The following is a 113,225-nucleotide window of genomic DNA, read 5'->3' as shown; positions in this document are numbered from 1 at the left end:
TACGAGGCGCAGCGCCCGCTGCTGCTCGATGGTGCGGATGCAGATGACCGGGACCCGGGCGGAGATGTAGCTGTCGAGATCGCGATGGCATTCGGCGTGGTTGGACATGGGCTGCTGCTCTCCGGTCAGTCGGTGATGATGCGGCGGCGGGCGGGGGCCGCGGGGTCGTACGACCAGCCCTCGCCCGGCGCCGGCGCCGGCCGGTCCGTCCCGGGCCCGGGCGCGCCGGGGCCGGCCGTGGTCAGTGGGTTCTCGCGCAGGGTGCGGCGGCGGTCCTCCAGGAACCGCGGGTCCGAGCCGCCGCGCGCGGCCCGGTCCAGGGAGGCTTCCAGTTGCTCCTGGAAGCCGGTGATCTGTCCCTCGACCAGGTCGGCCAGCCGTTTGCGCAGGTCCTCGGGCAGCGCGGGGTGCGCGGCGAGCGCGCGGACGGCGTCGAGGCCGGTGCGTGCCTGGACCAGGGCGCGGCCGGCGTCGAACTCGTCGCGGGCCGCTTCCAGGGCGGCGGTCAGGGCCTTCGCCCAGGCGCGCAGGCGCCGGTCGAAGGCGTCGGTGAGGTGCTGGGAGAAGCGGGCCCACGTGTCCTGGTGGTAGTCGTCGGGGCGCAGCCTCGGGAGTCGGGCGGCGGCCTCGGCGGTGGCCGCGGCCCCGCCCGTGCTCCAGTCCCGCAGGTATTGCGTCCATGTCTGGTAGGCGCCGCCGTGGCCCCACAGGTTGTTCATGGTCAGGGCTGTTCCCGTCGGGCGCCGGGGCGGCGGACCAGTTGTTCCCCGGGTGGCAGCGGGGACCACTCGGGCAGGCCCTCGACGACGCGGCGCAGTCGGGCGGTGGTGCGTTCCTCGGCCGGTTCGGCGCCGCCGGCCCACAGCCTGCGGCGGGGCGCTCCGGGGTCGGGTGTGGTCATGCGGGGTGCCCTCCCGGGGAGACGGTGCGGCCGGTGAAGGGGGTGTTCCCCTCGGTGGCGGTGGCCAGTGAGGCGATCAGTTCGCGGACCTGTCCCTCGACCGCGTCGGCCTCCTGGTAGGCCTGCTGCCAGTTGGTCAGCTCGGCCCCGGCTCCGACGAGCCGGTGGAGGGCGTCGCGGCGGGCCTCGCCGAGCAGGAGCCGGGCGGAGTCCTGCACCCGGCGGTTCTTGGCGGCTCCCTGGTGGATCAGGAGCCAGCCGATGCCGCCGACGAGCACGGGGATCAGGGCGGCCGCGGCGGGGCTGATCGCGTTCCCGACGAACAGGCCGATCAGGGCGGCGGCGAGGACCGCCACCACCTTCGCGGGGTACTTGTAGCCGAGGGCGTCGACGAAGGGGGTGGTGTGCCGGTCCCAGTGCTCGCCGAGCCGCTTCTCCAGTTCGGGCAGCGGCGTGTGGTAGGAGCCGGTCCAGGCCGGGAGGGTGAAGTTCTGTCCGGCCACCGGGTAGGTGGCCTCGAAGCGGGCCTCCACGTCCTGCGGCACGGCGGCCCGGTAGTCCCGCGAGAAGCCCTGGTGGGCGTGGTGGAACCAGTCCCGGCAGGCGGCGACGGCGAGCCGCCGGGTGGCCTCGGAGGTTCCGATGGCGCCGGGGTTGAGGGCCGCGGTGCTCTGGACGGTGAGGTAGTCGAGGGTCACGTCGTAGGAGGCCGAGTCGGCGTCCGCGTCGGCGCGCGCCCGGGTGGTGTCGCCGTCGTGGGCGACGACGGCCTCCTGGTAGGCGAGGTCTCGCCGCAGGGGCAGTTCCTCGTTGTCGTACTCGGAGACGAGCCGGTCCAGGATGTCGTCGACGGCGTCCTCGATGCGGTGCGTCGCGGCGGGTTCGGCGTTCAGGAGGGCCGTGTACTTGTCGAGGACGACCTGTTGGGTACGGGCGGCGGAGAGCACCTGCCCGAGTTGCGGCCACTGCGGGGACACCTGGTGCAGGAAGGTGAACTCGGCGCCGGTCACGGTGGGGCACAGGGAGCCGATCTCGGCCCGCCAGCGGTCGATCTGTGCGTCCTGCGCCGCCGTGTCGCCGCCGAGCAGTTCGTGCCATTCGTCCAGAGCCTCGCGGAGCATGGCCCGACCGGCCGGCCCGAAGGCCCCCTGGGCCACGGATTCCAGGATGACGGCGAACTCGCGGCCCAGGGCGGCCGGGTCCTGGGCCAGCAGGTAGTGCCGGAGCCAGCGCGCCGATTCGGCGTGCCGGCCCTGCCGGCGCAGGACCAGCGCGAAGAACAGAGAGGTGCGGTCCGGGGAGCGGCGGAAGGACTCCTGGACGGCGCGCTCGCACAGGGTGGGGTCGTCGGCCGACCAGGCGGCGAGGGCCACCAGGGCCGGTGCCAGCCAGTACCTCGGCGTCTGGAGCATCAGCTGGTCGCCGACCATCCGGACGGTGTCCTCGGCCACGAGGCCGATGTCGAAGGCCTGGAGCATGCCGACGGCGGTGCGCCGGACGACCTTGTGGTGGCCGAACTCGTGGTCGATCCGGTCCTGGATGACGCCGACGCGGGTCTCCGCCCGCTGGAGGGCGGCCACGAGCCGCGCCTGCGCGGCGAACGCCTGGAACTCGTCGCGGAGTTGCTGGAGTTCGGTGCGGGTCTGTTGTTGTTTCGCCTCGACGGAGTTGACCTGCCCCGAGACGTGGCCGACCTGTTCGGCGACGCCGGCCACCAGTCGGTTGATCTCGGCGACCTTCCGGTGCAGCCCGTGGTCGATTTCCGTCACGTGCTCTCCCCCGATCGTGGCCCGCTGGGCCGAACCACCGAACCGTTCTCCAGTACGGGCAGGACGAGCCCGTCGGAGTAGACCTCCACCCATGCGTAACTCGGGCTGCGCGCCAACATCCGGGCCGCTCCGTAGGGATCCGGCAGCACGTCACCCGGCGCGTAGTGGGTGAGGATGGCGCCGAAGAGGTTGAGGATGTGGTCCACGTACGGGGGGCCGAGGTGGCAGCGGGCGAGGAACCCGATGGGCGCGCTGTGGTGCTGCACCTCGTACTGTTCGCGGATCCAGTCGGCGAGGCGACGCCCGGCGGCGGCGTCGATTCCGGCGTCGAGCCGGGCCACCGCTTCGAGCAGTTCCCCCGACCGGCTGCGCAGCCGGTCGGCGAGCGGACCGGGCGCGTCGGCGGCACCGGTCGTGGCGGCTGCCGTGCCGGTGTCCTGCCGGAGGTCCTGTGCGGGTCGTACGACACGGCGTGGACGCTCGATGTAACCCATGGTCTCCCCGTATTGCGCGTGGACCACGCAGGCTAATGACGTTGCGTCAATCCTGCGACCTCAAAAGGTATTTGCGCCATAAACTCCCCGCAAGTGACCTCGATGCGACCGGTTTTCGGCCAGCGACCGCCCCGACGGCCGGGCCAGACTGGCGTCATGGCGACGGTGTACGCCCTGCTCGTGGGCATCAACGAGTACCGCACGACCTTCCGGTCCCGCCTGGCCGATCTGCGCGGGTGCCTGGCCGACGTGGCCGACGCCCGCTCCGCCCTGGAGGCGGCCGCCCCGGGCCGGGTCGACGCACTGACGCTGCTGAACGGCGCGGCCACCGCCCGCGCGGTCCAGGAGGCCATCCTCGGCCACCTGTACCGGGCCGGGGAGGGCGACACGGCGCTGCTGTGGTTCAGCGGGCACGGGACCCAGTACGCGGCGAGCACGCCGCAGGAACTGCTGCTGGAACCGACGGGCCGCTGCCAGGCACTGGTCTGCGCGGACGGGCCGCTGCCCGACAAACGGCTGGGTGCGCTCCTCGACGGGGCGGCGACGGGCGGCGGCCGGGTGGTGGCGGTGCTCGACTGCTGCTTCTCGGGGGGCGCGACCCGGGAACCGTGGCAGGCCCCACGCATGGTGCCACCGCTGCCGCACTGGCGGGCGGCCGTCGGTTCCCGGGACCTGATCGGGCCCGACACCGCGCCGCGGCACCTGTTGCTCGCCGCGAGCCGGATCGGAGCGCCCGCCCTCGAATGCCCCGTCGACGGCCCGGACGGCATGGCCGGTCCGCACGCCGTTGAAGGTCCCGGGGAGCCGCACATCCGCGGCGTGTTCTCGTACGTCCTGGCCGGCGCCCTGCGCCGGCAAGGTCCGCGCACCACCGCGCGGGAGCTGTTCGCGGAGGTGGACGCCGGGGTGCGACGGCTGGTGTCCGGGCAGCAGCCCGTACTGTTCCCCGTCGATCCGGGCGGGTTCGCGGACCGGCCGCTGCTGGGAGGGGCAACCGGCAACCTGCCCCGGGAGCACCGGCCCGACGCCCACCTGCTGCGGGAGGGGCCGGAGGGTTGGGAGGTGGACTGCGGGCGGGTGCACGGCCTGACCGGGGGCCCGGGCACGGAGTTCAGGGCGGCGGGCGGCGCCGTGCGGGTCACGGACGTGCGGGCCGACCGGTCACTCGTCCTCCCGGACGGCTGGGCCCCGGAGCCGGGGTCGGTGCACGCCGTGGCCCTGTCGGCGCTGGCGCTGCCGCCGGCGGCCGTGGTGCTGGCCGGGGACGCCGCCGAACTGCCCGCCTCCCCGCTGCTGCGCGAGGTGGCGGCCGGATCCCCGGAGGAGGCCGGGGCGGGGCTGCTGTTCCGGATCGAGGTCCGGAACGGTCTGGCCCGCGTCCTGCGCCGCGACGGTTCCCCGTACGTCCCACCGCTGCCGCTGGCGGGACCCGCCGACGCCCGACGGCTCGCCGACTGCCTGACCGGCCTGACCCACTGGCACCGCATCCGCGACCTCAGCGCGGGCATGTCCCCGCTCAGCGGGCACGTCCGGGTGGAGGTACTGCCCTGGGAACACCGCGACGGGGAGCCACTGCGTCCCGACGCTCAGGGGGAGATCGTCCTCGCGTACCAGGGCGAGCACGCGCCGTCCGTCACCGTCAGGATCCGCAACACCGGGCCCCGGCCGCTGTGGTGCGTGCTGGTCAACCTCAACGACCGGTTCGGCGCCGGATCGACGCTCTTCCCCGGCCGGTTCATCGGACCCGGGATGATCGGTCACGCACTGGACGGTCAGGCGGTGCATATGTTCCTGCCCCGGTCCCGGCCGGTACGGCCCGGTGCCTCCGTACGGGACTGGCTGACGCTGATCGTGGCCGAGGGCGAACTGAACACCAGGCCGTTCCATCTGAGTCCCTGGGATCCGGCCACCAACCGCTGGGGGATCCTGGCGAGCCCGCCCACGGACGGCCTGTTGCGGCTGGCCGGGCCGGCGTCCACGCAGGCCGTCGGGCGCGACATGGGGCCCGCCCGGCCGTTCGCGCCCGGGCAGTGGGCGGCGAGCACCATCGCCCTGCGCACGGTGGTGCCCCCGTTCCCGATCGGCGAGGGCCTCACTGGCCGAGGTGCGTGAACCCCGCCCAGGCGGTGAGGTCGTGCGGGTCGAGTCCCGCCAGCCGGGCGGCCAGGAACGGCGGCAGCCCGTCGGGCGCCGTCCGCGCCGGGTCCAGCATCCACAGCTGGGCCCGGCGCAGGGCCCGAGCGGGCGGCTCGTGTTCGCGGCGCAGGAAGTGATGGGTCAGGAACATCAGGATGGACGTCGCGTCGTCCGGCACCGGCCACAGCGAGCCGATCACCGAACGGCTGCCCGCGACCAGGAAGGCGGTGGACAGGCTGTACGCCTCGTTGTGTCCGCGCCCCGAGACCTGGCTGCGGCAGGCCGCGAGGACGACCAGCCCGAGCCGGCCGTGGACGGCGCCCGCCAGCTCTTCCGCGGTCAACTCGCCGCCCTTGAGGGAGAGGTAGGAGCTGCGGGGCCGGTGCTCCTCGACTGTGCCGTGGCAGGCCAGGTGCAGGACGGCGCCCTCGTCGGCCCGCTCCCGCAGCCATGCGGCGACCTGCCCGGGCGTGCCGTCCCCGGTGCGCAGGCCGAGGTACTGGCCGTGGGGGTAGAAGAGCCGCTGGACCACGTCGGCCTCCTCCCCCGCGTAGGGCAGGTCGCCGGTGGGGTTGCCGACGACCAGCGCGGTTCCGGTGTGCGGGGCCGGCGGGCGGGCGGCGACCTCGCAGAGCAGGCGTGCGGAGGCGGCGTAGGAGAACTCGGCCCGCTCGATGGCGTAGCTGCGGCCCCGGCCCGTCTCGGCGAAGGTCGCGTGCCAGGGGACGACGCCGAGGACGCCCATCGGAACGAGGACGAGGCGGGGCACCCTCCCCGGCCGCGCGGGCACCTGCAACATCTCCAGCAGGGGCTGGACGGCGGCCCGCCAGGCCCAGGAGCACAGCCGGTCCAACTGGTCGCGCAGCGGCGGAGCGGGAGCCGGAAGGGACGTGGTGAGGCCGGGGACGGGGCCCATGTCCCGCAGCACGTCGCCGCCCGCCGGGCGGTGGTCCCGCAAGGGGGGCGCGTCCGCACGCAGCCTGGGCAGCGGAACGGTGTGGACCTGTCCGGTGACGGTGACCAGGAGGGCGGTGCCGGGGCAGGACGCGGTGCCGGGCACCAGGTAGACCAGGGCGTCCTTGCCCTGGGCGCGCAGGGCCGCGCCGATCTCGGCGGGGTCGGGCGGGTCGAGCAGCCGGGTGCCGTCGCCGGTCAGCGCCTCCACCGCGCGGCGGCGCAGGTCGCTCGACACGTTGTCGGGGTCGCCGCCGGCCGCCCTCCACTCGGCGGCCAACGTCCCGTGTCCGGCGGCGGTGAGGAGTTCGGGGACGGATCGACCGGTGGTGGCCGTGTGCAGGATCAGGCCCCGGCACGCGTCGAGTGCCCGTACGGCGTCCTCCGGGGCCCGGTCGGCGAGGCACCATCCCACGAGGTCCTCGGAGAGTTGGTCGGCAAGCCGGGCGGCCTCGGCGACGTCCTGGGTACCGGACTGGAGGAGCGTCGACCGGACGAAACCGCGCATCGCCTCCAGGCCGAGCCGTCGGCCGCGCTCGCGGTCGCGGCGGGCCAGACTGCCGCGGGCCCGGTAGGAGGCGGCCAGGCTGTGCGCGGTGTACGCCCACAGTCGGTGCTCGGGGCCGCCCATGGCCGCGGCGGCGCCTTCGAGGAGGTTGATGGCACGTTCCAGGTCGCGGGCCCCCGGGCCGGAGCGGACGTTCCCGCTCGCCAGCGCGAGCCCGTGGAAGAGGCTGCCGGCCTCGGAGGCGAACCTGATCCAGTCCCCGCTCCCCTCCTCGGCCAGGGAGAGGGCCTCCTCGAACAGGGACAGGCTCTCGCGGACGCGCGGCAGGTCCGGGCCCCGCAGCGCGTCGCGCACCCGTGCCAGGGCCGTGTTGCCCAGTACCCCGGCCCGGGCGTCACGGGGCAACCGGGATGCCTGGCGCCGCAGTTCGGTGAGGGAGGGCCGGCCGACGAGCGGTGGCAGGGGCGCGACGCCGAGCCGGTGCGCGAGGTCTTCCCGGGCCAGTCTCACGGTCTCCAGTTGCACCCAGCACTCGATGCGGGAGACGTCGTCGGGGTCCAGGCCCGCGACGGCCTCGGCCACCGCCTCCACCGCCCGGTCGGTGCCCGCCAGATCCCCGCGCCTGGCGGCGGTGATGCCCTGGCCGGCCGCCTGCTGCGCCCGCGCGATCAGTGCCAGGTGGGGCGAGAGCCCCAGTTCCCGCTCCATGCGTTCCCACTGCGCGGTGCCGGGCGACAGACCGGCCGTGATGCCGTGTTCCTGGGCGAGCGTGACGGACGCCAACATGACGCTGAAGTCCAGCCACGGGGAGTCGACGCCCGCCCTGCGCGCGCCCTCCAGGTGCTCCAGTGCCTCGGTCAGGCGGCGCGGATCCCCGCTCATCCCCTGGTGGAGGCGCAGTTTGGCGAGCGCCACGTGGGCGGTTGCCCACCAGTCGGGGTTCGCTTCGGCGTACCGGACCACCGCGTCGACGAGTTCCGCCTCGCGCTGCGGGCCGACCCGGTCCTTGTGGGGGTCGAGCACGGGCAGCAGGGACACCAACATCGCGGCCCGCTCGGCGTGCGGTCGGCTGCCCGGATCGGCGGTGCGCCAGTGCCCGAACTCTCGGGCGAAGCGGCGCTCCCAGCGGGCACCCGCCTCCTCGGTGTCGCCGAGGAGGATGTGGTCGTCACCGAACTCCGGGGGAATCTCGTCGCCGTACTTGCGCGTGAGCTCCCGGAAGAGGCGTTCCAGTTGCTCGGCGGGCACCGACTGCGTGTGCTCGGGGCCCAGTTGGTGCTGGGCGTCGGCCAGCATGAGCTGCGCGGCGTCCCGTAGCTCGGCCGCGATGTCCGGGTCCTCCAGGGCCAGCAGGGCCGCGCGTTCCACCGCCGGCAGCCGTTGCCGGTCGCCGTCCATCTCGTGGCGGGCGTGCTGGGCGGCGGCCAGGGCCCAGGCGGCCAGGGTGACCGGGCCGGTGCCCTCCGCCTCCCAGCGGTCGACGGCGCGGGTGAGGAGGGCGATCGACAGGTCGAGGAGGTCGGCGTCCGGTCGGGGCCGCCCGCGCGAGTACAGCAGCCGGCCGAAGGTGTCGAGGTAGAACAGGTGGAGGTCGTCGAAGTCCGCCTCGCCGCGCAGCAGTCGGGTCAGTTCCTCCTCGGCCCGCGCACCCTGCTCCTCGTCCTGCCACCTCCCGGCGATCACGACCCGGGCGAAGACCACCCGCAGTCGGGCGGCGCGCTCCCAGGGCGGGGGGCCGGGTGCCTCGGCGAGGGCGCGCAGGGTTTCGTCGCGGGCCTCCTCCAGTACGGCCCGGTCCGTCGTGTGGTAGCCCTGGAGGGTGAGGGACATGGCGCGGGACTGGCGGACCAGTGGCATGTCCCGGTCCGGTTCGTCGGCCTCCAGCACCTGGGCGTAGTGGTCGGCGGAGCGGGCGTACGAGGCCGCCCGGTCGGTACGGAGGCCGTGCTGTTGCCACAGGTAGCCGAGCGCCTCCTGGAGGTCCGCCTCCCGCCCGCCCTGGTCGTCGAGGGCGGCGCGGCCGCGCCGCAGGGCCTCGTCGAGGAGGGCGGGGTCGGTGTCCCCCTCCTGAACGCGGACCTTGGTGATGTTGGCGAGGAGCCTGCGGGCCAGGACGGCCGCGCCCCACGAGTCCGGCACGTCGGGCAGTTCCGCGAGTCCCGCCGCGAGCATGGTGTGGGCACGGGCGGCGAGTTCCGCGTCGGGTCGTTCGTCGTACTGCAGGGCCATGACGTGGCCGTACATGATCCGCCACAGCGCCCACCGCGCTCCCGGCGCGGGACGCCGGAAGGCGTGCGCGAAGGCCTCGGCGGCGAGGTCGCGGTCGTCGGGGTCGCCGAGCTCGTTGTGGGCCAGGTAGCTCAGCTCGCCGGCCCGCCCGCACAGCTCGGGCGCCCTCGGGTCGCTTGCCGCGAGGGTGGCGAGTTCGGCCATGGCCTCATCACGTTCGGCGCGGGCGTTGGTCGCGGCTGCGGACACGACGGCTCCAGGAGTCAGGGCGCGAGGCGCGCGTGGTACGGCTGCAGGATCCGGTCGAGCCAATGCCGGCCCTCGGGGGTGGCGAAGTCGACGGGGTCCTCCCCGGTGGGGGCGAGCAACCCGGGCGGGCAGCGGTCCGCGAAGAGGACGAGTGCCCGTTCGCCGGGATCGCGTTTGGAGGACCACAGGAAGCCCTGCGCCCACGGATCGGTGTGCCGGCGGATCCAGTGCGCCCAGTCCCTGGTGTACGGGTAGTCGTGGGCCTCCGTCTGGACGAGCCAGCCGTCCTGGTGGACGGCGGCCAGGTCCTGACCGGTGACCAGCGCGACCACGTCCACGGAGGTCGTCAGTCGCAGCGCGGAGAGCCTGCGTCCGGTGACCGCCACCCGGGGCACGAGCCGGGCAGCGCCGGAGGGGTCGAAGGGCAGGGAGTGCAGGACGCTCTCGCCGACGGCCGCGGACGGGGTGAGTCCGGCGTAGAGGTAGCCGTACGGGTCGCAGGAGGTGGAGTCGAATCGGCCGCCGCCGTAGAGGCAGTGGGAGGGTACGGGGTTGAAGGTCCCGCCGGCGCGGCGCGTCGAGTGCACCCGGTAGAGCGGGGTGCCCGCGGGGAGGGTGGTCTTGGCGGGGGTGGCCCGCGGTTCGGCGGGCGGACGGTAACGGGGCAAATCCTCTACTCCCCTTCCGTTTCCGTGAGGAGTCGGGCGGTCTCGGGCAGGCGCGGTTCGTCGGAGGTCCCGAACAGGCGCACGGGCTCCGCGGCCAGCCAGGCGTTCGGGGAGAGCCACCAATCGGCGGCGCCCCAGGGGTCGCCGTCGGCGTCGAGCAGCAGGTTGACCTCACGGACGGTGTCCCGGGGGCGGCCGTCCGGGGTGAACTGGAAGGAGGGCAGGCGGATCGAACCACCCCACGCGCGCAGCCGGATCAGTGCGGGGGCGTACGGGTCGCAGCCGGTCAGGAGGACCTCCTCGTCGCCGAGGGAGGGCGCGGCCAGCAAGCGGTCCCGTACCTCCCCGAGCAGGGGGCCGACCATCCGGTGGCCGTCGAGGAGCAGTACGGCCAGGTCCTCGGCGCGGAAACCGAGGTGTTCCCCGGCCGCGGCGTCCGGGGCGGCGACGAGCCGGTTCCCGTCGGGGAAGCGGTCGGGCAGCAGCTCGCCCAGCAACAGGGCAGCCCCGAGTGCGGCGTCCCGGGCGGCGGCTCCGGTGGAGGTGCGCCATGCGCGGAGCCGGAGCGCGAGCCGGTGCAGGTCGTCGGGGGCCAGCCGGGGGCCGAGTTCGTCCCAGTCGGCGGCCGCGGCGGCCAGGCGCGTGCAGGGGTCGGTCACCGCGGTCGCGCTCCGCCCGTGGGGCCGCCCGTGTCCGTGCCGGCGATCGGCGGGCCGAGCAACTCCCTGACGAGCCGGGCGCGCTCGGGGCTGCGGACGACGAGGTGGATGTCCCAGTCGGCCCCCCGGGCCAGTTCCGCCTCGACCGCGGCCCAGACGGCGGCCAGGCTCTCGGCCGGCGAGAGACCGCCCCGGCCGGCGCCGAGCAACGGCAGACAGACGGATGTGGGCGGCGCGGGAACGGCATCGGTTCCGACGGCGGCGGAGACCGACCCGGCGCCGGAAGCGGGCCCGGATCCCGCTTCGATCCCGCCGGCGACCCGGACCGCGGGCTCCCCGCGCGCGTCGGCCTCCGCAGGGGCCCCGGTGGCCGCACGGGCCTTGATCTCCGCACGGGCTTTGATCTCGCGCGCCCCGGTCTCCGCACGGGCCTCTCCGAGCAGGGCGAAGACGCGGGTGACCGCGCGCGTCACGTCCACGGGCTGGACGTCGTAGTCGTTGGTGCCGGGCCGCGGGACGGCCACCGCCGCGTGGTGGATGTGCCGAACGCCCTGGCGTTCGAGGGCCCCCGCGCCGGTCACGGCCACCGTGCCGGGTGCGACCGGCAGGCCCTGCGGCGCGTACCGGTCCGTCCAGGCCCGGAGTTCGTCGCGCACGGGCTCCGCGACGATGCGGCCGGCGGGGTCCCGCAGGGCCGCGGTGCGGCGCAGCGAGGCGGCCACGGACGACTTGTAGGGCTCGGGGAGCGCGAAGTGGGTGTTCGACGGGGACACCACCACGTCGATGTCGCGCAGGAGGTCCACCGCGTGCACGTGGAGGGTGATCCGGTGCTCCCGTTCGCCGATCCGAACGGGTATCCGGTGATGTCCGGCGGGCAGTTGACGGCCCGTGCTGCCGACGGCGGGGGGTGGGTCGGGCCGCTGCCTGATCGGTTGCCCCGTCGTCGGTTCGACGGCCGGTCCGGGGTCGCCCGCGTGCCGGACGACCTGCTCGGCGACCTGACCGAGGACCATCAGCTCGTGGTGCTTGCGGAAGCGTTCGACGCTGACGCCGTAGACCTGGGCGGCCCGCCTGCGTCGGTCGGCGGGCGGCCAGTCCCTGGTGCCGCGGGCCAGGCCGAGGCTGTACTCGGCGGCTTCCTGGAGGGTGCCCCCGCCCATCGAGGCGACGGCGGTGCGCAGGAGCCGTTCGACAGCGGGGAAGTGCGGCCCTCCGGGGCTCCCCTCCCCCGGCCCGGCCGACAGACCGGTGAGCACGGGTAGGCCGAGCTCACGCAATCGGACGATGCCGGCGCGCCGCACTTCCCTCACCTCCGCGAGGACCGCCCCGTAGTCCGGCAGTTGTGTGTGCGACATGGCGGAAGGATCGCACCGCCGCGCGCACGCCTACAAGCCGGTTCCGGCCCTCTCCTTCCATGGTGGGGGTCGGGCCGGTCGTGGACGGGGCGTGTGGTGGGCGCGGCCGGTCGCATTCCGGGCGAATCCCGGCTCCGGGGGCCGCGGATCGGGCGGGACCGCGGGTCCGGCCGGTTCGTGTATTTCCGGAGTCCGTGCCGGGCGCCCTCACCGGCCGCCTCCCGTCCGGGCGTCGTTTGACCTTCAAGTGGGATGAAAGTCGACAATCGATCTCATGGACGGCACCCCTGAACTGATGAGCATCAGCGCTTTCGCCCGACGGGTCGGGCTCGCGCCGAGCGCCCTGCGCTTCTACGACGACTGTGGCGTCCTGCCCCCGGCACAGGTCGACGCGGTCACCGGATACCGCTCCTACTCCGCCGCGCAGCAGGAGCGGGCAGTGCTCCTGAGGTCCCTGCGCGCGGCCGGCCTGGCCCTGCCGGACGTGGTGACCGTGCTCGACGGGCCCGCCGACGGGGCCCGGGAGGTGCTGGAGCGGCACCGGACGGCGGTACGGGAGCACGGGCGGGCCGCCGACGCGGCGATCCGCGCCGTCCTGGAGGGGCTGCCCGCCGGCTCCGCCCGCACCGACTTCACCCTGGGAGGGGCCGAACTGGCCAGTGCCGCACGGCAGGTGGCCCCGGCGGCCGGACGGGATCCCGCGTTCCCGGTACTCGGCTGCGTGCTCGTGGAGTTCGACGAGGACGAGGTCCGCTTCGTGGCCACCGACCGCTACCGGCTCTCGGTGCGCACCCTGCGGCCCACCGGCGTGAGCGGGCCGCCGGGACAGGTGCTGATCGGGGCGCGGACCCTGGTCGAGCTCGGGACGTGGGCGGCCCGCGCCGGCGAGGTGGTCCTGTCGGTGGGGCCCGCCGGGAGCCCGCTGCTCGTGCGGCATCCGGGCGGCGCCCGCGAGGTGGCCGTCGAGGGCGGGGCCTATCCCGCCTACCGGGAGGTGCTCGCGGCGCTGGAGGCACCCGCCCACCGGGTGGTCGTGGACCGGGCGGCGCTGCTCGCCGCCCTGGAGGGCCGGCCGGACGGGGTGGCGGTCCCCTTCGAGCTGGGGCGGGACCGGCTGTTGGTGGGGCGGGCCGCGCTGCCCGCCGTACGGGAGGAGTCCGAGCCGGTGCGGCTCGCCTTCGACCCGGCGGTGCTGGGGGCCGCGCTGGAGGCCGGGGTCGGGCCGGACGTGCTGCTGGAGGTGTCGGGTCCGGCCCTGCCCGTGCTGGTGCGCTCCGCCGACCAGGGCAGTTTCACCACCCTGGTGATGCCCGTCGCCCTTCCGGCGGCCTGACCCCGCACGAGGACCACCCCGACCGACGCCCGACCCGTCCCGCCGCCACCCTGTCCGAGGTCGGGAACCACCCCGTGCCGGAACCCGCCCGAGCCCCTTGACCGCACCCCCGAGGAGATCCCATGGACCCCCGCAACACCGTCGTACGCCTGTGCACCGAGGGCATGGCCGCCGAGGCCGCCGGTCGGGGCGAAGCGGCGCACGCCATCTTCCGTCGGGCCTGGGACGCGGCCCGCGACGATTACGAGGCCTGCGTCGCCGCCCACTACCTGGCCCGCCACCAGCCGACCCCCGAGGACACCGCGCACTGGAACCGCACCTGCTTGGAGCTCGCCGACCGGGTGGGCGACGACCGCGTCCGCCCCTTCTACCCGTCGCTGCACGGCGCGCTGGGCCGGGCCCTCCTCGAACTGGGGGAACATGCCGAGGCCCGGGCCCACTTCGAAGCGGGCGCCGCCCGGCTGGTCGACCTGCCGCCGGGCCCCTACGCCGACTGGCTGCGCCTGCGCGTCGCGGACGGGCTGCGCGCGACGGATCCCCGGCCGGCCGCCGCCCCCGATCCGGTGCGCCCGCTGCTGGAACGGCTGTGCGCCCGCGCCGACCTCGCCTCGCTCGCCCTGCTGCTGCCCCCGTACCTCGCGAACCTCCACGGGCCGGCCGACGAGGAGCGCCTGACCACGGCCTTGCGCATGCTGCACGCCGAACGACGGCTCCCCGAGCAGGACCTGACCGCGCTCGCCGACGCCATCGCCGCCCGGCAGCCGAGCGCCGCCACCACCTAGGGACTGTCGCCGAACGCCCGTCGTCGTCCGGGCGCCGCGCGGCGGACGGGAGTTCGACGACGGGCCCTGGGGGTCCGGCAGGGGCGGCCTACGTCACGTGGGAGCGGGCGCGTTGGGCGTGGCCGTGGCGGACGCCCTCCTGGAAGGCCTCCTCGTAGGCCCGGTCGCCCAGTGCGCCCCGGGCCGTGCGTTCGAACTCCGCCCGCACCGGACCGAGTTCCGGGGTGCCCCGTTGGGGGTGGCCGACCGCCTGCCAGTAGGCGTGGCCCGCGCCGTAGGCGTGCGCGGCGCCGGCCTCGTCCCCGGCGGCGGCCCGGGCGGCGGCCAGCAGGTCGAGGCCGAGTGCCGTGCCGAAGCTGTCGCCGAGTTCCCGCTTGCCGTCCAGCATGGCCCGGGCGTGCGCGGCGGAGTCGACGGGCCGGCCCTCGAAGAGCGAGATCAGGGCCAGTTGGTAGTCGGCGTAGGCCCGGGTCCAGTGTTCCTCGCGGGCGACGCAGCCGGCCCGGAGCCGTTCCGCGTGGTCCCGCGCGTCGTCGAAGAGGCCCATCCCGGTGAGGGCGAACACCCGGACGAGGTGGCAGCGCAGCCGTGGCGGCGAGTCGAACGGAGTGCCGGGGTGGGCCTCCAGGGCGTTGTCGGCGACGATCCGCGCGGCGAGCGGTCGACCGGCCAGCAGGTGGCTCAGGCCCAGCAGGTACGCGGCGTCGAGGGCGGCGGGCGGACCGGCCCCCTCGCTCGCGGCGAGGGCCTCGCAGGTCACCGCCAGCCGGTGGGCCTCCTCCTGCTCCCCCTGGAGCAGCAGGGTGACCCCGAGCGCCCACAGGGCTCGGATCCGACCGTCGAGGTCGACGTCCTCGGGGCGCGCGGCCGCCAGGGCCCGTTCCAGGTAGCTCCGGGCGGCGTGCAGATGGCCGCAGCAGGCCCAGAAGAAGCCGACGCGGCCCGCCAGTTCCACGGCGACGGCCGGGTCGGTGGCCAGGTGGTGGTCGAGGGCGGCGCAGAGGTCCTGGTGGCCGGTGGCGATCCTGCGGTACGCGTCCCGCTGCCCCGGTCCCAGCCATTGCCGTTCGGCCGTGCGCGCCAGGTCGAGGAAGTACGCGGCGTGCCGGGCCCGCAGGACGTCGTGTTCGCCGACGCCGTCGAGCCACATGGCCCCGTACTCCCGGATGGTGTCGAGCATCCGGTGGCCGCCGTCCGGGGTGCGGCGCACGACGGACTTGGCGGTCAGCGCCGCCAGCAGCGGCGGTACGTCGGCGGGCCGCAGCGGGGGCGCGGAGCAGACGGCCGTCGCGGCGGACTCGTCGAAGGCGCCGCCGAAGACGGACAGCCGCAGCCACAGCAGGCGTTCGCGCGGGGTGCACCACTCGTGGCTCCAGCCGATGGCCGTGCGCAGGGCGCGGTGGCGCGGCGGCAGTACGTCCTGTCCGCCGCCGGCGGGGAGCACGCCGATGCGGCGGGCCAGGCGTGCGGCGAGGTCCTCGACGGCGTGGTCCGTCAACTGGGCGGCGGCCAGTTCCAGCGCGAGGGGGATCCCTTCGAGGCGGGCGCAGATGGCGCGGGCGGCCGCGATCCGCTGCGGTGTCCACGCCGGCGGCCGGCCGGGCAGGGCGGCGTCGGCGCGGGCGGTGAACAGGGCGAGGGCCTCGTCCGAGCCTTCGGTGTGGGGCAGGGGGCCGATCAGCATGACGTGTTCGTCGGCGAGTCCGAGGGGCTCCCGGCTGGTCACGAGCACGACGAGGTGCGGGGCCGCGTCCAGCAGGTCCCGTACGAGGTCGCGGACGGCGGCGGTCAGGTGCTCGCAGCAGTCCAGTACGAGGAGCAGTCGACGCTCGCCGATCCAGGTGCGCACGGCTTCGGCGAGGGTGCGGGAGGTGTGGTCGGCCAGGTCGAGGGCGTCGGCGACGGTGTCGAGGAGGAGCCGGTCGTCGGGCAGCGGGGACAGTTCGGCCCAGTGGGTCCCGTCGGTGAAGGGGTCCCCCGCGGAGGGGTTCCGCCGTAGGGCCCGCCGGGCCAGTCGGGTCTTGCCGACCCCGCCCGGTCCGGTCAGGGTGATCAGCCGGCGGGCGGCCAAGGCCGTGCGCAGCGCGTCCAGTTCATCGTTCCGCCCGACGAAGGAGGCGGGTCCGCCGTCGGCGTCCTCGGCATCATGTCCCAACACGCGCACAGTCTGTCGTACGGCGCGGGTTCCGCGTACCGTCCGCGGGCACCCGATGTCCGCAGCGGTGCCGCGGACCGGTGCCCGTGCGGCGCGGTCGGCGTCGGCGTCAGGGGGCGAGGACGTCGAGCTCGTCGAGGGCCCCCAGGGCGATCCGGCGGGTCAGGGCCTCGGCGGCGACGGCGTCCCCCTCGCGGACGGCTTCGGCGACGCGGACGTGGAGGGTGACGGCGGCCGGGTCGGGGTCGTGGAACATCACGGAGTGCTGGGTGCGGCCGGTGAGCACCTCGGCGACGACGTCGCCCAGCCGGGCGAACATCTCGTTGCCGGAGGCGTTCAGCACGATGCGGTGGAAGGCGACGTCGTGGTGGAGGTAGCCCTCCAGCTGGTGACCGCGGGAGGTGCGGACCATGCCGAGGGCCGCCTCGGTGAGCCGGGCGCACTGTTCCGGGGTGGCGCGTTCGGCGGCGAGTCCGGCGGCGACCGGTTCGACGGCGGAGCGCAGCACGGTCAGGGAGCGGAGCTGGCGGGGCCGGTCGGTGCCGGCGAGGCGCCAGCGGATGACGCGGGGGTCGTAGACGTTCCACTCCTCGGCGGGGCGGACCGTGACGCCGACCCGGCGGCGGGATTCGACGAGTTGCATGGATTCCAGGACGCGGACGACCTCGCGGACGACGGTTCGGGAGGCGGCGAAGCGCTCGGCGATCTCGTCGGTGCGCAGGACGCTGCCCGAGGGGTGCTCGCCGGCCGTGATGGCGAGGCCGAGGGTGTCCAGCACCAGGGAGTGGAGGCCTTGCGCCGGGCTGCCGTCGGTGGTCATGGCGTAAGCGTACGGTGACGACCGGGCGAACGAATGATGTGATGTATGCCGCCCGACCCTTGAATAAGTACTACTTAATAGGCTTCAGTGGTGCCACACGAACCGATGTCGACGAGGACAGCGAGGTACGACGTGAGCCCCCAGCGCGTCATTGTGGTGATGGGCGTCGCCGGCACCGGCAAGACGACCGTGGGGCGACTGCTCGCCACCGCGCTCGAACTTCCGTACGCCGAGGGCGACGCCTTCCACCCGGCGGCCAACGTCGCCAAGATGTCCGCCGGCACCCCGCTGGACGACGCCGACCGGTGGCCGTGGCTGGACGCCATCGGGAACTGGATCCGCGACCGGGCCGGGACCCGCGGCGGGGTGGTCGCGGCGTCCGCGCTCAAGCGCGCCTACCGCGACCGCTTGCGGGCCGCCGCGCCCGGGGCCGTGTTCGTCCACCTCACCGGGGACCGACCGTTGATCGAGCGCCGCATGGCCGCGCGCAAGGGCCACTTCATGCCCACCGCCCTGCTCGAATCGCAGTTCACCACGCTGGAACCGCTCCGGGCGGACGAGCTCGGCGTCGTCGTCGACGTGTCCGGGTCCCCCGAAGAGATCACCGCCCGGGCACTGGCCGCGCTCGCGGCGCTCCCCCTGCCGCACCGCCCCTAGAGATTCGAGGATCCGTCACCGTGACCAGTCTCAGCGTCGAGACGCTGGCAGCGGCCGCCACCGGACCGATCACCTCGGCCGGGAACACCCGGCTGGGCCTCGCCGTCCTCGCGGGTATCGCCGTCATCGTCCTGCTCATATCCCGCCTCAAGCTGCACGCCTTCCTCGCCCTGACCATCGGCTCGCTCGCCCTGGGCGTGTTCGCCGGCGCGCCGCTCGCCAAGACCGTCACCAGCTTCACCGCCGGACTCGGCTCCACGGTCGCCGGGGTCGGCGTGCTGATCGCGCTCGGCGCGATCCTGGGCAAGCTGCTGGCGGACTCCGGCGGCGCCGACGAGATCGTGGACACCATCCTGGCCCGGGCGAAGGGCCGGGCCATGCCGTGGGCCATGGTCCTGATCGCCTCCGTGATCGGCCTGCCACTGTTCTTCGAGGTCGGCATCGTCCTGCTGATCCCGGTCGTCCTGCTGGTCGCCAAGCGCGGCAACTACTCCCTGATGCGGATCGGCATCCCGGCACTGGCCGGACTCTCGGTGATGCACGGGTTGATCCCGCCGCACCCGGGGCCGCTGGTCGCCATCGACGCCCTGCACGCGAACCTCGGCGTCACCCTCGGCCTCGGCGTGCTCGTCGCGATCCCGACCGTGATCATCGCGGGTCCGCTGTTCGCCCGGTACGCGGCCCGCTGGGTGGACATCCCCGCGCCCGAGCACATGGTCCCGCAGAGCCCGTCCGTGGATCCCGAGCACCGGCCGCGCTTCGGGGCGACCGTCTTCACCGTGCTGCTGCCGGTCGCGTTGATGCTGGCCAAGGCCTTGGTCGACATCGTCGTCAACGACCCCGCGAACGGGCTCCAGCGGGTCACCGACGTCGCCGGTTCCCCACTGATCGCCCTGCTGGCGGCGGTCCTCGTCGGGATGTTCACCCTCGGTCGGGCCGCCGGCTTCACCAAGGAGCGGCTGTCCTCCACCGTCGAGAAGTCGCTGGCCCCCATCGCGGGCATCCTGCTGATCGTCGGCGCGGGCGGCGGCTTCAAGCAGACCCTGATCGACGCGGGCGTCGGGCAGATGATCCTGGAGCTGTCCGAGAACTGGGCCGTACCGACCCTCCTGCTGGCCTGGCTCATCGCCGTGACCATCCGGCTCGCGACGGGATCGGCGACCGTGGCCACCATCTCCGCGGCGGGCCTGGTGGCCCCCCTCGCCGCCGGCATGGGCACGACGGAAACGGCCCTGCTGGTCCTGGCCATCGGCGCGGGCTCGCTGTTCTTCAGCCACGTCAACGACGCCGGGTTCTGGCTGGTCAAGGAGTACTTCGGGATGACCGTCGGACAGACCCTGAAGACCTGGTCGGTGATGGAGACCATCATCTCGGTGGTCGGCCTCGGCTTCGTGCTGCTGCTCTCCCTCGTCCTCTGAACCCTCCGACGGCCCGCGGGTCGGCGCCGCCCGCGGGAATCAGCCGCGCGGGCGGCGCCGGCCGCCGTCCATCTGTGCGGCGGCGAGCGCGAAACCGTCGGCGGCCGTCGCGCAACGGTCCGCGAGCGCGGTGATCTCGGCCCGGAACGCGTCGCCCTGCGGACCCCGCCAGTCCAGCGCGGCGGCGCCCGCGCGCAGCCGTCGGGCGTGCGAGCGCAGGGCGGCGCAATGGCTGCGCAGACCGTCGGCCGGGGCGGGCGGACCCGGAACGGGCCGGGGGCAGTCGCTCAAGGGCTCCTCCAGAGGAGTGTCGTCGTGGGGCAGCCGGCCGCCCGGACGGCCGCGCCGCGGGCCCGACGGGACGCCGCCCGCGGGGTCGGGGCGCCGCTCCGGGTCAGTCACGGCCGGGCAGCGGGACGAGTCGCGAGTCCGAGATCCTGCCGGCCAGGGGTGCCGCGTCGGCGGCTCCGGCCCCCGGCACGCACAACAGCCGGGTGCGGGGGCCCGCGTGCGCCCCGACGCCGGCGGGCACGCCGACGGCCACGACGTGCGTGACGGCGTAGACGGCGGTGAAATCCCGGTCCCGGGCCAGTTCCAGTGCGGCGACCGCGCCCAGGCCCCGCCCCACCAGGGCCAGTTCGGCTCCCGAGGGGATCTCGCCGCGCACGGCCCGCGCCACCGCGCGGACCGTCGCGCAGGCCCGGTCCGGCAGGTGGACGACGTACCGCAGCGCTGCGTCCGTACCGGTCAGTTCCTGGACGAGCACGGCATCGACCCCGGCGATCAGCCCGGTGTTGCGCACGTAGCCCGCGAGGGTCGCGGTGGTGTCGGCGTCGCCCGGGTCCCCCTCGCCGGGGGCCGGGGGATCCTCACGTACCGGACCCGGGTCGAAGAAGGCGCGCAGGGCCGCGCCCAGGCCCAGGAGCGGGCGGGCGGTCACGGCCCGGCCGGTGGCGACCTGCCAGCCCGCGTGGTCGTTGAAGGGGTTCTCGTCGGTCAGGGCCTGCCAGGCCAGGATGTCGGCGAAGGACGGCGCCAGCGCCGTGAAGGCGTGCCGGGCGCCGCGTTCGCGGACCACGGCCCGGAACGCACGGGTGGCGTCGGCCTGCCGGTCCTGCGCCACCGCCCGCAGGACGGCCGCGCAGTCGGGGTCGGCGTACAGCTCGGGCCGGTCCAGGCCCGCGACCCTGATCCGGGCCTTCAGACCACACACGGCGGTGCTCACCGCCAGGTTCTCCCGGCGGGCGAGGATCCCGGCGAGCCAGCCGGCGCTCGCCACGCCCCGCCCGCGCGGGGCCCAACCGAGTCCGGCCGGGTCGGTGAGGGTGTGCAGCAGGGTGCGCCAGGCCCGGCGGCGCCCTCCCCGGCCCAGCAGCGCGGCGGTCGGCAGCCGGGCTCCGAGGGCGAGCCCGGATGCGTACCGGGCGGCCTCCCCGACGGCGTCGGCGGCTTCGGCCAGCTCCCGGCACAGGGCGTCGAGCGTCTCGGCATCCGGGTCGGCGGCCGGGGCGGTCACGGCGTCGGACATGGGGTTCCTCGCGTCGTGCGCAGGGGGCGGGGGCAACCGCGGACCCCCCGCAACGCCGGCGGTCCACGGACGGTGACTTCGGGATCACCGTACGTCGCCCTCCCGGGGTGCGCGCTCCGACTGCGCTACGGGAGTGGGTCGAGGCCCCCGAGCAGGGCGGCGGTGTCGAGGCCGGCGGTGAGGTACTCCGTGAAGACGGGGTTGTGCAGGGCCCAGGGAGAGCGGCGGGCGCGGATCAGGTCGATGGCCCCGACGGCGGGCATGCCCCGGTCGACGAGGCACTGGGCCACGACGAGCCCCGAGCGGTTGTATCCGGAGTAGCAGCGCACGAGGGTGCGGCGGCCCGAGTCCACGGCCCGCCCGGCGGTGCGGGCGAGGTGTTGGACGCCGCGGAGCTGGATGGTGGTGAGCGCCGCGTCCGGCATCTCGCCGACGATGTGCTCGGTGTCCGGTCCGGGGCCGTGGCCGGGGACGGTGAACAGGCTGATGACGAGGTCGAACTCGTTCGTGACGACGGCGGTGCGCAGGCCCCCGATGTCGTCGGCCCAGATGTGACCGCCCATCCAGAGGCCGGGTGTGATCTCGTCCCAGCGGGTTCGGGGGTCGGGCACGTCCGAGGGCTTCCGGCTGGTCTTCGTCATGCTTTCGGATCGTACAACAGCAGCTCAAGCAGCGGGAGTTGCCACGAACACGGCTTCGCGGAAGGCGGTGCGCAACGTGCTGCCGCGGCCGGGTCCCGGGGTGGTTCGCAGCGTGGCCCAACGGCCGAGGCGGGGGGAGATCCACAGGGCCGGACCGGCACCGGACGGCGGGTGGTGGGCCCACACCCCGGCGGGCGCGGGGTGCCAGAGCAGGCCGCGGGCGGGGGTGAGTTCGCCGGTGCGGATGCGCAACGATTCCGTCGTCCAGGCGTGGGCGATGGGGTGGTCGGCGCGGGACAGCAGGTGCCGCAGGAACCGGCCGAGGTCCGCGCCCGTCGTGTGCAGGGTCGCGTCGGCGGGGCGGGTCCGGGTCATGCCGAGGGGGGCCCAGATCCGGGCGGCGGCGAATTCGGTCGGCGGGGCGCCGCACAGGTGTTCGGCGAGCCGGGTGAGCGCCGCCAGGGCGGCCGGTGCGTCGGCGTGGGTGAGCAGGTGGTGGGCGGTGGTGCCGCCGGGCAGCCCGTCGGCGGCGGGTCCGCCGTACGCGGCGAGGGGGGTGTGGAGGGTCAGCTCGCCGCTGGTGACGAGGCTGCCGAGGACGGGCCACACCGCCAGTACGGCCGTCAGGGCGCCGGCGTCGAACGGGCTCTCGTCGTCGGCGTCCGAGGCCGCGTGGACGGAGTCCGCCGAACCCACCGCCCAGAGCGCGTCCGGGTCGGCGCGGCGCACGAGGGCGTCGATCCGGGCGCCCTGCTCGCTGTGCGGGGTGGTCATGGTCGGCCACGCTACGTCGCCCCGCGCGGCGCACCGGGCAGGTCGTGGCGGAGTCGGCGTCCGCCACCCGAATGCCGGGGGCGGGACGCCCGGGCAACCGCCCGGACGCCCCGCCCGTCTTCCGTTGCCCGCCCTTCAGGAGGTGGACATCAGCTCCGGTCGGGGCGGTCGGTCACCCGCAGGGTGTTCAGCAGGGGCTTGCCGAACCCGTTGTGCGTGACGAAGCGGAGGTTGAGCACCCCGTCCGTGACGGTGACCGTGTAGCTCTTCGTCAGGGCGGTGTAGGTGCCGGCCTCCAGCGAGATGTCCAGGGAGGGCAGGACCTGGGTGCCCTCCGCCAGGACGTCGAAGACGCGCTTGTTCGGCTTGGCGGTGGACAGCTCGGCGAAGCCCAGTTCCACCGTGTAGGTGCCGTTGGGCACGTTGTCGAAGCGGTATTCGTACATGCCCTCACGGGCGTTGCGGAACAGCCGCTGGTCGTCCGTGCCGGCGATGGTGCGGCCGGTGGACTGGACGGTGGCGTTGCCCTGGTAGCCGTAGGACCCGGGGGTGTACTTGCGGTCCGGGGACCAGGCGTCGCCCGCCGCGTCGGTGGCGGGGTAGTCGGAGCCCGCGTCCAGGGCCAGCTGGTAGCGCGGGATCACGATCTTGACGGGGACGGTGAGGACCGGGCTGCGGCCACTGGCCGAGGTGATCTTCAGGTCCGCGGTCAGTACGGTGCCGGGGGCCAGGCCGGCGGTGTCCACCGCGAGGGTGAGCGCCGCCCCGCCGCCGGTCGGCAGGTTCCCGTCGGCCGGGGTGGCGGTGAGCCACGCGGCGTCCTCGGTCACCGTGAACGCCGTGCCGAGGCCGGGGTTGGTGAGGTCGAGGGTGCGGGTGCGCTTCTGGCCGGCGGGCAGGACGACCTCCACCGCGGACCTGGCGGCGGTGACCTTGCCGGTGCGCAGGGACTGCGTCACGGTCGTGACGTCGGCAGCCTTGACGTCGACGGCCGCCTGCGCGGACTCGTAGGACGGCGCCGTCAGGGAGACCGGGCGGTTCCCGGACGGGCTCTGGACGACGTAGCCGCCGTCCGCGGCGGTGACGGCGGAGACTGCGGTGTCGCCGCTGCCGACGGTCACGGTGGCGCCGCCGACGCCGTTGCCGTCGTTGGCGTCGAGGACCCGGCCGGCCACCACGCCGCTCTTGGTGGTCCGGAAGCCGATGGACAGCCCGTCGGTGATGACCGGGGTGTTGAAGGAGTACTTGAAGGCGTCGGTGCCGGTGGCGTTCTCCAGGCCGACGGTGGCGGTCGAGCCGCCCTTGATGCCGGTGCCGCCCGTGCCCTTGTAGGAGTAGGTCACGGTGCCGTCCTCACCGATGGCCGCCGCGAAGGAGAACTTCTCCGCCTGCGCCGACCAGTGGGACACCTCGCGCCACTCGATCACGTAACTGCGGTGCGGGGCCGTGCCGGTGACGGCGGTGAAGACGCCCGAGCCGCTGCCCGGCGCGCCGACTACGAGGTCGTCCCAGAAGGGGTACAGGGCCGCGTTGGGCGTGGCCGTGCTCGGCAGGTCGCCGTTGATGTCGCCGGTGTGGTTGCCGCCGAAGCTGACGGTGCCGTTCGTCCCGATCCAGGCCTGGGCGTACGTCTTTCCGTACAGCGGCAGCGGGAACGGGAGGTCGACGCGCTCGGTGGTGTTGTCGCCGGTCAGCGCGAGCTGCCGGTTCCCCGCGGAGTACGGGCGGTCGCCGGCGGCGCAGGCGTAGCCGTAGCCGTCGGTGCGCTCGGGAAGGTTGATGGCGGTGGTGGCGTCCCCGGCGACGGTGACCCTGGCCGTTCCTCCGGTGACGCAACGGGAGGAGTGCGTCGCGTTCACGTCGTACGTGCCGTGCGGCAGGGTGACCTCGAAGCGGCCCTGCGCGTCGGCGGTGGCGGTCACGGGGGTGTCCGCGATGCTGACGGTGGCGCCCGCGGCGGGCCCGGCGGCCGAGGAGACGGTGCCGGTGAGCTTGCCGGAGGCGGCCTGGACGAGGGTGAAGTCCCCGGTGGCGGTGGCGTTCTCGGTCACCGTCGCGGTCAGGGTCTGCTGTCCGTAGCCGAACTTGGCCGCGGTCATCGCGTAGTCGCCGACCGAGAGGGCGGCGAACCGGTAGCTGCCGTCGGCGGCTGTGGTGGCCGTACGGTCGATCGGACCGTCGGCGGTGACCTTGACTCCGGCGACGGGCTCGCCGCCCGCGGCGCGGACGGTGCCGCCGAGCGCGCCGATGGCGCCGCGCGGGGCGGCGTTGACGGCGGCCAGGACGTCGAGCCGGCCCTCGCCGAAGACGTTGTTGTCGGCCGGGGTGCCGCCGCACTGGCTGCTGTCGGTGTCCTGGGCGGTGCCGTCCAGGAGGGACTCGGTCTGCGCGACGTCGCCTTCGAGGGCGGGTGCGGCGGACCAGAGCAGGGCCACGGCGGCCGCGGTGTGCGGCGAGGCCATGGAGGTCCCGGAGAACGCCTCGTAGCCGCCGCCGGGGACGGAGGAGCGGACGTTCACGCCGGGCGCGGCGATGTTCGGCTTGATGATGCCGCCGGGGCCGGCGCCGCGCGAGGAGAAGGGCGCGATCGTGTTGTTGATGTCGAACGCGCCGGAGCTGTAGGAGCTCGCGTAGTCGCCCGGGGAGCCGCTGGTGGAGCAGCCCGGTCCGGCGTTGCCGTTGGAGAAGGCCGGGAAGATGCCGGCGGCGCGCCAGGTGTTGACGATCTCCTGGTACCAGGTGTCGCCGCCCGAGCCGCCCCAGGAGTTGTTGACGATGTGCGGGGCCAGGTCGGGGCGCGGGTTCTGGCCGTTGAGGTCGGTCGGGGCGACGATCCACTGGCCGGAGGCGAGCAGGGAGGCCTCGGAGCAGGAGTTGGACTCGCAGCCCTTGGCCGCGATCCACTTGGCCCCCGGGGCCACGCCGATCTTGTTGGCGCCGCCGTCGTCACCGACCATGGTGCCCATCGTGTGGGTGCCGTGGTCGTTGTTGTCGCAGGGCGCTGCGGTGTCGCAGACGCCCGCCGGGTCGAACCAGTTGTAGGCGTGGTCGTACGACCCGTCCGCGTTCTTGCCGCGGTACTGGTTGTTCACCGCCGGGTGGGTGAGGTCGACACCGCTGTCGATGTTCGCGACGACGATGCCCTCACCCCGGACCCCGATCTGCTCCCAGACCTGGGGTGCCTTGATCCGGTCGATGTTCCACTCGACGGCGTCGGCGAGGGCCTTCTCCCGGTGGCCCTCGGCGGGCTTGGGGAGGGTGACCTTGTCGTCGGCGTCGATGCGCGAGACCTCGGGGCGCTGCGCGAGGGACCCGGCGAGCTTTTGGCTGCCGACGACGCGCACCGCGTTGACGATCCAGTACGAGGTGTACTCGGCCTTCGCTCCGTCCAGGGCCTTGAGGACCTCCGCCTGACTACGGGCGGCGTGGTCCTTCTTCAGCCGCAGAACCGTTTCCGCCTTCGCGGCGCGGGTCTGCTGTTTCCCCGCGGCGGTCAGGTCGGCGGCGCTGTCGAGATACACCCAGAAGACGGCCTTGGCCGACTCGTCGAGCTGGGTGCGGAGCTTGGGTTCGATCTTGCGCTCGGCCGCGCTCGGTGCGGGACCGGGTTCCGGCGCGGCGGCGGCGACACCCGCGCCGACGGGCAGGAGCAGGACCGAGGTGAGCGCGGCGAGCGCCGCGCGTAAGGATCGTCTGTTGCGTTGGGCCACGTGGGGTCTCCTCGTACGCCGTGGACAGGTTGTGCGGAAAGTGCGCATGTGACGTGCGCGGGTCATGGTGAACGAGGTGCCATGCTCATTACAAGAGGGCCTTATGAGCCGAACCCGGTGCCCGCGCGGCCGGGATCGGAGCGTCCTCCGGGTGGCCTTCGGCCACGGCGCGGGCCAGCCTGGGGACATGACCTCACCCGCGCCCGGCGTCCCCCTCGGATCGGCCCGGGGCCGGTGGATCCTGTTCACCACCGTCCTCGGATCGGCCATGGCGATGCTGGACTCGACCGTGGTGAACGTGGCCCTCCCCGCGATCGGGCGGGATCTCGACGCCGACCTGGCCGTCCTCCAGTGGACGGTGAACGCCTACCTGCTGACCCTGGCGGGGCTGATCCTCGTCGGAGGGGCGCTCGGCGACCGATTCGGGCGGCGCCGGATCTTCGTCCTCGGCGTGGTGTGGTTCGCGGTCGGTTCCCTGCTGTGCGGACTGGCGCCGAACGCCGGGGTGCTGATCGCGGCCCGCGCCCTGCAGGGGATCGGGGGCGCGCTGCTGACGCCCGGCTCCCTCGCGCTCATCCAGGGCTCGATCCGGGCGCAGGACCGGGGCCGGGCCGTCGGCCTGTGGTCGGGCCTGGGCGGCGTCGGCGCCGCGGTGGGGCCCTTCCTCGGCGGCTGGCTGGTGGACGGACCGGGCTGGCGGTGGGTGTTCCTGCTGAACGTGCCGCTCGCCGCGCTGTGCGTGCCCGTCGCCCTGAAACACGTACCGGAGTCGAGGGACCCGCAGGCGCACGGGCGGTTCGACGTGCTGGGCGCCGTGCTGGGGGCGGCCTCACTGGCCCTGCTCACCTACGCGCTGATCGAGGCCCGGTCCGGATCCCCGTTCGTCGTCGCGGCGGCCGTGGGCGGGCTCGTCCTGGCCGGCGCGTTCGTGGCCGTCGAACGGCGGCGGGCCGATCCCATGGTGCCGCCCGGCATCTTCGCGTCCCGCCAGTTCACGGCCGTCAACCTGGTCACCGTGTGCGTGTACGCGGCCTTCGGCGGCTTCTTCTTCCTCATCGTGCTCCAGCTCCAGGTCGTCTCCGGGTACTCGGCACTGGCCGCCGGCGCCGCCCTACTGCCCACCACCGCCCTGATGCTGCTGCTGTCGGCCCGCTCCGGCGAGCTCGGGGAACGCATCGGGCCCCGGATCCCACTGACGGTGGGCCCGCTGCTGTGCGCGGCCGGCATGCTGCTCACGATGCGCGCCGGACCCGACGCGTCCTACGTGGGGGACGTTCTGCCCGCCCTGCTCGTCCTGGGCGCCGGCATGGTGACCCTGGTGGCCCCGCTGACGGCGACCGTCCTGGCCTCCGTGGACCCCGGTCGGGCCGGCCTGGCCAGCGGCATCAACAACGCCGCCGCCCGCGCCGCCGGTCTCCTGGCCGTCGCCTCCCTGCCGCTGCTGGCGGGAATGGGCCCGGACGCCTACCTCTCCGCGGAGGCCTTCGACGCCGCGTTCCGACGGGCCATGCCCTGGTGCGCGGGGGTGCTCGTGGCCGGATCGGCGCTGGCCTGGGCCACCGTACGCTCCCCCGCACCCGGGGCGCCCCACCCGCAGTGCCGCACCCAGTGCGGGGTCACCGCGCCGCCGCTGGAACCGCCGGGAACGACGGCGAAGTGAGCGCGGGCGACGCGTGCGGCGGTGGCCTCCCTGCTCGTACTGGGCTGGGTACGACGCCCGCCGGCTGCGGGGTCCTACTGGTTCTCGGCGCCCAGCACGAAGAGGAGGTAGACGAAGAAGGCGAAGAGGTGCCCCACGAAGAGGTAGGCGATCAGTCGGATGATCAGGCCGCGCGGGAACTTGGACTCGATGCGGCCGATCAGCGTCGGCGCGGGCGCCACCTCGGCCGGCGCGGCGCTCTCCGCGGGCGCGGGACTCTCCACCGACGCGGTGACCTCCGCCGGCGCGGCGCTCTCGGTCCGCGCGGTGTTCCCGGTGACGTGCGGCACGTTCTCTCCCTCGGACTGCGACTGGATCTGCGATTGGGCCTGCGACTGGGACGGGGGCTGGGGCTGCGACACGGATGCGGCTCCTCGGTCAGCGGGGATGGTGCTCGGCGCCGCCGAGGCACAGCCCCGCGAGGCTGCTCTGCAGCAGGGTGTGGACGAACAGCAGGTCGACTCCGCCGGCCGTGGCCGCGGCGATCCGGTGCGGGGTGAGCGAGTCGAAGTGCGCGCTGTCCCCCGGCTCCAGCAGGTGCTCGCTCTCCCCCAGGTGCAGCCGCAGCCGCCCCGCGAGGACGTAGAGCCACTCCTCCCCGGGATGGACGCGCACCAGCTCGCCCTGCCCGCGCTCCCGCGTCCCCTTCACGACCGCGGCCGGGGCGGGCACGTGCACCCGCAGTGCCTGCATGCCGCGGCCGGAGCCGCCGGCCTGCCAGTACGTCCAGCCGTCGGCCTCGCGGGCGCCCGGACCACCGGCCCGTACGATGGGATCGGCCGTGGCCGGGGTTTCGCCGAGCAACTCGGAGACGGTCGTCCCGTAGGTACGGGCGAGTCCGAGCAGCAGCGGCAGCGAGGGCTGACGGCGCCCGGTCTCCAGCCGGGACAGGTGCGCGGGCGACAGACGGGCCCGCGCGGCGGCCGCCTCCAACGTCAGTCCGGCACGTCGGCGCAGGTCACGCAGTTGCGGGGCCACGGTGGGCAGCTCGTCGGCGATGCCGTCGGGCGCTTCGGGGTCCGGATCGGTGTCGGGACCGGCCGCGTCATCGGGACCGTCGCCGGGGGCGTGAGTCATACCCCGATTGAGCCAGAGACTTGCCTATCTGGCAATCTTCCTTGCCTCCGAGGCAAAATCACCCGTCCGGGGCCTCCTCCGGCCGCACGGCATCGTCCGGGCCGGCGCCCCGGGCGCCGTCCGCGTCCGTCCCCGCGCGGGCACCCTGCGCGAGTACGGTCTCCACCGTATCCGCCTCCCCGGCCGCCTTGTCCGGGCGGTGGCGCACCACGCGGGCGAAGCGCAGCGCCACGCCCGCCGGGTAGCGGGTGGAGCGCTGCAGGCCGTCGTACGCGATCTCGACGACGAGTTCCGGTCGGACCCGGACGGTGTACCCGTCGTCCTCCACCGCCAGTTCGCCCAACCGCTCCGTCTGCCAGGCCAGCATGGCGTCGGTGAGGCCCTTGAAGGTCTTGCCGAGCATGGCGTAGGTGCCGTCGGCCGCCCGGGCGCCGAGGTGCAGGTTCGACAGGAGGCCGGTGCGCCGGCCATTGCCCCGTTCCACGGCGAGCACGACCAGGTCGAGGGTGTGCACCGGCTTCACCTTCAGCCACTGCTTGCCGCGCCGGCCGGCCGCGTAGGCGGAGTCGAGAGCCTTGACCACGACCCCTTCGTGGCCCCGGTCCAGGGTTCGCGTCCAGAACTCCTCGGCGCCGGCCGTCCCCGTCCCCGGGTCCTCCGTCACCAGGCGGCCCACCCGGTGGGCCTCGGGGACCAGTGCGGCGAGTCCCGCGTACCGCTCGCGCACGGGCAGGTCGAGCAGGACCCGGTCGCCGGACAGGAGCAGGTCGAAGAAGTACGCGCTCACGGGCAGCGTCCGGCGTGCGGCGGCCACGTCCAGCCGGGAGCCCACCCGACCCGCGATCTCCTGGAAGGGAGCGGGGCGGCCGTCGGGGGTCCGCCCGATGACCTCGCCGTCCAGGATGAACCTCTCCCCGGGGAAGGTGCGGACCAGTTCGGCGACCTCGGGGAGCCGGTCGGTGATCTCGTCGAGGGAGCGGGTGTGGATGCGTACGTCGTCCCCGTCGCGGTGCACCTGGACGCGGATGCCGTCGAGCTTCTCCTCGACCGCGCAGGGGCCGAGCGCGAGCAGGGCCTCGGCAACGGACGGGGCGGTGCCGGCCAGCATGGGCTGGACGGGCCGTCCGACCCGGAGGGTCACCCGCTCCAGTGCGGCGGCGCCCTCGGTCAGGACGGCCGCGGCGACCCGGGGCAGCGATCCGTCGAGCATCACGGCCCGGCGCAGCGCGGCCGCGGGCACCCCGGCCGCCGCGGCCACCCCGTCCAGGGCCACGGCGTCCAGGGCCCCCTGCCGGACCTCCCCGGACAGCAGGCTGCGCAGGAACCGCTGTTCGGGCTCGGTCGCGGAGCCCATCAGGGTGTCGACGATCCGGGCGCGCTCGGCCTGCGCGCCGGGCCCGGCGACGGCGGCGAGGGCGGAGACGGCGGCGTCGACAGCCACCACGGTGAGGGAGGGTCCGGCAGCGGGCTCGCTCGCTCGGCCGAGCGTGCGCCATCCGATGCCCGGCCGGCCCTGCGGGAGGCGCCCGGCGAGGTAGGAGACGACCAGGGCCGCCTCCTCGGGCGGAGCGGCGGCGAACAGACCGGCCAGCAGGGCCGTCTTGCGGGAGCGGGCGGAGGTTTCGGCCACCTCCCGGGACACCCGCGCGACCTCGGAGAGCAGCATGCGGTCCATCCTGCCGCCGCCGTGCCCGCGGCGCAGCCCGGGGTGCGGCCCGGGGTCGGGTACCGCGGCCGGGTACCGCAGGCGCGGTACCCGGGTGACCGGGTGTAGTCCTTGAGAAGGTGCGGGCCTACGCCTGAAGGAGCTCGGGTCGGGGGACCAGGGGCTTTAGGGTTTCGGTATGAAGCTCCGACTGCCACGGCGCCGCCGAGACCGCCTGCTCTCCGGTGTCGCCGCGTTCGCCGTCCTGGCCGGCGCCGGAACCTGGACCGCGGCCGCCGCGTCCGGGGACGCGCCGGCCGTGCACCGCCAGGACCAGGTCCTGAACCTGCCCGGTGCCGGGATCGACACCTCCTACTTCACGGCCGGCGGCGGGGACGGGAAACGGCCCGCGGTCCTGCTGGGCCACGGCTTCGGCGGGAGCAAGGACGACGTGCGCGCGCAGGCCGAGCGGCTGGCGCGCGACGGGTACGCCGTCATGACCTGGTCGGCGCGCGGATTCGGCCGCTCCGGCGGGCTGATCGGGCTCAACGATCCGGAGCACGAGGTCAAGGACGTCTCCGCGCTCGTCGACTGGCTGGCGAAGCGCCCCGAGGTTCGGCTGGACGCCGCCGGTGACCCCCGCGTGGGCGTCGCGGGCGCGTCGTACGGCGGTGCCGTCTCGCTGCTGGCCGCGGGCCACGACCGGCGGATCGACGCGATCGCCCCGCAGATCACGTACTGGAACCTCGCCGACGCGCTCTTCCCCCAGGGCGTGTTCAAGAAGCTGTGGACCGGCATCTTCTTCACCACCGGCGCGGCGGGCGGCCTCCGGGGCGGCCCGCAGGCACCGGCGGCCACGCCCGCCGGCGCACCCGCGGCCGCGGCCGCCGGTTCGGGCTGCGGACGGTTCGAGCCCCAGCTGTGCGCCATGTACGAGCGGGTCGCGGTGGCGGGCAAGCCCGACGCCGAGGCCCGCGAGCTGCTGGAGCGGCGCAGCCCCTCCGCCGTGGGCGACCGGATCAAGGTTCCGGCGCTGATCGTGCAGGGCCAGGACGACTCCCTCTTCCCCCTCGACCAGGCCGACGCCATGGCGAAGGCCATCGCGGGCAACGGCGCACCCGTCTCCGTGGACTGGGCCGCGGGCGGTCACGACGGGGGCATGCGCGAATCCGACCGGATCGAGGGGCGGGTCACGGCCTGGTTCGACCGGTACCTCAAGGGCGACGAGGGCGTGGACACCGGCCCGGCCTTCCGGGTCTCCCGTTCCGGCGGGATCGACTCCACCGACGGGCAGGTCAAGCTCCGCGGCGCGACCGGTGACAGCTACCCGGGGCTCGGCTCCACTCCGCGCGAGTTCACCCTGTCGGGCCGCGAGCAGACCTTCGCGAACCCGGCCGGCGGCACTCCGCCCGCGCTGTCGGCGCTGCCCGGCATCGGCGGGCAGCTCGCCGCGCTCGGGACCGGCGTCGCCCTGGACTTCCCCGGGCAGAACGCCCGCTTCGAATCTGAGCCGCTGACCGAGGACGTACGGATCACCGGGACCCCGGCCGCAACCCTGAAGGTGAGGTCGACAGCCGGCGACGGTTCGGCCGTCCTGTTCGGCAAGGTGTACGACGTGGGCCCCGACGGACGGCAGCAGGTGCTGCCGAACCAGTTGGTCGCCCCGGTACGGGTGGAGGACGCCCGCGAGACCGCGACGGTCCGGCTGCGGCTCCCGGCGATCGACCACGCCGTCCGGGCCGGACACCGGCTGCGGCTGGTGGTCGCCGCCACCGACCTCGGCTACGCCTCCCCCGCCGCACCGGCCTCGTACACCGTCTCGGCGGAGGGCCCGCTGGCCGTGCCCGTCGCGGACGGGGTCGCCACGGCCGCCGCCGACCTGCCCGCCTGGACTTGGTGGCTGCCGCTCGGCGCGGTGGCGCTGGCCGCGGCGCTCCTCGGGATCCGGCGCACCGGCGGGGGCCGCGCCGGGAGCCGGGTGGGAGAAGCGCAGCCCGAAACCGCGCTGGCCGACGTACCCCTGGACATCACCGGGCTGACGAAGCGCTACGCCAAGGCCGCGGACCGGTACGCGGTGCGGGACCTGTCCTTCCGGGTGGAGAAGGGGCAGGTGCTCGGTCTGCTCGGACCCAACGGCGCCGGGAAGACCACCACCCTGCGCATGCTGATGGGGCTGATCTCGCCGGACGCCGGGGAGATCCGCATCTTCGGGCACCTCATCCGGCCCGGGGCTCCGGTGCTGTCGCGGGTCGGGGCGTTCGTGGAAGGGGCCGGTTTCCTGCCGCACCTGACGGGCCGCGCCAACCTGGAGCTGTACTGGCAGGCCACGGGCCGTCCCGCCGAGGACGCGCACCTGGCGGAGGCGCTGGAGATCGCCGGGCTCGGCGACGCGCTGGAGCGCGCGGTGCGCACGTACTCGCAGGGCATGCGCCAGCGCCTCGCCATCGCCCAGGCCATGCTCGGCATGCCGGACCTGCTGATCCTCGACGAACCGACCAACGGCCTGGACCCGCCGCAGATCCGCGAGATGCGGGACGTGATGATCCGCTACGCCGCCGCGGGGCGGACGGTCATCGTCTCCAGCCACCTGCTGTCGGAGGTGGAGCAGTCCTGCACGCACCTGGTCGTGATGGACCGGGGTCGGCTCGTGCAGGCGGGTGAGGTCGCCGAGATCACCGGTGGCGGGGACACGCTGCTGGTCACGTTGGAGGGTCCGGTGGACGGGGTGACCGTGGAGAAGGTCGCGGCCCTTGAAGGGGTCGGCTCCGTGCTGCCCGCCGACGAGGGGCTCCTCGTCCGGCTCGACGGCGTGAGCGCCGCCGGGTTGATCGCCGAACTCGTACGGCTGGAGGTCCCGGTGTCGGCGGTGGGGCCGCACCGGCGGCTGGAAGACGCGTTCCTCACCCTGATCGGAGGTGCGGCGTGAGCGCCGTGCAGCAGGAGACCGCGCCCGGCTACCGGGCGAGCCGCACCCTGCCTCTGCGGGTGGAGGCGCTGCGGCAGTGGCGCCGGCGGCGGACGCTGGTGATGGCAGGGGTACTGGCCGCTCTGCCGTTCGTCATGATCATCGCTTTCGCGGTGGGTGGCGGCGACGACGGTCCGGGCGGCGGCAACGGCCGGATCAGCCTCATCGACACGGCGACGGAGTCGGGCGCCAACTTCGCGGTCACCTGCCTGTTCGTGTCGGCCGGCTTCCTTCTGGTGGTGCCCGTGGCGCTGTTCTGCGGGGACACGGTGGCCTCCGAGGCCGGCTGGTCCTCGCTGCGCTACCTGCTGGCCTCGCCGATCCCCCGGGCCCGGCTGCTGTGGAGCAAGTTGGTCGTGGCCCTCGGGTTCAGCCTGGCGGCGATCGTGTTGCTGCCGGTGGTGGCGCTGGCGGCGGGCACGGCCGCCTACGGTTGGGGGCCGCTGAAGCTGCCGACGGGCGGGGCCCTGCCGGCCGCGGACACGCTGCCGCGGATCGCGCTGGCCGTGGCGTTCGTCTTCGTCTCGCAGTTGGTCACGGCCGGGCTGGCGTTCTGGTTGTCGACGCGGACGGACGCCCCGCTGGGCGCGGTGGGCGGGGCGGTCGGCCTGACGATCGTCGGGAACGTGCTGGACGCCGTCACCGCCCTCGGGTCGTGGCGCGAGTTCCTGCCCGCGCACTGGCAGTTCGCCTGGGCGGACGCCTTGCAGCCGCAGCTGGAGTGGGGCGGGATGATCAAGGGCGCGGCGGTTTCGGTGTCGTACGCCGTGGTGCTGTTCGCGCTGGCCTTCCGGGGGTTCTCGCGCAAGGACATCGTGTCCTGAGCCGTTGGCCCGGCCCGCACCCGGCCCGAGGGCCCCGCACCCCGCTCGACGGCGGGGCGCGGGGCCCTCGGGCGTTCGGGGCGGCGGGGGCGGCCCGGACGGCCCGGATGTCCCGCTAGGGAAGCGGAAGAACCCGTACGGGTGAGCCGTCGAGGAAGGCGAGGACGTCCTCGACGGCCTCCCCGTAGTACGTGGCGTAGTTGGCCCGCGTGACGTAGCCCAGGTGCGGCGTCGCCAGGAGGTTCGGGGCGGTCCGCACCGGGTCCGCGGCGGGCAGCGGCTCCGTGTCGAAGACGTCGAGTGCCGCGCCCGCGATGCGCCCCTCGCGCAGGGCGTCGAGGAGCGCGTCCTGGTCGACGATGGCGCTGCGGGAGGTGTTGACCAGGTGGGCGTGCGGTCGCATCAGGGCCAGTTCGGGCGCCCCGATCAGGCCCCGGGTGCGGTCGCCGAGCGCGAGGTGGACGGAGACGAAGTCGGCGTCCGCCAGGAGTTCCTCCAGGGATCCGGCGAGGGTGACGCCCAACTCGTCGGCGCGTTCCTTCGTGAGGTTGGCGCTCCAGGCAGACACCTCCATCCCGAAGGCGAGGCCGATCCGCGCGACCCGGCTGCCGATCTTGCCGAGCCCGAGCAGGCCCAGGCGCCGACCGTGCAGGTCGGCGCCGACGGTCCGCTGCCACGGCCCCTCGCCCGAGCGCAGGCCCGCGGCCTCCACCGCGATCCCCCGGGCCAGGCCGAGGAGCAGGGCCCAGGTCAGCTCGACGGGCGGGGTGGAGGAGCTGGCGGTGCCGCACACGGTCAGGCCGGTGCGCGCGGCGGCCTCGTAGTCGATCACCGAGTTGCGCATGCCGCTCGCGACGAGCAGCTTGAGGCGGGGCAGCCGCTCCAGGAGGCTCGCCGGGAACGGCACCCGCTCGCGGAGCGTGACGACGAAGTCGAACCCGGCCAGACGGGCGGCGAGTTCGTCCTCGTCGTCGAGGTGGTCGTCGAACGTCACCACCTCGACGCCCCGGGCGGCGACCGCCGACCAGTCCGCGAGGGTGGTGGCCGCACCCTGGTAGTCGTCCAGGACGGTGCAGCGCAGGGGCTCCGCCGCGGCGGTGGCGTCCGTCATGCGGGGCTCCCCGCGACGGTGTCGATCTCCGCCAGGATTTCCGCCTCCAGCGGGCGGTCGGCGACGGCCGCGTTGGCCCGCACCTGCTCCGCGGAGGTGGCGCCCGCGATGACGGAGGCGCAGCCGGGCTGGGCCGAGAGCCAGCCGATGGCGAGTTCCAGCACCGTGCGGTCGTACTTCTCGGCGATGGCGGCGAGCGCCTCCACGGTGTCGAGGCGCTCCTCGGTGAGGTACGCGTCGCGCCCTTCGAGTCGGGAGCCGGCCGGGACCGCCGCGCCGCGCCGGATCTTGCCGGTGAGCAGGCCGTTGGCGAGCGGGAAGTACGGCAGGACGCCCACGCCGTAGTGCAGGGCCGCGGGCACGAGTTCCCGTTCGGCGGACCGCTGGAGCAGCGACCATTCGTTCTGCGCCGACACGAAGGGCGTCGCGCCCGTCTCGCGGGCGACGTGGGCGGCTTCGGCGAGCTGCCAGCCGCTGAAGTTGGAGTGCCCGATGTAGCGGATCTTGCCCTCGGTGACGAGCTCGGTGAGCGCGGCGAGGGTTTCGGCGATCGGGGTGGCCGGGTCGGGGCTGTGGAGCTGGTAGAGGTCGATGTGGTCCGTCTCCAGACGGCGCAGCGAGGCCTCCACGGCGCGCCGGACGTAGGCGCGGCCGCCGCGGGCTCCGGCCGCGGCCCCGTACCCCATGTCGACGCCGTCGTAACCGAACTTGGTGGCGAGGACGACCTGGTCGCGGCGGCCCTTGAGGGCCTGGCCGAGGTGGCTCTCGGAGCCGCCGGTGCCGCCGTAGATGTCGGCGGTGTCGAGAAGGGTGATCCCGGCGTCGAGGGCTGCGTCGACGACGGCGCGGGTGGCTCGGGCGTCGAGCCGGCCGCCGAAGTTGTTGCAGCCCAGGCCGACGGCGGAGACCTGAAGTCCTGAACGGCCCAGGGGCTTGTGGTGCATGTGGTTCGCTCCTCCGTGATCGTCCGGTGCCGGAACGGCAAGTGATCACTCTAGGCCCGCCCGGCCGGGAGGAGGTACGGAACCCTGTGAACTCTGCGTCACGCCCTTCGGGCGCGTTCCCTCCCGGGTCCTGCCGGGCGGGCTCGCGGCGCCGGGCCGCGCGGACCGGACAGGACCCGGAAGAGGTGCCCCGGGGCCCGTCGTCGAACTCCCGTCGTCCGTGGGGCGGGCGGGGGAGGTTGACGACGGGTTCTAGCCGATCCGACCCGCGCCCGCGGAGGGCACGGCCCGGCTCACGTGCGGGGCGGCGAATCCGGCGGCGGCGAAGGCCCCGACGACGGCGCGGGTCACCTCGGCCTCGGCGTCCACGTCGATCAGGGCCAGGGCGGAGCCCCCGAAACCGCCGCCCATCATCCGGGCCCCGTACGCGCCGGCCGCGTTGGCCGTGGACACCGCGAGGTCGAGCTCCGGGCAGGAGATCTCGTAGTCGTCGCGCAGCGAGGCGTGTCCTTCCGTGAGCAGCGGGCCGACGGCGCGCAGCCGTCCGGCGCGCAGCTCCGCCTCGACCCGCAGGACGCGTTCGTTCTCGGTGACGACGTGCCGGACGCGGCGGCGTCCGATCGGGTCGGCGAGCCGGGTCAGCGCCTCGGACAGTTCCTCGTACGGCAGGTCGCGCAGGGCGGGCAGGCCCAGTGCTTCGGCGGCCCGGTGGCAGGAGGTGCGGCGCCGGGCGTACTCCCCGTCGGCGAGGTCGTGCTTGACGCGGGTGTCCAGGACGAGCAGCCGCAGCCCGGACGCCGCGCAGTCGAAGGGGATGTGGCTTTGTTCGAGGCTGCGGGTGTCGAGGTGCAGGGCGTGCCCCTCGGTGGCGCAGGCCGAGGCCATCTGGTCCATGACCCCGCACGGCACGCCGACGTACGCGTTCTCGGCGCGACGGGCGAGGGCCGCCAGCTCCGGGCCGCGCAGCGGGATCCCGTACGACTCGGTGAGGGCGAGGGCCGTGGCCACCTCCAGGGCCGCGGAGGAGGAGAGGCCCGCCCCGGCCGGTACGTCGGACCGCACGTGCAGGTCCGCGCCGCCGACCGGAAGGCCCGCCTCCAGGAGCGCCCACGCCACCCCGGCGGGGTAGGCGGTCCAGCCGGCGGGTCCGCGCGGGGTGCGGTCCGGATCGAGGTCGGTGAGGTCCAGGGTGACCACGCCGGAGGGCACGTCGGCGGAGTGGAGCCTGAGCCGGCCGTCGGTGCGGCGGGCGACGGCCACCTCCGTGCGCTGCGGGAGCGCGAAGGGCAGCGCGAAGCCGTCGTTGTAGTCGGTGTGTTCGCCGATCAGGTTGACCCGGCCGGGCGCGGCCCACACCCCCTCCGGCCCGCTCCCGTACAGGTCCCGGAATTCCCGCGCCGTGCGGTTCACGCGCTCGCCACCTCCCGCAGCCGGGCGGCCGCGTCCTCGGGCCGGACGTCGTTCATGTAGGCCTCCATTCCGGACTCGGTCCCCGCGAGGTACTTCAGCTTGTCCGCGGTGCGCCGGACGGTGAACAGCTCCAGGTGGAGCGCGAAGTCCTCGCGCCCTTCGCCGGTCGGCGCCTGGTGCCAGGCCGAGATGTAGGGGGTCGGGTCGGGCACCGCGAACAGTCGGTCGAAGCGGCGCAGCAGTTCCAGGTAGAGCCCGGGGAGTTCGGCGCGGGCCGCGTCGCCGAGGGCGGGCAGGTCCGGCACCCGGTCGTGCGGATGGAGGTGGACCTCGTACGGCCAGCGGGCGGCGTACGGGACGAAGGCGGTCCAGTGCTCCCCTTCGAGGACGATGCGGGTGCCCTCGGCGCGCTCGGCCGCGAGGACTTCCTCGAAGAGGTTGCCGCCGGTGCGGTCCCGGTGCGCGGCGACGGTGGCGAGCATGCGGGTGGTGCGCGGGGTGACGAAGGGGAAGGCGTAGATCTGGCCGTGGGGGTGGGCGAGGGTGACGCCGATCTCGGTGCCGCGGTTCTCGAAGCAGTAGACCTGTCGGACGCCTTCGCGCGCGGCGAGTTCGGCGGTGCGGTCGGTCCAGGCCGCGAGGACGAGTGCGGCGCGGGACTCGTCGAGTTCGGCGAAGGAGGTTCGGTGGTCGGGGGTGAAGCAGATGACCTCGCAGCGTCCGGTGTCCCCCGCGAGGGAGGGGAAGCGGTTCTCGAAGACGGCCACCTCGTAGTCCGGGGCGGGGACCTCGCTCGCGTGTCCGGCGGTGGAGGGGCACAGGGGGCAGTCGTCGGCGGGCGGGAGGTGGGTGCGGCCCTGGCGGTGGGAGGCGATGACGACGGCGTCCCCGAGGAGCGGGTCGCGGCGTACCTCGGAGGTGGGGACGGTGGCGCCGACTTCGAGCGGGCGGGTGTCGGCAACGGTGCGGACGGGGGCGGGGTTCTTCCCCGTTCCCGCGTCTGCGTCTGCGTCTGCGTCTGCGTCGTAGTAGAAGATCTCGCGGCCGTCGGCGAGACGGGTGCTCGTACGTTTCACCTGCGGATCCTCTCTCACTGGGGGGTGATGGCGGTCGGACGGCCGAGATCGGGCCGGTCGCTCAGCGGGAGTTCGGTGCCGGGGCGTTCCATTTCCAGGACCACGATCTCGTTTCCGACGGCGCGCCACAGGGGGCCGGGCGCGTACAGGGTGCGCTGCGGACCGCGCGGGGTGTCGTAGTTGCCGAGCAGGAAGCCGTTCAGCCAGACCAGTCCGGTTCCCCAGCCGGAGAGGTCGATGAAGGCGTCCGCCGGCGGCTCGTGGGGGGTGTGGGTGAAGCGGTGGAAGGTGGGCTCCGCCGTCGCGGAGGGGCCGTCGGCGTCCGTCGGGGTTGCCGGGTCGGTCCCGGTGCCCACCGGCGTCGACCAGTCGAGGCCGGTCAGGTCGGTGAGCGGCAGAGGGGTGATCTCCCACTCGAACAGGTTCTGGTGGCCGTGGCGCACCCCGCGCCAGATGCCCTTGCGGTCGTCGAGCAGCGGTCCGTAGTTCACCCGGCCGCGGGCCCGCACCAGGATGTCGAGTACGACGCCCGCCTCGCCGACGGGCAGGTCGATGCCCTCGTCGGGGGCGTTGCGGTCGAGGGTGCCCAGGGGCCGGCCGTCGGCGAAGAGGTGGGCGTGGTCCCCGAGGCCGTCGATCCTGACGGGCATGGCGGGGCGCGGCCCGGTGAGCGTGGTGCGGTAGTGGATCAGGCCGTGGTCCTGACCGAGCTTCTCCATGGACTCGGGCGCGGGCCTGCGGACGGGCTCGCCGCCGAGGAGCCGGAGCGCCCCGAGGAGCGGGGCGGTGCCGGCGGAAGTGGCGCGGGCGGGTGCCATCCGGGGCGGCGGGGCGGGCAGCGGGCCGTCGGGGAGCGGGAGGTACTTGCCGATGACCTCGCGGAAGGCGTGGAACTTCTCGGTGAGTTCGCCGGCCTCGCCGATCGGGGCGTCGTAGTCGTAGCTGGTGACGGTGGGCAGGTAGCCGGGGTCCGCGGGACGTGACCCGGTGTGGTTGGCGCCCGCCCAGAAGCCGAAGTTGGTTCCGCCGTGCGCCATGTAGAGGTTGACGGAGGCTCCGGTGGCGAGGAGTTCATCGAGGGAGTCGGCGGACTCCCGTACGTCGCGGACGTGGTGGCCCTCTCCCCAGTGGTCGAACCAGCCGATCCAGAACTCCATGGCGGTCAGCGGGCCGGTGCGCTGGTAGCGCCTCAGGACGTCGAAGCGTTCGGCGGGCCGTGCTCCGAAGGTGGCCGTCGCGAGCCGGCCGGGGACCGTGCCGCCCTGGAGCATGGCGTCCTCGGCGCCGTCCGCGGTGAACAGCAGGCAGTCGACGCCGCGTCGGGTCAGGGCGTCGTCGACGTGTGCGGGGTAGCGGGCGTCGTTGCCGTACGAGCCGTACTCGTTCTCGATCTGCACGGCCACCACGGGGCCCCCGCGGCTCGCGAGGTGGGGCAGCAACTCGGGGACGACCAGGTCGAACCAGCCGTCCACCTCGGCCTGGAAGCGGGGGTCGGAGCACCGCAGGTGCAGCCCGTCGACGGCGAGGAGGCGGGCGGGCAGGCCGCCGAAGTCCCATTCGGCGCAGATGTAGGGTCCGGGCCGGACGATGGCGTCGAGCCCGATGTCCTGGGCGATGCGCAGGAACCGGCCGACGTCGCGCCGGCCGGTGAAATCGCCCTTGCCCGGGCCGGTCTCGTGGAAGTTCCAGGGGACGTACGTGTCCACGGTGTTGGCCCCCATGGCCCGCAACCGCCGCAACCGGTCCTCCCACAGGTCGGGATGGACCCGGAAGTAGTGCAGCGCACCCGAGACGATGCGGTGGGGGCGCCCTGCCCGGCGGAATCCGTCCTGGTCGTGCGTGAGCATGCGCTGACTCCCGGGAGAGGTCGAGATGCCGTGAGGTGCGGGGGACGAAGCCGAATATATGAACGCCCCGTCCGCCCAGTCAATGACCGGTTGAACGGAATCAATCGAATCGATCGATTCGAATGCCTATGATGGCCGCGCGGACGGACCGTTCGGGGCCCGTCCGAGGAGCTGCCGGCCGGCACGGCCCGGACCCGCCGGAAAGCGGCCGGAAACCAGGGGGACCCCGTGAGACCACATGTGGACCAACGTCAGGCGCAGGTGCTGGCGCTCGTACGGGCCCGCGGCAGCGTGCGGGTGGCCGACCTGGCCCTCGAACTCGGCGTTTCGCCCGTGACCCTGCGCCGGGACATCGAGGCGATGGCGGCCCGGGGCGAGATCCGCCGGATGCACGGGGTGATCAGCCGGGTCGAGGGCGTACGACACGGCTCCCCCGAAGCGGCCGGTGCCGGCCGGGCGCAGGCGCAGGCGGGTTCCGCAGCGGGCCTGGTGATCGGGATGGTGGTCCCCACCACCGAGTACTACTACGCCGAGGTCGTACGGGGTGCCCGCGAGGTCGTCGAGGCGCGGGGCGCACGCCTCACGGTCGGGCTGACCCGTTACCTGACGGGCGAGGACCGCACCCAGGCCGACCGACTGCTGTCCACCGGGGCGGACGGACTGCTCCTGACCCCCAACTGGGACGCCGGTTCCGCGGCTCCCGGCGAGGGCGCCTGGACGGCCGAGCTCGCTGTGCCGACCGTGCTGGTCGAGCGCACCGCTCCTCCGGGGCACCCCGCGGCGGCGCTGGACCGGGTGGTGTCCGACCACGCCCACGGGGCCGCGCGGGCCGTCCAGCACCTGGTGGAGCAAGGGCACCGGCGGATCGCCCTCGCCAGTCAGGAGACCCCGACGACCGCCCGCCTGCGCTCCGGGTTCGAGGCCGCCGTGAGCGCCCTCGGCCTGGAACCGGCTCCCCCCTGGCCCACCACAACCGGGACCGGAACCGGGGCCGCAGGGGCCGCGGCGGCGGGAGCCGTAGCGACGGGGTCCGAGGACGCGGGAACCGGGACGACGGGGACCGTGACTGCGGGAACCGGGACGACGGGGACCGTGACTGCGGGAACCGGGACGACGGGGACCGTGACTGCGGGAACCGGGACGACCGGGTCCGTGGCTGCGGAGGCCGGGGTCGGGGCCGCAGGAGCCGGCGCCGTGACTGCGGACGCCGGGGCCGGGGCGGCGGGACCCGGGAGCGGGGCCGCACGAGCCGGGGCCGTGGCTGCGGAGGCCGGGGCCGGAGCGGCGGGAGGCGGGGCCGCGGGAATCGGGGCCATGCCTGCGGAGGCCGGGCCCGGAGCTGCGGGAGGCAGGGCCACGGGAATCGGAGCGGTGGGAGCCGGGGCCACGGAGGCCGGGGCAGTGGGAGCCGGAGTGGCGGAAGCCGTGGCGGGCCCGGTCGGATACGGGGACGCCGGGCTCTCGGTGGCCGACCGCTTCGCCCGGACCCTGGACTACTTGTACGACGCGGTGACCTCCGGCGGGGTGACCGCGGCGCTGATCCACAGCGACACCGACGCCATCATGCTGATCCCCCGCCTCCAGGCCCGGGGCGTGCGGGTGCCGGAGGACCTGGCTGTGATCACCTACGACGACGAGGTGGCCGGCCTGGCCGACGTACCCCTCTCGGCGGTGGCCCCGGCCAAGCGCGAGGTCGGGGCCAGGGCCGCGACCCTGCTGCTCGAACGACTCACGGGCGGTCCGCACGAGAGCCCGCGCCAACACGTGGAGCTCCTCCCCCGCCTGAACATCCGCACGTAGCCCCGGCTCCGGCCCGGCATGCGCGCATTCCGATCGAAACGATCACCTGGCCATGCTCGGGCCCGGCGGCCCGGGCAGGATCCCAAATCCACGGCCCGACCGGTCCGGCCCGCCTCAACGGGCCGCGCCCGCGCTCCCCTCTCCTACTCGGCCCGATGCTCGTGGGCCACCAGGCGCTCCAGGTACTCCCGGCCCTCACCCAGCCGACCGGCCAGCTCGGCGGCCTCGGGGTACCAACGTCTCTCGTACTCCCAGCACAACCAGCCCTCGTCCGGCGCCGCGGCCACCGCCTCGGCCAGGGGCAGGACTCCGGCGCCGAGACCGATCGGGGTGAGGTCGTGGGCGGAGGCCACGTCCTTGACCTGTACGTAGCCCAGGTGCTCGCCCAGGTGTCTTCGCGACTGCGGCGCGGTCTCTCCTTCCAGCCAGGTGTGCAGCACGTCCCACAAGGCACCGGCGGCGGGGTGCCCCACCTCGTGCAGCACCCGGGCCGTCGCCGCCGCGCCGCGATGGGAGTCGTGGGTCTCCAGCAGGATCCGCACGCCGTGCCGATCGGCGAACGGCGCCGCCCCGCGCAATCGGCGCACGGCATTGGCGTCGGCCCGGTCGGGCGGCAGTCCCCCACCACCGGGAAAGACCCGTACGAACGGTGCCTCAAGATCCGCGGCCAGCTGCACGAGGCCCCTCACCTCGGCGAGGACGGTCTCGTCGTCACCGGCCGCCGCCACCCGGGCATAGCCGGCGACCCCGAGGACCCTCACGCCCGCCGCGGTCACCGCCCGCAGCCCAGCGGCCCTGTCACCGCTCGGGCTCCCCGCGTGCAACGACTCCTCGGGGTGCGCACGCACCTCAAGGCCGTCGTACTGGTGTTCGGATGCCAGTGCGGCGCTCCGCGCCAGCGGGCTTCCGGGCAGGCCCAGCGTCGAGAAGGCGTACTTCACGGCCTGCTCCCCTCGGGCGGCGGGGCCGTGGAGCCCCGCACCATGAGCTCGGTGGGCAGGGTGGTGATGCCGCCGGGGGGTGGGGATCTGCGGCCGGTCACCAGGTTCGCGGCCAGGATCCCGGCCTCGCGCAGCGGCACACGCACCGTGGTGAGCGCGGGAGCGGTGTCCACGCAGAACGGCAGGTCGTCGAAGCCGGCGACCGAGACGTCCTCCGGGATGCGCAGGCCCGCTTCGCGCAGAGCGGCGACTACACCCGTCGCGACGGCGTCGTTGGCGGACGCGACGGCGGTGAAGGGCACGGCGCGCCGGAGCAGTTCCCGGGCTGCGTCATAGCCGGCGGCCCGTTCGAACCCGGCGTGCACGGTGAGCGGGGCGCAGGTTTCGGGGAGGGCCGGGTCGTGGCGCGCCAGCGCGTCCCGGTGTCCGGCGAGGCGTTCGCGGGAACTGCTCAGCCCCGGCGGGCCCGCCACGTAGGCGATGCGGCGGTGGCCGAGGGCCAGGAGGTGCTCGGCGAGGCGGAAGGCCCCTCCCCGGTCGTCGAACACGATGGTGGCCACGGGCAGCCCGTCGTCGACGGGCAAGGGCGGGCGGCCGCACAGGACCACGGGCGCCCCGGTGGCCGCTATCCGCGAGACCCGGGCGGCGAGCGCGGTGATGTGGTCGGGATCCTCGACGGCCCCGCCGGTGAGGACGACGCCCCCTGCCCGCTGCCCTTCCAGCAGTGTGAGGTAGGCGATCTCGGCGGCGGGGGCCCCCTCGGTATTGCAGACGACGGCCAGGCGGCGCGGCTCCGCCCGGCCGGCCGGGCCCAGGGCCTGTTGGAGGGAGCCGGCCAGGACCCCGAAGAAGCTGTCCGCGATGTCGTGCACGAGTACGCCGATGAGGTCCGAGGTGGCTGCGGCGAGTGCCCGGGCGGGGCCGTTGGCGACGTACCCCAGTTCCTCGACGGCCTGCTCCACCCTGGTGCGGGTGCCGCCCGCCACCGGATAGCCGCCGTTCAGTACGCGCGAGACCGTGGCCGACGAAACGCCTGCGTGCGCCGCGACCTCGGCCAAAGTGACCGCCATTGCCGAACCTCTCCTTCTGCCCTCGCGGGCCGCCCCCGGTCATCGTCTCATCCGGTGTGGATCTCCATCATGGCGGATTCAGTAAGCGCTTTCTATCACTCGAACGAGGGTTGTCAAGCAGTGGACGCGAGTCCTAGCCTGGCAGTGGAGAAAGCGCTTTCTACAGTGGCGCGGATATCGACAGGAAGAGCGACGAACCGACGGAGGGCCCCATGAAACGCAGGACGATCAAGATCGCCATGAACGGCGTGACCGGACGGATGGGATACCGGCAGCATCTGGTCCGGTCCCTGCTCGCGCTGCGCGAGCAGGGCGGGCTCGACCTCGGGGACGGGTCGGTGATCTGGCCGGAGCCCGTTCTGGTGGGCCGGCGGGAGAGCGCGCTGCGAGCCATCGCCGAGCGGCACGGACTGGAGGAGTTCAGCACCGATCTGGAGGCCGTGCTGGCGGATCCGTCGGTGGAGATCTACTTCGACGCCCAGGTGACCGGGGCCCGCGACCCGGCGGTCCGCCGGGCCATCGCCGCCGGGAAGCACGTCTACTGCGAGAAGCCGACCGCCCTCACCTTCGAGTCGTCGCTGGAGCTGGCACGGCTCGCCGAGGCGGCCGGCGTCAAGCACGGCGTGGTGCAGGACAAGCTCTTCCTGCCGGGCCTGCTGAAGCTGAGGCGCCTGATCGAGGGCGGATTCTTCGGTGAGGTCCTGTCCGTGCGGGGCGAGTTCGGCTACTGGGTGTTCGAGGGGGACTGGCAGGCCGCGCAGCGCCCGTCATGGAACTACCGCTCGCAGGACGGCGGGGGGATCGTGGCCGACATGTTCCCGCACTGGGAGTACCTGCTGCACGAACTCTTCGGCCGGGTCCGTACGGTGCAGGCCCTCGCGCGGACCCACATCGCCCGCCGTTGGGACGAGGAGGGCAAGCCGTACGAGGCCACTGCGGAAGATGCCGTCTACGGCATCTTCGAGCTGGAGGGCGGCGCCGTCGCCCAGATCAACTCCTCCTGGGCGGTGCGGGTGCACCGCGACGAGCTGGTGGAGTTCCAGATCGACGGGACCCACGGATCGGCCGTCGCAGGCCTCCGCGGCTGCCGCGTCCAGCACCGCGCCGCGACGCCGAAGCCGGTGTGGAATCCGGATCTGCCGCAGGCCGAGCCCTTCCGCACCCAGTGGCAGGAGGTTCCGGACAACAGCCCGTCGGACAACGGTTTCAAGGCCCAGTGGGAGCTCTTCCTGCGTCATGTCGTGAGGGACGAGCCGTGGCGGTGGGACCTGCTCGCGGGGGCCCGCGGGGTGCAGCTGGCCCAGCTCGGCCTACGCTCCTCCGCCGAAGGGCGGCGGCTCACGGTGCCCGAGGTGACGCTGTGAACGGCATCCTGCTCCCTTCCGCGGATGGTGAGTTGCGGCTGCACAGGCCCAACACCGCGCCGTTGCCTCCCCTGGTCGCGGGCCCGGCCCGCACCCGTGTGTTCCACGCGGCCGCCCATGTGGTGGCCGACCCGCTCGCCGCGTCGGCGGACAGCCGTCCGGTGGTCGACTGGGAAGGCACACTGGCGTTCCGGCACCGGCTGTGGGAGCAGGGGCTCGGAGTCGCGGAGGCCATGGACACCGCCCAGCGCGGAATGGGCCTCGACTGGCCGACGGCGGCGGAGTTGATCCGGCGCTCGGCCGCCGAAGCCCACTCCGTGGGAGGCCGGATCGTCTGCGGGACGGGAACGGACCAGCTCCCCCCGGGGAAACCGCATTCCCTGGCCGCCATCACGGGTGCGTACGAGGAACAGCTCGCCCACACCGAGGCGTGCGGCGCCCGGGCCGTCCTCATGGCGTCACGGGCCCTCGCCGCCACCGCCCGCGGCCCCGAGGACTACCTGGAGGTGTACGGCCCGCTGCTCCGGCAGAGCGCCCAACCGGTCGTGCTGCACTGGCTGGGACCGATGTTCGACCCCGAGCTCGCGGGCTATTGGGGCCACGAGGACCAGGACGCGGCCATGGAGGTCCTCCTGAAGATCGTCTCCGAGTGTCCGGAGAAGGTCGACGGCGTCAAGGTCTCCCTGCTGGACGCGGAACGGGAGGTGGAGATCAGGCGGCGCCTGCCGGCGGGGGTCCGCTGCTACACCGGTGACGACCACAACTATCCCGAGCTCATCGAGGGGGACGGACAACGGGTCGGCGACGCGCTGCTGGGGGTCTTCGATCCCCTCGCCCCGATCGCCGCCAGGGCCGCGATCGCCCTCGACCAGGGCGACCCGGCGGGCATGCGCGCACTGCTGGACCCGACGGTCGCACTGGCCCGGCACCTGTTCGCACCGCCCACCCGCCACTACAAGACGGGGGTGGTCCTGCTGGCCTGGTTGGCGGGACACCAGAACCACTTCACGATGGTGGCCGGGCTCCAGTCGGCCCGCTCCCTCCCCCACCTGGCGACCGCGTACGAACTGGCCGACCGGCTCGGCCTGTTCCCCGATCCAGGGCTCGCCGAGGCCCGAATGCGCCGGCTCCTCCACGTGTACGGGGTGACCTCGTGACCCGCGCGACGGCTCCGGCCCGACTCAGCCTCAACCAGGAGACGATCCACCAGTGGTCGCTGCCCGATCTCGTCGCCGGGTGCACGGCGACAGGGGTGGGCGCGGTGGGGTTGTGGCGGGAGCCGGTGCGCGGGTTCGGCGTGCGGGAGACCGCCAAGCTCGTCTCCGGGGCGGGGCTGCGCGTCACCTCGCTGTGCCGGGGCGGCTTCTTCACCGCCGCCGACCCGGCGGGCCGGGCAGCGGCGCTCCAGGACAACCGGCGGGCGGTGGAGGAAGCGGCCGAGCTGGGGGCCGACGTCCTGGTCCTGGTCGCGGGAGGTCTGCCCGCGGGCGACCGCGACCTGGTGGGAGCGCGCCGACGGATCGTCGACATGCTCGGTGAGCTGGTCCCCTGGGCCGCCGGGTTCGGCGTGCGGCTCGGGATCGAGCCGCTGCATCCGATGTTCGCGGCGGACCGCTGTGTGGTCTCCACCCTGGGCCAGGCCCTCGACATCGCCGAGCAGTTCCCCGCCGAGCGGGTGGGGGTCGTCGCCGACTCCTACCACCTGTGGTGGGACGAGCGGCTGCCGGGCGATCTACGGCGGGCCGGCGTCGGCGGGCGGCTCGCGTCGGTCCAGGTGGCGGACTGGGTGACCCCGCTCCCCGAGGGGGTGCTGCTCGGCCGGGGACAGTTGGGCGACGGATGCGTCGACCTGCGCGGGTTCCGGGAGCTGGCCGACGCGGCGGGCTACCGGGGGCCGGTCGAGGTGGAGATCTTCCATCCGGGTCTGTGGGCGCGGGACGGCTCCGAGGTGCTCAGGGAGGTGGTCGAACGCTACCGGCGACACGTCGAGTAGGGCGGGTAACGGCCCGAGCGGTGCACCGGGGAACGGTACGGACAGGACGAGGAGGTTGCGGTGACACGGGTGTGGAGTAGGCGTTCCTTCCTCTCTGCGGCGGGCGGGGGTGCGCTGGTGTTCGGGGGGCCCGCGGAGCGAGCGGCTGCCGGGCCCTCCGGCGACGTCCACGAGGCGATGCGCGCGCTCTGGCGCGACCTCCTCCTGGGCGGCGGATTCCCGGTATCGGAGGAGCCGTTCCGGTCACGGCTCGCGGAGCTCGGTGAGCAGGTGGGCGGCTGGGCCGCCACCATGGCGCCTTCGCCCGGATCGCTCTGGCCGGATCTCGGGTTCGCCACCGATCCCGAGAAGATGATGCAGAGCTACTACCGGCTCCGGACGATGGCGGAGGCCTTCCTGCGCCCCGGAACCGGTCTCACCGGGGACGGCGGGCTGTTGTCGTCCCTGCTGACCGGAGTGGACCACCTGCACGCGGAGGTCTACCACACGGGTCGGGTGCGGTACGGCAACTGGTACTGCTGGCAGATCGGCGCCCCTCAGGCGCTCCTCGACCTGTGCGTCCTGCTGTACGAGCGGCTGGGCACGGATCGGATCGCCCGGTTCTGCGCGGCCGTCGACCATTTCGTGCCGGACTCCGCCGTCGCCTCGTACAGCGGTACCAGCACGGGTGCCAACCGGGTGGACCTGTGTCGGGTACTGGCCCTGCGCGGAGTGGTCGGATCGGACGACGCGAAGACGGCCCTGGCCAGGGATGCGCTGTCCCCCGTCTTCCCGTACGTCACCACGGGCGACGGGCTGTACCGGGACGGTTCCTTCGTCCAGCACACGTGGGTGCCCTACACGGGGACGTACGGCTCGGTGTTCCTCGGCGGACTGGGGATGCTGTTCGCGCTCCTGAAGGACACCCCGTGGCAGGTCACGGATCCCGGGGCAGGGACGGTCCTGGATGCCGTGGAGCGGGCGTGGGCGCCCTTCCTCTTCAACGGACTGGTCATGGACGCCGTATCGGGGCGGGCCGTCAGTCGGGGGCTGCTCGTCTCGGACGCCCGGCAGGTTCAGCAGGACGACCACACCCGGGGGCACGCCGTTCTGGCCGCGATCCTGCTGCTCGCCGAGGGGGCGAGCGCCACTGAGCGGAGCCGGTGGCGGGGGCTGGTGAAGGGATGGTCGGACCGCGCCTATTACAGCCGTCCCCTGGCGGACAGGACGCTGGGACTGTCCGCCCTCGCCCGGCTCGCCGAACTCCAGGCCGACCCGACGGTGGTGGCCGAGCCGGAGCCGGTGGGTCACCGGATCTTCGCCTCGATGGACCGGGCGACCCACCGGAGGCCGGGCTGGGCCGCCTCCCTGTCCATGGCGTCACGACGGATCGCCCACTACGAGACGGGCAACGGTGAGCACCTGCGGGGCTGGCACACCGGAAGCGGGATGCTCTCCTGGTGGGGTTCGACGTACGGCAACGGCCAGTATTCCGACGCTTTCTGGCCCACGGTCGATCCCCTCAGGCTGCCGGGTACGACGGTGGCCCGCAAGGTCCTCGCGGACGGGGCGGGAGGTGATTGGGGCGCCTCCCGCCCGGACGCCGCCTGGGTGGGCGGCAGCACCGACGGGGAGTTCGCTTCGGTGGGTCAGCATCTGCGGGGCCTGGGCAGCACGCTCGAAGCCCACAAGTCCTGGTTCTTCCTCGCGGACACGGTCGTCTGCCTGGGAGCGGGCATCCGCGCTTCCGACGGCGTCCCGGTGGAGTCGGTCGTCGACAACCGCAACCTGGGCGCGGCAGGCGTTCACGCGCTGACCATCGGTGGCATCGTCCAGCCGGCCCGGCCCCCCTGGTCCGGGGCCTTCAGCGCCCCGGGCTGGGCCCATCTCGCGGGCTTCGGCGGTTACGTCCTGCGCGGGCCGGGGTCCTTCAAGGCACTGCGGGAGGAACGCACCGGTCGGTGGAGCGACATCAACCGGGGCGGGTCGACCACCTCGTTGAGCCGGCGCTACGCCACCCTCTGGTACGACCACGGCAGGGACCCGGTCGACGCCGGTTACGTGTACCAGGTGATCCCCGGGGCGAGCGCGGCGCAGACGGCGGCGCGGTCCGCCGCCCCGGAATGGCTGACGCTGCTCGCCAACTCCAGGACGGCCCAGGGGGTGTCCGTCGCCTCGCTCGGTTTCACCGGCGTCAATTTCTGGCAGGCGGGCACCGTCGGACCTCTTGAGGCCGACGGTCCTTGTTCGGTGCTGCTGCGTCTGAGGGGTGACGGCACCGCCTCCCTGTGCGTCTCGGACCCCACCCGGACCGCGGGTTCACTGACGGTCGTGTGGCACCGGCCGGTCGCGGCGGTGCTGTCCCGGCCGCCGAGCGTGGTCTCGGCGGTCACGGGAAGCCGGCTTCGGATCGAGTTCGGGAGCCTCACCGCGGCAGCCGGGTCGACGCAGCAGGTGGTGGTCCGGTTGGGGTGACGTCGTGGCGTGGCTCGGGACGGGAAAGAGGGCGGCTGGGATCGGCGGGGAAGTCAGTTCGCGTAGTCGTACTTCATGCCGATGCCGAGGGTCCCCTGGGTCGGCAGCAGTCCGGTCCCCACCACATCGAGTACGGGAGGCAGGAGCAGTTCCGTGAGTCGTGCCGTCTCTCCCGCCGTCAGCCCGGCCCACGGGGCGGTGGCGAGTTCGTCCGTCAGCAGCTCGACGGCGGTGCGCAGGGCAAGGCCCGCCCCGGTGACCGTGGCGTCCTCGGCCAGCAGCCCCCGGGCTGCGAGCCGGTCCTGGGCCGCGCCCCACTCCCGCGCGGACCAGCTTCGGCCCTCGAAGGCAGCCACCGGGGCAGCGCCGACACCGGCCTGGAGCACCAGCGATTCGACCGCGTCGAGGTGGTGCGCCTGCAGGGCGGCGAGGTGGCCGTCGCCGCGGTGCTCGCGAAGGATCGTCGCCGCGTGCCAGAGCACCCCGTGCGGGGTCTCCGGCCAGGGCAGTGCGGCGTTGGCCGCCGCGAGCGGCCGGCCGGCGGTCCGGGCGGCCTCGGCGGCTCCGCGGGCGAGTTGCGCGGCCTCCGCCAGCTCGGGGGAGTCGATCCGGCCGCCGAGCGCTGAGCGCAATGCCCTGTCGATGGCCCTCGCCCGAGCCGCCAGGACCCGCTCGGGCGGGGCGGTGTGCCATGCCCCGGTCACGTATCGCTCCACCATGGACGGGTCGAAGCTGTAGAAGAGGGAGGTGACCAAGGCGGGTTCGACCGTGCCGAGGGGCGCGGCGCGAAAGGCGAAGTACAGGGGCCACCGTTCAGCGGTGTCGTAGCCGAGGGTGCCCGCCTCCTCGTAGGACTCCGGAGCGAAGTAGACGAGGGCGTGAAGCGGTTCGAGCAGCTGCCACAGCTGTCGGATGGTGGCCGGCGTGTGCGTCCCGTCGCGCGGCGGCGTTCCAGATGTCATCTTTGCTTCCCCCGAAGGCAGTTGGCGATCATCCGTACGGAGGGCAGCTTAGGCGCCGCCCCGCCGTCCGGGCCCATTTCGCGCGCCGTAGGTCATGTCCGCGCGACACGGCGGCTCCACCGGAGGCGGAGGCAGGAAGGAGCCGGGGTGGAAGCCGAGAGGGCCTGGAGCGGTAGGGAACAGGGGGCGGCGGGGCGATGGCCCTGGACTTCACCCGGAGACGCCGCCTAAGGTCGGACCGACGGCATCGCGTGTCGGTCACCGACCGGGTGAGGCATGGAGGTGTCCGTGACATGCCTTGCGGAGGCATTCACTCATGTCGGTCCAGCTCAATCACACGATCATCCACTCCCGTGACAACCGGGAGTCCGCCACCTTCCTGGCGCACATCCTCGGTCTCGAAGTCGGCGCGGAATGGGGCCCGTTCATCGCCGTGGAAACCGGCAACGGCGTCACCCTCGACTTCGCGACCATCCCCGCCGAGTCCATCGTGGCGCAGCACTACGCGTTCCTGATCCCGGAGGAGGAGTTCGACTCGGCGTTCGAGAAGATCCGAGCCGCGGGAATTCCGTTCTTCGCCGACCCGCACGGCAAGCAGCCGGGCGAGATCAACCACAACGACGGCGGTCGCGGCGTCTACTTCCCCGACCCCTCCGGTCACGGGATGGAAATCATCACCCGCCCGTACGGCGGCTGAGCCGTCGCCATCGGATGATTCCGGCCGGGCCTGCGCCGTCCGGGTCCCGGGTTCCGGGACCCTTCCATGTCCCGGGCCCGGCCACCCGGGCGCGGGCCTCGCCGACCCCGTCCGTCGAGGGGGATGGTGCCGCCGCTCGGTGTGCACTACCGAGCCGCAGCCGGTACCCGGGCGTACCAGCAGCGATGATGGGTGCATGAGCAAGCCCCCTGCCTCCCGTCATCGTCTCCGCCTCGAAAACCACCAGGGCGACAGTCACCCGGAGAGCCTCGGTCAGGCGCACCGGCCCTTGTCCGGCCTCACCACCGTGACCTGCGCCTGCGGCCTGCGGAGCGATCCGCTCCCCAGCGACGACGCCCGTCTCGTCTACGAGCAGCACCGTTACCTCATCCGTGACGAGGTGACCCAGCAAACCCCGTCCTCCCGGTAGCTCGGCGGGCCGCCGTACTCAGTTGCGGTGGCCCGCCGGCGCCCGTCACCGCACCCGGCGGCGGCGGGCCCTCCACCGGCGCCACCCCACTACCCGGGCCCCCTACCGGCCCGTCACACCACTCCCGGTCCGTCACCGCTCCACCGGCCCGTCGCCGACAGGGCCGGCAGGTCGGGAATCATCCCTGCCAGCCACCCCGTGGGCTCGGCCGTGAACTGCGGGGCCCCCGAAATCTCCCACCACGAACGGACCGCGGTGGTGCGCATCGTTTCCCGGGTGCGCTTGTCGACGTACTCGACGGTCCGCTCACCGGTCGCCCTGGTCGCGACCTGGCCGCGCTTGCAGGCATCGGGGTAGTCGTTCCAGTGCACGCCCTTCTCCGACCGCAGGAGCCCCTTCATGCCACCGGTGGAGACCCGGTGGAGGCGCTCGTGCGGGAAGTGGGCCTGCGCCGCCATGGCGACGCTGTTGCGGACGGCGTCCCGCTGGCGCCACAGGAAGTAGTTCGCCACCTCCACCGGGTCCGCCATGGTGAACACCCGCGCGTCGAAGAGCGCCCGCCGCCCCGGGCGTCGCTCGTTGAGGACCGCCGTCGCCAAGGACGCCGAGACGGACAGTTGCTTGGCCACGACCCCGCCGAACCACGGCTCGGTGGTGGGCGTGGCGAAGTCGGTGAGGAGCAGGCTGATCTCGTCGGACTGGGTGTACGCGATCGCCGCGCCCGCCGCCTCCGTGCAGAGCGCTTCCGTGACGGCGGCCATGTCCGCCACGAACGCCATGTCGAACGGCTTGTCGGCGTCCCTCAAGTAGGTGTGGAAGGAGCGCCCGTCGAGGCGGAGGATCGTGTAGGTGGAGCGCGGCAGGACCGTCCTGTGCGCGGCCTCGTACCGCTTCATGCGGTCGCCCAGCGCGGTGGTGTCGCTCATGGTGGCCCCCCGGTTCGGTGTGCGGCCAGGCTATCGGCGCCCGCGACCGCGAACGGCCCCATTCGCCCGCCGTGGCGGCCCCGGGAGAACGAAGGTCCCCGATGAACGCGGAACGGCCAACGATGAAGGCCCGTACGGGAGGTACTCCCGTACGGGCCTTCATCGTGTTGCCTGTCAACGCGTCGTGCGCGCTTGGCAGGGGCGGCAGGAGTCGAACCTGCGACCTACGGTTTTGGAGACCGTTGCTCTGGCCAGCTGAGCTACACCCCTTCGGCGAGACCAACCATGACACGGCGCCGCCCGAAGATCCACATGTTTCCGGGGGTCAACCGGATGAAATTTCGGCCCGGGTGAGGGCGCCACGCGTCCGGAGCCAGTCGGCCAGGGAGGGGTCCGTGCTGGTCAGAGCCACGTCGAGCGGGGTCAGGTCGTCGTGGCCGATCCAGTTGATGTCCGCGCCTCGGGACAGCAGGTACCGGGCCGTGGACAGTTGCCCACCCTGGCAGGAGCACCAGAAGGCGCTCGTGATGTCGTCCGGGTGCGCGGGGGAAGCCGTGAGGTGGGCGGTGACCCGGTCGAGCAGCCCCAGGGTCGCGGCGTCGTGGAGGTCGGGGTGGGCCCCGTGGTCCAGGAGCCGTTGGGCGGCCCGCCACTGGCCGAAGGCCCGCGCGTCGGCCAGCGGGGTCCCGCCGCCGATGACGCCGCCCCGCGCCTCGATGTCGGCGCCGGCCTCGACCAGGGCGTCGACGGCGGCGACGTCGTCGTTGCTCGCGGCCCAGTGCAGCGGGGTCTCCTCGTGGGCGCCCACGAACCGTGCCGCGGGGTCCGCGCCGGCTGCCACGAGGGTGCGGATCACCTCGGCGGTGCGCGGGTGGTGGCCTGGCCAGTCGGTCGCGACGTGCAACAGACCGCGCTCCCCCGCGGCCTCGCCGCGCCGGACGATCCGGGTGGTCGCGAGCCCCGGATCGGCGTCCAACAGCCGCCGCAGTTCCGGGAGGTCTCCGCCACGAATGGCGGCGGTGACGGCGATGGCTCTCGGGTCGTCCGCTTCGAGTACCTGCATCCGTCCAGGCTACTGGGCTCCCGCGCGGGCCCGACGGTGGTTGGAGGCGCAGGCTCGGAAGATCGCGGGAGGGGACGGGAGGGAGGGGCCCCGCCGTGCGCCGCCCCGCTCGTGCTCCTCCCCCCGGCCCCCGGACCAAGTGGCCCGGGCGGAACCATCCCCCTCGGCGGGAGGCTTCCGGGCGCGCGCCTCGACGTCGCCCCCACCCGGATCGTGGACACGGCCGCTCCCGCGGGACGGATCGGGATCCGACAGCGGCGGCAAGGCCGAACAACCGGTGCCGCTGACGCCGCGCCCGGGGAACACCGGCACGTTCACCCACGAGGACTCCCTCGCGCGGGCCCCCACCTGCCGCCCTGTGGCCGACGTTTCACCGGTAGGGACGAGCCGCCCAAGGCCGGCGCGACCTTCCCCGACTCCCCCGACCCGCCCGGCCTCCCCGGATCTCCCGGCTCCTGGAACCCCCGAACCTCCGGTCCCCCCGGCCCCGGCGGGCCGCAGCAACCGGAATCAGTCACAAGTTACCTCGACGTATGTAGTGACTTACCAGCCACCCGACAGTAGAACTTGTTCTCACTCCGTCGAGAGTGAGGAACGTCACATGAGTGACAAAGGCCTGAACAGCAAGGTATCCAACGGTGTTTCGCGTCGCGGATTTATCGCTGGAACTGGTTCTATTCTTGGAGCCATGGCCCTAGCGGTCAACGCCACTCCGGCCCACGCGAGGGCCTCCGCGGGAACCGCCGTCGCGAACACACCCATCGAGTCCGGGGCACGCGTCCCGGCCCTCGTCATCGGCACCGGTTACGGCGGCTCCGTCGCCGCGCTGCGCCTCGCCCAGGCGGGTGTCGACGTGCACATGATCGAGATGGGCATGGCCTGGGACACCCCGGGCACCGACGGGAAGATCTTCGCCAACACCACCAAGCCGGACTACCGGTCCTACTGGCTGCGCACACGGACGAAGGCCCCGCTCAGCAACTTCCTCGGCTTCCCGATCGACAAGGACGTCCCGAAGTACACGGGCATCCTGGACGCCGAGGAGATGGGCGGGATCATCGTCTACCAGGGGCGCGGCGTCGGCGGTGGCTCCCTCGTCAACGGTGGCATGGCGGTGACCCCCAAGCGGCAGAACTTCGCCTCGATCCTGCCGTCCGTGAACGCCGACGAGATGTACGACACCTACTACCCGCGGGCCAACGCCGGCCTGGGGGTCGGCCTCATCGACCCCAACTGGTTCGAGACCGTGGACTGCTACCAGTTCTCCCGCGTCGGCCGCAAGCACGCCCAGCGTTCCGGATTCCCGTTCGTCTTCGTCCCGGACGTCTACGACTGGGACTACATGAAGAAGGAGGTGGCCGGCACCGTCCCCAAGTCCGCGGTGGCGGGCGAGATCCTCTACGGGAACAACGCCGGCAAGAAGTCCCTCCAGCAGACCTACATCGCCGCGGCCCGCGCCACCGGCAAGGTCAGCATCTCGCCCCTGCACCGGGTCACCACCGTCTCCCCCTCGGCCGGTGGCGGCTACACGGTCGTCATCGAGCAGCTGGACACCACGGGCACGACGATCGCCACCAAGAGCGTCGTCGCCGACAAGGTGTTCTTCGCTGCCGGGAGCGTCGGCACGAGCAAGCTCCTCGTGAAGCTGAAGGCCACGGGGGCGCTGCCGAACCTCAACAACGAGATCGGCAAGGGCTGGGGCGAGAACGGCAACGTCATGTGCGGCCGCGCCAACCACATGTGGGACGCGACCGGGAAGGTCCAGGCCTCCATTCCCTGCGGAGGGATCGACAACTGGGACGCCGGCGGCGCCTTCGCCGAAGTGGCCCCGCTGCCGACCGGGATCGAGACGTACGCCTCGTTCTACCTGTCGATCACGAAGAACCCGCACCGCGGCGAGTTCACCTGGGACGCCGCCGCGCAGAAGGTGGGTCTGAACTGGCAGACCTCCTGGAAGCAGCCGTCCATCGACATGGCGAAGAGCATCTTCGACAAGATCAACTCGAAGGAGGGGACGATCTACCGGACCGACCTCTTCGGCCTGAACAAGATCTGGGGCGACCACCTCACCTACCACCCGCTCGGCGGTGCGGTGTTGAACAAGGCCACCGACAACTACGGCCGTCTGCACGGGCACCCCGGCCTGTACGTGATCGACGGAGCGCTGATCCCCGGCAACACCAGCGTCAATCCGTTCGTGACGATCACGGCGCTCGCCGAGCGCAACATCGAGAAGATCATCGCAACGGACCTCTAGCGGGGGCCCGACGAAGACGGGGCCGGCCGGACTCTCCGGCCGGCCCCGCACCACGTCGGTCGCCCCGAACCGACTCAGTTGCCCGGCAGCACGCAGACGCTGTCGAGGCCCAGGACGTGATTGAGGCGTCCGAAGGCGAGCCAGGATCCGATGCTCATGCTCAGCTCCACGATCTCCAACTGGCTGTACCGGGCGGTCATCCGCTCCCAGAATTCCTCGTCGAGGTTGTGGTGGTCCAGGGCGTAGCGCTCCGCGTACTCGGCGGCCAGCCGGGTGCGGTCGTCGAACGCCTTGGTGGTGCGCCACTCGGTGACCGCGTCGGCGAACTCCTCCTCGACCTTCTCCCCGTCCCGGTCGGTGCGCCAGTCGAGGCAGAAGACGCACCCGTTGATCTGCGCGATGCGCAGCCGGGCGGCCTCGAACTCCCGCAGGCCCAGGGTGGTGTGGGCGTAGACGGAGAGGGAGAAGTTCGCGGCGGCCATGCCGATGCCGGGGACCATGTCCCCCCACACGTACTCGATGGGGTGCTGGCCCTCGGGAATGTCGATGTTCACGGCTGCTTCCTTCCGAGTTTGCCGACTGCGGGACGCAGCGGGATGTCGAGCGCGTCGTAGAGTCCGGGTTCGGCGGCGACGAGCCAGTCGATGGCTCCGACCAGCCGGCCGACGGCGGTGGCGTTGCCGCCCGCCGAGCGGTTCTCGCCCTCGTCGGTCGCCTCGATGGTGACCTCGATGCGGGGGCGTCCTTCGATGACCACGCGGTGGGCTCCGGCGCCGTCGGGCGGGGTGGGCCAGTCGGGGGCGCAGGAGGCGTGGATGCGGGTGACGTGTTCGATGACGATGCGGGGCTCGCCCTCGACGATGCCCTGGACCTCGAAGCGGATGGCCCCCTGGGTGCCGGCCTCGAAGTCGCCCATGGTGCGGGTGGTGACGGTGGTGTCGAGGGCGCGGCGTTCCGAGGTCTCGCGGATCTCGTCGAGTTCGACGCCGAGGGCTCGGGCCATCATCCGGACCTGCCCTCCCCACACCATGGTGGGGATCGAGGGCATGAGCATCATGGGCTCGAAGTCCATCGGCCGACCCATGCCGATGAGGTCGCGGACCGAGTCCGGTTGGTCGTACGTGGAGTAGTCGAAGATCTCCTGACAGCGGATCACGTCGATGGTGGAGCCGAGACCGCTGAGGAGCAGCGGCAGGACGTCGTTCCCCCAGCCCGGGTCGACGCCGGAGGCGAAGAGGGAACCGCCGCCCTCCTCGACCGCGGCGAGCACCGGGTCGCGGAACTCGGGCGGGGCGTTGCGGTGGTCGTAGAGCGGGTACAGGGCGGGGCTGACGACGGCCGCGCCCGCGGATATGGCGCGCACCAGGTCGGCGAGCGCGTCGTCGGGGCGGATGTCGCCGGACGCCGCGTACACGACGGCGGCGGGTCGGGCGGCGAGCACCGCTTCGACGTCGTCGGTCGCCACCACCCCCAACGGGTTTTGGAGTCCCGCGAGTTCGCCCGCGTCGCGGCCGACCTTGTCGGGGTTGTGGACGATCACTGCCGTGAGTTCGAGCGCCGGGTGGGCCTCGACGGCGCGGATCGCCGCGCGGCCTACGTTGCCCGTGCCCCAGACCACCGTGGGAATCATGCGCGGAGGGTAGCGAGGAGCTCATGAGGTGCCCAGGGCCGTGAACGATGAATTTCGGACGGACCCCTCGACGGACGTAATCCGAGGTGGACACCCCCTTGACCCAGATGGTCCAGACCAATAGTTTCCGGATTGCACAGCGCACGCGTTACGCACGGCCCAGGAGCACCACTCCCCGGATCCGCAAAGGAAGCCCATGCGCCGCAGCACGATCGGCAGACTCGCCGTCGCCGCCTGCTCCCTCTCCCTGCTGACCGCCTTCGCGCCCGCCGCCACCGGCGCGCAGGGCGACGCCGCCGGTCACGGCCGCACGTACAAGAAGGTCGGGTACTTCACCCAATGGGGCGTCTACGGGCGTGACTTCCAGGTCCAGGACCTCGACGCGAACGGCACGGCCGGGAAGCTCACGCACATCAACTACGCCTTCGGCAACGTCAGCGCCGAGGGCAAGTGCTTCACCGGCAACGTGGCCGGCCAGGCGGACGCCTGGGCGGACTACGCGCGCCCCCTGGACGCCGCGAACTCCGTCGACGGGGTGGCCGACACGGCCGAGCAGCCCCTTGCGGGCAACTTCAACCAGCTCAAGGAGCTCAAGGCCAAGCATCCGAACCTCAAGGTGCTGATCTCGCTCGGCGGTTGGAGCTGGTCCACCCACTTCTCGGACGCCTCCCTCACCCCGGCCTCCCGCAAGGCCTTCGTGCAGTCCTGCATCGACCTGTACATCAAGGGGAACCTGCCGCAGGACGGCGTGCGCGGCGGGGCCGGAGCCGCGGCAGGGGTCTTCGACGGCATCGACCTGGACTGGGAGTGGCCCGGGTCCGAGGCCAATGCCGGTACGAAGTTCCGGCCCGAGGACAAGCGCAACTTCACGGAACTGGTCAAGGAGTTCCGTACGCAGCTCGACGCCCACGGGCGCGCGCAGAAGCGGAAGTACGAGCTGACGGCCTTCGTCCCGACCGCACCCGCGAAGATCGACGCGGGCTTCGACGTCCGCCGGATCATGCGCGACCTGGACTTCGTCAACCTCCAGGGCTACGACTTCCACGTGTCGGGCGAGAAGACCACCGCCCAGCAGTCGGCGCTGTACGCCCGGAAGGACTTCAGCGTGGACGGCACGGTCCGGGCCTGGCGGGATCGGGGCGCGCCCGCGCACAAACTGGTGGTCGGCATGCCGTTCTACGGGCAGGGCTGGACCGGGGTCCGCGGTGGCGGGGACGGCATCGGGCAGCCCGCGACGGGACCGGCGCCGGCGACGTGGGCGGCCGGGTACGAGGACTACAAGGCCCTGAAGAAGCTGGCCGACTCGGGGACCTACAAGGTGCACCGTGACCGGCGCGGCGGGCACGCGTGGCTGTTCGACGGCACCACCCTGTGGACGTACGACGACCCGCAGGTCCTGCGCGCGAAGGGCGAGTACGTCCGCGAGAAGGGCCTGGGCGGCGCGATGTTCTGGTCCCTGGACGGCGACACCGCCGACGGCGAGCTGACGAAGGCCGTCGACCGGGGCCTGCGCGGCCGCTGACGGCCGGTCCGGCCCGAGGGTCTCCCGGACCCTCGGGCCGATGGGGCCCTCCACCGGCCGCTCCTACCGGTCCCTCCTACCGGCGCCGCCGGGCCGCGAACATCGCACCGGCCCGGCGGCGCCCACCACGTGACGCCGCGGGCCGCCAACCGGCCCGCGGCGTCATCTTCTTGCCCCCGTCCCGGCCGCGGGTCGGATCGCGGAACGGCTCCGGTACGCGTGCGCGTGCCCACACCCGCGTCCGGAGCCCGGCGTCGGGCAGGGTTCAGCGGGACCTGCCCCGGTCGGCACCTTCCCCCGCGGCCCGCCGGTGCGCCGCCGCCAGGGCCGTCGTTTCCACGAAGGCGGGGACGCGGCCCGTGCCGCCCCGGCCGGACACCGACAGGGAGGCGGCTGCCGTGCCGTAGGCCACCGCGTCGGCGAGGGTGTCGCCCAGCGCGAGGCGGGCGGTGGTGGTTCCGGTGAAGCAGTCCCCGGCGCCGGTCGCGTCGACGGGGTCCGGGTTGACGGGGACGGGGTGGTGGACCGGCCCGGTGCCGTCGTCCAGGAGCAGTCGGTCCGCGCCGGCCGTGACGGCGACGGCGCGGGCGCCCAGGGCGCGGCAGCGGGCCGCCGCGGTGGCCGGGTCGTCGGTGTCCACCAGGGCGAGGGCGTCCGCCGGGCAGGAGGTCTTGAGCAGCCCCGTCAGCGGGGCGATCCGGGCCAGTAGGTCCCGGGCCTCGTCCCGTCCGGTCAGCCGGGCCCGGTAGTTGGGGTCGTACGTGAGGTGGCCGCCGGCCTCGTGGACGGTCCGCGCGGCGTCCAGCACGGCTTCGCGGGCGGTCGGGGAGAGCGCTCCGGTGATCCCGCTGGTGATGAGGGAGCGGGTGCCGGTCAGCAGGGCTCGCCAGCCGTCGACGTGGGCCGGGGCCAGGGTGGAGCCGGCGCCCGCGGTGCGCCAGTAGACGAACTCGCGCTCGCCCTCGGTGTCGGCGCAGAGCAGGTAGGCGCCGTTGGGTCGCGGGGCCCGGCGGACGTGGGAGACGTCCACCCCGAGCTCGGCGGCGCGGCGCAGCAGCGGGACGCTGAGGTCGTCGTCCCCGACGACGGCCAGCAGGGCGGTGCGCGCTCCGGCGGCCGCGGCGGCGGCCGCGGCGTTGAGCGCGTCGCCGGAGTAGGAGATGCGGGCCGGGGTGCCGTCGACGGCTTCGCGCGGGGCGGTGTCGGTGTGGATCTCGACCAGGACCTCGCCGAGGACGAGGACGTCGTAGTGCGGGGAGGGGGGCACGGTCAGCGCCCCGGGGCGCAGTCGGCGCAGCACGGTCCGGCCAGCTCGGCGAAGACGGCGGCCAGCTCGGCCGGATCGTCGGGCAGGCCGCCGCCGATGCCGACGGCGCTCGCTCCGGCGGCGAGCCACTCCCGGACCTCGCCCGGTCGGATGCCGCCGGTCGGGACGAGCAGCGCGTCCGGGAGGACGGCCTTGAGGGAGCGGATGAACCCGGGGCCGCCCACGTGCGCCGGGAAGACCTTCGCCGCTCCCGCGTGGCGGGCGGCGGAGGCGATCTCACCTGGCGTGAAGCCGCCCTCGACGAACACGGCGTCGTGTCGCGCGGCGAACTCGCGCACCTCGGGGGCCGGGTAGGGGGAGATCAGGAAGCCGGCGCCGGCGGCGAGGGCCTCCTCCGCCTGGGCCGCGGTGGTGACGGTGCCGACGCCGATGAGGGCCGGGCGGCCGTGCGCGTCGCCGAGCGGGGCGGTGCGGGCGACGGCCGAGGCCCAGTCGGGGGTGGAGGTGGTCAACTCGACGGCTCGGCATCCCGCCGCGAGCAGGGCCGTGGTGCGGCGGACGGCTTCGTCCGGGCCGGGGTCGCGCAGTACCGGCAGCAGGCGCTGGGCGGCCATCACCGCGTACGGATGGCAGGACATCGGACCCCCCGATTTGTTCCACATAGCGGAACTGCATATCGTGTAATGGAACTCAGTGGTCCAGACCTTACACATCCAGGGAGCCCGCGTGTCAACGGAGCGAGCACCGTCGGCCGTCCCGGCACACGAGGACGGCCCCGCCGGTCAGGGCGAACCCACCGGCCCGTCCCCCCGGTCCGGAGGCCGGACGTCGGCGGCCGGATCCGCGCTGGAGAAGTCGCTGCGGATCCTGGAGGCGGTCGCGGCGCCCGGCGGACCGCACCGGCTGACGGACGTCATGACGGCGGCGGCGGTCCCCAAGTCGAGCACCTTCCGCATCCTCGCGGCACTGGTCGAGCAGGGCTTCGTACGCTCCGACGGCGACGGCCGCTACGGGGTGGGCCCGCGGCTGCGCGGGCTGTCCGCCATGGTCGGCGGCGGGGAGCCGGCGAGCGTCCAGCAGATCCTGGACGAGCTCCGGCTGGCGACCGGCCAGACGGTGCACCTGGCCCTGCACAGCGGCGAGACCATCACCTACATCCACAAGTTGGAGAGCGGCCAACCCTTCCGCACCGCCTCCCGGATCGGCATGCGGGTGCCGCTGCACACCACGGCGATCGGCAAGGCCGTCCTCGCCCACCTCCCCCCGCACGAGCTGCGGGAACTGCTCGACGCCACCGGGCTGCCCGCGCGCACGCCGCGGACGCTGACCACCGCGCGGGCCCTCGCCACCGAACTGGAGGCGGTCCGGGAACGGGGCTTCGCCGTGGACGACGAGGAGAACGAGCCGACGATCCGCTGCATCGGCGCGGCCGTCCTCGGCGCCGACGGTCGCCCGGTCGGCGGCGTCTCGGTGACCACCGTCACGTTCCTGGTCTCCCGCGAGGAGATCGAGGCGTACGCCCCGGCCCTGCGCACCGCCGCCGAGGCTCTGACACCCCTGCTGTGAACGCCCCGAGCCCCGCCGGGGCCGCCCCGGCGGGGGTTTCGGAAGTGGCGCCGAAAACGTCTTCCGGATAAGTGTTATCGGGGCCCCTCTCGACGGTCTCCCAGTTATTGGGCATCATCGACCGCCGGTACGGACAGGGACTTTCACATGAGCACACAGCACACGGCAGCACTGGTGGCAGCGGCCCGCGCGGGCGATCCCCGCGCGCAGGACGAGCTCGTCAGCGCCCACCTGCCGCTCGTCTACAACATCGTCGGTCGGGCCCTGAACGGGTCCTGCGACGTGGACGACGTGGTGCAGGACACCATGCTGCGCGCGCTCGACGGGCTGGGCGCCCTGCGGTCGGACGAGAGCTTCCGCTCCTGGCTCGTCGCGATCACGATGAACCGGATCCGGGCGCACTGGCAGGCCCGCGACAACGGCCTCGGCGAGAGCGGGCTGGAGGAGGCCGGTGACGTCGCCGACCCGGGCGCCGACTTCGCGGACCTGACCGTCGTACGGCTCCACCTGTCGGGTCAGCGCCGCGAGACCGCCCGGGCGACACGCTGGCTGGAGCCCGACGACCGGGCGCTGCTGTCCCTGTGGTGGCTGGAGTGCGCCGGTGAGGTGACGCGGGCCGACGTGGCCGCGGCGCTGGAGCTGACGCCGCAGCACACCGCCGTCCGCGTCCAGCGGATGAAGGCGCAGTTGGAGGCCGCCCGGGTCGTGGAGCGGGCGTTGGAGGCGCAGCCCCCGTGCGACGGGCTGCGCTCGATGACGGCCGGCTGGGACGGGCGGCCCTCGGCGCTGTGGCGCAAGCGAATAGCCCGGCACGCCCGCGAGTGCCTGCGCTGCTCGGGGCTGTGGAACGGGCTGGTGCCCGCGGAGGGCCTGCTGGCCGGACTGGCCCTGGTGCCCGTCACCGCGGCGCTGCTGGCGGGCGTGCGGTCGGCCGTCTCTGCCGGCTACACCCCGGTCGCGGCGGCCTCGTTCGCCGACGCCGCGACGCAGCTGACCCCGGTGGTGTCCGGACCGGGCCGCGCCGCGCGCCGCAGGACGGGCGACACCGGCACCGGCACCGGCGGTGACCCGGCCGGCAGCCGCGGGGCGCTGCGCAAGCGGCGCCAGAACCGGCGCCGGGCCATCGGCGGCGCGGTGATCGCCGCCTGCGTCGCGGGCGGCGGCCTGGTCTACCTGGGCTCGCTCCCGGGTTCGGGTGACACCGAGGCGACCGGCGCCACGCCCGCGTCCCCGCTGGCGGCCCTGTCGGCGCCCGACACCGGCGCCCCGTCCTCGTCCGCACCGGCGTCCCCCTCCGCCTCGGCTTCCGTGTCGGCGTCCCCCTCCCCGTCCGCCTCGGCCTCGCAGTCCGCGTCGCCGTCGCCCTCCGTCGTCAAGTCCTCCTCGGCCGCCCCGTCGCCGACCCGGAGCACGCCGCCGACCACGAAGGCGGCCGCCCCGGCTCCGGCGCCCGCCCCGCAGGGTGTCGTCGGCCAGGTCATCGCGCTGGCCAACACCGAGCGGGCGGCCGCCGGCTGCGGCCCGCTCAAGGACGACGCGCAACTGCGCTCCGCCGCGCAGGCCCACTCGGCGGACATGGCGCAGCGGAACTTCTTCTCGCACACCAACCCCGACGGGGCGGACCCGGGGGCCAGGACGACCGCGTCCGGGTACCGCTGGTCGACGTACGGCGAGAACATAGCCAAGGGTCAGCAGACCGCCCAGGCGGTGATGGACTCGTGGATGAAGAGCCCGGGGCACCGCGCGAACATCCTCAACTGCTCCTTCAAGGACCTCGGCGTGGGCATGCAGCCGGGCGCCGGCGGCCCCTGGTGGACCCAGAACTTCGGCGCCCGCTAGTACGTGTCGGGCGGTCCACCGGGGCCACTCCCGCTCAATCCCCTTCGTGACTCAGAATCCGGGCAAGATAGGACCTGGAGCCGAAGGGGCTGATGAGAGCGGGTGGGGTGAGGGCGGTGGCGAGGAAGGAACTGCGGCCGCACCAGCGCGAGGCCGTGGACGCCGTGGTCCGCGCGCTCCAGTTGCCCGCGGACGGTCGGGTGCCGGAGCGGGGCCTGCGGACCCAGGTGATCATGGCCACCGGGTCCGGCAAGTCCCTCGTCGCGGTGCGCTCCGCCGAGGAGTTGCGGGCGTCCCGGGTGCTCGTCCTGGTGCCCTCCCTGGACCTGCTGGTGCAGACGGTGGCCGGCTGGCGCGAGGGGGGCCGCTCGGGCCGGGCCTTCGCCGTGTGTTCGTTGCGCGGCGAGGACGTGGGCCTGCCCACGACCACCGACCCCGCCGAGCTGGCCCGGTGGGCAGGCGGGACCGCGCAGCGGGTGACCGTGTTCGCCACGTACGCCTCGCTGGGCCTGGGCACCATCGAGCGGGCGCACGGGGCTGCCCTGCCGTCCTGGGACCTGATCGTCGTCGACGAGGCCCACCGGACGTCCGGGCGGATCGGCAAGCCGTGGGCGGTGGTGCACGACAACACCCGGATCGCGTCCGTGCGGCGGCTGTACATGACGGCGACGCCCAGGGTGTGGCGTGACGGGGAGGACGGCGAGGACGGCGAGGAACCGGTCGGCGGCGAGGGCACGCGCGGCGGGGGCACGCTCGTCGCGTCGATGGAGGACGATCCGCTGGGGCCGTTCGGCGCGCGCTGCCACACCCTCTCGCTGTCGGAGGCCATCGACCGGGGGATCTGCGCCCCCTACCGCGTCGTGTGCGTCGACGTCTCGGGACCGGGGTTCCGGTCGGCGCTGCTGCTGGGTACCGAAGGACGCTCCGACGAGGTGCGCGGGATGCGGCTGGCGGCGTTGCAGGCGGCCCTGGTCAAGGCTGCGGCGGTTCAGGGGTTCCGTCGGACGCTGGTCTTCCACCATCTGACGAAGGAGGCCGAGGCCTTCGCGGCGGGGCTTCCCGCGGTCGCGGCGCGGCTGCGGGCCACGAGCCGGGCCCCGCTGCCCGCGTACCCGCGCACCGTGTGGGCGGACTGGCTGGGCGGGCAGCACCCGGCGGGGCACCGGCGGCGGGTGCTGGAGGCGTTCGCCGATGACCGGATCGCCGACAAGGCGTTCCTCGGGAGCGTCCGGGTGCTGGGCGAGGGAGTGGACACCAAGGAGTGCGACTCCGTGTTCTGGGCCGACGTACGCGGTTCCATGCCCGACCTGGTGCAGGCGGTCGGCCGGGCGCTGCGGATCCGCCCGGGTGAGGGGAAGGTCGCCTCGCTGGTCGTGCCGGTGTTGCTGGGCCCCGGGGAGAGCCCGGACTCGATGCTGACCTCCCGCGCGTACGGTGACCTCGCGCGGCTGCTGGAAGCGCTGCGGGCGCACGACTCGCGGCTGGTGGAGGCGCTCGCCCAGCCGCAGGCACCGAGCCGGACGCCGACGCACCCGGGTACGGCAGGGGTGGGGACCGGCCCCGGGCCGGGGGCCGAGGCCCTGCTGAGCTTCTCCACGCCCCACGACCCTGCGCTACTGGCGGCGTTCATCCGGCTGCGCGTGCTGAACCCGGAGCACACGCGGTGGCGGCGGGGCGCGGAGGCGGCCCGGGTCTACGCCGCCACGGTCGGGGACCTGAAGGTGCCGTTCGCCTACAAGGTCCCCGAGGCGGAGGGGCTGCCGGCGGCCCTGGCGGGGTTCCCGCTCGGCCAGTGGATCGCCGACGCCCGGCGCACGTACCGCAGGGGCGCGCTGGGCCGGGAACGGACGCTGGAGCTGGACGAACTCGGCATGGTCTGGAACCACTTCGACGTGGCCTTCGAGGAGGGCCTCGCGGCGGCCCGGGCCTGGGCCGCCGACCACGGGCACCTGTTGCCGCCCGTGGAGGCGACCTGGCGCGGGGTGCCCGTCGGGGTGTGGGTCAAGAACAACCGGGCGGCCGCCCGTCGGAAGGGGCCGGGGGCGCTCTCGCAGGAGCGGCGCGAGGCCCTGGAGGAGATCGATCCCTCCTGGTGTCCGGCCTGGGACATCGGCTGGCAGCGGGCCTTCCTGCTGACCCGGGCCCATCTGGAGGCGGGCGGACCGATGCCCCTGGAGCCGGGCCGCGTGGTCGTCCAGGGCGAGGACCTGGGCCAGTGGGTCCGGGCCCAGCGGCTGGGTTGGGCCGGGCTGGCGTGGGCCCAGCGGTGGCTGCTGGAGCACACGCTGGGCCTGGCCCCCGCGGCCGCCGCGGAACGTCCACCACCGCGCCGCAGCCACGCGGCGGCCTGGGCCGAGCACCTGGAGGCCGCCCGACGGTTCCACGCCCGGGAGCGGCACCTGCGGGTGCCCCGGGCGCACGTGGAGCCGGTCGGCGGCCACGAGGTGCGGCTCGGCGCGTGGATCGCGAACCAGCGCGCCCGGGCCGGGAGCCTCGCCCCGGACCGGGCTGCCGCCCTGACCGCCCTCGGCATGCGCTGGTCGGCGTCCCGCTGATCCGGGCCGTGCGCCGGCGGTGACGCGCCTCAGTGGTGGAAGCCGGACCGGGGTTCGGTCGCGGGGACCGGCTGCGGGTGGGCCGCGAGGTGTTCCACGGCCCGGCGCAGGTCGGCGACGAGCAGGGCGATCTGGTCCCGGGTCACCCCGTGGCGGATCAGGACGCGTTGGATGACGGTGTCCTGGCGGTCCGCGGGCAGCGGGTACGAGGGCACCTGCCAGCCGCGCATCCGCAGCCGGTCGGAGAGGTCGTAGAGGGTGAATCCGGCGCCCTCCGGATCCGCGAGGGTGTACGAGACGGCGGGTAGGGCGCCCTCCCCGTCGTAGAGCAGGGTGAAGGCCCCGATGTCGGCGATCTGCGCGGCCAGGTAGCGGGCGGTGTCGGCGCAGGCCTGCTGGACGCGCCGGTAGCCCTCGCGGCCCAGGCGCAGGAACAGGTAGTACTGGGCGATGACCTCGCCGCCGGGCCGGGAGAAGTTGAGGGCGAAGGTCGGCATGTCGCCGCCGAGGTAGTCCACGTCGAAGACGAGGTCGGCGGGCAGCAGGTCCGCGGTGCGCCACACGATCCAGCCGACGCCGAGCGGTGCGAGGCCGTACTTGTGGCCGGAGGTGTTGATGGAGGCCACGCGCGGCAGCCGGAAGTCCCACACCACGTCGGGGTGGAGGAAGGGTGCGACGAAGCCGCCGCTGGCGCCGTCCACGTGGAGGGGGACGTCCCAGCCGTGCTCGGCCTGGATGCGGTCGAGTTCGGCGGAGAGTTCGGCGACGGGCTCGTAGTCGCAGGTGTAGGTGACGCCGAGGATGGCGACGACCCCGATGGTGTTCTCGTCGACGTGCGCGGCGAGCTGGTGCGGGAGCAGGCCGGTGGCTCCGGGCTCCAGGGGTACCTGTCGGAGCTCGACGTCGAAGTACCGGCCGAACTTCTCCCAGCAGATCTGCACGGGCCCGCACACCAGGTTGGGGCGGTCCGCGGGCTTGCCCTCCGCCCGGCGCCGGGCCCGCCAGCGCCACTTGAGGGCGAGGCCGCCGAGCATGGCCGCCTCGCTGGAGCCGGTGGTGGAGCAGCCGGTGCCCGCGGTGCCGGCCGGGGCGTTCCAGAGGTCGGCCAGGATGTTGACGCAGCGGGCCTCGATCTCCGCCGTCTGGGGGTACTCGTCCTTGTCGATCATGTTCTTGTCGAGGCACTCGTTCATCAGGCGGTGCACGCCGTCGTCCGACCAGGTGGTGCAGAAGGTGGCCAGGTTCTGGGCGGCGTTGCCGTCGAGGAGCAGTTCGTCGTGGAGGAGCGAGTAGACGACCTCGGAGGGCGAGGGTTCGTCGGGCATGCGGAACTTCGGAAGGATCTGGCCGCTCAGGACGGACGCGAACACGTCCACGTCGGCGTCCCGGGATTGCGCGTCCTTCGTCTCATGAAGAGCCATATTCGGACTATACGGTGCGAACCGCCATGAACCCGGCTACCTCCGCGAGGGTTCGCGTCGCTGCTTCCGGCCGAGTCTGCGATGTGACCCCGTCCATAGGAACCTGGATTCGCCGCAAGAATTACTGACGAGTAGCATGAGCTCCGTAGATTTTCCCGTCGAGGCCGCCGGAGCCGCTCGGGACGGGAAGATCGGCTCATTCGTTTTATACGAAACTTATCGGGTGATGTCCGGATAGCGGTCAACTGCCCGCGCTGCCCTGATAGTTCTACGGCCATGAACAAGATCACCCGCCGGCAGGCCTTGGGCACCACTGCCGGCGCACTCACCGTCCTCGGCCTCGCGGGCGCCACCGCGCACGCCGCCGCCACCGACTCCCGGGCCGCCGCCACCCCCGCCGGCACCGTCGACGAGGTGTACAAGGGCCGACGCATCCGGATAACCCCCGGCCAGGGCGGCCACCACGGCGGTCACCACTCCCCCGACATGCCGACCGTCCGCATAGACGGCCGCGAGCTCCACGTCATGCGCAACGCGGACGGCACCTGGATCAGCGTGGTCAACCACTACGAGACGTTCGCCGATCCGACCTCACTGGCCCGCGCCGCCGTGCGCGAGCTCCAGGGCGCCGTCCTCGCGCCGTTCGCACCGATGGGAGGCGCGGCATGACCGTCCGCAAGAACCAGGCCGCGCTGACCCCCGAGGAGAAGCGCGCCTTCACCAACGCGCTGCTCGAACTGAAGCGCACCGGCCGCTACGACCGCTTCGTGACCACCCACAACGGGTTCATCATGAGCGACACCGACTCGGGCGACCGGGTGGGCCACCGCTCCCCGTCCTTCCTGCCCTGGCACCGCCGCTTTCTCCTCGAATTCGAGGCTGCACTTCAGGCGGTGGACGCGAGCGTGGCGATCCCTTACTGGGACTGGAGCGTCGACCGCACCACCCGCTCCTCCCTCTGGGCCGCCGACTTCCTCGGCGGGACCGGCCGGGCCCGCGACGGACAGGTCATCGACGGACCGTTCGCCTACTCGACCGGCAAGTGGGACGTGAACGTCCGCGTGGACGGGCGCAACTACCTGCGCCGGGCCCTGGGCACCGGAGTGGCGGAGCTTCCCACCAAGGCCGAGGTGGACGCCGTGCTGGCCATGCCCGTCTACGACATGGCCCCCTGGAACAGCTCCTCGAACGGCTTCCGCAACAACCTGGAGGGCTGGCGCGGCGCCAACCTCCACAACCGGGTCCACGTCTGGGTCGGCGGCCAGATGGCCACCGGCGTCTCCCCCAACGACCCCGTCTTCTGGATGCACCACGCCTTCATCGACAAGCTGTGGGCGGACTGGCAGACCCGCCACCCGCAGTCCACGTACCTCCCGGCCGCCGGCACGCCGAACGTGGTGGACCTGCGCGACACGATGCGGCCGTGGAACGACGTGACCCCGGCCGACATGCTGGACCACCGGAAGTTCTACACGTTCGACACCGAGCCCGTCGCGGCGGGCCGCCAGCGGTAGTGCAGTTCGGGGCGGCCGACCTGGCCGTACCGGGGGGCCCGGTCCGCACGGCCGGTGTCCACCAGGTGCTCCAGGTAGCGCCGGGCGGTGATCCGGGACGTCCCGGCCGCCTCGGCCGCCCCCGCGGCGGTGAGGCCCTCGGTCGCCGCCCTGAGCAGCGCCGCGACCCGGTCCAGGGTCGGGGCGCTGAGCCCCTTGGGCAGTTCCGCCGGACCGGGCGCGCGCAGTGCGGCGAGCGCCCGGTCCACGTCGTCCTGACCGGCCGCCTCGCCCGCCGACGCGCGGAACTCGGCGTAGCGCAGCAGCCGTTCGCGCAGGGTCGGGAAGGCGAAGGGCTTCAGTACGTACTGCACGATGCCCAGGGAGACGCTCTCCCGGACCACTGCCAGGTCGCGCGCCGAGGTCACCGCGATCACGTCGGCGGGGTGGCCGGAGGCGCGCAGTCCGCGCGCGAAACGCAGCCCGTTGCCGTCCGGCAGGGTGAGGTCGAGGAGCAGCAGGTCGACCCGGGTGCGCTCCAGGGTCCGGGTGGCATCGGCGAGCGTGTGGACGACGGCGACGACGGTGAAACCGGGAACCCGGCCGACGTAGAGCGCGTGCGCGTCGGCCGCCACCGGATCGTCCTCGACGACGAGGACCCGCACCTTCGGGGCGCTCATGACGACCCCTCCCCACCACGCCGCTGACCGGGGATCCGCACGGTCGCAGCACCCGGGGCCGGCGGCTCCCGATCGGCCTCCGGGTCCGGGCCGGCCCGCGGCGGCTCCGGCGCCGGCGCCGTGACCTGCTGCGGGTCCGGATTCGGCCCGGGGTTCGGATTCGGCCGCGGCTCCGGGGCCTGCCGGGGTTCCGGCCGGAGTTCCGGTTCCGGGGCCGACGGCAGCCGTACGGTGAACTCCGCGCCGTATCCCGAGGTGCCGACCGCTGCGTCCGCCGCGCCTCCGTGGCGGTGCGCCACCTGTCGGACCAGCGCGAGACCCAGCCCGCGCCCCTCCCCCTTGCCGGACCAGCCGCGCCGGAACACGTCCACCCCTTCGGGCAGGCCCGGGCCGTTGTCCGCGACCCGCAGGAACAGCCCGCCCGCCTCCCGGCGCACGGTGACCGCGATCCGCCCTCCCGGGACCCCGGTGAGGGCGTCGACGGCGTTGTCGATCAGGTTGCCGAGCACCGTGACGAGGTCCCGGGCGGGCGGGATCCCCGGCGCCCCGTCGACGGCCCCGCTGTCCGGGGTGACGACCAGCTCGATGCCTCGCTCGTGCGCCTGTGCGGCCTTGCCCAGGAGCAGGGCCACCAGCACGGGTTCGCCCACGGCGGTGACCACCTCGTCGGTCAGGGCCTGGGCCAGCTCCAGTTCGGCGGTGGCGAAGTCCACCGCCTCGTCGCTGCGGCCCAGTTCGATGAGGGAGACGACGGTGTGCAGCCGGTTGGCCGCCTCGTGCGCCTGGGCGCGCAGGGCCTGGGTGAACCCCCGCTCCTGGTCCAACTCACCGGTCAGCGCTTGCAGTTCGGTGTGGTCGCGCAGGGTCACCACCGTGCCCCGGCGGCCACCGCCGGCGACGGGCGAACTGTTGACGACGAGTACCCGTTGGGCGCTGAGGTGCACCTCGTCGACCCGGGGGCGGTCGGAGAGCAGGGCGCCCGTCAGCGGGGCGGGCAGCCCGAGGTCGGCCACTCCCGTGCCGGTGACCTCGTCGTGCAGGTCGAGGAGTTCGCGGCCGGCGTCGTTGATGAGGGTGATCCTGCGCTGCCCGTCGAGCATCAGCAGCCCCTCCCGGACCCCGTGCAGGGCCGCCTGGTGGTAGTCGTACATCCGGCTCAGCTCGGCGGCGTTCATGCCGTGGGTGTGCCGGCGCAGCCGGGCGTTCACGACGTACGTACCCACCGCGCCGAGGGCGAGCGCCCCGGCCGCCCACCAGGCCAGGGCGGAGAGCTGCGCCGCCAGCCGGTCGCTGACCGCGCGGACCGTGATGCCCGCGCTGACCAGGCCGGTGATCCGGCCGTCCCGGTCGGTCAGCGGGGTGACCACGCGGATCGAGGGGCCGAGGGTGCCCGTGTAGGTCTCGCTGAAGGTCTCGCCGCGCAGCGCGGGGGCGGTGTTGCCGAGGAAGCGCTCGCCGATGCGGCGCGGGTCGGGGTGGGTCCAGCGCCTCCCGTCCGGGGTCATGATCGTCACGAAGTCGACCCCCGAGTCGGTCCGCACCCGCTCCGCGTAGGGCTGGAGCGCGGTGGAGGGGTCGACCCCGTGCGCGGCGGCGCCGACGGCCTCCTGCACGGACGGCGAGTCGGCGACGGCCCGGGCCACGGCCCCGGCCTGCCGCCGGGCGGCGTCCTCGGCCTGGCCCCGGGCGGCGGCGTAGGCGAAGACGGCACATCCGGCGACGACGACGGCGACCAGCAGGACCTGCATGGCGAACAGCTGGCCGGCGAGGCTCCGGGGCGGTCGGGGGAAGCGGAACATGGCGCTCAGTGTGCACCCGGCCGTGAACTCAATGAACGCAAGGGTGACCGGGGTCACATGCTGGGCGATGGTCTCCCGGAACGCATTCACCACCAGGAGGCGACGTGGCCGCCAGACGCGACAAGACGCACTATCTCTACATCGCGGTGATCGCCGCGGTGCTCCTCGGCATCGCCGTCGGCTTCGCCGCACCCGGCGTGGCCGTGGAGCTCAAGCCGCTGGGCACCGGCTTCGTGAACCTCATCAAGATGATGATCTCGCCCGTGATCTTCTGCACGATCGTGTTGGGCATCGGATCGGTGCGCAAGGCCGCCAAGGTGGGGGCCGTGGGCGGACTCGCCCTCGGCTACTTCATGGTCATGTCCACGGTCGCACTGGCCATCGGGCTGCTCGTGGGCAACCTGCTGGAGCCGGGCAGCGGTCTGCACCTGACCGAGGCGGTGCGCAGCGCCGGCGAGGCCCAGGCCAAGGCGGGCGGGGCGGAAAGCACCCCGGAGTTCCTGCTCGGGATCATCCCGACCACCCTGGTCTCGGCCTTCACCGGGGGCGAGGTGCTCCAGACGCTGCTGGTGGCCCTGCTCTGCGGGTTCGCGCTCCAGGCCATGGGAACGGCCGGCGAGCCGCTCCTGCGCGGCATCGGCCACGTACAGAAGCTGGTCTTCCGCATCCTCGCCATGATCATGTGGGTGGCTCCGGTGGGTGCCTTCGGCGCCATCGCCGCGGTGGTCGGAGCCACGGGCATCGACGCGCTGAAGTCCTTGGCCGTCATCATGATCGGCTTCTACCTGACCTGCGTGCTCTTCGTCTTCGTCGTCCTGGGCACCCTGCTCAGGGTCTGTACGGGCATCAGCGTCTTCGCGCTCCTGCGCTACCTGGGCCGGGAGTTCCTCCTGATCCTCTCCACCTCCTCCTCCGAGTCGGCCCTGCCGCGACTGATCGCCAAGATGGAACACCTCGGCGTGTCCCGACCGGTCACCGGCATCACCGTGCCGACCGGGTACTCCTTCAACCTGGACGGCACCGCGATCTACCTGACGATGTCGTCGCTGTTCGTGGCCGAGGCCATGGGCAAGCCGCTCGCGCTGGGCGAGCAGATCTCCCTGCTGCTCTTCATGATCGTGGCCTCCAAGGGAGCCGCCGGGGTCACCGGGGCGGGCCTGGCCACGCTCGCGGGCGGGCTCCAGTCGCACCGGCCGGAACTGGTCGACGGAGTGGGGCTCATCGTCGGGATCGACCGCTTCATGAGCGAGGCGCGGGCGCTGACGAACTTCGCGGGCAACGCCATCGCCACCGTCCTGATCGGGACGTGGACGAAGGAGTTCGACCGCGAGCGCGCCACCGAGGTCCTCGCGGGCCGGGCCCCCTTCGACGAGTCCACGCTCGTGGACGACCACGCCGCGGAGCCGGGCGCGCCGCAAACCCCCCTGCCCGCGCCGTCGTCCGACCACCCGGACACATCCGCCGACGGCTCCCGGGCCGCCACCAAGGACGGCGTACCGGCGTAGCCGCCGCGCCTCCGGGTCGGGATTCGTGCCGCGACGACCGGTACGTCCGGTACGAATCCACCGAAGTCGGCCGGGCAGGGCTCGCCCCCACGGTGCCCCGCCCGGCCGACGCCGATTTTCAGCCATGGGCCTGCCAATTCTGCTGCGGTAAAAGGTACTTCCCTACGGGGCCGCGCGTCTGACATCTTGCGTCCACCAGTCGTTTCGTACGGCCCGGTAGGCGCCATCAGCGCCACCGGGTCATCGGAGGACGCATTGATACCCCACATATCCAGCCGACCTCGACGTACCCTGGCGCTGGCCACCGCACTCGGTGCGGCCCTCGTCTTCGGAGCCCCCGCCGCGTTCGCGGGCACCGACCCCGTCTCCCCCGCCCCGTCCGCCCCCGCAGCCATGGCCAAGTCCGCGGCGCCCGCTTCCCAGAGTGCGACCTGGGCCGCCGGCACCCGTGCCTACCTGGTGATCACCGCTCCCGGTGACAGCACGGCGGTGCGCAACGCCGTGACCGCCAACGGCGGCACGGTCTTCGCGAACTACGACGCCATCGGCGTCATCGTCGCCCACTCCGCCTCCGCTTCCTTCGCGGGCACCATGCGCGGCGTGAGCGGCGTCCAGCAGGTCGGCGCCACCCGTACGTCGGACGTACCGGCCGACGCCTACAACCCGGCGCTGCCCGCCAATCCGGCGCAGTCCAGCACCCCGGCGGGCGAGCCGGTCCGCGTCGACATGACGCAGATCAAGGCCGACCAGGCCTGGGCCGTGACCACCGGCTCCGCGACCGTCAAGGTCGGCATCCTGGACACCGGCGTGGACGACCAGCACCAGGATCTGGCGCCGAACTTCAACGCGGCGGACTCCGCGTCCTGCGCGTACGGCAAGGCCGACACCCGCACCGGCTCCTGGCGGGACGTGGGCACCCACGGCACCCACGTGGCCGGTACGGTCGCCGCCGCCAAGAACGGCAAGGGCGTCATCGGTGTCGCCCCGGGCGTGAAGATCTCCTCGGTGCGCATCGCGGAGCCGGGCACCTCGCTCTTCTTCGCCGAGAACACCGTCTGCGGCTTCATGTGGGCCGGTGACCACGGCTTCAAGGTCACCAACAACAGCTACTACACCGACCCGTGGCAGTTCAACTGCCCGGACAACGCCGACCAGGCCGCCATCATCGAGGGCGTCAGGCGCGCCCAGGAGTACGCGGAGAGCAAGGGCTCGCTCCAGGTCGCCGCGGCCGGAAACAGCAACCTGGACCTGGCCAACAAGACGACCGACACCGAGAGCCCGAACGACTCGACGCCGGTCACCCGCACCATCACCAACGCCTGCCTGGACATCCCGACCGAGCTCCCGGGCGTGGTCACGGTCTCGGCGATGGGCACCACCGCCAAGGCCTCGTACTCCAACTACGGCCTGAACGTGGTCGACGTGACGGCTCCCGGCGGCGACGCCACCGGCATCTACAGCACCCTGCCGGGCGGCAAGTACGGCAGCATGAGCGGCACCTCGATGGCCTCCCCGCACGTCGCCGGAGTCGCGGCGCTGCTGGCGAGCACCAACCCGGGCATCACACCGGCGCAGCTGCGCGACAAGCTGGCCACCCAGGCCAACGACGTCGCCTGCCCGTCGGACAGCCGCTGCAAGGGCACCACCGCCAAGAACGGCTTCTTCGGCGAGGGTCAGGTCGACGCCCTGAAGGCGGTCGGGTCCACCCCGCCGCCCGGCAAGTACTTCGAGAACACGGCCGACGTCGCCATCGGTGACAACACCACGGTCGAGAGCTCCATCGCGGTCAGCGGGGTGACCGGCAACGCGCCGGCCGCCCTCAAGGTCGGCGTGAACATCGCCCACACCTACATCGGTGACCTGAAGGTGGACCTGATCGCGCCCGACGGCTCGGTCTACACCGTCCACAACCGCGCCGGTGGCAGCACCGACAACATAAATCAGACCTACACCGTCAACGCCTCCTCCGAGGTCGCGAACGGCACCTGGAAGCTGCGCGTCAACGACAACGCCGGTGGCGACACCGGCAGGATCGACGCCTGGAACCTGACCTTCTAGCAGGTCCGGGGGCCGGGGAACCGTGGGGGCCCAGGGCTCAACACGTCCTCCGGCCAGTCGAGGACGACGTCGCGGTGTTGCTGCGGGGCCATCGGGGAGCAGTGCCACTGCGCCCCGGTGGCCCACGTCATTTTCACGTGGGCGCGCCCCGGCCGCGCAGCGGGTCGTACATCTGCCGCGGCCGCCCCGGACGGAACGGCGTCGAAACCGAGCCAGGGGCTGACGCAGCCCGACTGCCCCGCCCCGGCTCCGGCCCCGCCCCGGACCGGGGCGAGGTGCGCGCCGGGCTCAGCGCCGCCGGGTGCGCAGGACGCAGTCGCCGCAGAAGCCGCCGCCCGGGACCTGATAGTAGAGGCAGCAGCTGCGCCGGACGAACGCCACGCCGAGGCCCTCCTCGTGGATGAAGGTGCCGCTGCCGGCCAGCGGGCCGCCGTCGGCGAGCAGGGCGCCGGCCAGGTCGACGGCGGGGCCGCCCTCGACCCGGTCGAGCAGCACGCGCAGGGCTCCGACGAGTCCGGACGCCGCGTTGCCGCGAAGGACCTTCGCCGACACCCCGAACCGCTCGCGCAGCGGGGTCTCCAGGAGGTCCAGGTTGCCGAGGACGGTCTCCCCCAGCGCGTCGGCGGGCAGTTCGCCCGGCTCGGGGAGCCACAGTTCCATCGAACCCGCGTCGGGCAGCCGCCACCGGACCCGGTCGGCGGCCAGGTCCGGAAGCCGACCCGTCAGCGCGGCGCAGCCCAGGCCGATCGACCACAGCCGCGAGGCGATCCCGAACTGGGCTGTGGAGGCGGCCACCCGGTCGGGGCCGCTGCCGATCCTGCGGCCCACCTCGCCGACCCACGGGTCGAGGTGCTCCCCGTACAGCGCGGTGAGCGGTCGGAAGCCGGGTCCGGGCGGTTCCTTGCCGTACGGCACGGCGAAGAACGGCCCGACGGCGGCCAGTTCCCGCAGTGCGTCGTCCATGTTCATGCCCCGGATGATCTCAGGGCGGGCGGGGGCTCAGCCGGCCGGGGAGTGGGCCGCCACCTCGAAGTCGGACATGTCGAGGCCGCCCTCCTTCGTGTCGTCGTTGGCGAAGACGAAGGATTCGATCGGTACGTCCCGCTCCGCGCTGAGCTGGGCCACCAGCTCCTGGAGGACCACGGTCTCCAGGACGACGCGGACCGCGTCGGCGGTCCGCGGCAGGCGGACGGTGAAGAGGTTCTCGGCGATGTCGACGTCGGCCGTGGTGAGCAGGAGCGTGAGGTGGCCCGCGCCGGCCAGCGAGCGGGCGAGCTCGATCTCCCGGCCGTCGCCGTACACCAGGTGCAGGGTGTTGCCCGCCGATTCCATCTCGCCGTGCAGGTAGTTGCGGGTCGCGGAGGCCGCCGCGGTCATCCGGACCACCTCGCGCAGCAGCAGCGCGCCCTCCTCGGCCGAGGCCCGGGAGGCGCCTGCCGCCACTCCGTCGGAGGCGACGCAGCGGGCGCCGCGCCCGCGCAGTCCGGCGACGGCGGCGACGGCCTGCAGCCGGACCGCGGTGATCCGCTCCTCGATGTCGGCCCAGGGGTCGCCCTCCCGCCCGGCGAGGGCCCCGGCGATCAGGTCGAGGGCGACGACAGTACCGGTGTAGCCGATGGTCGAGGCGTAGGAGTCCGGCTCGTTGCCCAGGTCGACGGTGAGGTCGGCGAGTTCTCCGAGGGGGGACGGCACGACGTTGAGCAGGGCGGTCCTCACGATGCCCGGGGCGGCGCACTGGAACGCGGCCAGGGTCTCGGAACTGCGGCCGCCCTGGGAGACGGCGATGAGGCAGTCGGTGTCGAAGCCGCCGGTGCCGGTCTCGATCTCGCTGGACAGGACCCGCTGGGTCACCACCCCCGCCTCGCGCAGCTGCTGCACGGGGACGGCGAGGGCGGCGTACGAGGCTCCGATGCCGGTGAACAGGGGGCGGCGGGCGTTGCGCAGGGCGGCCAGCTCCGGGGACGCGAGCTGCGTGCGGACGCGGGCGGCGATCCGGGCGAGGGCGGCGCCCTGGGCGGCCTGGCCCTGGAGGAAGGTGATGCGGGATCCGGACATGGTGGCTCCTTGCGGGGCGGGGCGGGGGTGGCGGTGCGGGCGGAAGCGGCGGAGCTCAGGTGGTGGCGTCGTTCTTGGACGACCCGAGGCTGCTGGAGGACCCGGTGCTCCTGACGGGCTCGGCGCCCTCGACGGGCCCGGTGCTCCTGGCTGACTCGGAGCCCTCGACGGACTCGACGGACTCGGCGCCCTTGGCGGACTCGACGTCCGGATCGCGTTCGCGTCCCGGTGTCGGCAGGTCGAACCTGACGATGGCGAAGCGGAAGATCACGTAGTAGACGGCCGCGAAGGCGAGGCCGATGGGGATGAGCAGCAGCGGCTTGGTCGCGATGCCGAAGTTGACGACGTAGTCGATGGCCCCGGAGGAGAAGCCGAAGCCGTCGCGGATGCCCAGGGCGTAGCAGAGCGCCATGGAGACGCCGAAGAGGGCGGCGTGGATCGCGTAGAGGACGGGCGCCACGAACATGAAGGCGAACTCGATGGGTTCGGTGACTCCAAAGAGGATGAATTGCATTAGATGCAACACTCCTCGCGGCGCGCGTATGGCCGTTTGCCCAGGTCGCGAGCGCGTGGTCATGTCGGCGGCCGACGGGGTTGTGGTCGTTGACCTGCGCACTAGCAGCCAAACTCAACAATGATGCATCTGATACAACAGAGCTTGTGGTTACTCAGGCACCCGGGTCAGCGCGTCTCGTGCTGGCCCGCAACGTCATACATCTCGACCCGGCGCCGGCCGTCTTCGACGCGATGAAGGAGGGTTGGGCCCGGCAGCAGTCGGCCCGGTTCCTGAAGTCGAAGACGATCGACCCGCGGATTCGCCTGATCGAGCGGCTTGGCGAGTTCACCGGCCAGTACCCGTGGCAGTGGACGCCGGCCGAGGGTGAGGCGTTCATCGCGCACCTGCGAAGCGGCAACAAGCCGATCCAGATGTCGACGGCCCGGACCTACGAGGTCACGATCGAGTTGTTCATGGAGTACTTGCTCGACTCCCGCTACGGTTGGCCGGACGCCTGCCGGGAGCGGTTCGGCGAGGTCCCGCAGCAGGTCTTCCACGAGGGCAACTCGGTTGTGCACACGGTCGAGTACGAGGGCGACCCTCGCCGGCGGCCGTTGACCTACGACGAGATCCAGGCCCTGTTCGATGCCGCAGATGCCCGGCCCGGCGAGGTCAAGAGGCAGGGCCGCAAGGGCGTCCTGACCGCCCTGCGGGACGCCGCGATGCTCAAGACGATCTACGCCTACGGCACGCGCCGCGCCGAATCCTCCAAGGTCGACCTGGTCGACCTCCGGCGTCACGGCAAGGCCCCGAAGTTCCGCGGCTACGGCAGCATGACGGTCCGCTTCGGCAAGTCCTCCAAGGGGGCGCCTCCCAAGCGCCGCATGGTGCTGATGGTCCCTGAGATGGATTGGGCGGTCGACGTCCTGGACGAGTGGATCACCGAGATACGCCCGCACTTCTCACCCGGGCGCCACCCGGCGCTCTGGATAACCGAGCGGGTCGGACGGCTCTCCCCGCGGTCGATCAACGAGGCATTCGTGACGGCCCGCGAGGCGGCCGGCCTCGACGAGGACCTCGACCTGCACTGCCTCCGGCACAGCTACATCACACATCTGACCGAATTCGGCTATCCGGCCCGGTTCGTCCAGGAGCAGGTCGGTCACTCCCATGCCTCGACCACGGCGATCTACATGGGGGTCTCGAACGAGTACCGCAACACCCTGCTGGAACGATCGATGAAGAGCCGACTGGGCGACGACTGGGACGTGATCTCGTGATCAAGAAGATGGGCTACCAATGGCAGCTCCGCCGGCTGATGGCCGAGCGCCAAATGTTCCAGACCTCCGACCTGGTCCCGCTGCTGGCCGAACGCGGCGTCACCCTGTCGCGTGAACAGGTCTATCGGCTGGTGACCCAGCCGCCGCAGCGCATGAGCATGGACACCCTTGTCGCGCTCTGCGACATCCTTCAGTGCACCCCCAACGACCTGATCAAGCCCGAGGTCGTCAACGTTCAGCTCCGCAAGACCGCCGACGGGGACGCCGGCCCGCTGCCGCTCACGCCTCGCCGCACCGTGATCCGCCGCCCCGGGCAGTCGTGAGCCGGGCCAAGATTCTCCGGCAGCGTGAGGCCGAGCAGGCCCGCGCCCGCCTGATCCATCACCTCCAGCAAGTGGTGGGCCCCACGCTCACGGCCGCGGACGCCCAGGCCGCCCTGGAGAAGGCCAAGGCATGGACCGGCCGGTCGGCACGGGCTTTGGACGACTACATCGCCGAGCACCCGGACGCGCTCACCGCGCCGTCGCCGCACTGCCCGCTCCAGGTGGTCCGGCTCCTCCGGCACTTCGACGCCACCGGGCACGGCGATGCCGTCACCCAGCCGGCTTGCGCACGCTGCAACCGCACCGACCGCCACCTTCCCCGGAACACCCCTGAGGGCCGTTGCTGCGACTGGTGCGTCGTCCGGACCGAGCTGCGGCCCTGCTCGCGCTGCGGCCAGGACGGCCACATCGTCACCCAGCGTGAGGAAGGCCCGATCTGTCGCCGCTGCTACCGCAAGGACCCGTTGTTCATGAAGGACTGCGCCGGCTGCGGCCGCACCCGCGCGCCCGCCGTCCGCCGCGAGGACGGCACCTTCTTCTGCGCGCCCTGCAACCCCGACAAACCGGTGCACGAGTGCATCCACTGCGGCAGGCTCCGGCCGGCGAACGCCATCACCAAGGACGGCCCGGTCTGCCCCAGCTGCTACATGTCCCCGCCCCGCCTCTGCGACGCCTGCGGGGACGTCAAGCCGATCAGCATCAGCAAGGCCGCCGACCAACCCGCGACCTGCGGTGATTGCTACCGCGGGCCCATGCGGACCTGCGTCGACTGCGGCGAGCTCCGCTACAGCTTCACCCGCCTGGACGGCGAGTTCCGCTGCAAATCGTGCCAGCCCCGCCGCTCGGCGCCCTGCGTCGACTGCGGGCAGATACGGGGAGTGAAGGCCAACTGGCCCGTCGGCCTGCTCTGCGACTCCTGCTACCAGCGCCGCCGACGCCACCCTGCCCCTTGCGCCCAGTGCGCAACGCTCCGCGCGCTCGTCGGACGGACCGCCGACGGCAAGGACATCTGCGGCCCGTGCTCCGGCACCGACATCGACTACGCCTGCCGTCGCTGCGGCTACCCCGGCGCCATCCACGCCGACGGCGCCTGCGCACGCTGCGTTGCCCAGGCACGGATTCACGACCTCCTCAGCGGCGAGGACGGCAGCGTCCGCCCCCAACTCCAACCGCTCGCCGAACAGCTCGGAGCCGCCAACCACCCCTGGTCCGTCCTCCTCTGGATGCGCCGCAGCACCTCGGCCCGCATGCTGGCCGACCTCGCCGCCCAGGACCAGGAGATCAACCACGAACTCCTCGACACCCTCCCCCAGAACTGGGACACCCTCTACGTTCGGGAACTCCTGGTCGCCGCCGGCGCCCTGCCCAAACGGCACGAGCAGTTCGCCCGCATACAGCTCTGGCTCAAGAACACGCTCGCCGACCTTCCCCCGCACCACGCCCACGTCATCCGCCCGTTCGCAGAGTGGGGCGTCCTTCGCGCCGCCCGGCGCCGGGCCGACAAGGACCGCTACACCATCGGCTCCGCCAGATCCGACCAGCGAAACATCCGCGCCGCGATCCGGTTCATGACCTGGCTCGACCGCAACTCGATCACGCTCACCGACCTAGGCCAGGAGCACCTCGACCTCTGGCTGACCACCCACACCCCAGCGAGCCGGGACACCGCGGCCTTCATCCGCTGGACCGTCGCCCGCCGCCTGACCACCAAGCTCACCGTCCCCAGCAGGAAGTTCACCCAGCCGTCCCGGTTCCTCCCCGGCGACGAACTCGACCAGCAACTCCGCCGCTGCCTCAACGAAGACGAACTACCCCTCGAAGCGCGCATCATCGGCGCCCTGACCGCCCTCTACGCCCTACCCGCCACCCGCATCGTCCAGCTCACGACCGACCGCTTCAGCAGGGACGGCGGCGACGCCTACCTGACGATCCACCAGCACCCCGTCCTCCTCCCACCGAAGCTCGCCGTCCTCATCGAACGACAGATCACCGCCCCGGCCCTTCACACCTCAGTGCTCCAGAAGTCCCACACCGGGACACCCGGCTACCTCTTCCCCGGGCAACCGCCCAGCCGCCCCCGCAACCCCAAGACCGTCAACGACTACATGCGCAAGCACGGCCTGCCGGGCATCAGCGCCCGCAACACCGCCATGATCGAAATGATCACCGACCTCCCCCCGATCGTCGTCAGCGACCTCTTCGGCATCCACCCCCACACCGCCCACGCCTGGGCCCAGTACGCCCAGAACAGCTGGGCCGAATACCTCGAAGCCATCCCGGAGGCCGAATAGCGCAGGGTCGAAACACCGCCTCTTCACCAGTCGGTGACGAAGGACGTCAGGGCGACGGAGATCATCATGCCCTTGACCATGGTGCGGTTCTCGGGGCGCGCCGTGTGCGCGATGGCCATGGCGGCGGCGGGGAGCGCGAACATGTAGATCGGGAAACCGCCGGTCATGAACTGGCCCGCGGTCGGGTCTCCGGCGAGGAAGCGGTGGATGTCCCCGTGGACCTCGGCGCCGGTGGTCGGGTTGACGAAGGTGCCGGCCTCGAACCAGGGGAAGAACGAGAAGAAGTGGTGCATCCCGATGGGGATGAGGGCGCGGACGACGAGGCCGAAGATGCCGGCGCCCCAGGCGCCGGTGCCGACCAGCCACTCACCGAAGTGGAAGAACCAGTTGCCGACGGTCGGCCAGACCACTCCGAATACCACTCCCGTGCCGACGCCCGCGAAGGCGCTCAGGATGGGGACCAGTCGTCGGCCGCCGAAGAAGCCGAGCCAGTCGGGCAGCTTGGTGCGGCTGAAGCGCTGGTAGAGGAGGGCCGCGATGAGGCCCATCACGATGCCGCCGAGAACCTTGGCGTCGAGGGGCTCGCCGTCGGCGCCGTTGGGGAAGGCGGGGCTGGCCAGTACGGCCTTGAAGACCAGGTATCCGACCACCGCCGAGAGGGCGGTGGAGCCGTCGGCCTTCTTCGCGAACCCGATGGCCACGCCGACCGCGAAGAGCAGCGGCAGGTTGGCGAACACCGCGTCTCCGGCGGCGGCCAGCACCATGGCGAGCTTCCGCACGATCAGCGGGAAGCTCTCGCTGCCCAGCAGGTCGTCGCCGCCGAGCCGGGTCAGCAGGGCGGCGGCCGGCAGCGTGGCCACGGGCAGCATCAGGCTGCGGCCGATGCGCTGCATGACCGGCATGATCCGGGCCGGCTTCTTGCCGGTGGCCGGTGGGGCGGCCGGAACGGTGGCCGTACTCATCGCGGAACTCCTCGTCGAGCGGATGAAGGGGACGATCCCGAAGGTAGTGAGTGGTTTGTAAGTGGTCAATAGTGGTCTGGTCTGGTCTGCCAAGGAACGGCGAATCACCTCCCAAGGTCCCCGACCCCTCGGGACTTCGGTCCCAGACCAACTGGTAGCAAGTGGTATTCTCACGGTCATGACCGACGACGCCGCTGCCGCCACCGATCCCGCCCGTGGGGCCGATCCCCTCTGGGCCCGGGCCGCCGACCGGATCCGCGAGGAGATCGCCCGGCGCGGCCTTTCCGAGGGCAGCAAACTGCCGCCCGAGCGCGAGCTCTGCACCCGACTGGACGTCTCCCGCGTCACCCTGCGCCGGGCACTGGCCCACCTGGTGGAACTGGGCCTGGTCACCTCCTCGCACGGACGCGGGTGGTTCGTCGCCGCCCGCTCGGCGCCCGCTCCCGCCCGCGACTGGCCCAAGGACCTGGAGTCCTTCACCGCCACCGCCCGCCGCAAGCACATGCGCCCCGGCTCGATCGTGCTGCGCCACGACGTCGTCGCCGCGTCCCTGGACGACGCCGAGCGGCTCGGCGTACCGGCCGGGACACCCCTGATGCGCCTGGAGCGCGTCCGGCTCCTCAACGACGTCCGGATCGCCCTCGACCGGACCCTGCTCGTCGCCGACCTGGCGCCCGACCTGACCGGGACGGACTTCACGACGGCGTCCCTGTTCGAGGAGCTGCGGCGGTGGGGCGTCCAGCCGGAGCGCGCCGAGGCCACCATCGAGGCGCGCACCGCCGACGAACCGCTCTCCGGGCACCTCGCGATCGCACCGGGCGCGCCCGTCCTGGTCCTGGACCAGACCGTGTACACGCGTGACCAGCGGCCGTTGTTGCTGTCGACGGTGGAGTACAGCGGGGACCGCTACCGGCTGCGCACCACCCTCCAGACAGACTGACACGGCACGCCGGTGCGCCCGGGCGCCATTGGGCACCCGGGCGCACGCCGAAAGGCCCTGATCCGCGGGCGCGCGCCCGCGGGGAGGGCCGGGGCGGCCCGCGGCCGACCGCTCATCGGGTGGCGAGGAACTCCAGCAGCGCGCGGTTGACGGCGTCGGGCCGCTCCACACCCGGCAGGTGGCCCGCCCGCTCGATCACGGTGAGCCGGGCGTGCGGGGCGAGCTCGCGCATCCCCTCGGCCTCCGCGACCGGGGTGTAGACGTCGTCGGCGCCGACCAGCAGGAGACAGGGGACCGTGGCGGGCAGCGCCCGCAGCACGGGCCGGTAGTCGGGCCGCTCGGCCCGCCCGCGCAGCGCGGCCGCCGCACCCTCCGGATCGGTGGCGCACATCATGGCCCTCACCCGCGCGGCCGCCTCGGGCAGGCCGATCACGTTGTAAGGCGCCAGCATCTTGTCCATGACCTCGTTCGCATACGGCTCCATGCCCTCCGCGAGGAGCCGCTCGGCCATCTCCAGACGGACCTTCCTGCCATCCTCGGTCTCGGGGGCGGGGGAGGTGTCGCAGAGCACGAGGGCCCGTACCAGACCCGGGTGGCGCAACCTGACCTCCAGCGCGATCTGCCCACCCATGGACACACCGCCGACGACCGCCTGTTCGATGCCCAGGCGGTCGAGCAGCGCGGCGAGGTCGTCCGCGAACCCGGCGAGCAGGATCTTGCCGGGGCGGACCGGACTTTCCCCGTATCCCCGCAGGTCAGGCATGATCACTCGGTAGCCGGCGGCGGTCAGCGCCGCCGCTTGAGGGGCCCACATCGACCGGTTGAACGGGTGTCCGTGGATCAGGATCACGGGCTCTCCGTCGCGGGGACCCAAGTCGTCGAAAATCAGTGTCGCGTCGTTGCCGAATTGGGGGTTCATGAGAGGACTTTAAGGGGCTACATTGAGCCACTCGCGTTCACCTGACAGCCCGTTGCCTTTCACTCGCGTTTTGCGCGGGGGGTGACGTCAGGAGCGCAGACTGTGCAACCACCCCACCGCCCAGAAGGACCGAAGGCTCCGTGCCCGTACCCGTACTCCTCGCCGGCCGCTCCGCGCGGCTGGAGCCCCTCGCCCCCCACCACACCGAGGCCCTGGCCCTGGCCGGGGCCGAGGATCGTACGACTTACGCCTTCACTCCCGTGCCGCACGGGTTGCAGGCGTCCCACGAGTACATCGAACGCGCGCTCGCCGATCAGGCGGCGGGTCGATCGCTGGCGTTTGCCGTGGTCAGAGCCACAGATGGGCGGGTCGTCGGTTCGACCCGCTTCCTCGAACTCGACTACTGGCAAGGTCCGCTGGTGTGGCCCGCCGTCCCGGGGGTTCCCTTCGGTGATCCGACGACCGCCGTCCCCGACGCGGCCGAGATCGGGAACACCTGGTTGTCCCCGAGCGCCCAGGGAACCGGGATCAACACCGAGGCGAAGCTGCTCATGCTCCGACACGCCTTCGAGACGTGGGGCGTGCGGCGGATCTCGCTCCGGGCCGACGCCCGCAACGGCCGCTCGCGCGCCGCGATGGAACGTCTCGGCTTCACCTGCGAAGGGGTCCGCCGGGCCCACTCGCGGGGACTGGACGGCGCGGTGCGCAGTACGGCCTTCTACTCGGTGCTCGACGAGGAGTGGCCCACCGTCCGGTCGGTCATCGAACTGCGGATCTCGGGCGCCGCGCCCCGCAAACGGCGCCGCAAGACGCTGATCCCGGCGTAACGGTCCTGCCGCACTCCGCGATCCGGCCCCTCCGCCCACGTCCGACCCAGTGACCCCGTCGTCCCCGGCCCCCGTGCCGGCGGACGGCGGGGTCGTTGGCAATGGCCTCCCCTTCGGAATGCCAAGAGAAGGGAAAATGCGGAACCCCGGGGATCTTTCGTTCATCATTCGAACGGAAGCGTCCACCCCCCGACGGGGCCAGCAACAGCCGGAGAGCCACCGCACATGTCGTACTCACCCGACGGGCCGCACCAGCCGCCGTACCGGCCGCAGGGGCAGCCGTCACAGCCGCCGCAGCCGCCCTACGGTCAGCCCCAGTACGCCCGGCAACCGCAGGCCCGGCCTCCCCACGACCAGCCCCGGCAGCCGTACGGCCAACAGGGCTACGGACAGCAGGGCTACGGACCGCAGGGCCACGGACCGCAGGACGGGTACCAGGGGTACGGGGGGTACGAGCCGCCGTACGAGGAGGAGCCGCCCCGCCGCACATCGCGGGTCAGGCGTTGGGTGATAGCGGGCACCACCGTGCTGGCCCTCGCGGGCATCGCGGCGCTCGTGATGAACCACTTCGAGATACCACCGTTCACCGACAAGGGCAAGGCCGTGTCCTTCGGCGGCCCGACCGGCAAGGGCGGCGCGAAGGCGGCCGCGAACTCGAAGATGTCGATGCCCACCGGTCCCGCGGCGGACTTCAAGAACTCGATGACCCTGGGCGACGGCACGCACGTCGCGGTCACCACGGTGACCGGCAAGAAGTCCGGGTTCACGGGCAAGGTCTGGGTGTGGGCGCCCAAGGAGTACGACGACCCGAAGTTCGCGAAGAGCGGCTTCCCCGTCATGATCGCCCTGCCCGGTGGCGCGGGCTACCCCAGCAACTACTGGATGGGCACCGACCTCGGCCTCCAGACCAGCATCAGCAAGTGGTACTCCGAGGGCAAGAGCAAGCCCTTCATCCTGGCCATGCCGGTCCTGAACCCGGGACCGGACGACAAGGGCGTCTACTGGGACGGCTCCGACATCCCCGGCCAGCCCAAGATGGGCACCTGGCTGACCGAGGACGTCCCGGACCTCATGCGGGAGAACTTCCGCACGGTGAAGTCCCGTGACGGATGGGCCTTCATGGGCTCCTCCACCGGCGGGTTCGCGGGCCTCAAGGCCGTCCTCAAGCACCCCGACAAGTTCAAGGCCGTGATCGCCTCCGGACCGGACGTCGTCCCGGACTCCTCCCTGTGGAAGGGCCACGACAAGGAGAAGGCCGAGAACAACCCCGAGCTGCTCGCCAAACAGCTCATCGACAAGAAGGGCCCGGAGGTCTACCTGGCCTTCCAGGTCGGGGACAGCGAGAACAACAAGAAGACACTGCCCGACGTGCAGAAGTTCGTCGCCACCTACGGCAAGGGCCCCATCCACACCAGCCTGAAGGTCATACCCGGCGGCAAGCACAACGCCAAGACCTACGTGCCCAACATGGGCGAGGGCCCGATCCAGTTCATCAGCCAGGTTATGGAGGGCCCGGTCGAGTAGCAGGCGCCCGGTCGGGTGGCCGGCGCCCGGTCGGGTGGCCGGCGCCCGGTCGCCGGCGTCCCGCCCGGCCGTCGCGGGCCGAGTCCTACGGGGTGAGCACGGCTCCGGCGTCCGGTCCCACGCCCCGTTCCTCCCGCTCCGGCCCGCCGAACCCCTTCGGCGGGCCGGCGCCGTCCCAGGGCTCCCAGCCGGGCTCCCCCGAGACCGCGAAGCGCACCCAGGCCGCGTGCATCTCGTCGGCCAGCGCCTGCGGGGCGTCCGGCCCGGCCAGCCAGGAGGACTCCGGGGCCGCGAGCGTGTCGAACACGAAGCCCAGCTCCAGGGCGTGGCAGGCCCCGAGGCCGGGCACACCGCTGCTCCAGCGGAACTCGTAGAGGTGGCTCGGCGCCCGCCGCGGGGCCGCTGCGAGCCGTCGCAGGGGGTCGCGCAGGATCCGGTCGGTGAGCAGTTGCCCGGCGAGGTCGGCCGGTCCGGCCCCGGGATGCGCGGCGCGCAGCGCCCGGACGGCGGCCCGGTCCTTGCCGCTGCGGACGCGCGCCAGGGACACGGCCGGGGGACCGAGCCGGTCCAGCAGCCGCATGCCCCCGGTGGGGGCGAGCCAGAGCCGGTGCTCCTGCGCGGTCCAGCCCAGCATCAGCGGTACGTCCGAGGCGGTGGCGGCCTCCAGCGGGTCGGTGGGGATCGTGTCCGGGTCGGTGACCAGGCCGAAGGCGGGGCCGCCGAGCACGGGTGAGGAACGGCGCAGCACCGCCGCCTGGGCGGCGAGCAGGGCGGGTGTCCCGGCCGCCGCGAACGCGGTGGCGGTGGCGGGCACCTTGAGCAGGGACGCCATCCGGCGCACCATCGCCCGCACCTTCTCGCGGGGCGTCGCCTCGGGGGCGCCGCTCTGCAGGACGGCCCGGGTGAAGAGGCCGGACGCCCGGGGGGCTCCGAGCAGGGCGCCGATGCTGATCGCTCCGGCGGACTCGCCAAAGAGGGTGACCCGGGTCGGGTCGCCGCCGAACGCCTCGATGTTGTCCCGGACCCACTCCAGGGCGGCGATCTGGTCGAGGAGGCCGCGGTTGGCGGGGGCGTCGGGGAAGAGGCCGTAGCCGAGGACGCCGAGCCGGAAGTTGATCGAGACCAGAACCACCCCGTCACGGGCGAACGCCGAGCCGTCGTAGACGGGGACGGCGGAGGAGCCCCGGCTGTGGGCGCCTCCGTGGATCCACACCATGACCGGCAGCCCGGCCCCGGGGGTGGGGTCGGGGGTCCACACGTTGAGGTTCAGGCAGTCCTCGCCCGGGATCTCCGGGTCGGGGAGCAGCGCCGCGAACTTCGGCGGGTAGGGGACCTTGGGGGCGGTGGGCCCGAACGCGCCCGCGTCCCGTACGCCGTCCCAGCGCGCCGGGGGCACGGGCGCGGCGAAGCCGAGGGCGCCGACCGGCGGGGCGGCGTAGGGGATGCCGCGGAAGACCGCGGTCCCGCCGGCCTCGCGGCGGCCCTCGACGACGCCCTGTCCGGTGACGGCCCGGGGCCGGTCTCCGCCCGTTGCGCTCATGCGTCCCTCCCGCTGTCCGTCGTGCGTGCCGTGTCCCCGGGGCCTGTCGGGCGGGGGCTCCGTTCGTCGGCCGTCCGTCCCGTCGTGGACCGTCGCGGGGCGGCGGCCGTTCTCCTGCTCACGTCACACCTTGCGGCACGGTCGCACAGCCGTCCAACGGGTGACAAGGCGTGACCCCGGCGGGGCCCCGCCTGGTTGACCGGCCATGCGAGCGATTCTCGGGCCCCGCGCCCTCAACGGTCTCCTTCCCCTCCTGCTGCTGGCCGCGGCGGGTGCGGCCGGTCCCGCCCTGGCGGCCGGTCCCGACTTCCAGTACGTGGGCCAGGACGATCAGGTCCACGGCCTGACCTCGCCGAAGGGCTGCGTGGAGGCGGAGGGCGGTGGTTCCCGGGCCGTCACGAACCGGACGCGGGGCACCGCCACCCTCTACCGCGAGCCCGGCTGCAAGGGCGCCGCGGTGGCGGAACTGAGGCCGGGAACGGTCACTCAGGTGCGTCCGTACTTCGCTTCCGCCCGTTTCACGGTCACCGGGTAGGCCCTGCGGCCGTGACCACTCGGCGGTCCCTGCGTTGTATGCCATGTCAAATGCCGCAGCTTTTGCGGCGCCCCACGTTTCACGAGGAGATCTTGATGTCGCGTATCGCGAAGGCATTCGCCATCACCGCCGTCACCGGTAGCGCCGTGGTCGCCGGTGCGGGTCTGGCCGTCGCCGATGCCGGAGCGCAGGGTGCGGCGGTCGGCTCCCCCGGTGTTCTGTCGGGCAACCTGCTCCAGGTTCCGGTTCACGTCCCGGTCAACGTCTGCGGCAACACCGTGAACGTGATCGCCCTGCTGAACCCGGCGTTCGGCAACACCTGCGTCAACGCCTCGGGTGGCGGCGAGCACCACAGCGAGCACCACACCGAGGGCTACGGCGGCTGATCGCGCCCCACTGGTGAGGGCCCCCGGCTTACGGCCGGGGGCCCTTCGCGTGTGCGGCGTCCGGCCCCCGAGCGGGGTCATTCGTAGCGGTAGGTGCCCTGGTGGCCGAGCATCTCGCGCGGGGTGACGTCCCAGGGGGGCATCGGCTCGTCGAGGGCGATGACCCGGCCGCGCTGGAGATCGCCGTAGCCAAGGGGGGCGGCGGGCAGGTATCCGGAGCGGGGGTGCTTCTGCTGCCAGCGGTCCCAGATCAGGTCGACGAAGGCGTGGTGCAGCCAGAAGGCCGGGTCGTTGGGGGCCGTCCCGCCGGTCATGTGCCCGCCGATCCACTGGTGGACCTTGTTGTGGTTGCGCCAGCGCTCGCTCTTCGGGGCCGCCCACCCCTCCAGCTTGTTGCGGAAGCCGCCGGCGGTGGCCGTGGAGTCCCACGGCGAGGTGTCGTAGGCGGGGTCGTCGAGGGCCCACTGGAGTTCGGCCGCCGTCGGCAGGGTGATCGGGTTCCCGGGCCGGCCGAGGTTGCGGGTGAGGAAGCGGGCCTCGGTGACGCCGACGGTGACCGTCCAGTTGCCCCGGTCGTAGGCGAAGGGGCCCGTCATGACCCGGCGGTCGCTCTCCCGGCCGGTCCCGCCGAGGAAGTCGTCCGCCCAGAGGGAGGAGACGGGGCTGGTGTCGGTCGTCCAGTCCCAGTACGGGACGGAGACCCCCGGATCGACGGTCCGCAGCTGCTGTTCGAACTCCAGCAGGTAGCGCCGGTGCCAGGGGAAGAACGACGGAGACATGTGGCCCACGCGGAGCTTGCGGTCCCGGTCCGGGACGAAGTACTTGTCGTGGGTGCGGACGAACGCGTCATAGGTGCCGTTGCGCTTGAGTTCCAGCACGGCCGCCGTGAAGCGCTTCTTCTGCGCGCTGGTCAGGTTCTTCTGGTTCTGCCGGGTGTACAAGGGGCTCCTCCCGATTCCCGATTCCCGTCCCTCAGCCGTGGTGCGGGGCCGCGAGGGCCAGTTGGGTCGTGCCGAGTTCGTCGACGGCCGCGCGGGCCAGCTCCATCGGGGTCCCGTAGGACTGGAAGTGGTTGATCCCGCTCAGGTAGCTGCCGTCGGCGCGGCGCATGACGTGCAGGGGACGGCCGTCGATGCGGACCGCCGCGGACACCGGGTCGACCGCGATGTGCCTGCCGCGGTACGTCTCCTCGGCGAGGGGGGCCGGGGTCAGCGTCTGGCGGGGGCGCCGGGCCCGCAGCACGGGAGCCACGGCAGCGGCCGTCCCGGCGACCACGGCCGCGGTGAAGGCCGTACGGAGGAACGCGCGACGGGTGGGCGGTGCGGCGCCGGGGCTTGCGTACATACGGTCTCCCTCGCTCGGTGGTCCGCGTTACGGGGTCTAACGCGGAGCGGCGGGCGAGGTCACCTCTCCGGGTCGTCGTCCTTCGGGTGCTTGTAGAAGAGGGTGGTGGGGCGCAGTCGGCCCTCGGGGTCGGTGGCGTAGTCCGGGATGGTGCCCGCCTCGGTCCAGCCGGCGGAGCGGTAGACCCGCTCGGCGCCGCTGCCCGTCTCGGTGTCGAGGAACAACAGGACGACGCCGGCGCGGGCCGCCTGCGCCTCGGCCTCGGCGAGCAGTGCCCGGGCCGTGCCGCGACCGCGGGCGGCCGGATGGACCATGAGCTTGCGCAGTTCGGCACGGTGGCGGCCGTTGGGCTTGGATTCGCGGTACCAGGCGACGGTGCCGTCGAGGCCGCCGTCCGCGCCGCGGGAGACCCACAGGGCGAGGGAGCCGTCCTCGACGGAGGGCGCCAGGGAGTCCCACCAGTCGACGGCGCCCGCGTGGTCGAGGCCGGAGAGGAATCCGAGGGAGGCGCCGCCCTCGACGACGTCGACGAGGAGCGCGGCGAGTTCGTCGCGGTGGGCGCGCAGGTCGGGGGCGGAGAGCCGGGTGATGGCGGCCGTCGTACGGTGCGTCATGCGGTGAGGATAGGGATCAGGCCCGGGTCCCTTGCAGGCGGGGCAGGTGGAGGTCCCGGAAGACGGCGGCCATCCGGAGCACGAAGACGAGGCAGGCGCCGGCCGTGATGCTCGCGCTGTCCGGGGCTCCGGCCTCGTGGAGGCCCAGGTACACGGCAGCGCCGGCCAGGGCCGCGGTCGCGTAGACCTCCTCGCGCAGCAGGAGCGGCGGGAGCTCCCCGCACAGCACGTCGCGGATCACCTCGCCCGTGACGCCGGTCAGGACGGCGAGGATGAGGACGGCGACGAGCGTGACGTGGGCGTCGACGGCGGCGCGGGCGCCGATGACGGTGACCACGGAGAGGCCGACGGCGTCGACCACCATGAGGGCGCGGTGCGGAAGGCTGCGGCGGCGCAGGTAGAGCATGGTGAACGCGGCGACCGAGGCGATCAGTACGAGCAGCAGCCAGTCCCGAGTCCAGTACAGCGGGTGCCGGTCCAGGATGAGGTCGCGCAGGGTGCCGCCGGACAGGGCGGCGGCGAAGGCGAGGACGAACCCGCCGAAGGGGTCCATGTTCGCGCGGTGGGCCGCGAGGACGCCGGAGGCGGCGAAGGCGGCGATGCCGAGGAGGTAGAGGGCGTGCAGCACGGCGCCTCCTTCGAGGTTCGGGGCGGGCTCCTGCGGATCCTCCGCCGGCCGGACGGACAACTCGTCGAGGCTGCCGTGCGCCGCCGACCGCCCGCATCGGCCGTTGTGCCACTCCCGCCCTCCTTCGAACGGCCGACCGGTGCCCACCGGCCGACCGCCGCGCCGTTCCGGTGCTCCGCCTCCACGGCCCGCACCCCCGGCAGGGTTCAGCCGAACCGTGTCGTGGCCGGTCCCGCCGTCGACCTCGCGTTGTCCGCCGGCGGGAACCCGGAGTCCGGGAACACGGCGTCCGGGAACACGGAGTCCGGGAGATCACCGGCAGGCGGATCGGCGACCGGGGACGGTGTGCGGGTGTGCGTCAGGGTGCGGAGCATGGCCGCGCCCGCCAGTACGGCGGCCAGGTGCACCGCGCAGGCGACGGCGGGATGCTCCGGCGGTATGAGGTCCGGGGGCCGAGCCACCGCCGCGTACAGGGTGAGCGGCAGCTTCCACGCGCTCCACGCGAAGAGCGAGCCGGAGCCGATCCAGCCGAGCACCAGGGGCAGTACGCGCGGCAGCCCGGCAGGACGGCTCCGCGCGAGCGTCCAGACGGCGGCCGACCCGGCGAACGCCCAGAAGGCGCCGATGGCACCGAGGACGTATCCGTCGGCGATCCGCCGGTCCGGGTGTGCGATGCCGATCGTCCCGCCGAGCGCCCAGTGGAGCCAGACCAGACCGACGAGCGCCCCGAGGACGGCTCCCCACGGCCGTGAGCTGCGCGGGCCGTCGCCGACGCGCCCGGAGAAGGCCGCCGGCCGGCGGCGCCGCAGATACGCGGGGACCGCGAGGGTCAGGCCCAGGCCCACCCCCAGGAAACCGGCCTGGAGGAGCAGCCCTTCCCAGTGCGGTACGCCAGGGTCGTCCCCGCCGGACCCACCACTGCCCGAACCGCCCGGACCGCCCGCGCCCCCACCCGCGTCCAGGAGCGTCGAGAGCACCCCGAACGGCAGGAGGGAGACGAGGAATCCCGACCCCACCCAGGCGCAGAAGGCGACGGGCGCCAGAGGTATCCGCATCCCCCAGGGCCGCACCAGCGCGAGGGACATGACGATCCCGATCGCGGCCATGACGACGGTGACGGTGTTGAGCACCACCCATTCGGCCAACCCGAGGCCCTGGCCGACGGGCAGCGCGCCCGCGAGGGCTCCGGCCACCCACACGACCTTGATCACCAGGTACGGCGCGAGCGCGAGTGCCGCCCCGTGCGCCGCGATCCGCCCGGCCCTGTCCCACCCGTCCATCGGGTCCCCCTCCTCCGGCAGTGATCCCACTCTCGGACACCACCGGGGAGGCCCACGACCCCCGCGCGGGGGATGCGTCTCCCCCACCCGGGGGAGACGCGCCCGCGGCCCGGCCTACGGAGCCGGGAGCTCCGCGAAGTCCGCGACGAGACCCCGGTGATGACCGGCCGTACCCAACGTCAGCGAATCGGCCTTGGCCCGCTTGAGGTAGAGGTGGGCCGGGTGCTCCCAGGTCATGCCGATGCCGCCGTGGAGTTGGACGCACTCCTCGGCCGCCCGGACGGCGACGCCCGAGCAGTGTGCCTGGGCCACGGCGACCATGAGGGGCGCGTCCGGGGCTCCGGTGGCGAGGGCGTCGGCGGCGGCCCTGGCCGCCGCGCGGGCGGAGGCCACGTCGAGCCACAGGCGGGCGAGGCGGTGCTTGAGGGCCTGGAAGGAGCCGACGGGCCGGTTGAACTGGTGCCGGCCGCGCACGTATCCGACGGTCTCGGTCAGGCACCACTCGGCGATTCCGAGCTGTTCGGAGGCGAGCAGCCCGGCTCCGCCGAGCAGGGCGCCGGCGACGGCCGCGCGGGCGGTGGCGGGGTCCGCGAGGAGGGTGCCCGGCGAGCCGTCGAGGGTCACGCCGGCGAGGGGACGGGTCAGGTCCAGCGGGACGGGCGCCGTGAGGTCGACGGAGGCCGCGGGGACGGCGTGGAGCCCGGTGTCGGCGATGACCAGCAGGACATCGGCGGCCACGGCGTCAGCGACGGAGGTGACCCTGCCCGTCAGCACCCCTCCCCCGGTGTCCCGGGCGGGCTCCGGCAACGGTGCTCCCGGGGCGAGGGTCAGCGGCAGGGCCGGTACGCAGACCTGCCGTCCGGAGGCGAGTTCCCCGAGCAGCGCGGCGACCTCGGGGGTCGAGGTGTCGCAGCCGAGCAGGATCTCCGTGGCGAGGACGGAACTCGTGAGGTACGGGAGGGGGGCGACGCGGCGCCCGAGTTCCTCCAGGACGACGGCGGCCTCCCGGTGGCTCGCGCCCTGGCCGCCGAGCTTCTCGGGGACGAGGAGTCCGGCGGCCCCGATCCCGGTGGCGAGGGTGCGCCACAGCTGCGGGTCGTGGGGCCGGCCGGTCTCGGCGCGGGCGAGGACGGTCGCCGCGTCGCACCGGTCGGCGAGCAGGTCCCGCACCGCGGAGCGGAGTTCCTCCTCGGTCTCGGAGTACAGCAGGTCGAAGGGGGCGCGCTCGGCCGTCATCGGGAGAGGTCCTTCCAGGCGAGGTCCTTGTCGTCGCGCGGCTCGGCGGGCAGGCCGAGGACGCGTTCGGCGACGATGTTGAGGAGGATTTCGCTGGTGCCGCCCTCGATGCTGTTGCCCTTGGCGCGGAGGTAGCGGTATCCGGCGTCGCGGCCGGTGAAGTCGACGGTTTCGGGGCGGCACATCGTCCAGTCCTCGTACAGCAGGCCCTCCTCGCCGAGGAGTTCCACCTCCAGGCCGCTGATCTCCTGGTTGAGGCGGGCGAAGGTGAGCTTCATGCCGCTGCCCTCGGGGCCGGGTTGTCCTGCGGAGAGCTGCTGGCGCAGTCGTTCGCCGGTGAGGCGGGCGACCTCGGCCTCGACCCACAGTTCGAGGAGCCGTTGGTGCAGGGCGTGGGTGCGCAGGGCGGGGCGTTCGCGCCAGGCCGCGGCGACGGGGGCGATCATGCCGCCTTCGCGGGGGATGCGCATGCCGCCGATGGAGACGCGTTCGTTCATCAGGGTGGTGCGGGCGACCGCCCAGCCGTCGCCGACGGCGCCGAGGCGGTGGGCGTCGGGGATGCGGACGCCGGTGAGGAAGACCTCGTTGAACTCGGCCTCGCCCGTGATCTGGCGCAGCGGCCGGACCTCGACGCCGGGGGCGTGCATGTCGCACAGGAAGTAGGTGATGCCGCGGTGCTTGGGCAGGGCGGGGTCGGTGCGGGCGATGAGGATGGCCCAGCGGGCGGTGTGGGCGCTTGAGGTCCACACCTTCTGCCCGTCGACGACCCACTCGCCGCGTTCCTCGTCGAGGACGGCTCGGGTGCCGAGCGCGGCGAGGTCGGAGCCGGCGCCGGGTTCGCTGAAGAGCTGGCACCAGACCTCCTCGCCGGTCCACAGGGGGCGCAGGAAGCGGGCCTTCTGCTCGTCGGTGCCGTAGGCGAGGATCGTGGGCGCGGCCATGCCGAGGCCGATGCCGATGCGTCGCGGTTCGTTGTCGGGGGCTCCGGCGGCTTCCAACGCGGCGTCCACGGCGGCTTGGAGGGCGCGGGGCGCGCCGAGGCCGCCGAGGCCCTCGGGGTAGTGCACCCAGGCGAGGCCCGCGTCGAAGCGGGCCCGCAGGAAGTCGGTCGGCGTGGTGGTGCCCGGCGGGTGGTCGGCGAGCAGGTCCCGGGTGCGGGCGGCGAGGTCGGCTGCGGTGACGGTCATCGGGTGCCTCCGTGGAGGGCCGGTACGACGACCAGCCGGCCGGTCGTGGTTCCGTCGGCGAGGCGCTGTACGGCGTCGGCGGCGTCGGCGAGCGGGACGCGTTCGCTGATCAGGGGTTTGATGGCGCCTTCGGCGGCGAGGCGGGTGAGTTCGCCGTGGCAGGCGAGGACGGCCGCGGGGTCCTTGGTCGCGTACAGGCCCCAGTGCAGGCCGAGGACGGCGTAGTTCTTGACGAGGGCGTGGTTGAGGGCGGGGGTGGGGACCGTGCCGCCGGCGAAGCCGACGATCACGATGCGGCCCTCGAAGGCCACGCACTTGGCGGAGGCGTTGTAGGCGTCGCCGCCGACGGGGTCGTAGACGACGTCGGCGCCGTGTCCGCCGGTGAACTCCTTGACCCGGGCGGCGATCCCGGCGGTGTCCTCGTCCGTGCGGTCGATGACGAGGTCGCAGCCGAGTTCCTCGGCGATGTGAGCCTTCGCCTTGCCGCCGACGACCCCGATGACGGTGGCCCCGGCGGCCTTGCCGAGTTGGACGGCGGCGCTGCCGACGCCGCCGGCCGCGGCGTGCACGAGGAGCGTCTCGCCGCTCCGGAGGCGGGCGCGGCGGTGGAGGCCGAACCAGCCTGTCTGGTAGCCGACGTGCAGGGCCGCCGCCTCGGCGTCGTCGAGGGTCTCGGGGGCCGGGAGCAGGCCCCGTGCGGGAGCGGTGACGTACTCGGCGAAGCCCCCGTGGGGCAGGCTCGGGTTGGCGATGACGCGGCGGCCGTCCTCGGTCTCGCCGCAGATCTCCACGCCGGGGGTGAAGGGCAGTGGGGGCCGGATCTGGTACTGCCCGCGGACCAGTAGCGCGTCGGGGAAGTTGATGTTGGCGGCGAGCACCTTGAGCCTCACCTCGCCCTCCCCGGGCACGGGTTCGGGAACCTCTTCGAGGCGCATGGCCTCGCGGGGCTCTCCGTGGGTGTGTACGCGCCATGCCTGCATCCGGGGCCTCCAGCCGCCGTCGAGGAACCATGCTCGGCGGCATACTAAGCGGTCGCTTGCACTCTTGGGAACCGGCTCGTCCACGGCGAAATCCGGACGGCCCCGCAACGGCGGGCATCCTTCCGGCCACCACCCGACGTCTCAACGAGCAGCATGTGACCCGTACGCGTCATGACATGGCGGGGTACGTCACCCGACCCGGGGGGATCCGATGAAGCGCATCACGGCAGCGGCGGGGGCCGCGGTAGCTCTGGCGGGGCTGATCACGGCGGCCGGTCCGGCCGCCGCGGCGCCGCCGCTCTGCAAGCCCGACGTCCTGCGCCTGGAGGCCCTGCCCGACGCGACCGCGAGCGGCCCCTTCGGCGACCGGGTGAACGCGCTGGGCGCCGGCAACCTGGCGGTCGGCGCCTCCGAGCAGCGGCCGGCGTACTGGCAGGGCACCCGCGTCCACGCGGTACCGCTGCCCGCCGGGTACACCACGGGCGAGGTCCGGTCCGTGAACGCCAAGGGGCTGATGGCCGGAACCCTGAAGCAGTCGAACAGCGACAACCGGGTGCTCTTCACCTACCAGAAGGGTGCGGCGGCCGTACGCGTCCTGAGCGCCCCGACCCCGTCCCCTCACGAGGGCAAGGCGTTCGTCAGCGACACGGGCCACGTGGCGGGCCTCGACGGCGCGGTCGCCAAGGAGTGGGTGAACGGGCGGCCCGTCCGCACCCTGGAACTCCCGCCGGGCACCGATTCCCGGACCAGGATCACCGAGGTCAACGGCATCAACAAGCGGGGGGACATCCTGGGCTCCGCGCTCCTGCACCACGAGACGCAGGAGGGATTCGTCCACCGCTCCTACCCCGTGGTGTGGCAGGCCGGCGGGGGGCCCGCGCAAGGACTGACGCCCGCGAGCGAGGGCGACTACTTCCGCATTACCGAACCGACGGGCATCGACAGCGCGGGCACGGTGGTGGGCCACGAATCGGAGGGATGGCGCGACGTCCGGCGCGACGTCGCCCACCTGTGGCAGGCCCCGTACGCGTCGGCCCCCACGGCGGCCCCCGACCTGCCCGGTCAGACCGAACTGCTGACGAGCGGGATCAGTCCGACCGGCCGGGTGATGGTGGGCACGGCCTATTCCTGGGAGGACCACTCCTACCCGAAGCCCACCCGGGCCGCCTTGTGGACCGGGAACGGACCGGTGAAGGCCCTCCCCACACCGACGGCCGGGGCGCACGGCGAGGCGACCGCGGTGTCGGGCGACGACCGGGTCGCCGGGGCCGAATGGTCGCCGACCGCGAGCGGGTTGTTCGTGTGGACGTGCGCGTCGCGGCAGGCGACCGTTCCCCAGCCATGAGGGTCCGGTCCCCGGACCCCCTCGACACCGGGCGGCGGATGACGACCGCGTCCGGGCCGTGACGGTCAGGGCGCTCCACTGCCTTCGCGTTCGGGGGGAGTTGGCCCTGACCCGGCGGGACGGCCGGGACCCGGCAGGTTCCGGATCCGGCCCGACCCGTCACGGGCATGGTGATCCGAGCCTTCGCACGCTATCGATGGGCGCATGGACACCCAGCCGCGCGGCCTGCCCGCGCCTCCCCCGCCCGGATCCGCCGCGCTGCCCCCCGGTACGTACGCGGGGCAGGTCGTCCTCGTGACGGGCGGCGGGTCGGGGCTGGGCAAGGCCATCGCCGCCGAGTTCGCCCGGCTCGGCGCCGACCTGGTCATCGCGGGCCGTCGCACCGAACAGTTGGCGGTGGCCTGCGGGGAACTTGCCGCCGTTCCCGGGGCGGGCCGGGTGACGGCCGCCGTCTGCGACATCCGCGACCCCGAACGGGTCGCGGACGTCTTCGACGCCTCCGAGGCGGCGCTCGGCCTCCCCGACGTACTGGTCAACAACGCCGCCGCCAACTTCCCCTGCCCGGCGGAGGACCTGTCCCCCAACGCGTGGCGGGCCGTCGTCGACACCACGCTGACGGGCACCTGGTTCATGACCCGCGAGTTCGGCCGCCGCCACCTGGCGGCGGGCACCCCCGGGTCGATCGTCAACATCGGCGCCTCGTACGCCTGGACGGGCGGTCCCGGTTTCGCCCACAGCGCCGCGGCGAAGGCAGGCGTGAAGAACCTCGTGGAGACCCTCGCCGTCGAGTGGGGGCCGTACGGCATCCAGGTCAACGGGCTCGTCCCCGGGCTGTTCCCCCACGAGGACATGACCGAGGACATCCGCGGGGGCCTGGAGCGGGCCGCCCCCGGTGCCAAGGACGCCCGGCAGCCGGCCCTGCGCGTGGGCGCCCCCCGGGAACTGGGCTGGGCCGCCACCTTCCTGGCCTCCCCCTACGCCCGTTTCGTCACCGGTCACACCCTCGTCGTCGACGGCGCCAACTGGCAGCGCCGGAGCCTGGTCAGCCCCGAGGTCGTCCCGCTGCGCGACCAGTTGGGGCGTCCGCCCTTCGCCCGCTGACCGGCCGGGCCGGGCGCCTCGCGTACGCACGCACACGCCTCCCCCTCGGAAGCGGTGCCGGTGGCCGCCGGCAGGACGGGTCCGTGCCCCTCGCGGACATGGCCTTCCACCGGTGGCGGACGCTCGACCCGGCGGGTACGGGAGCCTGCTGTCCTGGTTGCCCCTGGCCACGGCGGGCCGCAATCGGGGGATGACCCGGATCGCGTACGGATCGGACGGCCGGGGCCCGGGTGGGAGGTGCTCCCCCAGGCCGGTCCTCACGCTCCCTTGAACTCCGGGGGACGGTGTGCGGCGCCCGCTCCGTAGCCCTCCCGGCAGTCGTCGGAGGTGAGGGTGAGGGCCGCCGTCATGGCGACCCGGTCCAGGGCGGCGGGCAGGGCGGCGTCCGCGAAGGAGTCGACGGCCCGTTTGATGCCCTGGACCGCGAGCGGCGCGTTGGCCGCGATCTCGGCGGCCAGCGTGCGCGAGGTCGCCTCCAGTTCGGCCTCGGGCACGACCAGTTGGACCAGGTTGAGCCGCTCCGCGGTGGCCGCGTCGATCCGACGGCCGGTCAGGGCCAGGTACTTGGCCCAGCCCGCGCCCGCCTCGCGGGCGATGCGCAGGTCCCCTCCGGCGTCCACGGCCACTCCCAGCCGGGCCTCGGGGAGGGCGAAGACGGCGTCCTCGGAGGCCACCCGGACGTCGGCCATGAGCGCCAGCTCGAAGCCGAAGCCGAGGCAGTAGCCCTGGACGGCGGCGACGACCGGCTGCGGGAGCCGGGCGAGGACCGCGAAACGTTCGTGGACCCAGCGGATGCCCTCGTAGTAGTTGCGGGTCCGTTCCGCGGCGGACCCGCCCGTGATGGCTCCGCCGGGGGCGGTCACGTCGATGCCCGCGCAGAAGGCCCGCCCCTCGGCCCGGAGCAGGACGGCCCGCACCGAGGGATCGAACCGGATCCGGTCCGCGAGGAGGCCCAACTGGCGGGTGGACTCCCAGCTCCAGCCGTTGAGCTTGTCCGGGCGGCACAGGGTGAGGACCGCGACCGAGTCCTCGACGTCCAGCCGGATGCGCTGCGCGTCCTCGCCGATCTCCGTGCCGATGGTGTCGATCACCGTGTCCCGCCCCCGTCCCCGTCCAAGCACCGCCCCAAAATCTGACGCTTCGTCAGACTAGGGTGCGCGGATCAGCGGGGGAAGACCTCGAACGGCACCGCCGGCCGGCCGTCGAAGCGGGCCGAGGCCTGCTGGACGTTGCCCGTCAGGAACGAGCGGACGTACTCCTCGGGATCCTGGTCCGTCAGCACCTCGATGTAGGCCTTGTGCTCCAGCAGGGACTTGATGGCGCGCTCCAGACCGGGGCCGGCGTCGGAGGCGTGCGTCGGCGTGACGGATCCGGACACGGCGACCCAGCGGACCCCCTTCCACGGCTCCAGGCCCTGCTCGGAGATCAGCTCCGGGAAGATCCACCGGTTGCCGGCGTCGGCGGCGGCGTCCAGGGTGGCCCGGCCGACCGCCCGGTGGTCGGGCGTGTTCCAGAAGCCGCCGCCGTCCGCTCCGCCCCAGGTGTCCCGGTGGTTGAGGGTGATCACCAGCTCGGGGCGGTGGCGCCGGATGGCAGCCGCGATGTCCCTGCGCAGGTCCAGGCCGTATTCGACGACCCCGTCGTGGTGGTCGAGGAACTCGACCGTGGACACGCCGACGACGGCCGCGCTCGCCCGTTGCTCGGCCTCGCGCAGCGGGGCGCATTCGGCCGGGGCGATGGTGTCGATGCCGGCCTCGCCCCGCGTGGCCAACACGTAGACGACCTCGCGGCCGCCGTCCGTCCAGTCCGCGATGGCCGCCGCGCAGCCGTACTCCAGGTCGTCCGGGTGCGCGACCACCGCGAGTGCGCGCCTCCAGTCGGTGGGCATGGGCTTCAAGGGGGCCTGCTGATCGGCTCGTTCGCTCATGCCCCGCAGAATAGGCGAATGGATGCCCACGGGCAGGTGGTGGCCCTGCGCGACGCCACCGGAATGTTCTTCGAGTCCGCCCGCACCGCGTTTCCCGGCGCGGAGGACGCGGCCTGGGCGCGGGCCGCAGCGCTGGATCCCGGTTCCGTCGGGCCGGGCGGTGCGTGGCGGCTGGACTTCCGGTGCTTCGCCGTCGCCCGGCCGGGCGGTCGGTGGGTCCTGGTGGACGCCGGGGTGGGCCCCGCGAACGGCCCCGCAGCGGGCTGGGCCCCGGTGCCCGGTCGGCTCCCCGCGGCCCTGGCCGAGGCGGGCATCGCCCCGGGCGACGTGGAGACGGTGGTCCTGACCCACCTGCACGAGGACCACGCGGGGTGGACGTCCGGGCCGGACGGCGAGCCGTTCTTCCCCGGGGCTCGGTACGTCGTGCAGCGGCTGGAGGTGGAATCCCTGGATCCGGCCGACCCCGTGCGGGACTGGGCCGTCACGCCGTTGCGGGCCGCCGGCCGACTCCACGAGGTCGACGGCGAGCACCGCCTGGCGCCCGGCCTGACCCTGCTGCCGACACCCGGGCACACCCCCGGTCACCAGTCGCTGTGGGTCGAGCAGGGCGGCGGGGTACGGGACGTCCTGGTCACCGGTGACGTACTGGTCCACGCGGTACAGCTCGCCGACCCGTCGGTCCCCTACTCGCACGAACGGGACCGGGCCACGGCCCGCTCCGTCCGCGAGGCCCTGCTGGTCCGGGCGGTGGAGCGCGGCGCGGTGCTCACCACCGCCCACCTGACCCGCCCCTTCATGGAACCGGACGGGCAGGATCCGCGCGGATCGGCCTGATCCGGAGGCCACTGCCCGCGCGGGCCCCGTCCGGGCGGTCGCGAGTCGCGCGGGCGTCGACCGATCAGTCGTCGAGCAGGGTGAGCAGCCGGTCCAGGACGCGGGGACCTCCCGCGCGGACGCCGTCGTGCTCGAACTCGTCCGTCACCCAGGTCCTCAGGCCCCTGATGGCGCGGGCCGTGCGCAGGGAGTGGTCGGTGTCGACGTACATGTCGTCGTGGTAGACGGCCGCCGCGACCGGCACCTCGTTCGCGGCGAGGCGGTCGGCGTCGTACAGCGGCTGCCAGCCGGTGCGGGCGGCCAGCAGTTCGGCGGTCTCGCGCAGCGGGGCGAGGGCCGGGTCCGAGGTGAAGTGCCAGGGGTGGATGGTCTCCCCGGTGAACAGGAGCGGTTCGTCGCCCGCGAGGGTCTTGGCCGCGTCGAACCGTGCCAGGCCCGCACGGACCCGTTCGGCGGCCCAGCCGGTGGGCACGGCCGGGTCCTGGGCGTAGATCGACTCGTGGAGGAGCGCGTAGAGGGGGTGCCCGGCGAAGGAGAGCTGCGCGTGGGCGTTCTCGAGGAAGGCGTCGGAGAGGGCGGGCCCGCCGACGGTCGGGACGAAGGCGTCCTCCAGGAGGTAGTGGAGGTGGTGGCTGCCGTCGCCGGAGCCCAGGAGCATGCCGAGGGACTGGAAGGCCTCGACGGTCAGCCGGTAGCCGCCGGGGAGCAGGGCGGGCCGCTCGGCCAGGTGGGCGGCGATGCGGCGGGCCCGCTCCACGTCCATGGGGTAGCGGGCGTAGTGGGCGAGGTTCTTGCGCTCGACGCGCGGGTACGCGGCCTCGTACACCTCGTCCGCGGTCGCGTCGAGGGAGGGCAGCCCGCCGGTGACCACGGCGGCGGTGAGGCCCTCGGGGGCCGTCGAGAGGTAGTGGGTGGCGCAGAACCCGCCGAAGCTCTGACCGAGGACGGTCCAGGGCGCGCCTCCCGTCAGGCCGGGGCGGACGGCCTCCGCGTCCCGGACGATCGAGTCGGACCGGAAGTGCGTCAGGTACTCGGCCTGCTGGGCGGGGTTCCCCCGCAGGGGCAGCGTCTGCCGGGTCAGGGGTGTGGAGCGGCCCGTTCCGCGCTGGTCGAGGAGCAGGACCCGGTAGGTGGTGAGCGCACGCTCCAACCACGCCTGCCGGCCGACGAACCGCCGCGCCCCGAAGCCCGGACCGCCCTCCAGGTACAGCAGCCAGGGCAGTCGCTCGGGGTCCTGCCCGCGGGCCACGACCTCGCGGCCGTACAACTCGATCCGCTCGCCGTCGGGGCGGGCGTGGTCGAGGGGGACGGTGAAGTGGTGGTCGGTGAGGACGACACCGGGCTGGCGGTAGCTGCGGGCGACGGTCACGGACGGCCCCTGGGGTCTGGGTACGGATCCCGCGCGCCCGCGCCCCGGCCGGATCGCGGCGGGGTGCGGTGCGGTGCGGGGATTTCGGCGGACGGGCCGAGTGTAGGTCGTGGCCCCGCGGCACGGCCCGGTGGCGGGGGCCGCGCGGGCCGGTGCGACGGCAGGGCGGGCGTCGCGCCGCCCGGCCGTCGCACCATCACGCGGTCACGCCGTCAGACCGTTCGGAGCGGCCGGACCGTCACGTCGTCAGAACTGGACGACCGAGCGGAGGACCTCGCCGCGTTCCATCCGGCCGAAGGCCTCTTCGACGCCGTCGAGCGGGATGGTCTCGGAGACGAAGGCGTCGAGGTCGAGCCGGCCCTGGAGGTACAGGTCGACCAGGAGGGGGAAGTCACGCTCGGGCAGGCAGTCCCCGTACCAGGACGACTTGAGGGCGCCGCCGCGCCCGAAGACGTCCAGCAGGGGGAGTTCGAGCTTCATCTCGGGCGTCGGGACACCCACGAGGACGACGGTCCCGGCGAGGTCGCGGGCGTAGAAGGCCTGACGGTACGTCTCGGGGCGGCCGACGGCCTCGATGACGACGTCCGCGCCGTTGCCGCCCGTCAGCTCCTGGATCGCCTTGACGACGTCCTCCGTACCGCCGTTGACGGTGTGGGTGGCTCCGAGGCCGCGCGCCCATTCCAGCTTCCGGTCGTCGAGGTCGACGGCGATGATCCGGGAGGCGCCCGCGAGCCGGGCACCGGCGACCGCCGCGTTGCCCACTCCCCCGCAACCGATGACGGCGACCGAGTCCCCGCGACCGACGTTGCCCGTGTTCAGGGCGGCGCCGAGACCGGCCATCACCCCGCAGCCCAGGAGGCCGGCGGCGGCGGGCGAGGCGGCCGGGTCCACCTTCGTGCACTGCCCGGCGGCCACGAGGGTCTTCTCGGCGAAGGCTCCGATGCCCAGCGCCGGGGACAGCGGGGTGCCGTCCTCCAGCGTCATGGGCTGGGTGGCGTTGTGCGTGGCGAAGCAGTACCAGGGGCGACCGCGGCGGCACGCCCGACAGTTCCCGCACACGGCGCGCCAGTTGAGGACCACGAAGTCGCCGGGGGCCACGGAGGTGACGTCCGCGCCGACGGACTCGACGACGCCGGCCGCCTCGTGGCCGAGGAGGAACGGGAACTCGTCGTTGATCCCGCCCTCCCGGTAGTGCAGATCGGTGTGACAGACCCCGCAGGCCTGGATCTTGACCAGGGCCTCCCCGGGCCCCGGGTCGGGCACGAGGATCGTGGTCACCTCCACCGGTGCGCCCTTGCCGCGCGCGATGACCCCTCGTACACGATGCGTCACGTCGTACCCCGCTCTGGTAGTTCGGTCCCGGTGCCGGGATTCGTTGGTCTCAGGGTCTCTGGACCTCGGATCTCCGGCACCTCTGGATCAACGAACGTACACGGGCCGCGGGCGGTGCGGGAGCCGTGTCACGTTCCGGCGCTCCGACCGGCCAGATCCGGCGGCAGGGCGGACCGCAGCGAAGCGGTGAAGGCGGCCACGGCGGGGTGCGCGCCGGCCCCGCTGCGGTGGGCGATCCGGGTACGTCGTTCCATGCGCAGGCGGGTGAGGGCGACGCCCGGCACGTCCGGTCCCGGGGTCCCGAGCTGCGGCACCACGGCGACTCCGAGCCCTGCCGAGACGAGGGCGAGGACGGTGGCGAACTCGTCGACCCGGTGCCGGACGCGCGGGCTGAAACCGGCGGCCTGGCAGGCCCGGACCGTCATGGCGTGGCAGAGGGTCCCGGGCGTGGCGGTGATCCAGGGGGCGTCACGGTGGGCCCGCAGGACCTCGTCCTGGCCGGGCGCGGCACCGGGACCGGGGGCGCTGACGGGGACGGAGCCGGGGGCCGGCGTTCCCCCGGCCCCCGGGTCCGGTCCGGTGGCGGGGGCCGCCAGGTACATGGCTTCCCGGTACAAGGGCCGGGTGGTCAGGCCCGGTTCCTCCGGGTCGGGGACGAAGTCGTAGGAGTGGACCAGGGCCACGTCCAGCTCACCGGCCCGCAGCGCGTGCGCGACCGCGGCCGGGTCGGTCTCGCTGAGCATCGGTTCCAGTCCCGGGTGGCGCCGGGCCAGGTCGGCGAGGGCCGCCGGGACGATGGCCCGGGTCGCGGTGGGGAAGGCCCCGATGCGCAGGGCTCCGGCCAGGCCGGTGCGGGCCTCGGCGAGTTCCGCGTCGGCCTGCTCCAGCCGTTCGAGGACGACCTCGGCGTGACGGACCAGGTTCTGCGCGGCCGGGGTGAGGCGGACCCGGCGCCCGGTGCGCTCCAGCAGCGGCAGCCCCGCCTCGCGTTCCAGGACGCCGAGTTGCTGGGATACCGCCGATGGGCTGAAGGACAGGGCCTCGGCCACGGCGGCGATGGTGCCGCGGCGGGCGAGTTCGCGCAGCAGGCGCAGGCGGCGTACGTCGAGCATCGGCTCAGCTTACGGTTCCGGTAAGAAATGCGAACTGGATTCGACGGTCGGGGCGGGCGAGGCTCGGTCCATGCACCAGGACACCTTCCAGGACATCGCCCGTGACGACGCCCGGGCCGCCGCGCACGACGTCGCGCGGGGCCCCGCGCTCGGCGGGATCCACGTCCCGCTCGTCACTCCCTTCACCCCGGCCGGGGACGTCGCCGTCGAGGCCTTGGAGGCCCTCGCCCACGAGGTGCTCGACGCCGGGGCGGCCGGGATCGTCGCCCTCGGCACCACCGCCGAGAGCGCTTCCCTCGACGAGGCCGAGCGGGACCTGATCACCGGGGTCTGCGCCCGCGTCTGTCGGGAGCGCGGCGCGCTGCTGACCGTGGGAGCCGGGGCGAGCGCCACCCGGGCGGCGGAGGCCGCGCTGCTCCGGCTGGCGCGGTGGCCGGAGGTGGGGGCGGCGCTGGTGACGGTGCCACCGTTCGTGCGGCCCTCGGCGGCGGGGGTGCTGGCGCACTTCGGGCGACTGGTCGAGGTGAGCCCGGTACCGCTGGTCGTCTATCACGTCCCGTACCGCACGGGGCAGTGGTTGGACGCGGCGGCGCTGGCGGCGCTGGGGTCCCTGCCGGGGGTGGTCGGGGTGAAGTACGCGTCCGGCGGGATCGACCAGGACACGGTCGAGCTGATGGGCGCGCTGCCGGCCGGCTTCGCCGCGCTGGCGGGGGACGACGCGTACCTGTCGCCGATGCTCGCCCTCGGCGCGGCGGGCGGCATCCTGGCCTCGGCGCACCTGGCGACGGGGCGGTTCGTGGAGTTGGCCGCGGCCTGGGAGACCGGTGACGTCGCGCGCGCCCGGGCCCTGGGCCATGCGCTGGCCCGGCTCTCCTCGGCGGTCTTCGCGGAGCCTAACCCGACGGTGCTCAAGGGGGTGCTGCACGCCCAGGGTCGGATCCCGTCGCCGGACGTACGACTCCCCCTGCTGTCGGCGTCGGACGCGGCGGTCGATGCGGCGCTGAGGGCCCTCGCGGAACTCCCGGCGTCCGGACCGGAGGTCGCGGGCGCACCCACGCACCCTTAGGACCCGGTATGGGCGATTCGCAACCAACGGCCCGGTAGCCCGAATAGGGAGCATCGGGCGGGTAATTGCCCGAAATGGATTCGGGCTCTTGAAACCGTGATGTCGGTCACGCGGGCCGGGTCAACATCATTTCCACGGAATGGCGGATTCCCTTTTCCCCGAAAGGAAATCCGCCATTGACCGGATCCCCTTTCATGGTCATTTACCGACGGAAACCGAGGAGTCGATCTACCTCGGCAATTCGCATCTTGTTGCGGCCCCGCGCCCTCGCCTACGGTCACCCTCACTCCCAGCGGCCGACGCCGAATACGGCCGCCGCCGGGGCTCTCCCGTACCCCCACGTGAGGAATAGCGCCATGCCCGCAAAGGGAAAGCACCGCAGGCCGAAGCAGAACCCGTTCACCCGCCGCCTGGCATTCGCCGGCACGGGCACGGCCGCTCTCGCCCTCCCGCTGATCAGCGCCACCACGGCCGGTGCGGCGGAGACCGTGGCGGCGCCCGCCGTACATTCCGTGGCCGCGCCCTCCACCTATTCCGTCGTCGCCGGCGACACCCTTTCCAAGATCGCGGCGAAGCATTCCCTCAGCGGCGGCTGGGAGCAGCTGTACGCGGCGAACCGGGCGGCGGTCGGCGGCAACCCCTCGGCCATCCGTCCCGGGCTCACCCTGCAACTGGGCATCGCGTCGAAGGGCGCCACCCCGGCGGTCTCGCGGACCACCACCACGAAGGCCGCCGCCGAGTCGTACCCGGACAACCTCGACGGCTGGATACGGGAGTCGTTGGCCGTCATGGCCAAGCACGGAATTCCCGGCAGTTACAACGGAATTCACCGCAATGTGATGCGGGAGTCATCGGGCAATCCGCGGGCGATCAACAACTGGGACTCCAACGCCGCGGCCGGCATTCCCTCCAAGGGGCTCCTCCAGGTCATCGACCCGACCTTCCGCGCCTACCACGTGCCGGGCACCCCGCAGGACTCCTACGACCCGGTCGCCAACATCACCGCCGCCTGCAACTACGCGGCGGCCCGCTACGGCTCGATCGACAACGTCAACGGCGCGTACTGACGGGCCCTGCGGCACGGCGCCGCAGCAGCGCGCGCCCCAGGGTGCGCAGCGGGGCCACCAGTCCGTAGCCGACGTCCTTGCGCAGGGCGCGCGTACCGGCCCGCTCCACGGCCGTCAGCTGGTGGCCCATCAACTCCGTCATGGTCGTGACCACGGGCCGCAGTCCCGGTTCGGCCAGGTCGACGATCCCCTCGGCGCCGCGGAGGGCGGTACGGGCGCGCAGGCATTCCGCGGCGAGGAGGCCGCGGACGGCCGGGGTGTCTCGGGCCGCCTCCAGGTCGGCGCGGGTCACGGCGTGTTCGGCGAGCCGGTCCCGGGGGATGCACAACCGCCCGTCGGCGAGGTCCCCGGCGAGGTCCGCGAGGAAGTCGACCCGCTGTGCGGCGTCCACGAACCCGCGCCAGCCCAGGGCCTGTTCCTCGTCCGGTCCGCCCCGGTACTGGAGGCCGGTGAAGACCATCACCCCGGGCCAGGCGTAGGCGTCGAGGTAGTCCTGGAAGTCCCGCTCGGTCGCGAAGCCGTCGAAGACCGCCTCGGCGGTGGCGGCGCCCTCCAGGAAGCGGGTGACCAGGTCGACCGGCAGCCCCCGGTCGCGCACGGCGTGGGCGTAGGCCCGTAGCAGGGGGTCGGCGCTCTCCCCGGTGGCCAGGGCGGCTTCGGTGCGTTCGGTCAGCGCGGCGAGGCCCGAGGCGCGTGCGGCCGGGCTGCCGTTCTCCGCTACGTCGTCGACCCGGTTCATGAAGGCCAGACCGGCCGCGAGGGCGGGGACCAGCGGCGGCGCGGCCAGCAGGCGCAGCGTCAGGTACGGGGCGGGCTCGCGGCGCAGGACCCGGCGGGCCGCGTGGGTGTAGTCGGCCCTCAGCCGGGGGTCGGAGATCCCCGCCCCCGTGAGGGTGGTGCGCCAACCGGGCATGGTGTCCGTGCTCCTCGAACCGTGTCTGTCGGACCGTACGCGCCAAGCCGTGAGCGTACGGGTGCGGGTGCGGGTGCGCGCTGTCAGGAGGGCACCACCTTCCTGACCTTGCCGTCGATCCCGGCCAGGACGTAGCCGCCCTGGCCGTACTCGTCGCTGAGGTAGGGGCGCATGCAGGGCTCCTGGTCCATCATCCAGGGGTCGATGATGACGTATCGCGAGGTCGGCTTCTCGACCTTCAGTTCTCGCTGCGCCTGCTCCAGCAGGCCCGGCAGGGCGTCCCAGTTGACGGCTCCCATGTCGATGAGGGGCGCGCCCTCCTTCACCGTTCCGTTGGGGCCGGTGCGCCTGGCCACGCCGTCCCGGTACTGCCAGGAGTCGACGGTCCTGGCGCCGGGGGCGGTGGGGACGGCGGCGATCACGTACTCCTCGTAGACCTTCATGTCGACGAAGGTGGTGGTGCCGGTCTTCTCCTTCAGCGCGGCCAGGGCCGTGCGGACCCCGTCCGGGGTCAGCAGGCTCCCGCCGGCCTTCTTGCCGGTGCCTGCCGTCGGCGCCTTGGAGGTCGCCGCCTTCGGGGTTCCCGTGGCCCCGACCGCCGAGGGACCGGGCGTGGCCGGATTGGAGGCGGTGGGCTTGTTCCCCTTCGCCTCGTTGCCGTCCTCCCCGCCGTCGGGGAGCAGTTGGACCGCGCCGAATCCCGCACCGGCCAGGACCGCCGTCAGGAGCACGGCCGGCACGAGCCGGGACCGGGCGGGTCGGGCGGCGCCGGAGGTTCCCGACACCGAAGTGGTCCCGCTCCCGGGTACGAACGCCGGCTGCGGGAAGGGTGCCGGCGTCGCGTAGGGGTTGGGGCCGCCCGCCGGGGACGGACCGGGCAGCGGGACGGGGCGGGTGGTGGTGGCGGGCGGACCGTACTGGCCGAAGGCGGCCGGCGCAGCGGGTCCGGGCCCACCGGCGGCGCCCTGCGCGCCGCGGAGCAGCGCTTCGAGGGCGGCGCCGTCGGGCCGCACGGCCGGATCCCGTACGAGCAGCCGCTCCAGTACGGGGGCCAGCGCACCGGAGCGGGCGGGAGCGGGGATCGGCTCGTCCAGGATCGCGACGACGGTGGCCAGGCTGGTGGCGCGGCGCAGCGGGTGGACCCCCTCCGCGGCGACGTACAGCAGCATGCCGAGCGACCAGAGGTCGGAGGCGGCCAGCCCCTCCTCGCCGCGCACCCGCTCGGGTGCGATGTACTCCGGCGAGCCGATCAGGACTCCGGTCGAGGTGAGGGCGGTCGAGCCGTGCAGGGCGGCGATGCCGAAGTCGGTCAGGACGGCCGAGCCGTCGGGCCGCAGCAGCACGTTGGCCGGTTTCACGTCCCGGTGGAGCACCCCTTCGGCGTGGGCGGCCCGCAGTGCGGAGAGGACGTCGAGCCCGAGCCGCAGCACGTCGGCGACGGGCATCGGGCCGTCGGCGAGGCGGTCGTGCAGGGAACCGCCCTTGACCATTTCCATGACGATCCACGGGTGGCCGTCGGAGCCCTCCGCCGGTTCGACGATGTGGTGGATGGTGACGACGTTGGGGTGGGCGAGGCGGGCGAGCGCGCGGGCCTCGCGGACGGCCCGTTCGCGCAGCTGGACGGCGAGGTCGGGCTGGGCGGCGGCCATGGCCGGGTCCGGCGGGCGCACCTCCTTCAGTGCGACCTCGCGGTGCAGGGCGATGTCGCGGGCGCGCCACACCGTTCCCATGCCGCCCGCGCCCAGCGGGCCGATCAGCTCGAATCGGCCGTCCACGAGCCGTCTGCCGGCCTCACTCGTCTCCATGGGGCGTCATCGTAGGGGGCGCCGCCGTCAGCAGTGGCGGCGGTCCACCGTGAGCGTGCCCTGGGCGGTTCCCACCGTCCGGTCGTAACAGCCGTCACCGCTTCCGGCCCCGTACAGGCGGTATCGGGCGGTGGTGGTGCCCACCGCGTGCCGCTGGTCGCGCGGAACGTTCGTCGTGTACGTCGCGTCGCCCGTGTACCGGTCGTCGAGCGAGGACCGGTCGACCTCGCGGCCGCCGCGGAGGGTGACGGTGTCGGCGCGGTCGCCGAGGGCGAGGACGGTGCGCAGCCGGTCGCCCGCTCCGAGGGTGGTCGCGCCGTCCATCGTGTACGTGCGGACGGTGCGGGTGGTCGTGGGGCCTCGGGTCACGCTCTCCTCGTCGTTCCACGAGGCGGTCAGCGCGTCCCGCGCCTCGCCGTCGGTCCAGCGGTGCGCGGAGGTGTTGCCGACGGTCCGGGTGACGGTGGTCGTGACCCGGCCGTGGGAGGTGTCCAGGTAGCCGGCGACGCTGAGCCGGTGGCCGCCGGCGGTGTCGAGGCGGTGTTCGCCGCCGGTGGGTGCGGGGGTCCAGCGGGAGGAATTGGTCGGGGTGTCCTCGTCGTGGCGGGTCAGGGCGCCGGTGACGACCCGGCGGCCGTGGTCCTGCCAGAGCAGCAGGTTGGCGGGGGTGCTCCAGCCGCTCTGTCCGGCCGGTACGCCGGTGACGGAGACCTCGACGCGGTGGGGGCGGCCGTCGTTGAGGAGAGCGGCGTAGGGGGTGAGGTCGTAGCGGATCGGTTGGACGTCGAAGGCGCGCGGGCCGGGGGTGACGTACCAGAGGAACGGGTTGGACCAGCCGCCGGTCCAGACGGTGGGGAAGGGCGCGGCGAGGCCGGCGAGCCGGCCGTCGACCGACACCCGGACTTCGCGGTAGGGGCCGTCGGTCGCCTTGCAGGAATAGGGCGCGGCGTCCGGGACGGTCAGGTACCAGTACTCCTCGCAGCCTCCGCCGGATCCGGTGGCGTACACCTCGGCGATGACCCGTTCGGTGTTGCGCGGGGTGGTGACGGCGGGGGTGGTGAGCGGGAGGACCAGGTCGGGGGTGTCGGCGGGGGCGGTGGCTCCTTCCGCGGCGTGGAAGGTCAAGGTGACCTTGACGTCGATGACGCCGGTGTAGGTGTCGTCGACGACGTTGCCGATCAGCATTTCGACGGGCTGGGGACGGCTGAGGGTGTCGCGGTAGCGGGTGACGTCCTTCTCCACGTTCCAGGTGATGCCGTCGGGCGAGGGCTGCGGGGTGGAGGTGCGCAGGATCTCGACGCCGCCGAGGGTGAGGTTGCCCAGGCGGTCGTACTGGCGTCCCTTGACGCTGCCGTCGAGGCGCAGCACGACCTTCGCCCAGCGGCCGCGGCCACAGTCCTCGGGCGGGGTGTAGTTCCCGCGGTAGGGGGTGAAGTCGCTGAAGCGGGCCTCGGCGAGGGTCACGCTGCAGGAGCGGGTGGCCGGCCGTTCGACGGGCGGGGCGGCGGTGAGGGGGTCGTGCCAGTCCGTCCCGAACTCGGCGGGCGGTGCGGGGGCGGGCGCCGCGGTGGATCCCACCGCGGCCCGGGCTGGGGCGGCGGCCGCCGCGGGTCCCGCGGTCGCGACCGGGGTGCCCGCGGCGAGGGTGAGCGCGGCGAACAGGCCGATGATCCGGAGTCGTCTCATGGCCCCGCAGTGAAACGCGTCGGGGGCGCGGGCCGCCAGGGCCGCCGGCCCGGACGTGGCGGGATCTCGCCCCTGCCCGGCGGCGGTCAGTGACCGGCGGGCAGCACCACGACCCCGTCGTCGTCGACGTGCACGACGTCGCCGGCGCGGAAGGTCACCCCGCCGATGGTGACGGGTTCGTCCACGACGCCCGCGCCGGTCTTGCCGCTCTTGCGGGGGCAGGTGCCGAGTGCCTGCACGCCGAGGTCGAGGCGGCCCAGGGCGACGCTGTCGCGGACGGCGCCGTTGACGATCAGCCCGGCCCAGCCGGAGCGCTCCGCGGCGCCGGCGATGAGGTCGCCGACCAGGGCGGTGCGCAGCGAGCCGCCGCCGTCCACGACCAGGACCGCACCGTCGCCGGGCGTGTGGAGGAGTTCGCGCAGCAGCGCGTTGTCCTCGTGGCAGCGGACGGTGCGCACGGGCCCGGCGAAGAGGGCCCGGCCGCCGATGCGCCGGAAGACGGTCGTGCAGATGCCGAGGGCCTCACCGTGCTCGTCGTACAGGTCGGCGGTGGGGACGGGGGTGACGCTCATGTGGATCCGGGCTCCTCGCGGTTCGTTGCGTCGCGCCGTGCGGGCCCAGCGTAGGCGGGGGGCCCCGCGGGGCGCGACCCGGGTGCCCCGGGCGGGGGGGTTGCGCGGGGGGGAAAGGG

Annotated in this window: 94 protein-coding genes, 1 tRNA gene and 3 pseudogenes (1 of these 98 running past the window's edge); 38 read left to right on the top strand and 60 right to left on the bottom strand. The window is 73.4% G+C overall.

Features of this window, described 5'->3' with window-relative positions; translation table 11 throughout:
- The 5 genes in view from ACFVS6_RS21040 to ACFVS6_RS21020 are tightly spaced (at most 17 nt apart) and all read right to left on the bottom strand, a layout consistent with a single transcriptional unit that may run on beyond the window.
- Positions 1-108 carry the start of an AAA family ATPase gene (locus tag ACFVS6_RS21040; RefSeq protein ID WP_389705762.1) on the bottom strand. 1,458 nt of this gene lie to the left of the window's left edge, so 108 of the gene's 1,566 nt are visible here — the first part of the coding sequence; its start codon is at positions 106-108; its stop codon lies beyond the left edge, outside the window.
- A gap of 17 nt (positions 109-125) precedes the next feature.
- Positions 126-719, bottom strand: a complete 594-nt coding sequence (locus ACFVS6_RS21035; RefSeq protein ID WP_389705760.1) for a hypothetical protein — start codon at positions 717-719, stop codon at positions 126-128.
- Between the two features lie 2 nt (positions 720-721).
- Positions 722-901, bottom strand: a complete 180-nt coding sequence (locus ACFVS6_RS21030; RefSeq protein ID WP_389705758.1) for a hypothetical protein — start codon at positions 899-901, stop codon at positions 722-724.
- Positions 898-2,670 (bottom strand): hypothetical protein, encoded by a 1,773-nt coding sequence (locus ACFVS6_RS21025; RefSeq protein ID WP_389705756.1) that lies wholly within the window; start codon positions 2,668-2,670, stop codon positions 898-900. The genes ACFVS6_RS21030 and ACFVS6_RS21025 overlap by 4 nt, the downstream gene beginning before the upstream one ends.
- Positions 2,667-3,191 carry a hypothetical protein gene (locus ACFVS6_RS21020; RefSeq protein WP_389705755.1) on the bottom strand — a complete coding sequence of 175 codons (525 nt, stop codon included), beginning with the start codon at positions 3,189-3,191 and terminating at the stop codon, positions 2,667-2,669. Before ACFVS6_RS21020 ends, ACFVS6_RS21025 begins: the two co-directional genes overlap by 4 nt.
- A gap of 129 nt (positions 3,192-3,320) precedes the next feature.
- On the opposite strand from ACFVS6_RS21020, the gene ACFVS6_RS21015 reads away from it, so the two are divergent.
- Entirely contained in the window at positions 3,321-5,276 is a 1,956-nt protein-coding gene (locus tag ACFVS6_RS21015; RefSeq protein ID WP_389705753.1) for a caspase family protein, read from the top strand.
- Here the strand turns inward: ACFVS6_RS21015 and ACFVS6_RS21010 are convergent.
- From ACFVS6_RS21010 to ACFVS6_RS20995, 4 genes are read right to left on the bottom strand one after another with little or no spacing between them, the layout of a single operon-like run.
- Entirely contained in the window at positions 5,257-9,240 is a 3,984-nt protein-coding gene (locus ACFVS6_RS21010) for a CHAT domain-containing protein (protein ID WP_389705751.1), read from the bottom strand. The genes ACFVS6_RS21015 and ACFVS6_RS21010 overlap by 20 nt on opposite strands.
- Before the next feature lie 14 nt (positions 9,241-9,254).
- Positions 9,255-9,908, bottom strand: a complete 654-nt coding sequence (locus tag ACFVS6_RS21005; protein ID WP_389705750.1) for an RES family NAD+ phosphorylase — start codon at positions 9,906-9,908, stop codon at positions 9,255-9,257.
- A gap of 5 nt (positions 9,909-9,913) precedes the next feature.
- On the bottom strand, positions 9,914-10,567 hold the full coding sequence (locus tag ACFVS6_RS21000; protein ID WP_389705749.1) for a hypothetical protein: 654 nt from the start codon (positions 10,565-10,567) through the stop codon (positions 9,914-9,916).
- Complete coding sequence (locus tag ACFVS6_RS20995; protein ID WP_389705747.1) at positions 10,564-11,922, bottom strand: hypothetical protein; 1,359 nt, start codon at positions 11,920-11,922, stop codon at positions 10,564-10,566. The genes ACFVS6_RS21000 and ACFVS6_RS20995 overlap by 4 nt, the downstream gene beginning before the upstream one ends.
- Positions 11,923-12,196: 274 nt before the next feature.
- Between ACFVS6_RS20995 and ACFVS6_RS20990 the strand changes: the two genes are divergently transcribed.
- Together ACFVS6_RS20990 and ACFVS6_RS20985 are read left to right on the top strand one after the other, a co-directional pair.
- Entirely contained in the window at positions 12,197-13,255 is a 1,059-nt protein-coding gene (locus ACFVS6_RS20990; protein WP_389705745.1) for a MerR family transcriptional regulator, read from the top strand.
- A 122-nt stretch (positions 13,256-13,377) separates the two neighbouring features.
- Positions 13,378-14,037, top strand: coding sequence for a hypothetical protein (locus ACFVS6_RS20985; RefSeq protein WP_389705743.1), 660 nt, complete (start codon positions 13,378-13,380; stop codon positions 14,035-14,037).
- Between the two features lie 88 nt (positions 14,038-14,125).
- Here the strand turns inward: ACFVS6_RS20985 and ACFVS6_RS20980 are convergent, their stop codons facing one another.
- Together ACFVS6_RS20980 and ACFVS6_RS20975 are read right to left on the bottom strand one after the other, a co-directional pair.
- Positions 14,126-16,195, bottom strand: a complete 2,070-nt coding sequence (locus ACFVS6_RS20980; RefSeq protein WP_389705741.1) for an ATP-binding protein — start codon at positions 16,193-16,195, stop codon at positions 14,126-14,128.
- Positions 16,196-16,301: 106 nt separating this feature from the next.
- Complete coding sequence (locus ACFVS6_RS20975) at positions 16,302-17,012, bottom strand: FadR/GntR family transcriptional regulator (protein ID WP_389705740.1); 711 nt, start codon at positions 17,010-17,012, stop codon at positions 16,302-16,304.
- A 105-nt stretch (positions 17,013-17,117) separates the two neighbouring features.
- On the opposite strand from ACFVS6_RS20975, the gene ACFVS6_RS20970 reads away from it, so the two are divergent.
- Together ACFVS6_RS20970 and ACFVS6_RS20965 are read left to right on the top strand one after the other, a co-directional pair.
- Positions 17,118-17,669 (top strand): gluconokinase, encoded by a 552-nt coding sequence (locus ACFVS6_RS20970; protein ID WP_389705799.1) that lies wholly within the window; start codon positions 17,118-17,120, stop codon positions 17,667-17,669.
- Between the two features lie 20 nt (positions 17,670-17,689).
- Positions 17,690-19,087: a GntP family permease gene (locus ACFVS6_RS20965; protein WP_389705738.1), complete on the top strand. Its 1,398-nt coding sequence runs from the start codon at positions 17,690-17,692 to the stop codon at positions 19,085-19,087.
- 39 nt (positions 19,088-19,126) lie between these two features.
- On the opposite strand, the gene ACFVS6_RS20960 is transcribed toward ACFVS6_RS20965, so the two are convergent.
- The 5 genes from ACFVS6_RS20960 to ACFVS6_RS20940 form a co-directional block, all read right to left on the bottom strand.
- Positions 19,127-19,489, bottom strand: a complete 363-nt coding sequence (locus tag ACFVS6_RS20960) for a hypothetical protein (protein ID WP_389705736.1) — start codon at positions 19,487-19,489, stop codon at positions 19,127-19,129.
- Positions 19,482-20,615: a hypothetical protein gene (locus ACFVS6_RS20955; RefSeq protein WP_389705734.1), complete on the bottom strand. Its 1,134-nt coding sequence runs from the start codon at positions 20,613-20,615 to the stop codon at positions 19,482-19,484. Before ACFVS6_RS20955 ends, ACFVS6_RS20960 begins: the two co-directional genes overlap by 8 nt.
- Positions 20,616-20,740: 125 nt before the next feature.
- Entirely contained in the window at positions 20,741-21,256 is a 516-nt protein-coding gene (locus tag ACFVS6_RS20950) for a protein phosphatase (RefSeq protein WP_389705733.1), read from the bottom strand.
- A gap of 24 nt (positions 21,257-21,280) precedes the next feature.
- Positions 21,281-22,030, bottom strand: a complete 750-nt coding sequence (locus tag ACFVS6_RS20945) for a hypothetical protein (RefSeq protein ID WP_389705731.1) — start codon at positions 22,028-22,030, stop codon at positions 21,281-21,283.
- A gap of 149 nt (positions 22,031-22,179) precedes the next feature.
- Positions 22,180-25,740: a S8 family serine peptidase gene (locus ACFVS6_RS20940; RefSeq protein ID WP_389705729.1), complete on the bottom strand. Its 3,561-nt coding sequence runs from the start codon at positions 25,738-25,740 to the stop codon at positions 22,180-22,182.
- A 187-nt stretch (positions 25,741-25,927) separates the two neighbouring features.
- Here ACFVS6_RS20940 and ACFVS6_RS20935 point away from each other — a divergent pair, with 187 nt between their 5' ends.
- Positions 25,928-27,400 (top strand): MFS transporter, encoded by a 1,473-nt coding sequence (locus ACFVS6_RS20935; protein WP_389705727.1) that lies wholly within the window; start codon positions 25,928-25,930, stop codon positions 27,398-27,400.
- 74 nt (positions 27,401-27,474) lie between these two features.
- Here the strand turns inward: ACFVS6_RS20935 and ACFVS6_RS20930 are convergent, their stop codons facing one another.
- The 3 genes from ACFVS6_RS20930 to ACFVS6_RS20920 are packed head-to-tail and all read right to left on the bottom strand — an operon-like array spanning position 27,475 to position 30,182.
- Positions 27,475-27,801 (bottom strand): DUF6126 family protein, encoded by a 327-nt coding sequence (locus ACFVS6_RS20930; RefSeq protein ID WP_389705725.1) that lies wholly within the window; start codon positions 27,799-27,801, stop codon positions 27,475-27,477.
- Between the two features lie 16 nt (positions 27,802-27,817).
- Entirely contained in the window at positions 27,818-28,516 is a 699-nt protein-coding gene (locus ACFVS6_RS20925) for a helix-turn-helix domain-containing protein (protein WP_389705724.1), read from the bottom strand.
- Positions 28,517-28,574: 58 nt separating this feature from the next.
- Positions 28,575-30,182, bottom strand: a complete 1,608-nt coding sequence (locus ACFVS6_RS20920) for an ATP-dependent DNA ligase (RefSeq protein ID WP_389705723.1) — start codon at positions 30,180-30,182, stop codon at positions 28,575-28,577.
- A 178-nt stretch (positions 30,183-30,360) separates the two neighbouring features.
- On the opposite strand from ACFVS6_RS20920, the gene ACFVS6_RS20915 reads away from it, so the two are divergent.
- Positions 30,361-33,087, top strand: a complete 2,727-nt coding sequence (locus ACFVS6_RS20915; protein ID WP_389705722.1) for an alpha/beta fold hydrolase — start codon at positions 30,361-30,363, stop codon at positions 33,085-33,087.
- Positions 33,084-33,950, top strand: coding sequence for an ABC transporter permease (locus ACFVS6_RS20910; RefSeq protein WP_389705721.1), 867 nt, complete (start codon positions 33,084-33,086; stop codon positions 33,948-33,950). The genes ACFVS6_RS20915 and ACFVS6_RS20910 overlap by 4 nt, the downstream gene beginning before the upstream one ends.
- A gap of 115 nt (positions 33,951-34,065) precedes the next feature.
- On the opposite strand, the gene ACFVS6_RS20905 is transcribed toward ACFVS6_RS20910, so the two are convergent.
- The 5 genes from ACFVS6_RS20905 to ACFVS6_RS20885 all read right to left on the bottom strand — a co-directional run bounded on the left by ACFVS6_RS20905 (position 34,066) and on the right by ACFVS6_RS20885 (position 40,338).
- Complete coding sequence (locus ACFVS6_RS20905; RefSeq protein ID WP_389705720.1) at positions 34,066-35,061, bottom strand: D-2-hydroxyacid dehydrogenase family protein; 996 nt, start codon at positions 35,059-35,061, stop codon at positions 34,066-34,068.
- On the bottom strand, positions 35,058-36,005 hold the full coding sequence (locus ACFVS6_RS20900; RefSeq protein ID WP_389705719.1) for an aldo/keto reductase: 948 nt from the start codon (positions 36,003-36,005) through the stop codon (positions 35,058-35,060). Before ACFVS6_RS20900 ends, ACFVS6_RS20905 begins: the two co-directional genes overlap by 4 nt.
- A 252-nt stretch (positions 36,006-36,257) precedes the next feature.
- Complete coding sequence (gene galK, locus ACFVS6_RS20895; protein ID WP_389705718.1) at positions 36,258-37,415, bottom strand: galactokinase; 1,158 nt, start codon at positions 37,413-37,415, stop codon at positions 36,258-36,260.
- The gene (gene galT / locus ACFVS6_RS20890) at positions 37,412-38,491 is read right to left on the bottom strand and encodes a galactose-1-phosphate uridylyltransferase (protein WP_389705716.1); all 1,080 of its coding nucleotides are present in this window, start codon (positions 38,489-38,491) and stop codon (positions 37,412-37,414) included. The genes galK and galT overlap by 4 nt, the downstream gene beginning before the upstream one ends.
- A 14-nt stretch (positions 38,492-38,505) precedes the next feature.
- Entirely contained in the window at positions 38,506-40,338 is a 1,833-nt protein-coding gene (locus ACFVS6_RS20885; protein WP_389705714.1) for a beta-galactosidase family protein, read from the bottom strand.
- Positions 40,339-40,566: 228 nt separating this feature from the next.
- Between ACFVS6_RS20885 and ACFVS6_RS20880 the strand changes: the two are divergent.
- A pseudogene (locus ACFVS6_RS20880) lies at positions 40,567-41,628 on the top strand (DeoR family transcriptional regulator); the annotation flags it as partial.
- A 24-nt stretch (positions 41,629-41,652) separates the two neighbouring features.
- Entirely contained in the window at positions 41,653-42,138 is a 486-nt protein-coding gene (locus ACFVS6_RS20875; RefSeq protein ID WP_389705797.1) for a substrate-binding domain-containing protein, read from the top strand.
- A 143-nt stretch (positions 42,139-42,281) separates the two neighbouring features.
- Here the strand turns inward: ACFVS6_RS20875 and ACFVS6_RS20870 are convergent, their stop codons facing one another.
- Positions 42,282-43,079 (bottom strand): sugar phosphate isomerase/epimerase family protein, encoded by a 798-nt coding sequence (locus tag ACFVS6_RS20870; protein WP_389705712.1) that lies wholly within the window; start codon positions 43,077-43,079, stop codon positions 42,282-42,284.
- Positions 43,076-44,149, bottom strand: a complete 1,074-nt coding sequence (locus ACFVS6_RS20865; protein WP_389705710.1) for a LacI family DNA-binding transcriptional regulator — start codon at positions 44,147-44,149, stop codon at positions 43,076-43,078. Before ACFVS6_RS20865 ends, ACFVS6_RS20870 begins: the two co-directional genes overlap by 4 nt.
- A gap of 212 nt (positions 44,150-44,361) precedes the next feature.
- On the opposite strand from ACFVS6_RS20865, the gene ACFVS6_RS20860 reads away from it, so the two are divergent.
- From ACFVS6_RS20860 to ACFVS6_RS20845, 4 genes are read left to right on the top strand one after another with little or no spacing between them, the layout of a single operon-like run.
- On the top strand, positions 44,362-45,513 hold the full coding sequence (locus ACFVS6_RS20860) for a Gfo/Idh/MocA family protein (RefSeq protein WP_389705708.1): 1,152 nt from the start codon (positions 44,362-44,364) through the stop codon (positions 45,511-45,513).
- The gene (locus ACFVS6_RS20855) at positions 45,510-46,670 is read left to right on the top strand and encodes a dihydrodipicolinate synthase family protein (protein WP_389705706.1); all 1,161 of its coding nucleotides are present in this window, start codon (positions 45,510-45,512) and stop codon (positions 46,668-46,670) included. Before ACFVS6_RS20860 ends, ACFVS6_RS20855 begins: the two co-directional genes overlap by 4 nt.
- Positions 46,667-47,506 carry a sugar phosphate isomerase/epimerase family protein gene (locus ACFVS6_RS20850; protein WP_389705704.1) on the top strand — a complete coding sequence of 280 codons (840 nt, stop codon included), beginning with the start codon at positions 46,667-46,669 and terminating at the stop codon, positions 47,504-47,506. Before ACFVS6_RS20855 ends, ACFVS6_RS20850 begins: the two co-directional genes overlap by 4 nt.
- Positions 47,507-47,566: 60 nt before the next feature.
- Positions 47,567-49,960, top strand: a complete 2,394-nt coding sequence (locus ACFVS6_RS20845; protein WP_389705702.1) for a polysaccharide lyase 8 family protein — start codon at positions 47,567-47,569, stop codon at positions 49,958-49,960.
- Between the two features lie 53 nt (positions 49,961-50,013).
- Here ACFVS6_RS20845 and ACFVS6_RS20840 read toward each other — a convergent pair whose 3' ends face one another.
- Positions 50,014-50,922: a hypothetical protein gene (locus tag ACFVS6_RS20840; RefSeq protein WP_389705700.1), complete on the bottom strand. Its 909-nt coding sequence runs from the start codon at positions 50,920-50,922 to the stop codon at positions 50,014-50,016.
- 316 nt (positions 50,923-51,238) lie between these two features.
- Between ACFVS6_RS20840 and ACFVS6_RS20835 the strand changes: the two genes are divergently transcribed.
- A complete protein-coding gene (locus ACFVS6_RS20835) occupies positions 51,239-51,619 on the top strand; it encodes a VOC family protein (protein WP_389705698.1) in 381 nt (126 codons plus the stop codon).
- Between the two features lie 196 nt (positions 51,620-51,815).
- A complete protein-coding gene (locus ACFVS6_RS20830; RefSeq protein ID WP_389705697.1) occupies positions 51,816-52,049 on the top strand; it encodes a hypothetical protein in 234 nt (77 codons plus the stop codon).
- A 113-nt stretch (positions 52,050-52,162) separates the two neighbouring features.
- Here ACFVS6_RS20830 and ACFVS6_RS20825 read toward each other — a convergent pair whose 3' ends face one another.
- The 3 genes from ACFVS6_RS20825 to ACFVS6_RS20815 form a co-directional block, all read right to left on the bottom strand.
- Positions 52,163-52,975 (bottom strand): tRNA(His) guanylyltransferase Thg1 family protein, encoded by an 813-nt coding sequence (locus tag ACFVS6_RS20825; protein ID WP_389705695.1) that lies wholly within the window; start codon positions 52,973-52,975, stop codon positions 52,163-52,165.
- A 193-nt stretch (positions 52,976-53,168) separates the two neighbouring features.
- A tRNA-Trp gene (locus tag ACFVS6_RS20820) sits at positions 53,169-53,245 on the bottom strand.
- 55 nt (positions 53,246-53,300) lie between these two features.
- On the bottom strand, positions 53,301-54,038 hold the full coding sequence (locus ACFVS6_RS20815) for an ankyrin repeat domain-containing protein (protein ID WP_389705693.1): 738 nt from the start codon (positions 54,036-54,038) through the stop codon (positions 53,301-53,303).
- A 688-nt stretch (positions 54,039-54,726) separates the two neighbouring features.
- Here ACFVS6_RS20815 and ACFVS6_RS20810 point away from each other — a divergent pair.
- A complete protein-coding gene (locus ACFVS6_RS20810) occupies positions 54,727-56,295 on the top strand; it encodes a GMC oxidoreductase (RefSeq protein ID WP_389705691.1) in 1,569 nt (522 codons plus the stop codon).
- Positions 56,296-56,369: 74 nt separating this feature from the next.
- On the opposite strand, the gene ACFVS6_RS20805 is transcribed toward ACFVS6_RS20810, so the two are convergent.
- Both ACFVS6_RS20805 and ACFVS6_RS20800 read right to left on the bottom strand, forming a co-directional pair.
- Entirely contained in the window at positions 56,370-56,849 is a 480-nt protein-coding gene (locus tag ACFVS6_RS20805; protein WP_389705689.1) for a carboxymuconolactone decarboxylase family protein, read from the bottom strand.
- Positions 56,846-57,925 (bottom strand): dihydrodipicolinate reductase, encoded by a 1,080-nt coding sequence (locus ACFVS6_RS20800; protein WP_389705687.1) that lies wholly within the window; start codon positions 57,923-57,925, stop codon positions 56,846-56,848. Before ACFVS6_RS20800 ends, ACFVS6_RS20805 begins: the two co-directional genes overlap by 4 nt.
- Before the next feature lie 196 nt (positions 57,926-58,121).
- Between ACFVS6_RS20800 and ACFVS6_RS20795 the strand changes: the two genes are divergently transcribed.
- The gene (locus ACFVS6_RS20795; protein WP_389705685.1) at positions 58,122-59,447 is read left to right on the top strand and encodes a glycoside hydrolase family 18 protein; all 1,326 of its coding nucleotides are present in this window, start codon (positions 58,122-58,124) and stop codon (positions 59,445-59,447) included.
- A gap of 265 nt (positions 59,448-59,712) precedes the next feature.
- Here the strand turns inward: ACFVS6_RS20795 and ACFVS6_RS20790 are convergent, their stop codons facing one another.
- Complete coding sequence (locus ACFVS6_RS20790) at positions 59,713-60,747, bottom strand: sugar kinase (RefSeq protein WP_389705683.1); 1,035 nt, start codon at positions 60,745-60,747, stop codon at positions 59,713-59,715.
- Positions 60,717-61,352, bottom strand: coding sequence for a bifunctional 4-hydroxy-2-oxoglutarate aldolase/2-dehydro-3-deoxy-phosphogluconate aldolase (locus ACFVS6_RS20785; protein WP_389705681.1), 636 nt, complete (start codon positions 61,350-61,352; stop codon positions 60,717-60,719). Before ACFVS6_RS20785 ends, ACFVS6_RS20790 begins: the two co-directional genes overlap by 31 nt.
- 88 nt (positions 61,353-61,440) lie before the next feature.
- Between ACFVS6_RS20785 and ACFVS6_RS20780 the strand changes: the two genes are divergently transcribed.
- The 3 genes from ACFVS6_RS20780 (at position 61,441) to ACFVS6_RS20770 (ending at position 66,674) form a co-directional block, all read left to right on the top strand.
- Positions 61,441-62,280, top strand: a complete 840-nt coding sequence (locus ACFVS6_RS20780; RefSeq protein WP_389705679.1) for an IclR family transcriptional regulator — start codon at positions 61,441-61,443, stop codon at positions 62,278-62,280.
- Positions 62,281-62,427: 147 nt separating this feature from the next.
- Positions 62,428-64,119: a sigma-70 family RNA polymerase sigma factor gene (locus tag ACFVS6_RS20775; RefSeq protein WP_389705678.1), complete on the top strand. Its 1,692-nt coding sequence runs from the start codon at positions 62,428-62,430 to the stop codon at positions 64,117-64,119.
- Between the two features lie 116 nt (positions 64,120-64,235).
- Positions 64,236-66,674, top strand: coding sequence for a Helicase associated domain protein (locus ACFVS6_RS20770; protein WP_389705676.1), 2,439 nt, complete (start codon positions 64,236-64,238; stop codon positions 66,672-66,674).
- A 29-nt stretch (positions 66,675-66,703) separates the two neighbouring features.
- On the opposite strand, the gene ACFVS6_RS20765 is transcribed toward ACFVS6_RS20770, so the two are convergent.
- Positions 66,704-68,095, bottom strand: a complete 1,392-nt coding sequence (locus ACFVS6_RS20765) for a glutamate decarboxylase (protein WP_389705674.1) — start codon at positions 68,093-68,095, stop codon at positions 66,704-66,706.
- 276 nt (positions 68,096-68,371) lie between these two features.
- On the opposite strand from ACFVS6_RS20765, the gene ACFVS6_RS20760 reads away from it, so the two are divergent.
- Both ACFVS6_RS20760 and ACFVS6_RS20755 read left to right on the top strand, forming a co-directional pair.
- Positions 68,372-68,764 carry a tyrosinase family oxidase copper chaperone gene (locus ACFVS6_RS20760; RefSeq protein WP_389705672.1) on the top strand — a complete coding sequence of 131 codons (393 nt, stop codon included), beginning with the start codon at positions 68,372-68,374 and terminating at the stop codon, positions 68,762-68,764.
- Positions 68,761-69,609: a tyrosinase family protein gene (locus ACFVS6_RS20755; protein ID WP_389705671.1), complete on the top strand. Its 849-nt coding sequence runs from the start codon at positions 68,761-68,763 to the stop codon at positions 69,607-69,609. The genes ACFVS6_RS20760 and ACFVS6_RS20755 overlap by 4 nt, the downstream gene beginning before the upstream one ends.
- Here ACFVS6_RS20755 and ACFVS6_RS20750 read toward each other — a convergent pair.
- On the bottom strand, positions 69,564-70,268 hold the full coding sequence (locus tag ACFVS6_RS20750) for a response regulator (RefSeq protein WP_389705669.1): 705 nt from the start codon (positions 70,266-70,268) through the stop codon (positions 69,564-69,566). The genes ACFVS6_RS20755 and ACFVS6_RS20750 overlap by 46 nt on opposite strands.
- Positions 70,265-72,067: an ATP-binding protein gene (locus ACFVS6_RS20745; protein WP_389705668.1), complete on the bottom strand. Its 1,803-nt coding sequence runs from the start codon at positions 72,065-72,067 to the stop codon at positions 70,265-70,267. The genes ACFVS6_RS20750 and ACFVS6_RS20745 overlap by 4 nt, the downstream gene beginning before the upstream one ends.
- 104 nt (positions 72,068-72,171) lie before the next feature.
- Here ACFVS6_RS20745 and ACFVS6_RS20740 point away from each other — a divergent pair, with 104 nt between their 5' ends.
- The gene (locus ACFVS6_RS20740) at positions 72,172-73,572 is read left to right on the top strand and encodes a cation:dicarboxylate symporter family transporter (protein ID WP_389705667.1); all 1,401 of its coding nucleotides are present in this window, start codon (positions 72,172-72,174) and stop codon (positions 73,570-73,572) included.
- Positions 73,573-73,827: 255 nt separating this feature from the next.
- On the top strand, positions 73,828-75,630 hold the full coding sequence (locus ACFVS6_RS20735; protein ID WP_389705666.1) for a S8 family serine peptidase: 1,803 nt from the start codon (positions 73,828-73,830) through the stop codon (positions 75,628-75,630).
- Between the two features lie 288 nt (positions 75,631-75,918).
- Here ACFVS6_RS20735 and ACFVS6_RS20730 read toward each other — a convergent pair whose 3' ends face one another.
- The 3 genes and pseudogenes from ACFVS6_RS20730 to ACFVS6_RS20720 all read right to left on the bottom strand — a co-directional run.
- Entirely contained in the window at positions 75,919-76,599 is a 681-nt protein-coding gene (locus tag ACFVS6_RS20730; RefSeq protein WP_389705664.1) for a (2Fe-2S)-binding protein, read from the bottom strand.
- A gap of 30 nt (positions 76,600-76,629) precedes the next feature.
- Entirely contained in the window at positions 76,630-77,685 is a 1,056-nt protein-coding gene (locus tag ACFVS6_RS20725; protein WP_389705662.1) for an SIS domain-containing protein, read from the bottom strand.
- A 178-nt stretch (positions 77,686-77,863) separates the two neighbouring features.
- A pseudogene (locus tag ACFVS6_RS20720) lies at positions 77,864-78,208 on the bottom strand (PTS lactose transporter subunit IIC); the annotation flags it as partial.
- 224 nt (positions 78,209-78,432) lie between these two features.
- Here ACFVS6_RS20720 and ACFVS6_RS20715 point away from each other — a divergent pair.
- From ACFVS6_RS20715 to ACFVS6_RS20705, 3 genes are read left to right on the top strand one after another with little or no spacing between them, the layout of a single operon-like run.
- Entirely contained in the window at positions 78,433-79,461 is a 1,029-nt protein-coding gene (locus ACFVS6_RS20715; protein WP_389705795.1) for a tyrosine-type recombinase/integrase, read from the top strand.
- The gene (locus tag ACFVS6_RS20710) at positions 79,458-79,784 is read left to right on the top strand and encodes a helix-turn-helix domain-containing protein (RefSeq protein ID WP_389705660.1); all 327 of its coding nucleotides are present in this window, start codon (positions 79,458-79,460) and stop codon (positions 79,782-79,784) included. Before ACFVS6_RS20715 ends, ACFVS6_RS20710 begins: the two co-directional genes overlap by 4 nt.
- Positions 79,781-82,075: an XRE family transcriptional regulator gene (locus ACFVS6_RS20705; RefSeq protein WP_389705658.1), complete on the top strand. Its 2,295-nt coding sequence runs from the start codon at positions 79,781-79,783 to the stop codon at positions 82,073-82,075. Before ACFVS6_RS20710 ends, ACFVS6_RS20705 begins: the two co-directional genes overlap by 4 nt.
- A 32-nt stretch (positions 82,076-82,107) precedes the next feature.
- Here ACFVS6_RS20705 and ACFVS6_RS20700 read toward each other — a convergent pair.
- Positions 82,108-83,037: pseudogene (locus ACFVS6_RS20700) on the bottom strand (PTS transporter subunit EIIC); the annotation flags it as partial.
- 178 nt (positions 83,038-83,215) lie between these two features.
- Between ACFVS6_RS20700 and ACFVS6_RS20695 the strand changes: the two are divergent.
- Positions 83,216-83,977 carry a GntR family transcriptional regulator gene (locus ACFVS6_RS20695; protein WP_389705656.1) on the top strand — a complete coding sequence of 254 codons (762 nt, stop codon included), beginning with the start codon at positions 83,216-83,218 and terminating at the stop codon, positions 83,975-83,977.
- A 112-nt stretch (positions 83,978-84,089) separates the two neighbouring features.
- On the opposite strand, the gene ACFVS6_RS20690 is transcribed toward ACFVS6_RS20695, so the two are convergent.
- On the bottom strand, positions 84,090-84,896 hold the full coding sequence (locus tag ACFVS6_RS20690; protein WP_389705655.1) for an alpha/beta fold hydrolase: 807 nt from the start codon (positions 84,894-84,896) through the stop codon (positions 84,090-84,092).
- A 140-nt stretch (positions 84,897-85,036) separates the two neighbouring features.
- On the opposite strand from ACFVS6_RS20690, the gene ACFVS6_RS20685 reads away from it, so the two are divergent.
- Positions 85,037-85,723 carry a GNAT family N-acetyltransferase gene (locus ACFVS6_RS20685; RefSeq protein ID WP_389705653.1) on the top strand — a complete coding sequence of 229 codons (687 nt, stop codon included), beginning with the start codon at positions 85,037-85,039 and terminating at the stop codon, positions 85,721-85,723.
- Positions 85,724-85,948: 225 nt separating this feature from the next.
- Entirely contained in the window at positions 85,949-87,247 is a 1,299-nt protein-coding gene (locus tag ACFVS6_RS20680; protein WP_389705651.1) for an alpha/beta hydrolase, read from the top strand.
- Between the two features lie 85 nt (positions 87,248-87,332).
- Here the strand turns inward: ACFVS6_RS20680 and ACFVS6_RS20675 are convergent, their stop codons facing one another.
- Positions 87,333-88,787, bottom strand: coding sequence for a carboxylesterase/lipase family protein (locus ACFVS6_RS20675; protein WP_389705649.1), 1,455 nt, complete (start codon positions 88,785-88,787; stop codon positions 87,333-87,335).
- 205 nt (positions 88,788-88,992) lie between these two features.
- Between ACFVS6_RS20675 and ACFVS6_RS20670 the strand changes: the two genes are divergently transcribed.
- Both ACFVS6_RS20670 and ACFVS6_RS20665 read left to right on the top strand, forming a co-directional pair.
- Positions 88,993-89,322, top strand: a complete 330-nt coding sequence (locus ACFVS6_RS20670; RefSeq protein WP_389705647.1) for a hypothetical protein — start codon at positions 88,993-88,995, stop codon at positions 89,320-89,322.
- 95 nt (positions 89,323-89,417) lie between these two features.
- Complete coding sequence (locus ACFVS6_RS20665) at positions 89,418-89,708, top strand: chaplin (RefSeq protein WP_389705645.1); 291 nt, start codon at positions 89,418-89,420, stop codon at positions 89,706-89,708.
- A gap of 77 nt (positions 89,709-89,785) precedes the next feature.
- On the opposite strand, the gene ACFVS6_RS20660 is transcribed toward ACFVS6_RS20665, so the two are convergent.
- The 8 genes from ACFVS6_RS20660 to ACFVS6_RS20625 form a co-directional block, all read right to left on the bottom strand.
- Positions 89,786-90,649, bottom strand: a complete 864-nt coding sequence (locus tag ACFVS6_RS20660) for a tyrosinase family protein (RefSeq protein ID WP_389705643.1) — start codon at positions 90,647-90,649, stop codon at positions 89,786-89,788.
- A 31-nt stretch (positions 90,650-90,680) separates the two neighbouring features.
- Positions 90,681-91,052 (bottom strand): tyrosinase family oxidase copper chaperone, encoded by a 372-nt coding sequence (locus ACFVS6_RS20655; protein WP_389705641.1) that lies wholly within the window; start codon positions 91,050-91,052, stop codon positions 90,681-90,683.
- 59 nt (positions 91,053-91,111) lie between these two features.
- On the bottom strand, positions 91,112-91,666 hold the full coding sequence (locus tag ACFVS6_RS20650) for a GNAT family N-acetyltransferase (RefSeq protein ID WP_389705639.1): 555 nt from the start codon (positions 91,664-91,666) through the stop codon (positions 91,112-91,114).
- Positions 91,667-91,682: 16 nt separating this feature from the next.
- On the bottom strand, positions 91,683-92,354 hold the full coding sequence (locus ACFVS6_RS20645; protein WP_389705637.1) for a trimeric intracellular cation channel family protein: 672 nt from the start codon (positions 92,352-92,354) through the stop codon (positions 91,683-91,685).
- A gap of 146 nt (positions 92,355-92,500) precedes the next feature.
- Positions 92,501-93,574: a hypothetical protein gene (locus ACFVS6_RS20640; RefSeq protein WP_389705635.1), complete on the bottom strand. Its 1,074-nt coding sequence runs from the start codon at positions 93,572-93,574 to the stop codon at positions 92,501-92,503.
- A 114-nt stretch (positions 93,575-93,688) separates the two neighbouring features.
- A complete protein-coding gene (locus ACFVS6_RS20635; RefSeq protein WP_389705633.1) occupies positions 93,689-94,810 on the bottom strand; it encodes an acyl-CoA dehydrogenase family protein in 1,122 nt (373 codons plus the stop codon).
- Entirely contained in the window at positions 94,807-95,997 is a 1,191-nt protein-coding gene (locus ACFVS6_RS20630; RefSeq protein ID WP_389705631.1) for an acyl-CoA dehydrogenase family protein, read from the bottom strand. The genes ACFVS6_RS20635 and ACFVS6_RS20630 overlap by 4 nt, the downstream gene beginning before the upstream one ends.
- On the bottom strand, positions 95,994-96,977 hold the full coding sequence (locus ACFVS6_RS20625; protein ID WP_389705630.1) for an NADPH:quinone oxidoreductase family protein: 984 nt from the start codon (positions 96,975-96,977) through the stop codon (positions 95,994-95,996). Before ACFVS6_RS20625 ends, ACFVS6_RS20630 begins: the two co-directional genes overlap by 4 nt.
- Positions 96,978-97,188: 211 nt before the next feature.
- Between ACFVS6_RS20625 and ACFVS6_RS20620 the strand changes: the two genes are divergently transcribed.
- On the top strand, positions 97,189-98,322 hold the full coding sequence (locus ACFVS6_RS20620; protein WP_389705629.1) for a hypothetical protein: 1,134 nt from the start codon (positions 97,189-97,191) through the stop codon (positions 98,320-98,322).
- 204 nt (positions 98,323-98,526) lie between these two features.
- Positions 98,527-99,423, top strand: a complete 897-nt coding sequence (locus ACFVS6_RS20615; protein WP_389705627.1) for an SDR family oxidoreductase — start codon at positions 98,527-98,529, stop codon at positions 99,421-99,423.
- Positions 99,424-99,680: 257 nt separating this feature from the next.
- Here the strand turns inward: ACFVS6_RS20615 and ACFVS6_RS20610 are convergent, their stop codons facing one another.
- Both ACFVS6_RS20610 and ACFVS6_RS20605 read right to left on the bottom strand, forming a co-directional pair.
- A complete protein-coding gene (locus tag ACFVS6_RS20610) occupies positions 99,681-100,514 on the bottom strand; it encodes an enoyl-CoA hydratase/isomerase family protein (protein WP_389705625.1) in 834 nt (277 codons plus the stop codon).
- 71 nt (positions 100,515-100,585) lie between these two features.
- Positions 100,586-101,350 (bottom strand): PIG-L deacetylase family protein, encoded by a 765-nt coding sequence (locus ACFVS6_RS20605; RefSeq protein WP_389705623.1) that lies wholly within the window; start codon positions 101,348-101,350, stop codon positions 100,586-100,588.
- 18 nt (positions 101,351-101,368) lie between these two features.
- On the opposite strand from ACFVS6_RS20605, the gene ACFVS6_RS20600 reads away from it, so the two are divergent.
- On the top strand, positions 101,369-102,184 hold the full coding sequence (locus tag ACFVS6_RS20600; protein ID WP_389705621.1) for an MBL fold metallo-hydrolase: 816 nt from the start codon (positions 101,369-101,371) through the stop codon (positions 102,182-102,184).
- A 64-nt stretch (positions 102,185-102,248) separates the two neighbouring features.
- Here ACFVS6_RS20600 and ACFVS6_RS20595 read toward each other — a convergent pair whose 3' ends face one another.
- The 3 genes from ACFVS6_RS20595 to ACFVS6_RS20585 all read right to left on the bottom strand — a co-directional run bounded on the left by ACFVS6_RS20595 (position 102,249) and on the right by ACFVS6_RS20585 (position 105,997).
- Positions 102,249-103,553 carry an alpha/beta fold hydrolase gene (locus ACFVS6_RS20595; protein ID WP_389705619.1) on the bottom strand — a complete coding sequence of 435 codons (1,305 nt, stop codon included), beginning with the start codon at positions 103,551-103,553 and terminating at the stop codon, positions 102,249-102,251.
- 246 nt (positions 103,554-103,799) lie between these two features.
- A complete protein-coding gene (locus tag ACFVS6_RS20590) occupies positions 103,800-104,885 on the bottom strand; it encodes an S-(hydroxymethyl)mycothiol dehydrogenase (protein ID WP_389705618.1) in 1,086 nt (361 codons plus the stop codon).
- Between the two features lie 128 nt (positions 104,886-105,013).
- On the bottom strand, positions 105,014-105,997 hold the full coding sequence (locus tag ACFVS6_RS20585) for a LysR substrate-binding domain-containing protein (RefSeq protein ID WP_389705616.1): 984 nt from the start codon (positions 105,995-105,997) through the stop codon (positions 105,014-105,016).
- Between the two features lie 70 nt (positions 105,998-106,067).
- On the opposite strand from ACFVS6_RS20585, the gene ACFVS6_RS20580 reads away from it, so the two are divergent.
- Together ACFVS6_RS20580 and ACFVS6_RS20575 are read left to right on the top strand one after the other, a co-directional pair.
- A complete protein-coding gene (locus tag ACFVS6_RS20580) occupies positions 106,068-107,063 on the top strand; it encodes a dihydrodipicolinate synthase family protein (RefSeq protein ID WP_389705615.1) in 996 nt (331 codons plus the stop codon).
- Positions 107,064-107,419: 356 nt separating this feature from the next.
- A complete protein-coding gene (locus ACFVS6_RS20575; RefSeq protein ID WP_389705613.1) occupies positions 107,420-108,130 on the top strand; it encodes a transglycosylase SLT domain-containing protein in 711 nt (236 codons plus the stop codon).
- Here ACFVS6_RS20575 and ACFVS6_RS20570 read toward each other — a convergent pair.
- The 4 genes from ACFVS6_RS20570 to rraA form a co-directional block, all read right to left on the bottom strand.
- Complete coding sequence (locus ACFVS6_RS20570) at positions 108,114-109,043, bottom strand: phytoene/squalene synthase family protein (RefSeq protein ID WP_389705611.1); 930 nt, start codon at positions 109,041-109,043, stop codon at positions 108,114-108,116. The two genes, ACFVS6_RS20575 and ACFVS6_RS20570, sit on opposite strands and share 17 nt — an antisense overlap.
- 83 nt (positions 109,044-109,126) lie before the next feature.
- On the bottom strand, positions 109,127-110,848 hold the full coding sequence (locus ACFVS6_RS20565) for a protein kinase (protein WP_389705610.1): 1,722 nt from the start codon (positions 110,846-110,848) through the stop codon (positions 109,127-109,129).
- A 27-nt stretch (positions 110,849-110,875) separates the two neighbouring features.
- Positions 110,876-112,534, bottom strand: coding sequence for a peptide-N4-asparagine amidase (locus ACFVS6_RS20560; protein ID WP_389705608.1), 1,659 nt, complete (start codon positions 112,532-112,534; stop codon positions 110,876-110,878).
- Positions 112,535-112,620: 86 nt separating this feature from the next.
- On the bottom strand, positions 112,621-113,106 hold the full coding sequence (rraA, locus tag ACFVS6_RS20555; RefSeq protein WP_389705607.1) for a ribonuclease E activity regulator RraA: 486 nt from the start codon (positions 113,104-113,106) through the stop codon (positions 112,621-112,623).
- Positions 113,107-113,225 lie beyond the last annotated feature (119 nt).

The organism is Streptomyces sp. NPDC057939 (genome assembly GCF_042887545.1).
Classification (GTDB): Bacteria; Actinomycetota; Actinomycetes; order Streptomycetales; family Streptomycetaceae; genus Streptomyces.
This window is presented reverse-complemented; position numbering and strand designations above follow the sequence as displayed.

Excerpts from the sequence above, each read along its gene's own strand:
- ACFVS6_RS21035 (WP_389705760.1), bottom strand. The coding sequence starts at position 719 with ATGAACAACCTGTGGGGCCACGGCGGCGCCTACCAGACATGGACGCAA.
- ACFVS6_RS21030 (WP_389705758.1), bottom strand. The coding sequence starts at position 901 with ATGACCACACCCGACCCCGGAGCGCCCCGCCGCAGGCTGTGGGCCGGC.
- ACFVS6_RS21015 (WP_389705753.1), top strand. The coding sequence starts at position 3,321 with ATGGCGACGGTGTACGCCCTGCTCGTGGGCATCAACGAGTACCGCACG.
- ACFVS6_RS20995 (WP_389705747.1), bottom strand. The coding sequence starts at position 11,922 with ATGTCGCACACACAACTGCCGGACTACGGGGCGGTCCTCGCGGAGGTG.
- ACFVS6_RS20990 (WP_389705745.1), top strand. The coding sequence starts at position 12,197 with ATGGACGGCACCCCTGAACTGATGAGCATCAGCGCTTTCGCCCGACGG.
- ACFVS6_RS20985 (WP_389705743.1), top strand. The coding sequence starts at position 13,378 with ATGGACCCCCGCAACACCGTCGTACGCCTGTGCACCGAGGGCATGGCC.
- ACFVS6_RS20975 (WP_389705740.1), bottom strand. The coding sequence starts at position 17,012 with ATGACCACCGACGGCAGCCCGGCGCAAGGCCTCCACTCCCTGGTGCTG.
- ACFVS6_RS20970 (WP_389705799.1), top strand. The coding sequence starts at position 17,118 with ATGTCGACGAGGACAGCGAGGTACGACGTGAGCCCCCAGCGCGTCATT.
- ACFVS6_RS20955 (WP_389705734.1), bottom strand. The coding sequence starts at position 20,615 with ATGTCCGACGCCGTGACCGCCCCGGCCGCCGACCCGGATGCCGAGACG.
- ACFVS6_RS20950 (WP_389705733.1), bottom strand. The coding sequence starts at position 21,256 with ATGACGAAGACCAGCCGGAAGCCCTCGGACGTGCCCGACCCCCGAACC.
- ACFVS6_RS20945 (WP_389705731.1), bottom strand. The coding sequence starts at position 22,030 with ATGACCACCCCGCACAGCGAGCAGGGCGCCCGGATCGACGCCCTCGTG.
- ACFVS6_RS20935 (WP_389705727.1), top strand. The coding sequence starts at position 25,928 with ATGACCTCACCCGCGCCCGGCGTCCCCCTCGGATCGGCCCGGGGCCGG.
- ACFVS6_RS20925 (WP_389705724.1), bottom strand. The coding sequence starts at position 28,516 with ATGACTCACGCCCCCGGCGACGGTCCCGATGACGCGGCCGGTCCCGAC.
- ACFVS6_RS20920 (WP_389705723.1), bottom strand. The coding sequence starts at position 30,182 with ATGCTGCTCTCCGAGGTCGCGCGGGTGTCCCGGGAGGTGGCCGAAACC.
- ACFVS6_RS20915 (WP_389705722.1), top strand. The coding sequence starts at position 30,361 with ATGAAGCTCCGACTGCCACGGCGCCGCCGAGACCGCCTGCTCTCCGGT.
- ACFVS6_RS20905 (WP_389705720.1), bottom strand. The coding sequence starts at position 35,061 with ATGACGGACGCCACCGCCGCGGCGGAGCCCCTGCGCTGCACCGTCCTG.
- ACFVS6_RS20900 (WP_389705719.1), bottom strand. The coding sequence starts at position 36,005 with ATGCACCACAAGCCCCTGGGCCGTTCAGGACTTCAGGTCTCCGCCGTC.
- ACFVS6_RS20885 (WP_389705714.1), bottom strand. The coding sequence starts at position 40,338 with ATGCTCACGCACGACCAGGACGGATTCCGCCGGGCAGGGCGCCCCCAC.
- ACFVS6_RS20875 (WP_389705797.1), top strand. The coding sequence starts at position 41,653 with ATGCCTGCGGAGGCCGGGCCCGGAGCTGCGGGAGGCAGGGCCACGGGA.
- ACFVS6_RS20865 (WP_389705710.1), bottom strand. The coding sequence starts at position 44,149 with ATGGCGGTCACTTTGGCCGAGGTCGCGGCGCACGCAGGCGTTTCGTCG.
- ACFVS6_RS20860 (WP_389705708.1), top strand. The coding sequence starts at position 44,362 with ATGAAACGCAGGACGATCAAGATCGCCATGAACGGCGTGACCGGACGG.
- ACFVS6_RS20840 (WP_389705700.1), bottom strand. The coding sequence starts at position 50,922 with ATGACATCTGGAACGCCGCCGCGCGACGGGACGCACACGCCGGCCACC.
- ACFVS6_RS20835 (WP_389705698.1), top strand. The coding sequence starts at position 51,239 with ATGTCGGTCCAGCTCAATCACACGATCATCCACTCCCGTGACAACCGG.
- ACFVS6_RS20830 (WP_389705697.1), top strand. The coding sequence starts at position 51,816 with ATGAGCAAGCCCCCTGCCTCCCGTCATCGTCTCCGCCTCGAAAACCAC.
- ACFVS6_RS20825 (WP_389705695.1), bottom strand. The coding sequence starts at position 52,975 with ATGAGCGACACCACCGCGCTGGGCGACCGCATGAAGCGGTACGAGGCC.
- ACFVS6_RS20815 (WP_389705693.1), bottom strand. The coding sequence starts at position 54,038 with ATGCAGGTACTCGAAGCGGACGACCCGAGAGCCATCGCCGTCACCGCC.
- ACFVS6_RS20810 (WP_389705691.1), top strand. The coding sequence starts at position 54,727 with ATGGCCCTAGCGGTCAACGCCACTCCGGCCCACGCGAGGGCCTCCGCG.
- ACFVS6_RS20800 (WP_389705687.1), bottom strand. The coding sequence starts at position 57,925 with ATGATTCCCACGGTGGTCTGGGGCACGGGCAACGTAGGCCGCGCGGCG.
- ACFVS6_RS20795 (WP_389705685.1), top strand. The coding sequence starts at position 58,122 with ATGCGCCGCAGCACGATCGGCAGACTCGCCGTCGCCGCCTGCTCCCTC.
- ACFVS6_RS20785 (WP_389705681.1), bottom strand. The coding sequence starts at position 61,352 with ATGTCCTGCCATCCGTACGCGGTGATGGCCGCCCAGCGCCTGCTGCCG.
- ACFVS6_RS20775 (WP_389705678.1), top strand. The coding sequence starts at position 62,428 with ATGAGCACACAGCACACGGCAGCACTGGTGGCAGCGGCCCGCGCGGGC.
- ACFVS6_RS20765 (WP_389705674.1), bottom strand. The coding sequence starts at position 68,095 with ATGGCTCTTCATGAGACGAAGGACGCGCAATCCCGGGACGCCGACGTG.
- ACFVS6_RS20760 (WP_389705672.1), top strand. The coding sequence starts at position 68,372 with ATGAACAAGATCACCCGCCGGCAGGCCTTGGGCACCACTGCCGGCGCA.
- ACFVS6_RS20755 (WP_389705671.1), top strand. The coding sequence starts at position 68,761 with ATGACCGTCCGCAAGAACCAGGCCGCGCTGACCCCCGAGGAGAAGCGC.
- ACFVS6_RS20750 (WP_389705669.1), bottom strand. The coding sequence starts at position 70,268 with ATGAGCGCCCCGAAGGTGCGGGTCCTCGTCGTCGAGGACGATCCGGTG.
- ACFVS6_RS20745 (WP_389705668.1), bottom strand. The coding sequence starts at position 72,067 with ATGTTCCGCTTCCCCCGACCGCCCCGGAGCCTCGCCGGCCAGCTGTTC.
- ACFVS6_RS20730 (WP_389705664.1), bottom strand. The coding sequence starts at position 76,599 with ATGAACATGGACGACGCACTGCGGGAACTGGCCGCCGTCGGGCCGTTC.
- ACFVS6_RS20725 (WP_389705662.1), bottom strand. The coding sequence starts at position 77,685 with ATGTCCGGATCCCGCATCACCTTCCTCCAGGGCCAGGCCGCCCAGGGC.
- ACFVS6_RS20715 (WP_389705795.1), top strand. The coding sequence starts at position 78,433 with ATGAAGGAGGGTTGGGCCCGGCAGCAGTCGGCCCGGTTCCTGAAGTCG.
- ACFVS6_RS20695 (WP_389705656.1), top strand. The coding sequence starts at position 83,216 with ATGACCGACGACGCCGCTGCCGCCACCGATCCCGCCCGTGGGGCCGAT.
- ACFVS6_RS20690 (WP_389705655.1), bottom strand. The coding sequence starts at position 84,896 with ATGAACCCCCAATTCGGCAACGACGCGACACTGATTTTCGACGACTTG.
- ACFVS6_RS20680 (WP_389705651.1), top strand. The coding sequence starts at position 85,949 with ATGTCGTACTCACCCGACGGGCCGCACCAGCCGCCGTACCGGCCGCAG.
- ACFVS6_RS20675 (WP_389705649.1), bottom strand. The coding sequence starts at position 88,787 with ATGAGCGCAACGGGCGGAGACCGGCCCCGGGCCGTCACCGGACAGGGC.
- ACFVS6_RS20670 (WP_389705647.1), top strand. The coding sequence starts at position 88,993 with ATGCGAGCGATTCTCGGGCCCCGCGCCCTCAACGGTCTCCTTCCCCTC.
- ACFVS6_RS20665 (WP_389705645.1), top strand. The coding sequence starts at position 89,418 with ATGTCGCGTATCGCGAAGGCATTCGCCATCACCGCCGTCACCGGTAGC.
- ACFVS6_RS20655 (WP_389705641.1), bottom strand. The coding sequence starts at position 91,052 with ATGTACGCAAGCCCCGGCGCCGCACCGCCCACCCGTCGCGCGTTCCTC.
- ACFVS6_RS20650 (WP_389705639.1), bottom strand. The coding sequence starts at position 91,666 with ATGACGCACCGTACGACGGCCGCCATCACCCGGCTCTCCGCCCCCGAC.
- ACFVS6_RS20640 (WP_389705635.1), bottom strand. The coding sequence starts at position 93,574 with ATGGACGGGTGGGACAGGGCCGGGCGGATCGCGGCGCACGGGGCGGCA.
- ACFVS6_RS20635 (WP_389705633.1), bottom strand. The coding sequence starts at position 94,810 with ATGACGGCCGAGCGCGCCCCCTTCGACCTGCTGTACTCCGAGACCGAG.
- ACFVS6_RS20630 (WP_389705631.1), bottom strand. The coding sequence starts at position 95,997 with ATGACCGTCACCGCAGCCGACCTCGCCGCCCGCACCCGGGACCTGCTC.
- ACFVS6_RS20625 (WP_389705630.1), bottom strand. The coding sequence starts at position 96,977 with ATGCAGGCATGGCGCGTACACACCCACGGAGAGCCCCGCGAGGCCATG.
- ACFVS6_RS20620 (WP_389705629.1), top strand. The coding sequence starts at position 97,189 with ATGAAGCGCATCACGGCAGCGGCGGGGGCCGCGGTAGCTCTGGCGGGG.
- ACFVS6_RS20615 (WP_389705627.1), top strand. The coding sequence starts at position 98,527 with ATGGACACCCAGCCGCGCGGCCTGCCCGCGCCTCCCCCGCCCGGATCC.
- ACFVS6_RS20605 (WP_389705623.1), bottom strand. The coding sequence starts at position 101,350 with ATGAGCGAACGAGCCGATCAGCAGGCCCCCTTGAAGCCCATGCCCACC.
- ACFVS6_RS20600 (WP_389705621.1), top strand. The coding sequence starts at position 101,369 with ATGGATGCCCACGGGCAGGTGGTGGCCCTGCGCGACGCCACCGGAATG.
- ACFVS6_RS20585 (WP_389705616.1), bottom strand. The coding sequence starts at position 105,997 with ATGCTCGACGTACGCCGCCTGCGCCTGCTGCGCGAACTCGCCCGCCGC.
- ACFVS6_RS20580 (WP_389705615.1), top strand. The coding sequence starts at position 106,068 with ATGCACCAGGACACCTTCCAGGACATCGCCCGTGACGACGCCCGGGCC.
- ACFVS6_RS20575 (WP_389705613.1), top strand. The coding sequence starts at position 107,420 with ATGCCCGCAAAGGGAAAGCACCGCAGGCCGAAGCAGAACCCGTTCACC.
- ACFVS6_RS20570 (WP_389705611.1), bottom strand. The coding sequence starts at position 109,043 with ATGCCCGGTTGGCGCACCACCCTCACGGGGGCGGGGATCTCCGACCCC.
- ACFVS6_RS20565 (WP_389705610.1), bottom strand. The coding sequence starts at position 110,848 with ATGGAGACGAGTGAGGCCGGCAGACGGCTCGTGGACGGCCGATTCGAG.
- ACFVS6_RS20560 (WP_389705608.1), bottom strand. The coding sequence starts at position 112,534 with ATGAGACGACTCCGGATCATCGGCCTGTTCGCCGCGCTCACCCTCGCC.
- rraA (WP_389705607.1), bottom strand. The coding sequence starts at position 113,106 with ATGAGCGTCACCCCCGTCCCCACCGCCGACCTGTACGACGAGCACGGT.